This window comes from Sorangium sp. So ce281 (assembly GCF_051527395.1).
GTDB classification, from domain to species: domain Bacteria; phylum Myxococcota_A; class Polyangia; order Polyangiales; family Polyangiaceae; genus Sorangium; species Sorangium cellulosum_B.
In genome coordinates this window covers 6228396-6342740 of record NZ_CP150322.1, presented here as the reverse complement: position 1 = coordinate 6342740, position 114345 = coordinate 6228396, and the positions used below count along the sequence as shown (strand labels likewise).

Below are 114345 nucleotides of genomic sequence, written 5' to 3'. Positions count from 1 at the left end.
GTGCACCTTGAGCGAAGATCCTGTCGTGTCGCGCCCGCCGCTGCCGCCCTTCACCGCAGAGACCGCCGCCCGGAAAGCGCGGCTGGCGGAGGACGCCTGGAACAGCCGGGATCCCGCGCGCGTGGCGCAGGCCTACACCGTCGATAGCCGCTGGCGGAACCGGGCGGAGTTCTTCCAGGGGCGGGCGGCGATCGAGGCGTTTCTGCACCGCAAATGGCAGCGGGAGCTGGACTACCGCCTGATCAAGGAGGTCTGGGCGTTCACCGGGGACCGGATCGCGGTGCGCTTCGCCTATGAATGGCACGACGACAGCGGGAACTGGTACCGGTCCCACGGCAACGAGCAGTGGGAGTTCGATGCGCAGGGGCTGATGCGGCGGCGCGAGGCGAGCATCAATGACGTGCGGATCGCGGCGGAGGAGCGGAAGTTCCACTGGCCGCTCGGGCGGCGGCCCGACGACCATCCGGGGCTGAGCGAGCTCGGCTTGTAGCGGCTGTCGCCGCAGGATATCAAGCGAGCTCATGTCCAGCTCTCCAGACAAGCCCGAGATCGCCACGGCCTACGATCGCTGGGCCGCGACGTACGATGACGATTTCAACCGGACCCGCGAGCTGGCGGCCGAGGTCCTCCGGCAACGCGGCCTGGCGGTGGCCGGCCGGGACGTGCTCGAGATCGGCTGCGGCACCGGGCGCAACACGCAGTGGCTCGACGAGCACGCGAGGAGCGTCCTCGCGCTGGATTTCTCCGAGGGGATGTTGCGTCGCGCGAGGGCCCGGGGGTGTTCGCCCCGCGTCCGGTTCGTACAGCACGACATCCGCGCTTCCTGGCCCCTTGAGGATGGCTCGTCCGACGTCGTGATTGCCATGCTCGTGCTGGAGCACATCGAGCACATCGACGCGGTCTTCGCCGAGGCCGCCCGCGTCTTGCGCGCGGGAGGCGAGCTCTTCCTGTGCGAGCTGCACCCCGTGCGGCAGATGCGCGGGGGCCAGGCCAATTTCGTCGACCCGGTGACGGGCCAACCCGAGCGTGTGACAGCGTTCCTGCACGACGTGTCGCAGTACGTGAACGGGGGCCTGGGGGCCGGGTTCGAGCTCCTTCACCTGGGCGAGTGGCGCGACGCGGAGGCGGTCAGGAGCGACCCGCCGCGGCTCCTGTCCGTGCAGCTCAGGCGCACGGCACGCCATCCGCCTGGGGCATGATCGACGTCCTCATCGAGGGTGCCTGTTCCTGACCACGCTCGGCGTCGAGGCATGCTCCACCGTGCTCCGGGCTGGCCCATCAAACCTGCGAGGGAGATTGCAATGAAGCTCTACTACAATCCCCAGAGCCGTGCAGCGATCACCTGGTGGATGCTGGATTGAAGATGAGGAAATGAGCGCAGGGCCTGGCCCCGGCGCGCGAGGTTGACGACCTCGCCGCGCGCGGCGGCGCTGCGCCACGTCGCGCGTGGAGCGCGCCGCAGCGATCGCCGTTCGGGTGACGTGGATCGGGCCATCGGTCTAGGATGGTCGCCATGAAGCTCTCGTCACGCCGGCGCCGCCGCGTGCTCGCGTCCTCGTTCGTCGTCACGGTGGCCGGCGGCGCGGCGGCTTGTGGCACGGCTCAGCCGCCGCCCGAGCCGCCGGACCTGATCGCCAACCCGCCGCGTCTGGATCTCCTGCAGACGTCTTCGTCTGGCATGGGGGATGCGGCCACGCTCAGCGACGCCGGGACGACGGAGACGCAGGACGCGGCGGCACCGGAGACGTCGCATGACGCCGGGACGACGTCGGCGCAGGGCGAGGAGGAGCCGCTTCCGCAGCCCGCGCAGGGAGGGAAGGTGATCCGGGGCCCGGACGGCACGTGCAGGCAGTTTTTTCCGAACACCTGCCCGCCGCCTCAGCCCTCTCGCGACGGAGGCCCTCCCGTGGTCGTCATGTGCAACCCGCCGCCGCCCCAGCGGGTCGCGTGCCCGCCGGAAGGCAGCCCGCCCTGAGCGCGGGCCGCCCTCTGGAGCGGGTAATACGACTCCCGTAGATCCCGCCCTCCTCGATCGCGCTCTCGCGCTCCACGGGATGGACCGGTTCATGAAGCTGCGCGAGCTCGTGCTCTACACGGCGATCCGCCGGGTCAGCCGGCGCGAGGCGCCGGACGCCTGGTGTCGCGCTTATCTGGAGCGCCACAGGCCGCGCATCCTCGGCGATCGGCCGGCGTGGCCGGAGCCTGGTTGAGAGCGCGTCGCTCAGCCGCCCTGTCGCGCTAACCCGCCACCCGAGGCGGCCGCGGCGCGAGCATCGGGTGCAGCTCGGCGATCCCCAGCCGCGCGCGCCCCGCGAACTCGTAGGCGTCGTCGGTCGCGGCGATGTGCTGCGTCGCCGCGTGGATGTCCCGGAAGCACCGCTGCAGGGGGCTCGCCGCGTAGAGCGCGCCCCCGCCGCCGGCCCGGTAGGCGAAGCCCGTGACCTCCGCGGCGACGTCGGTCACAACCGTCTGGATGAGCCGGATCGCCGCCCAGTCCTCGATCGAGAGCGCCTCTCCAGCGCGCGCCTGGTCCCACATCCGCCCGAGCACGTCGAACGCATAGGCCCGCGCCGCCGCGAGCTTCGCCTCCGCGCGCCCGAGGTCCATGTGGAAGGCCGCGTGGCTGCCCAGCGCGAGCTGCGGCCAGGCCTTCACGCGGCGCGGGGCGACCGCGGCGATCTCGTCGAGCGCGCGCCGCCCGACGCCGAGCGCGAAGCCGACGTGACCGGCCGCGAGCAGGGCAAGCAACGGCAGCGAGACCAGCGCGCCGCCGCGCCGCTGAGGCGCCGCGGGGAAGGGGCACGTCCGCGCCTCGGGCACGAGCGCGCCCTCGATCCGGTAGTGGTCGCTCCCCGTGCCACGCAGGCCGGCCACGTCCCACGTGTCCTCGATCACCACCTGCTCGCGCGGGACAGCGAGGCTGATCATCTCGGGCGGCCCCGCCGGAGGGGCCGCGCCCTCCGGGGCCACGATGGCGCAGGTGAACACCCACGACGCGTGCCGCACGCCGCTGCCGAAGGCCCAGCGGCCCTCGAGCACGTACCCCCCGGAGACGCGCCGCGCGAGGCCGGTCGGGATCTGGAGCCCCGCGAATGACGGGAACGGCCCTGCGAACACCTGGCGAGCCCCCTCGTCCGGCAGGGTGCCCCCGGCGAGCGCGGCGAGCAGCGCGCTGATCATCAGCGACCACCCCGCCGACGTGTCCGCGCGCGCCATCGCCTCGAAGACCTCGACCTGCGTCAGCGGGTCGCTCTCGACGCCGCCGAGCGCGCGCGGCGCGGCCACCGCGAGCAGGCCGCTCGATTGCAGGGCGTCGACGACCGCGGGCGCGAGCGTGCGCAGCCGCTCGGACGCCTCGGCGTGGGCGGTGGCGACGCCGCGGACGCGCTCCACGGCGGCGAGGAGGCGTTCGCGCTCGGGGGATCGACGGGGCTCGGACATGCGGGGCTCCTTTCCTGGATCGGGTGCAGCGCGCCGGCCACCGGCCGCCCGCGCGCCCGATGATGACACTGACAACATCGGGAAAGTTTCCACTGCCTACATTTTCTTCGCGACGACCTGCAGCTTCTGAGCTTGCGGCCCTGCATCCGCGGCCCTGCGCCCCGCGGCTCGGTGGACCGCGGCCTTCGTGGTATCGTGCGCCTGCGCTGTGGCTTCCCCCGCAAGGCGCCGCCGTCCGAGCGCGCGCACCTCCCCCGCAACCTCGTCGCGCCCTTCACCCGCGCCGGGGTCGCGCCCTTCAGCCGCGCCGGGGTCGCGCCCTTCAGCCGCGCCGGCGTCGCGCCCCGTCGACCGGCCCTACCACCACGGCGGCCTCCGGCGCGCCGTGCTGGAGGAGGCGCTCTCGCTGATCGAGGAGCAAGGGAACGCGAGCTTCACGCTGCGCGAGGTCGCGCGGCGCATCGGCGTCTCGCACGCCGCGCCTTACCGCCACTTCGCGGACAAGCGCGCCTTGATGACCGAGCTCGCCGTCCAGGCGAGCGCGGCGCTCGGCGCGCGGATCTCGGCCGCCCTCGAGGGCGCCGGGGGCGACCTCCGGGCGCGCTTCCTGGCCGCCGGCTTCGCCTACGTCGCCTTCGCGCTGGAGCACCCCGCGCCCTTCCACGTGATGTACTCCGGCGAGGTGGACGTGGACGACCCGCGGGTCGCGGCGGCCACCTCGCACAACCTGGGGGTGCTCCTCGGGTTCATCGAGGAGGCGCAGCGCGCCGGCGCGTTCCCGCCCGGCGATCCGTGGGCGCTCGCGGTCCCGATCTGGGCGATGCACCACGGCCTCGCGACCCTCGCTGCGTCGGGCGCCCTCTCCAAGGCCGGGCCGGCGGCGCTCCGGAACCTGGTCGACGACGCCCACGCGCGCCTGCTCGACGGGCTGCTCCTCGCCACGCCGGGGCCGTCGCGCGCCTGACGCCCGCGACGGATTCCCGTGCCCCTCCGCTCCGGCTACGCTCGCGCCCCTCATGCGTGTCACCGCCGCGCTCGCGCTGTCCGCCTTCCTCGTCGCCGTCTCGTCCTCGCCGGCCGCTGCCGCCGACCCGTCCCCCGAGCTCACGTACCGGCCCGAGATCGATCTGCCCATCGCCGTCGTCGGCGGTGCCGCATGGATCGCGTCCGAGCTCGCGAAGAAGGGCCTCGCCCCCGAATCGTGCCGCTGGTGCACGGCCAACGCCCTCGACACGTCGGTCCGCGACGCGCTGGTCTGGCGAGGCAACCCGAACACCGCTCACGATCTCAGCAACGTGACGGTCCTCGGCGTCGCGCCCGCCGCAGCGCTGGGCCTCACGGCGCTCGCCGCGTGGTACGACGGCCGCTCCGACAACATCGCCGCCGATCTCGTGATCGTCACCGAAGCGATGATGGTGGCGATGAACATGAACCAGATCTCCAAGTACATCGTCGGCCGCCAGCGGCCGTATGCCCATCACGACAACCTGGATGTGCTCCGCGCGGGCGAGGGCACCTCGGGCGCCCTCCCGCACGACGACGATCTCTCGTTCTTCTCCGGCCACTCCACGGCCGTCTTCTCGCTCGCCGCCGCGAGCGGCACCGTGGCGTCGATGCGCGGTTATCGCGCGGCGCCGTGGGTATGGGCGAACGGAATGGCGATCGCCGCGCTCTCCGGCTACCTGCGCATCGCCGGCGATCGCCATTATTTCACCGATGTGCTCACGGGCGCCGTATTCGGCGCCGCCTCCGGCGTGCTGATCCCGGCTCTGTTTCATGTCCCGCGCCCGGGCGTTGCCAGCTCTGGCGCCCGGCGTTTTCGCCTCTCGCTCGCGCCGGCGGGCGGCGGCGCGGGCGTGGGCGTCGCCGGCGCCTTCTGAGCCGAGTAGCGCGATTTCGACCATCGGCAAGCGGCAGCGCTGCTCTCGGACGACATAAGTAAGCAGTGTTGACAAACCGATGGTTCATTTTTACAATACGCCTGTCAGCTAGGAATGCTGGTGCTCGGGCCGTCGTTGCTGGAGCGCTAGCTCATTACGTCGAATACGCCGTGCCGCGCTGGCGGCCATGGCGACGGCGAGCTGCGGTCCCGCAATGGGCACGCGCGTTTTCGCGGGCCCGTCTCGGCGGGGTTCCGCCAGCTCGGCCCCATGAAGGAGTCGACGACATGCATGTCGTTCACCATTCGTCACACACCCGGTGGATCGCGGGAGGCCTCGCCGCCCCGCTCCTCGCTCTCCTCGCAGGTTGCAGCGATCAAGCGCTCGGGGCGCCCGTGCCGGCGCCCGGCGCCGAGCTGCCGCCTCGGTCCGCGCCCGGCGTGGGCCGGGAGCTGCCCCAGGGGAGCGCCGTTCAGGGCGAGCCCACGCTTCGGCCCGCCGCGACAGCGGCCGCGCTGCTGGAGCGCAACGAGCTGCTCCGGGAGGCTGGGCGGCTCGCGGAGATCAGGGCGGTGCTCGCGCGATCGCCAGAGGCGCCGCTCGCCCTGCTCGACGAGCACCGGGCCGAGTTCCCGGAGGGGCGCCTCGCGGCCGACCGGGAGATCGTCGCGATCGACGCGCTGCTGCGCAGCGGGCGCGCCGACCAGGCGCGCGCCCGCGCCGGGGATTTCCTCTCGCATTTCCCGGCGAGCCCCCACGCGGACCGGGTTCGCCGCCTGACCGGCGCCGCGCCATGAGGCGATCTCGCCACCGCCCCGCGGCGCCCCCGTAGCGCCGGACGGGAGCGACGCGGCGGCCGCGGCTGTTCAGGCATCATTCGGGCTGCCCTCGGTGGCCCGTGCCCGCAGCGGTCACCTCGGGCAGCGACCCTGACCGCCCCGCGCGAAGCACGCGCAGGATGAGGCGAGGATCCAGGAGCGCCTCCGGCCCGTCGAGCATGTGCAACGCGCGCACGAAGCGCACATAGACCTCGCGATCGACCTGCGCGGCCCGGTGCAGCATCCCGGTGTACCAGCGCATGATCGGCTGGAGGAACGGCCGCCGGCCCCTGGTCTCGGGGTAAGCGAGGTCTTCCCCCGTGGACATCCGCCACGGCAGGTCGACCGCCCTCGCTGCGGCCGCGTGGTAGCGGCGGGTGAGGCCCGCGATCGCGCCGCGCCCCGCGCGGCGGCGCTGCTCCTTGAGCGCGGCGTCGAGCGCCAGCGCCTGGAGGCAGGCCGACGTCATCCCCTGGCCGTAAACGGGGTTGAAGCTGGCGAGCGCGTCGCCCAGCACGGCGAGCCCCTCGGGCATCCGCGCCATCCGCTCGTAGTGCCGCCGGAGGTGCGCCGGGAACTTGGAGACGGCGACGTCCGTCACCGGCTCGGCCCCGAGCAGCGCCCGGTAGAGCGCGTCGTTGGGCAGGCCCCGGGCGAACTCCAGGAAGCCCTCGGGATCGGCGGGCGGGTGATCGCCGAACAGGCCCGCCAGCACCACGATCCAGCGCCCGCCCTCGATCGGCGCGATGCAGCCGAACCGCCGGCTGTCGGACGGCGAGCCGAGGACGTACAGCGACTTCCACGGGAGCTGCCCCGGATCCCGCGGCCGGTACTGCCGGCTGGCGTACCCCACCCGGACCTGGATGGTCGACTCGTCGGGCCGCTGGTAGCCGAGCGCCTCGAGCCACGCCGGCGCGCGCGAGCCGCGCCCGCTGGCGTCCACCACGAGCTCCGCCGGCAGCCGCTCGATCTGGCCGCCCTCGTCGCGTTGCCGGACCACGACGCCCGTGATCCGGGAGCGATCGCGAGACGCCGAGAGCTCCACCACCTCGCGCTGGTCCAGGCGCCGCACCCTCGGCAGCGCGAACGCGCGGCGGCGCACGTGCGCCTCGAGCAGCGGACGGGTCATGCACACGGTTCGCACCCCCGTCTCGAAGCGCGGCTTCCAGGCGCCGTGGTGGTGCCACGCCAGGCCGAGCCCGAAGTCGTACGCGATGGCTCCGTCCTGGAGCAAATCCCCGGTGAAGCCGGGGAACAGGTCGTTCAGGATGCGCTCTCCCTGGGCGAGCAGCCCGTGGAGCTGGCGAGCCTGGGGCACGCCCTTGCGGGCCTCGCGGAGGTCATCCGGGATGGCGTCGCGCTCGATGACGGCCACCTCGCCGAAGTGGTCGGCGAGCACGCGGGCTGCGACCAGGCCCGCGATGCTCCCACCAATCACCACCGCCCTGCGGCCGGCGAACGGGCGATTGGAGCGGATGTCCTCCTGGGTGCAGGGCTTCATGAAGCCGCCAGGATTGCAATCCTCGGGCCGCCCCTGAGGACCGCAAGGCCGGCGCAATGCTCGCTGCGTGATGAGGCGCTCAACCCGCGTTGCGCGCGCTGCGCACATCGCGCGCTACGCGCCAGCGCCCGACTGAGCAGCTGCGCAACTACGCAACTCCACGCGCTCCGTCGAGATGAAAGCGACGATCACTCCCGCGCTCTTCGTCGCCATCGAAGATGGACCGCCGGCGCGACAGGCGCGGAGAGGCCGTATCGAGGCGCCGCGCCCCGCTGGCGGGTGGCCGCTCCGCGGAGGGTGTGAGAGCGCACCGCTCACGGTCCTCGCGTCTTCGTGAGAGACGCTCGACGTGGATTGCAATGCCGCGCGCCCGGAACCGCGCGACGTGACCGGTCGACCCTGCGATGGGCGCCGGGCTACTTCTTGCGGCAGCCGCAGTCGGACGTAGGCGCCTGCGGCGCCGCAGGCCGCTGGCACGTGGTGACGAGGGTGCTCAGGACAGCGAGGAGGATCGCGACGCGGAGCCGCATGCCGTTGATCCTCCCCCGCGCGCCGGGCGGCGTCAATCCGGGGCGCTCAGCCGAGCGGCATCTCGAGCGACACCTCGTCGAGCCCGACGCCCAGGAAGCGGCGCGGGCGCACCGTGACCGCGATCTGCGCGCCGCCCTCGCCGCGGCCCGCCTTGACGATGAGCTCGACGCTGGCGGGCGGCGCGTTCTCGAACAGCGCCCAGAGGGCACCCTCGACGACCGGCTGGACCTCCGCCGGGTCGCTGTCCGGGGGCAGCTTCGAGCAGAGCGCGCGCAGGAACTGGACCACGCGCGCGACGAAGAGCTGATCGACGAGCGAGACGCGCTCGAGGCGCTCGTCCGGCTCGGCCGTCGGGCTGTCGTACGTGAGCTTCTCCGGCGGGACGTAGGCCGTCGGCGCGGCGAGGACGTACACCGCGTCGCTGTTCGGGGCCGACGCGAGCAGGAGCACGCCGCTCTTCGAGAGCTCGCGCTGGGTGTCCGTGGACACGAACGCCTCGGTCGGGATCGCGACGCCCTCATCGCCCTCGTACGCGCCCTTGACCTCGTGCACCGGCAGGTCCCCGAGCGCGCCGCCGCCCTTCGCGCCCGTGACGCGGCAGGGCCACGCCGTCTCGCGGAAGCTCCCCGCGATCAGCGCGCCGACGACGTACGCCGGCGAGATCCAGACGCGGCCGCCCTCATCGCCGGGCTGCTCGGCGATCGCCGCTTCCCGGATCCGGGAGGTCGACCGGTCGTACGGCATCCGGCCGAGCACGCGGTTCATCGCGATCGCGACCCACCGCGCGCCATGCCGCGCTGCAGCGGAGCGCCACGGGGCGCGGTGCGGCGCACGGAACAGCGCGGCCTTGTTGTCGAGCCGCTCGACGCCGCCGAGATCGTCGACCCCGAGCAGGCGCGCGTCGCCGTTCACCACGGCGGGGAGCGCGTGCGCCTCGGCGACGCGCGCGATCTCCTCGAGCCGCGCGAGCGACGCGGCGCTGCCGTCGATCGCGACGTCCACGATGGCGACCGACGCCGGCGGCTCGGAGCTCGCCGTCTGCGCGAGCACCCGCGCGAGCGCGCCGGCCGCCTCGTCCGGGCGCGCGCTGACGACGTCGAACCGGACGCCCTCCGCCGCCTTCGCGCGCTCCACGAGCAGGCTCAGCCCGCGCCACGCCTCCTCGAGGCGCCGCACCTCGGGGTGCTGCAGGATCGCGCCGAGCTGCGCGCCGATCGCGCGCTCGATCTGCGCGATCGCCTCCGCTGGCCGAGCGGGCCCGCCCGCGCGCGGGCGGGCGCTCGCCGCCACGGTCGCGATGAGCTCCGAGAACCGCCCTGCCTCCGCCGGCTTCTGATCGAGGCCGCCCGGCGTCGCGGGTGGGGGCGCCGCCTCGGCGCCATCGCCCCCGCCGAGGTCGACCATCGAGAGCAGCGCGTCCACGTCCGAGCCGGGCGCGGGCGCCGCGGGCCGCTCCGCGGCGGGCGCGGAGCGGCCGGGCGAGGCGTCCCGGCGCTCCGGGACGAGGCCCAGGATGTCGCGCACCAGCGGGGAGCCGCCCCAGAGCCGATCGAGCTCGGCGCGCGCCTGGTCGAGCGTGGCCGACCCGTCGCGCAGCCGATCCAGGACCCGGCGGCCGTCGAGCAGCGAGCGCAGCAGCGGCACCTCGGCGCACAGCGCGTCGGGCCGGAAGCTCTTCATCCCGGCGGGCGCGAGGTCGACGCGCACCGCCCGGCCCGCCGCGAGCACGCTCGGCACCTCGATCGCGAGCCGTGGCCGGAGCATCGTGAAGAGGTTATCGAAGCGGCTCGCGTCGACGCGGATCGCGCCCGCGGGCGGGCTCGCGCCGGCGTTGTGCGGATCGCGCGGGGTGAGATCGGCGACGACGACCACGCGCAGCGGGAGCAGCGGCCCTCGCTCCACGGCGCCCCCGTCCTCGCCCACGTGGAACCTGAACTCGTCGCCCAGAACGCCCTTTTCCGTCATGGCCAGCGCAGCATAGGCGTCACCTACCGGCGCGAGAAGCGCTAAGCTCCGCGCGCATGAAGACGGAAGGCGGTCCGCCCTTGAATTTGAACCCTGAACCTCACGCCGCCAGCGATCGCAGGCGCCTTCGCGGGGGCGCCCCGATCCAGATCGGGCTCCTCGGCTGCGGGACGGTCGGCGGCGGCGTCCTGCGCCTCCTGGCCGAGAACTCCGGTTACCTGGCGGAGCGCGCGGGCGTCCCCCTCGTCGTGAAGCGCGTGGTCGTGCGCGACCTCGAGAAGGAGCGCGTCGCCGCCCTGGATCGCGGCGTGCTCACCACGAACCCCGAGGAGGTCGTCGACGACCCCGCGATCGACGTCGTCGTCGAGGTGATGGGCGGCGAGACGCCCGCGCGCGCGCTGATCGAGCGCGCCATCGACCGCGGCAAGGGCGTGGTCACCGCGAACAAGCTGCTGCTCGCCGCCCACGGCCCCGCGCTCCTCGCGCGGGCCTCGGCGCGCCAGGTCGACCTCGCGTTCGAGGGGGCGGTCGGCGGCGGCATCCCGATCATCCGGACGCTCCGGGACGCGTTCGCGAGCGACTGGGTCGAGCGCGTCACCGCGATCCTGAACGGGACCTGCAACTACATCCTCACGCGCATGCGCGACACGGGCGCGTCATTCGACGCCGCGCTGCGCGAGGCGCAGGCGCTCGGCTACGCCGAGGCCGACCCGTCGCTCGACGTCGACGGCCACGACGCCGCGCACAAGCTGATCGTGCTGGCGATGCTCGCCTTCGGGGCGCAGATCGACAGCGCCGACGTGCACACCTCCGGGATCCGGAGCATCGAGGAGGCCGACCACCGCTACGCCGATCGGTTCGGCTACACCATCAAGCACCTGGCGATCGGCCGAGACCTCGGCGATTCCATCGAGCTGCGCGTGCACCCGACGCTGATCCCGAAGCAGAGCGTGCTCGCCAACGTCTCCGGCGTGCTCAACGCCGTGCTGCTCGAGGGGCGCGCCGTCGGCCCGTCGCTCGTCTACGGCCGCGGCGCCGGCGACCTGCCGACCGCCGTCAGCGTCGTCTCCGACATCCTCGACGTCGCGCGCTCGATCGCGTCGGGCGTCGCGGGCATGCAGGGCCGCGGCATGTCGATCAAGCCCCGCGCGGTCCGCCCGCTCGGCGAGATCGTCTCCCGGTACTACCTGCGCTTCGCGGTCGAGGACCGGCCCGGCGTCATGGGGCGCCTCGCCGGCGCGCTCGGCGACGCGGGCGTCAGCATCGAGCAGATCGTGCAGCAGGGGCCGACGAGCTCGGGCGCCCCGCCCGCGGGCGGGGCGCCCGCTCGTCAGCCCGCGGTGGACGTCGTGCTCATCACGCACGACGCGCGGGAGGGGCTCGTGCGGAGCGCGCTCGACGCGATCGCGCGCGAGCAGTTCCTCCGCGAGCCGGTGCATCTGTTCCGCATCGAGGAGCCGTGACGTCCCACAGCGACGCGCCGCTCGGCGTGTTCGACTCGGGCCTCGGCGGCCTCACGGTCGTGCGCGCGCTGCGCGGGCGCTGCCCGGCGGAGGACATCGTCTACCTGGGCGACACGGCGCGGGTCCCGTACGGCACGCGGTCGCCGGAGACGGTGGTCCGCTACGCGCTCGGCTGCGCGCGCGTGCTCATCGGCCGCGGCGTCAAGGCGATCGTGGTCGCGTGCAACACGGTGAGCGCCGTCGCGATCGACATGCTCCGGGTCGAGCTGGATCTGCCCGTCCTCGGGGTCATCCTGCCCGGCGCCCGCGCCGCCGTCGCCGCGTCGCGTGGCGCGACGATCGGCGTGCTCGGGACGGCCGGGACCATCGCGTCCGGCGCCTATCCCCGCGCCGTGGCGTCGCTCAGCACCCGCACCGAGGTCGCCGGCCAGGCGGCCCCGCTGCTCGTCTCGCTGGCGGAGGAGGGATGGATCGAGGGCGAGGTCCCGCGGCTCGTCGCGCGGCGGTACCTGGAGCCGCTCATCGGCGCGGGCGCCCGCTCGATCGTGCTCGGGTGCACGCACTTCCCGCTCCTCCGCGCCGCGATCGAGGCCGAGACGGCGTCGCTCGCCGGCGGCCCCCTCCCGATCGTGGACAGCGCGTCGGCGACCGCCGAGGAAGTGGCCTCGTTCCTCGCCGAGCGGGGGCTGGCGACCTCCCGGAGCACGCCGGGCGGCCTCTCGCTCCTCGTCACGGATCTACCGAAGAGCTTCGCCACCGTGGCGGCCAGGTTCCTCGGGGAGCCGGTCGTCGCGGACGGCGCCGTCCACGCCTCGACCCAGGCCGGCGCCGCTGTCCGCTCTCCGACCCAGGTTGGCGGAGACGCCGCTGGCCATTCTTCCCATTTTTCCGCCCAAGGCGTCGACGTGGAGCAGATCGACCTGTAATACGCAGCAAGCTTCGCCCGGGGCTCCGGGCGCGGAGGAGGTTTTCCACACGATGACGCAGCTCAGGTGGCTTTCGGCCGGCGAGTCGCACGGGCCGGAGCTCGTGGCGACCGTCGAGGGCATTCCGGCGGGCATGCCGCTCCTCGCGGAGGACATCGACGAGGATCTGGCGCGTCGCCAGCGCGGCTACGGGCGCGGCGGGCGGATGAAGATCGAGACCGATCGCGTCCGCCTCGTCGCCGGCGTGCGCGGCGGCGAGACGCTCGGCGGCCCCATCGCCATGGTGATCGAGAACCGCGATCACGCGAGCTGGGCCGGGCGGATGGGCCCCGAGCCGTTCCCCGAGCCGCCCGAGGCGCTGACCCGCCCGCGCCCTGGCCACGCGGATCTGGCCGGCGGCCTGAAGTACGCCCGGCGGGACCTGCGCGACGTGCTCGAGCGGGCGAGCGCGCGCGAGACAGCGGCGCGGGTCGCGGTGGGCGGCGTTTGCCGCAAGCTCCTCCGGTCCGTCGGCGTCGAGGTCTTCGCCCACGTCCTGTCGATCGGCCCGGTGGCGTCGCCGACCTCCGCCGCCTCGGGCGGAGGTGAGCTCCCGCTCGCCGAGCTCCGGGAGCGCGCCCGCGCCTCGGATCTCGCGTGCGTCGACGCCGCTGCCGCCCAGGCGATGCGCGACGCCATCCGCGAGGCCGCGCACCGGGGCGACACGCTCGGCGGCGTCTTCGAGGTGATCGCCACGGGCCTGCCGCCCGGGCTCGGGAGCCACGTGCAGTGGGACCGCAAGCTCGACGGACGGCTCGCGCAGGCGCTGATGAGCGTCCAGGCGATCAAGGGCGTCGAGATCGGCATCGGCTTCGAGGCCGCGCGCATCTCGGGCTCCGAGGTGCACGACCCCATCGCCTACGATCAGGGGGCGCACGCGTTCACCCGCCCGTCGAACCGCGCCGGCGGCCTCGAGGGCGGCATCACGAACGGCATGCCGCTCATCTGCCGCGCCGCCATGAAGCCGATCGCGACGCTCAAGCGCGCGCTCCCGTCGGTCGACGTGCGCACCAAGGAGCAGTTCGACGCCGCCTTCGAGCGCAGCGACGTCTGCGCCGTCGCGGCCGCCTCGGTCGTCGGCGAGGCGATGGTGGCGATCACGCTCGCCGCCGCCCTGCTCGAGAAATTCGGCGGCGACAGCCTCACGGAGCTCTCGCGCAACGTCGACAGCTACCTCCAGCAGGTCCGCTCTTATTGAAGGCCATGCAACTCCCTCCCGACGCACCTCCGCTCCTGCTCACCGGCTTCATGGGGGCAGGGAAGTCCACCGTGGGCCGCATCGCCGCCGCGCGCACGGGGCTCCCGTTCCTCGATCTCGACGACGCCATCGTCGAGGAGGCCGGCGAGAGCGTCCCGTCGCTCTTCGCCACGCGCGGCGAGGCTGGCTTCCGCGCGCTGGAGGCGGCGACCCTGCGCCGGCTCCTGGCGGCGCGCGGCCCCCGCATCATCGCCCTCGGCGGCGGCGCCCTCGTCGATCCCGCGCTCCGCGCCGAGGCGCTCGAGCGCGGCTGCGTCGTCGCGCTCACCGCCAACCCGCGCACGATCGCCGCGCGCACGCCGAACGGCAACCGCCCGCTCCTCGACGGCGCGCCGGATCGCGAGGCGCGCATCCGCGAGCTCCTGGCCGCGCGCGCCCCCGTCTATGCCGAGGCCCACGCGCGCGTCGTGACCGACGGCGTCTCCCCCGCCGACGTCGTGGCGCGGGTCCTCCGCGCCTACGCGGATCGCCCGCTCTTCGTGCCGCTCGGCGACAAGAGCTACGCGGTGCGCATCGCCTCCGACGGGGCGGCGTCCACGGCGGACGCCATCGCCGCGCTGGCGCCGACGTCCGTCTTCGTCGTCACGGACGAGAACGTGAGCCGCCTCTGGGGCGCGCCGCTGCTCGCCGCGCTCGCGGCGCAGGGGACGCCGGCCGCGGCCGTCACGGTGCTCACGCCCGGGGAGGAGCACAAGCGGCTCGCGGCCGTCGAGGCGGCGCTGACGGCGATGATCGACGCCGGCGCCGACCGCGGCGCGGTGGTGCTCGCGCAGGGCGGGGGTGTGGTGACCGACATCGGCGGGTTCGCTGCGTCCACGCTGCTGCGGGGCGTCCGCTGGGTCGCGGCGCCGACCACGCTCCTCGCGATGGTCGACGCCTCGGTCGGCGGCAAGACCGGGGTCGACCTCGGCCCCGCGAAGAACGCCGTCGGAACGTTCCACCAGCCGTCCGCGGTCGTCGCGAGCCCGGCGGCGCTCGCCACCGAGACCGACCGCGCCTACCGGAGCGGGCTCGCGGAGGTGGTGAAGTCGGCCTGCATCGCCGATCCGGAGCTGCTCGCGCTGCTCGAGCGCGAGGCCGACCGCGTCCTCGCGCGCGACCCCGGCCTGCTCGCCGAGATCATCCGCCGCTCGATCGCCGTGAAGGCGGCCATCGTCGCCCGCGATGAGCGCGAGTCGGGCGACCGCGCCCTCCTGAACCTCGGCCACACGCTGGGGCATGCCCTCGAGGCCGAGGGGGGGTTCGTCCGGCTGGCGCACGGCGAGGCGGTGGCGCTCGGCATGGTCGCCATGTTCCGCGTCGGCTGCGCGCTCGGCGTGACCGACCGCGCGGCGGCCGACCGGGCGACCCGCCTGCTCGCGCGGCTCGGTCTGCCCACCCGGATCGAGGACGAGCCGGTCTCCGCCGCGCTGCGCTTCCTGTCGCTCGACAAGAAGCGCCGGGGCTCGTCGGTCCGGACGGTGCTGATGCGGGACATCGGCAGCACGTTCGTGGAGCCGATGCCGCTCGATCGCCTCGCCTCGCTCCTCGAGCGCGCGGCCGCCCGCGCGACCTGAGCCTCGGACGCCGAGCGGTGTGCCTGAGACAGCCCTGCTCTGGGCGCAACCCCTGCGTCGGCGCCGCCCGCGCTCCTCGCTGAGCGCCTCCGGCGCAGACGGCGCTTGCGCTGTCGGTGAATAAAATCGATGCGTTTCCAACGTTCTTCGGAAAAAAATCCCAGCACACCGCCCGCATCGTCCGCTCCGCGCTATCTTTCTCGGCGCCGATGGTGACCGCGACGAAGAAGAGAATCCTGGTGGTGGAGGACGAGCAGGACACCGCGGCGATGATCGCCCGGTTCCTCGGCGACGAGTTCGACACCGTGGTCGCGACGAACGGGGTCGATGGGCTCGCGCTGGCCCAGCAGGAGCCGTGGCCCGATCTGGTGATCGTGGACATCATGATGCCGAAGCTCGACGGGGTGAGCATGACGAAGCGGCTCCGCGAGCACGAGCCGATGCGCCGGGTGCCCATCATCTTCCTGACCGCCAAGTCGGACCCGATGGACGTCATCGCCGGCATCCAGGCGGGCGCACGCCATTACATCACGAAGCCCTTCGTGCTCGACGATCTCAAGAAAAAGGTCCGCAAGGCCGTCTACGGCCGCTAGAGCGGCGGTCACTCGCTTCGGATACGGGCCCACCTCGACGTTTTCGGTGCTCAGCGCACCGGAGTCTCAGGATTGATCATATTTCCCCCACCTCCCTCGCGGCGCTCCAGCCCTGGACGAGGGTGAGGAGCTGCTCGTAACCACGGCCCAGGGTCTGCCAGCCGGGCTCGCCGTTTCGCCGCAGGTGTCCGCCGAGCCCGGCGATTGCCAGGAAGGCATCGCGGGCCGTGGCGTTCTCGGGCAGGGGCTTGCGCGCGAAGACCCGCAGCACCTCGAGCTGGGTGGGCGTGAGCACGGCGGTCGCGGGCTGCTCCGGAGCGCGCCGAGCCTCGCTGCGCAGCAGCAATAGCTGCCAGGCGATGGGCGCGAAGAGCGCCAGCACGTTGCGCAAGCCGTGCAGGTCCTCGATCTGGCGCTTCTCGTAGGCGCATCCGGTCTTCAGGGCCTTGAAGAACTCCTCCACCATCCAGCGCGCCCGGTACCAGTCGACCAGCTGCGTCAGCTGCTCGACGGACTCGACCGGCTCGCTCGTGAGCAGCACCCACTCGACCGGCGCTTCGCCCGGCGGCGGCTCGAGCTCCCAGACGCGTACGACCTGGAGCGAGAGCGTCGCAGGCAGCTCGCGCGGCTGGGATCTCGGTCGCCGCAGGGTCACGCGCGTGCTTCCAAGAGCGAGCTTGGCCAAGCGTCCTGCGCGCGGAGGATGCAGCCGTTTCTGTTGAGGGCTGCGATTGCCCGCCGGCCGCGGCGAAAGCTCTACCTCGCGTACGGCCACCGCTTGAACATGCGCGAGCGCCTGCTCGAGCTTGGCCTCCTCTCCGAGGGCGTCAGCCTCGACGAGGCGATTGTGCGCGAGCCGAATCACGAACCGATGCCGTGCGCTCAACAGCTGCGCGAACAGGCCGTAGTCGTCTCCTTCGCGGTCCATGACGTGCACCACATCGTGCGGAGCAGCGCCCAGGGCCGCGACTCGCTCCACCTGCTCTCCCCAGCGGTCGTGCTCGTTGTCCGTCGTGCCGTCGTCGCGCACGTGCGTGCTCAGATCGAGCACGCCGAGCGGGCGGCGCGTTCCATCGCCGCTGACCGCCAGCGTGAAGTGGGCGAAGAACGTCTGCCCCGAGGAGCGCAGCCGTCCGAGCCCCTGCCGCTGGCCGTCGGAGCGGAAGGAGAGGGTCGTGGTGTCATGGATGGCGAGCACGACCGGCTCGGCCTCCATGCGCGCGAGGGTGGCGCGCACATGCGGAGCCAGAATCGCCGCGGGCGTGACGGCGTCGTTGCCGAAGAAACGGTACGCCGCCTCCAGCTCGCTGTCGGACAAGAGCGAGGGGAAGCTCTTGTCCGGCGCCTGCGCCAGCTTCTGCACCAGCTTGCTCTGGCGCTTCGAAAGCCGCGCATCGCCGAAGTGCGCGTCGCTCATCTCCTCGGCGAGTGCCGCTGCGTGCTCTGCTGCAGGTGAACCCATCCGCAGCTTTGATCACGTCGCCCAGTACACATCAAGCGAGATGTGTAGGATCCTGAGACCGGAGTGCGCTTGCGCGCCGAAAACGCCGATCTGGGCCCGTCTCCTGTGCGAGAGACCGCCGCTCTGCCCCGGCGGACAGCGGGGCGGGCGGAAACCGCAGCAGGGGGCGGGCCTGGCTGGCACTTCGCGGTGGGGGCCCCGCTGGTCAATGAGTCGAACGGCGAAAGGGCCAAAAGAAGGCCGACTGGCGATCTTGGCCTCTCCGAGGTTTCTCGCCTCGAGCCGGTCCGCTTCTCGCGTGCCGCGTGGCGCCGCAGGGCAGGAATCCCGGCGGTTTCTACGGCCGTCACGCGCCGGCGCCGCAGGGCGCTCGCCTTGTGTTCTCTGAGGTTTCTTCGGAGATCTCGTGTCTCCGTCGGGGCTCGGCGCCGGTCGCGCGCGGCGCTGCCAGGAGGTGCCCGCGTCAGCTGCCGCGGCGGTGCGGGACGCTGCAGGCCCTGAACGCCTTCTCGAACAGCTCGAGCGAGCGGGAGATGCTCGAATGCACCCGGCGGATCTCCTCGGCGGAGGTGGTCGCGAGCTTCACGATCTCGAGCGCCTCGCGCGGGTGGGCATCATCGTAGTTCGCATGCGCGGCGAGCCACGTCAGCGACTTGCTCCCCTCGCCATAGAGCTTCGTAAAGCTCGGCAGCACCACGCGAGAACACTCGCCGATGACCCCCTCGATCGCATAGTTCACCGCGCCGACCGCCTCCGCGAGGGAGCCGCGGTAGGACACCGACCAGAGCCACTCGAAGAGCGACGCGATCTCCGGGCTCGGGCGGTGGCTCGTGATGTCCGAGGTGCTGTGCCCGTGCCACGCCGCCCAGTCGAGGTACCAGCGCACGTGCAGCGCCTCGACCCGGATGTTGCCGATGAGCCAGTCTCGCACCAGGGAGTCGCGCGGCGACTGGCCATAGGTCGTCTTGGCGAGGCTGAGCCCCATGTACTTCGGGAACGCCTCGACCACGCAGAAGAACTCCCGGAGGAGCCCCTTCCACATCTCCTGATCGACCGGCTCCGTCATCGTTTGCGCGATCGGCGGCGTGTAGACCGCGGCCTTCCACTGGTCGGCCAGAGATTCGAGCATGTCCTCGACCCAGACCGGGTGCGGCGTCGCCTGAAGGCTGTCCTTGACTTCCTTGTGCCGCTGCGAGCGAGGTGACAGCATGAAATTACCTGTAGGGTTGCTGGGTCAATCTGCCTCGCGGCTGCCCGCCGGATCTCTACCCCACCGAATCCCCGCAGGCTGACCGGTCAGCGGCCATCAGGAGACAATCCGCAGAGCAGGCACGATGCTGACCCCGAGCACGAAGGACGAGAGGGGCAGCGCGAGGACCTCACCATGGGAGGCTTCGTATACATGTGTCCCGCCTGCATCCAGTTTGGATCAAGGTGAAGGAGCAAGTCAATAGACAAACGAGGGCGCCGCCGCAACGACAAGAGGGCCGATCTCGCTCAGGTCGCTCACCATACGACCTCGGAGAGGCACTCCGTCGCGCCGCGGAACCGGCACCGCTGGTGGGTCACCTTGGGGGTGGATGCACCGCACAGGAGGAGCGCCTGCTCGACCCAGCCGCAGACGCCTTCTCCGCAGTTCATCGCGGAGGGCCCCTCGTCGTCCCCGGTCGGGCCTGTGATGGTCAGCACCCACTCCCGCGGCTTCACCATGCGCGGGAAGACCTTCCCGGAGTCGAAGTAGCGCGACCAGAACATTCCAGTCCGGGCGACGATCGTGTCGGGCATGGCGATCGAGAGCGCGAACTTCAACACCGTATTGAGGTCGCGATCCGCGACGTAGCGGGCAAACCGCTTGAGCTCAGCGGTTTGGTCGCTCGCAGTCCGCGCGTGCGTTCGCAAGGCGCGGTTCCAGACGCCGATCGGATACCAGCTGCTCGCGAGCAGCGGCTGAGAGAGTACGTCCCGGTCTGACTTGGGCAGCGACGTCACCAGGCGCTCCCATGCACCGGCGTCGCGGGTCGTCGTGACGAACGACCGGAGGTTGACCAGCAACGTTCCTTTGCATCTACCGGCGGGGATCGAGGTCTTGGTCTTCGTCTCGTGCGTCTTCATCGCGGCGAACCTACGGCGGGAAGGCCCCGGCGAAGCTGAGCCCGATCGGGGGCGCGGCGCACGTACCCTCGGGCGGGAAGGCCTGCCCGGGAGCACATCGTCGGGGCAACTCCAGGAGTCGTGGTTGTACCTTGCAGGGGAGCGTGAGTCGGGCTCGATGGCAAGAGATGATTACGTGGGAGCAGCCGTGCGACACGAGCCGACGTGGCCCTGCGCAAGATCACGCCGGTTGTCCAGCTCTCCTTTCGACCCGAGACGCCTGACCCCCGGCGACCGCCGCAGACGTCAGCGCGCGCAATGGTGTGATGCGCATTACGTGATTTCGCGCCGCGCTCGTCGGTCGTCGTGGCCGTCGACGGGCGCTCGTCCCGGTGACGGGCGCTCGCAGCGGCGACGGGCGCTCGCGGCGGGGGCTGCGCGTCGCCTGCGGCGGCGCTGCGTCTGGCAGTTGCCGTCCTCCCCGAACCTCGGTACCCCTACGCCCATGAGCGAACCCACCACGGGCCGGCCCGCCGCCGGCCACGCGGAGCCCGAGCTGCCGCACATCGACGTCGCCGAGCGCGGGGCGCCGCGCGACGGCCGGCCGCAGGTCATCGACGGCCGGCTGTTCATGCAGCTGCTCGTGTTCCGTTGTCCCGGCGACGCCGATCCGGCGGAGCTGACCCGCGCAGCCGGCCAGGCGCTCGCGTCGCAGCGCGTCGGCGCGGTCGTCTACGAGGACATCAACGATCCGCGCGGCATCGCCGTGCTCACGTGGGCCGAGGACCCCGCCGTCTTCGTCCAGACCGTCCGCCCGGCGCTCAACCGCAGCGAGCTCCGAGCCCTGGAGCTTCGCCCCGATTTCACGATGCTGGGGCGCACGTACTCGACCGGCTACGAGCAGGATCTCGACTTCTGGCTGCTCCGGCGCCCGGCGGAGACCGTCTTGAACCCCGCCTGGCCGTGGGCGGTGTGGTATCCGCTCCGCCGCAGCGGCACGTTCTCGAAGCTCGAGGGGCGCGAGCAAGGGAGCATCCTGCGCGAGCATGGCATCATCGGCAGGGCCTATGGCGCCCAGGACCTCGCCCACGACATCCGCCTCGCGTGCCACGGCCTCGACGCCCGCGACAACGAGTTCGTGATCGGGCTCGTCGGCAAGGAGCTCCACCCGCTCTCCCACATCGTGCAGACGATGCGGAAGACCCGCCAGACCTCGGAGTTCATCAGCCAGATGGGCCCGTTCTTCGTCGGCCGCGCCGCCTTCCGCAGCCCGGGCGGCTGACGGGGCCGCTCCCTCCCTCTCAGCCGATGCCGGCGAGGCCCGAGAACGCCAGGGCCAGGGCGTCGAGCCGCATCGCCGCGCGGGCCTCGGCGTCGCCCAGCGGCTCGTCCGCGGCGACCTCCTCGCGCACGTCGAAGTAGAACTTGATCTTCGGCTCCGTCCCGCTCGGGCGGGCGATGAGCCGGCTCCCGTCGTCGAGCTCGTACACGAGCACGTTGCTCGGAGGCAGCACGAGCGGCTCGACGAGGCCGTCGCTCGTGGTGCGCGTGCGCGCCTCGAAATCGCGCCACGCCACCACGGGGACGCCGCCGATCGCGGCCGGCGGCCTCTTCCTTAGCGCGTCCATGATCGCCGCGATCTTCTCGAGGCCGTCGACGCCGCGCAGGGTGTACGCGCGCTGCCCGCTCCTGTAGAGGCCGTATGTGCGGGTGATCGCCTGGAGCTCGTCGAGCAGGGTCCTGCCCTCGGCCTTGCGCACCGCCGCGAGCTCGGCGACCAGCGCCGCGGCGCTGATGCCGTCCTTGTCGCGCACGACCGGGCCGACGGTGTAGCCGAGCGCCTCCTCGAAGCCGAACACGAAGCGGGCGCCGGTCGAGCGCTCGATGTCCATCGCCCGGTTGGCGATCCACTTGAACCCGGTCAGGGTCTCCTCGTAGTGAACCCCGAGCGCCGCGGCGATGACGCCGAGCATCGGGGTCGAGACGCAGGAGGCCAGCACGAGCCGGCGCTCGTCCGCGCCCTGCGCGCGCCCCTCGGTGAGCAGGTAATGGCCGAGGAGCACGCCGACCTGGTTGCCCGTGAGCTGCACGTACTCGCCGTCAGGGCGCCTCACCGCCACGGCGAGCCGGTCGACGTCGGGATCGTTGGCGAGGACGAGGTCGGCGCCCTCCCGCTTCGCGAGGGCGAACGCCAGGTCCATGGCGCCCTTCTCCTCGGGGTTCGGGAACGCGACCGTGGGGAACGCGCCGTCCGGCTCGGCCTGCTCGGGCACGCTCGCCACGCGCGTGAAGCCGGCCTCGCCGAGCGCCTGGCGGACCAGGCGGTTGCCGACGCCGTGAAGAGGCGTGTACACGATGCAGAGGTCGCGATCCCCGTCCCTCCGCACCGCGAGGCCGCGGATCGCGTCGAGGTAGCTCCGCTCCAGCGCCTCGGGGAAGTCGCGCACCAGCCCGCGCCTCCTCGCCTCGTCGAGGGGCATGCGGGGGACCTGATCGGCCGGCGGCGAGGCGTCGATCGCCGTCGCGATGCCGGTGTCGTGGGGTGGGATGATCTGCGCGGCGTTGTCCCAGTACACCTTGAAGCCGTTGTATTCGGGCGGGTTGTGGCTCGCCGTCACCATCACGCCCGCGGCCGCGCCGAGGTGGCCGACCGCGAACGCCGCGATGGGCGTGGGGCAGGGGACGGGCGAGAGGTGGCTCGGGATGCCCGCGGCGGCGAGAGCGCAGGCGGTGTCCTCCGCGAACTCTCGGCTCATCCGGCGGCCGTCGTAGCCGATGACGACGCCGGCGCTCCGCGCCTTGTCGCCGATCGCTTCGAGGAGGTGACGGGCGAGCCCCGCGGTCGTGCGGAGGATGACGGCGCGGTTCATCCGGCTCTCGCCGGCCCCGAGGACGCCGCGGATGCCCGCGGTGCCGAACTCCAGCGGGCCGGCGAAGCGCTCGGCGAGCTCGGCGCGGGCGCCGTCCTCGCCCGCCCTGGCCGCGTCGATGAGCCGGCGCAGCTCGCTCTGGGTCTCCGGATCGGGGTCGTGGGCAAACCAGCGTTCGGCGGGCTCGAGGACGAAGTCGTGGCTCACGCCTGGTATTTAGTTCACGCCGGCCGTGGTTTGCACCACGAGCGCGCGATTCAGCGCGGCGGCAGCGCGGGCGGCGACCGCCGCGCGCCGGCCCGCCCGGCCGGCGCCGACGTGGCCGGCGGCTCCCGGCCAGCTCGGCCCGCTCGGCCGAGCGTCATCCCGCCTTCTTGCCGGCGGCGAGCGCCTCGGCGAAGCGGGTGTCGTACTGCCCGCCACGGAAATCGCCGTCCCCCAGGATCTGGCGGAGGAACGCGAGGTTGGTCGCGGCGGGCCCGGCCGGACCGGTGAGCTCGAGCGTCGTCTCGGCGAGCGCTCGGTCGAGGCGAGCGATCGCCTCGTCGCGCGTCGGGCCGTGGGCGACGATCTTGGCGAGCAGCGGGTCGTAGAACGGCGTCACCTCGAGCCCCTCGGCGACGCCGGTCTCGATCCGCAGGTCGTCGCCCGCGGCCGGCCAGCGGAGCGCGGTGATGCGGCCCGGCTGGGGGGCGAACTTCTTCGCCGGATCCTCCGCGTAGAGGCGCGCCTCGACGGCGTGGCCGCGGTAGGTGTGGCCGAGGACCTCCGGCGCGAGCGGCTCGCCCGACGCGATGCGGATCTGGTGCTCGACAAGGTCGAGCCCGGTGCACATCTCCGTGACGCAGTGCTCGACCTGGAGCCGCGCGTTGACCTCCAGGAAGAAGAGCTCGCCGCTCTCCGCCGCGACGAACTCGACGGTGCCCGCGCCGACGTAGCCGGCGGCCGTCACGACCCGGAGGGCGCTGGCGTGGAGCTCCTTCCGGCGGGCCTCGCCCGCCGCTCCCTGGAAGAACGCGGCCGGCGACGGGGTCTCCTCGACGATCTTCTGGTGCCGGCGCTGCGCGCTGCACTCGCGCTCGCCGAGCGCGACGGCGCCGCCCTGGCCGTCGCAGAGCACCTGCACCTCGATGTGCCGCGGGCGCTCGATGTATCGCTCCATGTACACGCGCGGGTCCCCGAACGCCGCGCGGCCGCGGTCGGAGCACGCGGTGAGGGCGCGCGACAGCTTGCCTGGATCGGTGACGACCTGCATGCCGATGCCGCCGCCGCCGCCCGCGGCCTTGACGAGCAGCGGGAAGCCGAGGCTCTCGGCGGCGCGCTGGGCGGCCTCGACGTCGGCGGGGTCGACCGGACCGCCCGTGCCCGGCGGCGGGAAGACGTCGGCCGCGCGCGCGTGATCCCGCGCGCGGATCTTGTTGCCGAAGGCGTGGAGCACCGCAGGCGGCGGGCCGATGAACGTGACGCCGGCCTCTACGACGGCCTCGGCGAAGGCCTGGTTCTCGCTGAGCAGCCCGTACCCGGGGTGGATGCCGTCGGCGCCCGTCGCGCGGGCCGCCTCGACGATCGCATGGATGACCAGGTAGCTGTCCCGGACCGGCGGTGGCCCGATGCGCACCGCCTCGTCGGCCAGCGCGACGTGCGGCGCGCTCGCGTCCGCGTCGGAGTACACGGCGACCGTCGCGATCCCGAGCCGTTTGCAGGTCCGGAGGATGCGGCAGGCGATCTCTCCACGGTTGGCGACGAGGATCTTCTTCAGCACGGGCGACAGCTACGCCCCCGCGCGGCGGCGCGTCAAGACGCCCGCTGCAGGCGGCGCTCGCTCGCGCGCTCCCGGGGGGCGGCGCGCGCGAGCGTCAGCCGAGCGCCCGCCGCACCTTCGGCTTGGCCCCGAGCAGCACGAGCTGCCCGCAGGCCGCCGAGACGTCGTCGCCGCGCCGGCGGCGAACGAAGCAGGAGTACCCCGCCTGGGTGAGCACCTCCTGGAACGCTGCCACGCGCTCCTGGGCCGGCGGACCCAGCGAGGAGGCCTCGATCGGGTTCATCGGGATGAGGTTGATCTTCACCGGGAGCCCGCGCAGGAGCTTCGCCAGCCGGCGCGCCTCGGCCGGGTCGTCGTTCTGCCCGGCGACGAGCGTGTATTCGATGGTGATGCGCCGGCGCCGCGGCAGCGGGTAAGCGCGCAGCGCCGCGAGCAGCTCGTCGAGCGGGTGCTTGCGGTTGATGGGCATCAGCGCCGAGCGGGTCGCGTCGTCCGCGGCGTGCAGCGAGATCGCCAGCGCGATCTGCCCGCCGAAATCCGCGCCGAGCCGCGCGATCTCGGGCACGAGGCCCGACGTGGACACCGTGACCCGCCGCGTCGACAGGTTGATGCCCTCCGGGTGCGTGAGCAGGCGCAGCGAGCGAGCGGTCGCCTCGTAGTTGTGGAGCGGCTCGCCCATGCCCATGTACACGACGTTGCGGAGCTCCTCGCCCTCCTCGAGCATCGCCCGCCCGAGGAGCACCTGGCCCGCGATCTCCTCGGCCCCGAGGTGGCGCTTGAGCCCCGCCACGCCGCTCGCGCAGAAAGTGCACCCCATGGCGCAGCCGACCTGCGTCGAGATGCACTGGGTGACGCGGACGCGCGGCGCGGCGCCCGCCTCCGCGGCCGCATCGTCGTCCTCGTCGTCATCGAGCGCCGCCGCCGCGTCGGCGTCGAGCTGCGCCTGCGAGCCGGGGCCCGACACCGACGGGAGCAGGACCGTCTCGATGGTCGCGCCGTCGCGGAGGCGCAGGAGCAGCTTGCGCGTGCCGTCCTCGGAGCGATGAACCCGCTCGGGCGCCAGCACCTCGCCCAGCCCCTCCGCGGCGAGGTGCTCGCGCAGCCGCGCCGGGAGGTTCGTCATCGCGGCCGGATCGAGGACGCCGCGGCGATGGATCCACTGGAATACCTGCTTCGCCGTGAACGACCGCTCTCCGCGGGCAGCCAGCGAGGCCGACCACTCTTCAGGCAGCCGGGCGACGGGGTGAAGCGGCGTGGAGCGCACCTGCCTGGCCTACTGCGCGCCGCCCCCAGCGGCAAGGGGGGGAGCACGCGGGCGGCCAGGCCAAAGCCTCAACCGCTCTGGCTCTCGACCTGTGGCGCCGTGAGCTGCCCGTCGCGCTCGCGGCGCGCGCGCGTCCGGCTGGCGGCCTCGAGCACCTCGCGGGTGTAGCGCTCGAACGCCTCGGCCCGGTGCATCGCGGTGTGCTCGGCGAAGACGCGCTGCCTTGCCCGCTGGCCCACCGTCAGGCGCTTGTCCTCCTTCATCTCCCTGAGCTTCCGGAGCACGTCCTCCGGCGAGCGCACGAGCAGGATCTCCTCGCCCGGCTGGAAGAACGTCTCGATACCCGGCCAGGTGTCGCTCAGGACAGGGGTCCCGCACGCGGCCGCCTCGAACAGGCGCGCGCTCGGCGACCACCCGGACTCCACCATCGCACGGCGGGTCAGGTTCAGCGTGAAGCGCTGGGAGTTGTAGAAGATGCGGTGCTCGTCCGGCGGGAGGTGCTCCGTCCGGGAGACGTTCTCCGGCCATGCGAGCGACGCCGGGTACTGCGCGCCCGCCACCGCGAAGCGCCCGCGGCGCATGCGCCGCGCCGGCTCGAGGAGGAGCCGCTCGACGGCCGCCTGTCGATCGTCGCTGTAGGTCCCGAGGTAGCCGAGATCCCAGCGCATCGGCGCCGGCTGGGGATGGTAGACGTCCGTGTCCGCCGAGCAGTAGAGCGCCCGCGGGCGCACCGCGCCGTGGCTGCGCTCCAGCCGCTCCAGCGTCGGGCCCCCCGTCGCCGACAGATAGAGATCATACCGCGGGATCAGCGCCGGCGTCAGGTACGCGTGATCCCCGTGCGCCAGCCGGCCCAGCGTGACGGGCGTGTCCAGATCGTAGAACGCGGCCTTTCCGCGGGCCTCTTCCGTGATCCATGCCCCGACCGTCGCCCCTTCCGGTACGAAGGAGCCGACGATCACGAGATCGGCTTCGCGCACGGCGCGTGAGAATCTATCGCGGAGCTCGGTAATGCTCGAGTACTGCTCGGTCGTGCCGTAAGGCGGGTTGGGCAGGTCACGGTGCTGATCGTAGATGGGGAGGTTCCGCTCCAGAAAGAGCACCCGGTGGCCGCGCGACGCGAGCGCCCGGAGGAGCGCTCTGTACGTCGTGGCGTGGCCGTTGCCCCACGAAGACGTGATGGAGAGCCCCAGGAAGACATAGCGGTAGGTAGTTGTCGTCATAGCGTGGTGGCGGCAAGGGTTGAGAGATCCCGGACGGCGTGCCGGCGCCGAATGCGCCGGTCCCGAGGTACACCGCGGCGGCCCCGGAGAGGCGAAAGACGCCTCGCGGGCAGATGCGTAACGTGCGTAACGTGCGTAGAACGAGCGGCACGCCGATCCAGTTGCCCTGGCGCCGCGCGAGAGGGCGCGGCGACGAGCGCACCCGGGATTAACATGCGTGCTCACCCTCTGCAATGCTGTGAGATGCAGTTTCTTGATCGAAGGTGCGTATTCCTCGTCAGACGCCAGGCGGTAAGGCCCGCCCTTTTCCCGTGACGACGAAGCGCGCGAAATCGCCGCTTGCTCCGGGATAACGCGGCTCGTTCGGGTAAAGCACCCGACGGCGACCGTCCTCGCATCGCAGAGGAACCGGCCTGTGCGGTAAACGCTGTTCGGAAGCGATGATGGTGAGAAAAAGAAGGACGTTGTCGCAATGGTCGGTGACGGCTGCTGGTCGAACGGAGCGTCGACGGGGAGCCCTGCTCCGGAACGCCGGGGCAGCGCTGGCGAAGCGCCGCCCAGGCCGGCGCGCGCTGTCGGGCGCGTACGCCGCGGAGCGACGGGGCCTGCGGGCGCGGCCGGCGGCAGGGGATTCCGCCGTCCAGCTGCGCTCGCCGGCGAACCGGCGGCCTCGGCCGGGCAGGGGCGCCTGGCCTCGCGGAGAAATCGGCTGGGGAGGCAGGAAGGCAGGAGGCGCGCGGCGCTGTCCGGGTGCCTTCCTGTCGGCGCGGGGACGCTGCGGTGGAATCGGCAGGCCGGGTGTCCAGCCTTCAGCGGCGGTGGGGCCGCGCGAGGGCCGTCGAGACGTTCAGGTGGCGGGGCTCAGCGCCTGCCAGCCCTGGATCACCTCGGCGATGCTCGCGAAGCGGCGGTCCGGGCTGTGCGCCAGGCCCCTGTTCACGAACACCTCGATCTCCCGGTCGACCGGCGGAGGCATCAGGCTGCCCAGGCGGCGCGGCGGCGTCCTCGTCTTGAGATCGGCGAGCATCATCAGATTGCGTGCGGCGTAGGGGAGCTCGCCGGTGAGCGCGTGAAAGATCACCGTCATGGCCGCATAGAGATCGGCCCGGTGATCCACCGTCTTCCCCTTCGTGAGCTGCTCGGGCGGAGCGAACCTGAAATCGCCGAGACACCGGCTCGGTAACGTCGGCGCCGCGTCGGAGAGCCCGGGAGGGAGCTTGCACGAGCCGAGATCCAGGAGCGTCAGCCGCTCGCCGTCAGGACCCTGGTCGAGGAGCACGTTCGTGGAGCTGATGTCGCGGTGGATGATGCCAATCTCGTGCAGCTCGGCGACCGCCGACCAGAGCTGCTCGCCCAGCGGGTGAACGTCGCTGAACGGGAGCGGCCCCTGCCGGGAGATGCGCTCGCTGAGGAGCTCCCCCTCGCGCAGCTCGAACACGAGGAGAGGACCGTGCGCCGGGTCCTTGCCGCCGTCGAGCGAGGGCAGTGTGTGCGGGCCCCGCAGCCGCTCGCACGCCACCGCCTCTCGCCGGAAGCGCGCCTCGGCCTCGTGCTGGGGCATGCGCTCTGGCGTGTTGAACACGCCTCCCGGCTCCTGGCGCACCGGGGGATCCCCGAGCACCTTGACCGCGACGCGCCTGCCGGTGCTCGCGTCCTCGGCGCTGAACACCTCACCGAGGCCTTCGCGGCGGAGATGATGTACCACGCGGTAGCGCTGGAGCAGAACGGTTCCGGGCACGATTGACAAGAGCGGCCTCCTTCGCTTGACAAAGGGGGTCCAGCGCGTTCCGGTCGCCTCCCCCCTCTCCCCAGACAAGCTCATTTATCACGCAGACGCGACAGAGGAAGCGCCGCGCGCGGCGTCCCACGACGAAGGGCCCCCGCGCCTCGTTTTCCGGTTCCGGGGCGCGCCTTCCGGGGCGCGCCGCTTCACGTCGGCCGCCCGTCGCGCCCGTGGTCGCCTGGACGAAAGAGCCGCCGGGCACGGGGCGGGGAAAAATGGGGCGCGGCCCGCGGGACAACGGGGCGAAGGCGGTCCGGGGAGCCGGAGCGCTGGCCGCCCGCCGAGGCGCGTCGCGGCGGCGGGAGCGGCCAGCGCCTGGGCCACTGCGGCCGCGCCGGTGTCGGCGGCTGGGCCGCGCCGGGGGCCGCCGGCGCTTCGACGCTGCAGAGTTGCCCCTGGCCGCGCTCTCTGGTGACGATGCGCACCTGAGCGCGGCAATCGGTGGTGATTGCATGACGGCGGCGGCGCCTCGCGACGCCCGCTCCCGGTGACACGCCCGTAACCCCGAACCGCTGGCCATTCAGGTGAACTTCGCGTAGCTCCCACACAGGGCGGACGATCCGGAGCGACGGCAGGCAATGCGAGCGGGAGACGTCATCGACGGCCGGTTCGAGATCATGGAGCTCGCGGGCGCCGGCGGCATGGGCCACGTCTTCCGCTCGCGCGACCTCAAGACCGGCGAGACCATCGCCCTCAAGGTCCTCCAGAACGCCGCCTCCCAGGACTCGAACCGCCTCGCGCGCGAGGCGCAGGCGCTCGCCACGCTGCGGGTGCCCGGGGTGGTCCGGTACATCTCGCACGGCCGCACGGAGCACGGCCACCCCTACCTCGCCATGGAGTGGCTCACCGGCGAGACCCTCTCCCAGCGCCTCGCCCGGCAGGCGTTCACCCTGGAGGAGAGCCTCAAGCTCGCCCGGCGCGTCGCGACCACCCTCGGCTCCGTGCACCGGCTCGGCGTCGTCCACCGCGATCTCAAGCCGAGCAACCTGCTCCTCGTCGGCGGCGCCATCGACCGCATCACGCTCATCGATTTCGGTGTCGTCCGGCTGTCCGGCATCGACCAGCAGCTCACCATGCCCGGCGCCATCCTCGGCACCCCCGGCTACATGGCGCCGGAGCAGGCCCGCGGCGAGGCGCACGTCGACGCGCGCGCCGACGTCTTCGCGCTCGGCTGCCTGCTCTACAAGTGCATCTCGGGGCGCGCCCCGTTCCGCGGCGCGCGCGGGCTCGCCGTGCTCGTCAAGGTGCTGATCGAGGAGCCGCCGTCGCTCCGGTGGCTCCGCGACGACGTGCCCGAGGCGCTCGACGCGCTGGTCCAGCGGATGCTGTCGAAGTCGCCCGAGGGGCGGCCGAGCGACGGCAACGCGGTCGCGATCGAGCTCGCCGGGCTCATGGATCCCGCGGCGATCTCCGTCCGCCCGCCCGCGATCTCCGTCCGCCCGCCGGAGCTCACGACCGGCGAGCGCAAGGTGATGTGCCTCGTCCTCGCGCGCGACGGCCTCTCCGCCGCCGAACCGTCCCTCCCCGAGGTCGACGAGCAGGCGCGCGCGCAGGCGCTCTCGACCACGGCGGCGCGCTACATGGGCCGGCTCGAGCTCGTCGACGCGCGGCTGCCGCTCGTCGTGCTGTCCGGCGCCGGCGCGACGACCGACCTCGCGGCCCGGGCCGCCCGCTGCGCGCTCGCCGTCCAGGCGCTCCTCGGCGGCGCGCCGGTCGCGGTCGTCACGGGCAGGGCGGAGATCGCCTCGCGCATGCCGATCGGCGACCTCATCGACCGCGTGGTCCAGCTGCTCCCCGAGGGCCGAGCGACGTCCCGCGCGCCGGCGATCCGCATCGACGAGGTGACGGCGGGCCTGCTCGGCGCGCGGTTCGAGATCACGTCCGACGGCGGCGACCCCTGGCTCCACGGCGCGCGCGAGGAGCCCGAGGCGGCGCCCCACGTGCTCGGCAAGCCGACGTCGTGCGTCGGGCGCGAGCGGGAGCTCGCGCTGATCCGGGACGAGCTCGCCCGTTGCATCGAGGAGTCGACCCCGAGCGTCGTGCTCGTCACGGGGCCGGCGGGCATCGGCAAGTCGCGGCTCCGCCACGAGCTCGTCCGCGCGATCCGGGAGGACGGCGAGCCGGTCGAGGTGTGGCTCGGCCAGGTGGATCCGATGAGCGCCGGGTCGGCCTTCGGCCTGCTCGCGCACGCGCTCCGTCGGGCGATCGGCCTCACGGACGCCGATCCCGTCGAGGAGCGGCGGCGCAAGGTGCGGGCGCGCGTCGAGCGGCACGCGGCGCTCGACGCCGCGCGGGTCGCGACGTTCCTCGGGGAGCTCGTCGGCGCGCCGTTCCCGGACGACGACGTGCAGCTCCGGGCGGCGCGGCGCAACCCGATGCTCATGGGCGATCAGCTGCGCCTCGCCTGGGAGGACTTCCTGCGCGCCGAGTGCGCGGTGCAGCCGGTCCTCCTCGTGCTCGAGGACCTGCACTGGGGCGACCTGCCCACGGTCACGATGGTCGACGCCGCGCTCCGGAACCTGAAGGACCAGCCGTTCATGGTCATCGCGCTCGGCCGGCCCGAGGTGCACGAGCTCTTCCCGAAGCTGTGGGACGAGCGGCGCGGGCACAAGCTCCGCCTCGCGGGGATCTCGCGCCGGTCGAGCGAGCGGCTCGTGCGCCAGGTGCTCGGCGAGCGCGAGAGCCCGGCGCTCGTGGCGACGCTGGTCGAGCGCGCGGACGGCAACGCCTTCTACCTCGAGGAGCAGATCCGCGCGGCGGCGGCGGGCAAGGGCGTGGACCTGCCGGAGACGGTGCTGGCGATGGTGCAGGCGGAGCTCGACGCGCTCGACGTGGGCGCGCGGCGGGCGCTGCGGGCCGGGGCGATCTTCGGCGAGACCTTCTCGCGGAGCGGGGTCGCCGCGCTGGTCGGCCGGGCGGAGGTCGAGCCGCTGCTCGCCGAGCTCGAGGTGCGGGAGCTCATCGTCCGGCGTTCTGTGGAAGGCGCGCCGGAGGCGGCCGAGTACCGGTTCAGGCACGCGCTCGTGCGCGAGGCGGCGTACGGGATGCTGACCGATCACGATCGCCGCCTCGGCCACCGGCTCGCCGGCGAGTGGCTCGAGCGGACGGGCGTGGCGGATCCGATGGCCCTGGCCGAGCATTTCGAGCGCGGCGGCGAGCCGGCGCGGGCCGCGGCGGCGACCCTGCGCGCGGCCGAGCAGGCGCTGCTCGGGAGCGACCTGGGCGCGGCGATCGAGCGCGTCGAGCGCGGCATCGCGCGCGGCGCCTCGAAGGCGACGGCCGGGGCGCTGCGGCTCTGCCAGGCGGAGGCGCACCTCTGGCGGGGCGAGTTCGCGCTGGCGGAGCGGCGGGGGACCGAGGCCCTGGAGCGGCTCGCGCCCGGGTCGGCGCCGTGGTTCTCGGCGCTCACGCAGGTGATCCTCGCGGCCTCGAAGCGCGGCAACCACGACCAGGTCGAGGGCCTGCTGCGCCTGGCGCAGGGCACCGAGGCGCGGCGGTCGGCGCGCCCCGCGCGCAGCGTGTGCCTGTGCGCGGGCGCCGGGCGGCTCGTGTTCGGAGGGCGGTACCAGCTCGCGGACGAGCTGCTCGACGGGATCGAGCAGGACGCCGAGGAGACCGAGCAGGAGGTCGAGGTGCTGGCGCGGCTCCACGAGGCGCGCGCGTACAGGGCGATGGCGGTCGGCGATCCCGGCGCGTGCCTCGCGGGCTTCGAGGCGGCGCTCGCGGCGTTCGAGCACGCGGGCGATCGCCGCAACGCCTGCTGGGCGAGGAACAACCTGGGCTCCTGCTACGCGGAGCTCGGCGATTTCGAGGGCGCCGACGCGGCGCTGCGCGCGTCGCTCGCGGACGCGGAGCGGATGGGCCTGTCGGACGTCCGGCTCGGCGCGCTCCTCAACCTCGGTCCGGTGCTCGCGCAGCGGGGCCTCGTCGAGGAGGCGCGGCGGACGGCGGAGGAGGCGATCGCGACCTCCCAGCGCCTCGGCGACGCGCGCGGGGAGGGCGCCGGGCGGGCGTGCCTCGCGAGGATCGTGCTCCAGGCGGGCGATCTCGGGGGGGCCGAGCGCGAGGCGCGCGCCGCGGTCGCGATCCTGTACGGCGCGCCGCCCTTGCGGGCCTTCGCGTACGCGGTGCTCGGGCGGGCGCTGCTCGACGCGGGGCAGGCGGTGGACGCGCTCGCGGCGACGACCGAGGCGCTGTGCCTGCTGGAGTCGATGGGGGCCGAGGTGGGCGAGTCGCTGGTGCGCCTCTCGCACGCCGAGGCGCTCTCGGCCTGCGGCCACCGGCGGGAGGCGATGATGGCGATCGCCTCGGCGCGGGAGCGCCTGATCGAGCGGGCGCGGAAGATCGGCGATCCGGTGTGGCGCGGGAAGTTCCTCGGCAATGTGCCGGACAACGTGGCCACGCTCGAGCTGGAGCGGACGTGGCTGGAGGCGTAGGGGCCTAGGCCGCGCTCAGAGGAACTCGCAGAGGTAGCCGGTGGGCTGGGTGGCCCTGACGTCGAAGCCGCTCTTGCCTGCCACCTCGAACGACGTCCCTGCCGGATAGGCGCGCCACTCCGTGGAGCCGTCGACGCGGATCGCGAGCTCGCCGGCGACGACCGTCATCCGCTCCGGCGCGTCGGTCGAGAAGTGGAACTCGCCGGTGTCGATGACACCCACCGTCTGCCGGCGCCCGTGGCGCTCGAAGCCGACGCTCTGGACGTTGCCGTTGAAGTAGCTGTTGTGCTTGAGCATGGCGCCCTCCTACCGCGTCCCGCCGAGAGAGACCAGCCTGGACTCGCCCGCTCGCCGCGGGGCGCGACAGGCCAGCTCGGCGCCTCCGTGTCTCCCGCCTTGCTCCCTTGCTCTCTTGCCGATCAGGGCAGCTCGCTCGCGCCGCCGCCCTCGCCTCCGTCCGGCTCTCCCGGCGCGGCTCCGCTCGGCTCGGTGGCGGGCACCTCCGCGCCGTCCGGCGGCGCCTGCCCGGGCTTCCCGCTCGCGTAGCGCTTGCCTGCGCGGTCCGAGGCCCGAAGCACGGGCCCGCGGATGATCTCGACGTCGCGCGCCGGCGCGCGGGACATCTCGAGGTTGGAGAGCACGAGCGACACGATCTTGAACCACTGGCTGCGCGCGGCCTGGATCGTGGTCTTGCTGGCGGGCGTGGTGGTCTCGGTCGCCTCGAGCTCCGTGCGGGCGCGCTCGAGCGCCTGGAGCTCCCGGCCCTTGGCGAGCCAGCGCTTCGTGACGTCGAGCAGCGACGCCTTGCCGCGGGCGGGGACGGACTTGAGGAAGTCGGCGATCGCGGGCTCGTCCTCGAGGAGGCGGGCGATGCGCGTGGTGTTGCCCGCCTCGGCGAGCGGCGAGGCGTTGAGGATGGAAAGGCCGCCCGGGAAGAGCTTCTTCTGGACGACATCGCACTGCGCGGCGCCGGCGGCGTCGGCCGCATCCTCGGCGAGGCAGAGCTCGCGGCGCGCGTCGATCCCGTAGGATACGGCCTTGGCGAGGCGGTCGTGGCACCGGTCGACCTCGTTGATCTCGTCGGTGAGCGCGCGCATCTTCGACGACGCGCCGCCGCTGCTCGGCTGGACCGCGACAACGCCCTCGTGGGCCTCCACGACCCGCGGGTGGAGCGGCGCGATCTCGGGGATCGACAGGAAGACCTTGCGATGCTTCGCGTCCTCGACCCACGGGGAGAGGAGCGCGACCATCTCGTCGAGATTCAGATGCTTCAGCATTGAGGAACACCTCCTGATGGGGTGATGCAAGCGATGCCTGAAGAGGCACCTCGGATGAGCAGCTAAGGGAAGTCCTGTTGTGACGTGCGTCAAGCGCGGCGCCGCGCGGGTTTCGTGCGGTGTTGGCGCATGTGTTGAACTATTGCAGGCACCTTGGAGCGTCCACGAGCGGCGGCGCGGGCATCGGGGATCTCGGCGTGGGCGCGGCGAGGTCGCGACGTGCTGGAACGGCCTCGGGAGGGGGGGCAGGTCGATCTGAAATCGAGAGAGGCGGTCCGGACGCTGGCACGGCGAGGTCGCGACGTGGCGGGGCGGCCTCGGGAGGGGGGGTGGGTCGATCCGAGATCGAAACGGCGACTCCCGAAGGCGGCGCGGAGAGGTCGCGACGTGGCGGGGCGGCCTCGGGAGGGGGGTGGGTCGATCCGAGACCGAGACGGGCGGCCTCGGAAGGCGGCGCGGCGAGGTCGCGACGTGGCGGGGCGGCCTCTGGAGGGGGGCGGGTCGATCCGAGATCGAGACGGGTGGCCTCTGGAGGGGGGCGGGTCGATCCGAGATCGAGACGGGTGGCCTTTTGGAGGGGGCCGGGTCGATCGGAGATCGCCTTGGATGGGTGCGACCGGGATCAGGAGCGGCCAGGGATCCTGGCGCTCGTGTCGTCTCCCTCTTGCGCGGACGGCCGCGGAGCACCCAGCTCGGCGCCGGCGTCGTCCTTCAAGGCAGCGTCCGCGAAGACGGGCACCAGGCGGGCCTCAACCTCGCTCAGGAAGGCGGCGAGGCCGTTGTCTCTGCCTCGCTGCCGCAGATGACCGAGGTCCGGCTCGGTCCAGCACCGCGCCTCACGCTCGTGCTCGCCTCCGGTGAGGCGATCGAGAACGCGCTTCGGGCTCTTCTTCGCCGTCTTGCTCGATGCGTCGAGCTCGTGCGATCTGGCGGTAGGGTCGAACCCGAGCTCCTTCATTCGTGCGCCCGAGGCACGGCGGCCCGCTGCGCGACCCAGTCCTCGCCGACGAAGCTCCAGAACTCGCCGGGGCGTGTCGTGTTCTTCCAGCGGTCGAAATCGGGGTGATCGGCGAGCGGGGCGCACGCGGTGGAACCATCGGGCAAGAGCGTCGTGAGGAGCACGTCCTCGGCATCGAAGTGATCCAGCAGGTACGGCGAGTGGCTTGTTGCGATCACCTGGAGCTCGGGCGACAGGTCCAGGATCCTCCGGATCTGCGCGACCAGCTCTTCCTGCGCGCGGGGGTGCAGCGCCTTGTCGATATCGTCGAGGAGCAGCAGCCTGGGTTTCGGGTCCATCCAGAGCGCGGTCAGCAGGCCGATGACGAGCAGGGTGCCCTCGCTCGCGAGCGGTGCCGGGACGTCGGGAGCACCCTTGAAGTCGAGCTGTCCTCGCACTCGACGACGATCCCGACCTTGGCGCTGACATCCTGAAAGCGGCCGGTGACCGCGAGCTTCATCGCGTCCGTGGAACCGCGGCTCTTCAGGTTGGGAGGGGCAAACGTCCCACGCATGATGGCCGCAAGCGGCGCTCGCGTTGCCTGCGCGAGGTAGTGCAGGCCGTCGAGGATGCTCGTCTTCCCTGAGCCGTTCGGCCCGACGATGACCATGAAGCGCCCGAGGCGAGCGTCGACCCGGCGCAGGGACTTGAAGTTGGTGAACGAGACCTGTTGGAGCATGGCTGTCGCCGCCTGCCGCGCGTCCGAGCCTCGGCGAGCGGACCGTCGAGCCTATATAGCCCGCCGCCGTCACCAGGGACGAGCAAGCGGCCTCCGGCCCGTCGATCCAGCCCGCCGGCCCTCCGCTCAGCCCCCCCCCGCGCCGACCGGCAGCCGCAGCGCGACCTCGAGGCCGCCGCCGTCCGCGTTCCTCGCCTCGACCTCGCCGCCGTGGATCCGCACCGCCCGGTGCGTGATGGCCAGCCCGATCCCCGTGCCGCCCGCGCCGCGCGCCCTGTGGTCGTCGACCCGGTAGAACGGCTTCCAGAGGTCCCCGAGCGCGCCCTCCGGGACGCCCGGGCCGCGATCGCGGACGCGCACCTCGGCCGTCCCGCCGGAGCACTCGAGATCGACGCGGACCGCGGTGCCCGGCTCGGTGAAGCGCACCGCGTTGCGGACGACGTTCTCGATGGCGCGCCGGAGGAGCTCCTCGTTCCCGTCCAGCGAGCACGCGTCGCGCGCCCCGAGCTCGACCGAGCAACCCCGCTGCTCGGCCTCGAACGAGGCGTCCTCGACCAGCTGCTCCAGGAGCGCCGTCAGATCGACCCGCTCGGTGCGCTCCATGCCCCGGCCCGACTCCAGGCGGCTCAGCGTGAGCAGCTCGCCGATCATCCCGTTGAGCCGCTCCGTCTCCCGCTCGATCCGGTCGAACGCAGGCTCCACGTCCGGCGGCGAGCGACGGCGGACGAGCTCGAGCGCGATGTTGAGCCGCGCGAGCGGCGAGCGGAGCTCGTGCGAGACGTCGCGAAGGAGCCGGCGCTGCGTCTCCAGGAGCTCGTCGATGCGCTCGGCCATCCGGTCCATGTCGCGCCCGAGCGCCAGCGTCTCGCCGTCCGCGCCCGCGAGCTTCTGCGCGACGCGCACCGAGAGATCGCCCGCGGCCATCCGCTGCGTGGCGCCGCGCAGGATGCGGATCGGACGGGACAGGTACCGCGCGAGGAGCACCGCGACGAGCCCGGTGACGGCGACGATCGCGAGGAGCCGTTGCGGCAACGTCTCCGGCACGATGAAGAACATCCACGGCGACCGGACCGGACCGGCCGCGACCGCGGCGAGGGCAGGGTCGCGGCGCAGGACGATCGCGACGAGCTCCCGCGCCTCGCCGACCTCGATGGCGATGCCGTCGGCCGAGCGCCTCGCCCTGTCCTCGACGAGCGGCGCGCCCTCGATGGGCTCGCCCATCACGAGCGCGCCGGCCCGGTAGACCGCGACGCGCTGATCCCGCGGATCGAGCGGCGCGAGGCGCTGCTCGCAGCCGGGGAGCCCGTCCCGCGCGCAGGCGAGCGCGCCCTCCGCCCGGAGCTCGACGCTGCGCGTGTTCAGGCGGCGGCGCAGCCCGCTCGGCTCGGCGGAGAACGCCCAGCCGTGGATCACCGCGAGCAGGCCGGCGAGCAGCGCCATGGCGAGCCACAGCGAGACGAGGAGGCGCAAAAAGAGGCTCTTCACGGCCGCCCTCCGGGGACGAAGCGCTTCACGCTCGCTCCCGCGCGAGGATGTAGCCCGCGTTGCGGACCGTCTTGATGCGCTCGCCGCCGCCCGGCCCAGGCCCGAGCTTGCGGCGGAGGTTCGAGACGTGCATGTCGATGCCGCGGTCGTACGCCGCGAGCCGGCGTCCGAGGACGCGCCGCGCGAGATCCTCGCGCGAGACCACCGTCCCCGCCTGCCGCGCCAGGACCTCGAGCAGGTCGAACTCGGCCGTGGTGAGCCGGACCTCCTCGCCGCGGACACGGACGCGCCGCGCGGCGGGGAGCACCTCGAGATCGTCGACCGCCAGCGCGCCCTGCGCCTCCGCGGCGGAAGCACCGGCCGCCGCGCCGGCGTGAGAGGCGCGCCGGTGGAGCGCCCGCACGCGGGCGACCAGCTCGCGCGGGTTGAACGGCTTGGGCAGGTAGTCGTCGGCGCCCATCTCGAGGCCGACGATGCGGTCGACGTCCTCGCCCCGCGCGGTGAGCATCAGGACAGGCACCCGTGAGCTCTGCCGCAGCCGCGTGAGGACCTCGAACCCGTTGAGCCCAGGCAGCATCACGTCGAGCACCACGAGCGTGAACGGCCTCTCCCTCTCCTCCTGCGCGCGCGCGAGGCCGGAGATCGCGTCGCGCGCGCTCTCCACGGCGTAACCCTCCTGACCGAGCAGCTCGGCCAGGAGCTCGCAGAGCTCGGCGTCGTCGTCGATGACCAGGATCTGGGGCGGCTCCGCCATGTCGCGACTGTAGCGCGGGCGTCACGTCGCCGTGTAAGGCCTGGTCAAGAGGCGTCTTGACGAATCTTTACACGACCAGGACACCTCTTGAGACACTGCCCTCTAGGTTGCGGTGCATGACGTTCACTCGCTCCGTTCCCTTGCCGTGGCTGGCGGCTCTCGCCCTCGCCGCCACGTGCTCGCTGAGCGTCGCGGCGCGCGCCGAGACGCTCACCGCCGAGGAGGCGGTCCGCCGCGCGGCCTCCCAGAACCCGTCCCTCCGCGCGGCGCTGCTCGAAGCCACGGCGGCGCGGCAGGCCGTCGCCGCCGAGGAGGGCGCCCGCAGGCCCACGCTCTCGGCCTCGGTGACCGGACAGTACCAGGAGTCCTACGGCAGGATCGCGGACGCCAACGGAGGCGCCCCGGGCAACGGCGCCGGCGCGCTCCAGCGCTCTGGCGGCACGTCCGTCGCGTCGAACGCGGCGCTGCGGTACACGACCGACGTCGGGACGAGCCTCGAGGTGGGCGCGTCGGCGCGCTCGCCCGCGGACGGGACCCCGGGGCCGAACTACGGCGCGCAGGCGTACGTCTCGGCGCGGCAGCCGCTCCTGCGGGGGGCCGGGACCGACGCGGTCCTCGCGCCGTACGCGCAGGCGCAGGCGTCGGCCGTCGCCGCGGAGCAGGAGCGCGAGCTCGCGGCGAGCCAGACCGCGCTCGACGTGCTCGGGGCGTACTGGGAGCTCTGGTACGCGGAGCAGGCGATCCTCGTGCAGGAGCAGGCGCTCGCGGCCGCGGAGCGGCTGCGCGCCGACGCGAAGGCGCGCGCCGAGACCCTCGGCACCGGCACGAAGGTGGACGTCCTGCGCTTCTCGACCTCGGCCGCGTCGATCGCGGACGCGCTGTCGCAGGCGCGGGCGACGCGCGCGGCGCGGGCCATCGCGCTCGGGCGCGCGCTCGGCATGGCCCCGGCGAGCGCGGCGTCGCTCGCCCCGACCGGCGCGCCGCCGTCGCTCGGGGCCCTGCCGTCGGCCGACGCGCTCGTGCGCGCGGCGAGCGAGCGGTCCCTGGAGCTCGCGGCCCTGCGCGCCGACCTCGACGCGCAGCGCGCGCGGGTGAGCGCGGCGGAGGACGCGGACCAGATCCGCCTCGACCTGTTCGCGACGGCCTCGATGGACGGGCAGTGGGTGCGCGACGGCCTGCCGGGGCTCTCGCTGCCGGGCGGCCGGCCCGCGTTCGGGGTGCTGGGCGGGATCGAGGTCGAGCTGCCGCTCGGCGGCGGGCGGGCCTCCGCCGACGCGGCCCGCGCGCGCACGCAGCTCGCGGCCGCGGAGGCGCGGTACCAGGCGCGCGCCGAGGCGATCGCGGCCGACGTGAGCTCGCTGCGCGCGAGCCTCGAGGCCGCGGCCGAGCAGGTCGCGCTGGCCACCGAGACGGCGCGCATGGCGGGCGAGCTGGCCGAGGCCGAGCGCCAGCGGCTCTCGCTCGGGACCGCGACGTCGGCGGACGTGGTGCAGGCGGAGCAGACGCGGAGAGAGGCGGAGCTCCGCAGGCTGCGGGCCGCGGTGACGGAGCTGACGTCGCGCCTCCAGCTCGATCACGAGACGGGCGCGCTGCTCGTCCGCTTCGCGTCGGTGCTGCCCAGGAGGTCGTCATGAACAGGAACAAGAAGCGTTACCTGATGTCCGGCGTGGCCGCGGTGCTCGTGGCGAGCTTCGCGATCGGCGGGTACGCCTGGTACAAGCAGCCCGAGAAGACCCCCGCGGGCCCCACCGTCGAGATCCGCCGCGGGAGCCTGACCGAGACCGCGTCCGCGTCCGGGAAGATCGAGCCCGACGTGCAGGTCGAGGTGAAGTCGCGCGCCCCGGGTCAGGTCATCGAGGTGCTCGTGAAGGAGGGCGATACGGTCGAGGCGGGGCAGCTCCTCGTGCGCCTGGACCCGACGGACGCGGAGCGCGACCTCGCCGCGGCGCGCGTGGCGCGCGACCGCGTGAAGGCCGATCTCGCCGCGGCGAACGCGTCGGTCGCGGTCGCCGAGCTCGAGCGCAAGAACAGCCAGGCGAGCCAGGAGGTCGCCGAGAAGAGCGCCGAGATGGGCCTCGGGTCGACCGACGCGGCCCGCACGGCGGCGCACTCGACGAAGGTCGCGGGCGCGAACATCACGCTGCGGCGGGCGCAGCTGAACGCGACGCAGGCGCAGCTCAAGACGGCCGAGCTGGCGGTGCAGGACGCCGAGCTGCGGCTCAAGGAGACGCAGATCTACGCGCCGATCGCCGGGACGGTGCTCGACGTGGCCGTGGAGAAGGGGACGCTCGTGTCGTCGGCGCTCACCAACGTGAGCGGCGGCAGCGCCGTGATGACGCTCGCCGATCTGTCGAACCTGCGCATCGTCGGCGCGATCGACGAGGCGCAGATCGGGCGCGTCGCGCCGGGCCAGCGGGTCGACATCCGCGTCGACGCCTACGGGGACCGGGTGTTCCAGGGCGTTGTCGACCGCGTGAGCCCGCTCGGCAAGGAGGTGTCGAGCGTCGTGACGTTCGACGTCGAGATCGTCGTCAACGACAAGGACGCGTCGCTGCTCCGGTCGGGGATGAGCGCGGACGTGGAGATCGTGACCGCGGAGCAGAAGGACGTGCTGCTCGTGCCGCTCCTGGCCGTGCAGTCGCAGGGAAAGCGGCGGTTCGTGCGGCTCGCGAACGGCGAGGAGCGGCCGATCCAGACCGGCGCGACGGACGGCTCGCAGATGGTCGTCACCGCGGGGCTGAGCGAGGGCGACGACGTGCTCGCGAGCGCGCCCGCCGCGAGCGCGGCGGGGCCGCAGGGGCAGGGGCAGCGGCAGGGCGGCGGCCAGAACCCGATGCGCGGGATGGGCATGGGGATGGGCGCCGGTCGAGGGGGGCGCTGAGATGGACGTCCCGGTCCTCGTGAGCGGGCTCTCGAAGGTGTACCACGCCGATCGCGAGGATCTCGCGGTGCGGGCGGTCGACCGGATCGGCTTCGAGGTGCGCCGGGGCGAGTCGGTCGCGATCATCGGGCCCTCCGGCTGCGGGAAGTCGAGCCTGCTGAACATCCTCGGGTGCCTGGATCGGCCGACGGAGGGCACGTACCGGCTCGGGGGGCGCAACGTGGCGGAGCTCGACGACGACGAGCTCGCGGCGCTCAGGAACCGCCACATCGGGTTCGTGTTCCAGAGCTTCAACCTGCTGCCGCGGATGACGGCGGCGGAGAACGTCGAGCTGCCGCTGCTCTACGGCGCGGTGAAGAACAGCCGCGCGCTCGCGGAGGGCGCGCTCGATCGCGTGGGGCTCGCGGCGCGCGCGCGGCACCTGCCGTCGGAGCTCTCCGGCGGGCAGCGGCAGCGCGTGGCGATCGCGCGGGCGATCGTGACGCGGCCGTCGATCCTGCTGTGCGACGAGCCGACGGGCGCGCTCGACAGCAAGACGGGGCGCGACGTGCTGGAGCTGCTCCTGTCGCTGAACGCGGACGGGACGACGCTGATCATGGTGACCCACGACCTCGGCGTGGCGCGGTCGCTCTCGCGCGCCATCCACATGAGGGACGGGCACATCGTGGCCGACGGGCCCTCGGGCGACGTGGTGTCGGCGTTCCACGCGGGCGAGATGGAGGCGGCATGCTGATCAAGGAGACGGCGAAGAGCGCGTGGCGCTCGCTCGCCTCGAACCGCATGCGGACGCTGCTGACGATGCTCGGCATGATCATCGGGACGGCGGCGGTCGTGGCGGTGCTCGGGATCGGGGAGGGCGCCCGCAGCAGCGTCGAGGGCCGGATCCGGTCGCTCGGCGCGAACCTGCTGATGGTGCGCCCGGGGTCCGCGTCGGCGAGCGGGGTCCGGTCGGGCACGGTGAAGACGCTGACCGAGGACGACGCCGAGGCGCTCAAGGGGCTCGACGGCGTGGCGGCGGTCGCGCCGGAGCGGAGCGGCAGCGCGCAGCTGCGGTACATGGCGAGCAACCTGAACGCGTCCGTGACGGGGATCACGCCGGCGTACCTCGAGGTCCGCTCGCTGTCGGTGGCGAGCGGCGTCTCGTTCTCCGATCTCGACCAGCAGCAGCGGGCGCGCGTGGTCGTGCTCGGGGCGAACGTGGCGCGTCAGCTCTATCCGGGGGGGGCTCCGCTCGGGACGCGGCTCCAGATCAACGGGAATGCGTTCCGGGTGGTCGGGGTGCTGACGGAGAAGGGGTCGGGCATGGGCTCGCCGGACGACGGGGTGTTCGTGCCGATGTCGACGCACCGGTCGGTGCTGTTCGGGCAGGATCACCTGTCGACGATCTCGCTCCAGCTGGCGAGCGAGGATCGGTCCGACACGGTGATCGCGCAGCTCGATCAGCTGCTGCGCCTGCGCCACCGGCTGCGCGCGGATCAGCCGAGCGATTTCGAGGTGCGGTCGCAGGCCGAGATGCTGGCGACGATGGGGCAGATCACGGGCACCTTCACGATGCTGCTCGGCAGCGTGGCGGCGGTGTCGCTCATCGTGGGGGGCATCGGCATCATGAACATCATGCTGGTCTCGGTGCGGGAGCGGACGCGCGAGATCGGCGTGCGGATGGCGGTGGGGGCGCGGCGCGGGGACATCCTGCGGCAGTTCCTTGTCGAGGCGGTCGTTGTGTCGCTCGCGGGCGGCGTGGCCGGGGTGGGCCTGGGGTACGGGGCGGCGGTGCTGCTGTCGCGGTTCGGGGAGTGGGCCACCATCGTGCCGACGTACGCGGTCGGGCTGGCGCTCGGGGTCTCGATCCTCATCGGGATCACGTTCGGCGTGGGGCCGGCGAGGCGCGCGTCGAGGCTCGATCCGGTGGAGGCGCTGCGGTTCGAGTGAGCGGTAATGGGGGAGGCACCGGTTGAAGGTGCGTGTCTCGGGCGTGCGGGACGATCAACCAACATGACCAGGACACATGACCGCCGGTCGTCGTCCCGAGGACCGAGCTCGCTGGCCTGAAGGTGGCTCGTTCCCGCCGCCCGCGCCCATCGCGAGGGAATGCAGACGCCGCTGGTTCTGGGCCGCTCATCGCTCCATGCACACCCGAACCCACGCCGCTGCGCGGCGGTCCGTTCCGGCCGATCACGCGGTGTTTGCCGGCGCAGCGCTGAGCTCGCCATTGCTTTTCAGTGCCGGCGCGCCGCCGGCTCGCTATCCTGTGGTGGGATGGATGTCCTGCTGCAGAACGACCACCTGACGGTCACCCTCGATCAGGAGATGTCGATCGTCCGCAGCACCCGCTCCGAGGTCCCCTATCCGTCTCCCGACGATTTCATCCGGGTCCACTCCGAAGCGCTCAAGGTCTACGAGTCGCTGGATCGCTGGTGCCTCGGCCACCTGCTCGACCTCCGCCGGGCTCCGATGAACAACGATCCGGCGTTCGAGGCGGCGACGATGCGGACGCGCAGCATGCTCGTCAGCGAGTTCGCGTGCGTCGCCATCGTCGTGCGGACGGCGGTCGGCGCCCTCCAGGTGAACCGGCTCCTGCGTGAGGAGAACAACGACCATGTCGTCGTGCTTCAGGACGACGACGCCGCCGTGGGAGTCCTCCTCGAGGAGCTCGGGAAACAGGTGCGCCGGTCCAGCGCGCCGCCGCACAGCCGCCCCCGGAGCTCCCATTCCCATCCTTTCATGCGCCCCGCCAGGCAGCGCTGAGCCCGAGACGCCCGGCGCTGTGAAGGTGGCGCCGGCGCCCGGAGCGAGGACGGCTGTCGCGGCGCTTCTCGTGAGCGCGCTGGGCGTCTAGACTCGCCGGGTGCACGCCGATCGCAGCACGTGCCCGCGGTGCGGCCTCCTGATCAACGCGGAGGGGCGCTGTTCCCCCGGGTGCCAGGGGCCGCTCGCCACCGTGCGCTGCGGCGGCTGCTACCAGCTGAACCTCCCCGACATGGAGCGCTGCGACGGGTGCGGGCACGAGCTCGGCCTGGAGCCCATCCCCGAGCCCGACGCGCTCCTCTGCGCAGAGTGCGGGGTGCCTTTCTCGGCGTTCCGCGCCGCGGCCGGCCTCCTGCGCGACTGCGGCCGGTGCGGCGGCCAGCTCGTCGACCACGCGCTCTTGCGGGACCTCCTGGAGCGCCGGGAGAGTTATGGGACGAGCGCGCCGAGGCCGCCGCGGCGGCCGGAGCACGTCGACGTCCGCGTGCGCTACGTCCGGTGCCCGGCGTGCGGCCAGCGGATGAACCGCAAGAACTTCGCCGGCAAGAGCGGCATCATCGTCGACATCTGCAGGGAACACGGCACCTGGTTCGACCGGGGCGAGCTCCCGCAGCTGCTCGCCTTCGCCGCGTCGGGCGGCACCGCGCGGGCGAGGCAGCAGCAGATCGAGGAAGAGGCGCGGTCGCGCCGGGAGGCCGAGATCGCCAGGGAGGCGGCGCGTCGGGCGAGCGCCGTCGTGGCTGCCTCGTCCTGGGAATCCCGCTGGAACAACCGGCGGGCCGCCGTGCAGGAGCTGCTCGAGCTCCTGTGGCAGATCACCCGCTGAGCGTCCGCGCGCGCCGGCCGCGCCGGTGAAGAGACGGGTGAAGAGACGTTAAGGAGCGTGCAGGACGGACGGGGGCGTCGTATGACGTGCCGCCACGAGATGACGTCCCTCGACCAGCGCCTGTCGGCGCTCGATCTGTCCGTCCTGCCGACCTGGGTTTACGACCACGGCCGGCACCGGTTCCCCTGGGTGAACGCGAAGGCCCTCCAGTTCTGGCACGCGACGGATCGCGCCGAGCTGCTCTCCCGCGACCTCTCGGACCTGTCGCCGGCCGTCCGCGCGCGGCTCGACGGCTACCTCCGCGTCCTCGCGGAAGGGGGCACGGTGCTGGAGGACTGGACGCTCTACCCGCGCGGGGCGCCCGCGACCGTGACGCTCCACGGGCAGCCGATCGACCTCGATGACGGGCGGCTCGCGATCCTGTTCCAGGCGCTCCCTCAGGCCGCCAGCGTCGGCGCCTCGATGGTGCGCGGCGTGGAGGCGGTCCGCCACTCGTCGGTGCTGGTCAGCCTCGTCGACCGGGAGGGGAAAGTGCTCTTCCACAACCCCGCGGCCCTGCGCGCCCTCGGCGACGCGCCGACGATCGACGCGGCGTTCCCGGACGAGGGCGTGAGCGCGGCGGTCCGCGGCGCGATCGACGCCGAGGCGGCGTGGGCAGGGGAAGTGCGGGTCGTCACGACCGACGGCGAGCGGTGGCACCAGGTGGAGGCGCGCCCCACGACCGATCCCGTGACCGGCGCGCGCGCGGTGCTCGTGCAGCAGCTCGACGTCACGGCGCAGCGGCGCGCCGAGGGGCAGGTCGAGGAGCAGGGCCGGCTCATCGACCAGCTGAACCGCTCGCTCGCCCTCGTGGAGGAGCAACGGCGGCAGATCCTGAACCTCTCCGCGCCGATCCTCGACGTCGGCCGGGGCACGCTCGCGGTGCCGCTCATCGGGCGCCTCGACGCGGAGCGCGGCGGCGAGCTCGGAGAGCGGCTCCTCCCCGCGATCGTGGCGCAGCGGGCGTCCCACGTCGTCCTCGACGTCACCGGCGCGGAGGCGCTCGATCCGGACGGCGCCGCGGCCCTGGAGCGGCTGGCGCACGCGATCCAGCTGCTCGGCTCCAGGCCGATCCTCACCGGCGTCCGCCCGGAGGTCGCGCGCGCGCTCGTCGACGTCGACCTCGGCGAGGAGCTGCTCGTCCTTCGCAGCCTCGGCCGCGGCCTGGAGGTCAGCCGGAGGCGCGCGCGTGGAGGCGCGCGGCGCCGGGCGTAGGCGCCTGCGCCCGCCGCGGCGCTTTTCGAGCTGCCAGGCCGGACGGCCTCTGCCATAAGAGGCCGCCATGACGCTTGAACTTCGTGGAAAGTGGGCGCTGGTCACCGGCGCGAGCCGGGGTATCGGAAAGCGGATCGCCCGCGGCCTCGCGGACCTCGGCTGCAACGTCGTCCTGCACAGCCGCGACGCGGCGCACACGCGCGAGCTCGAAGGGGAGCTCGCCGGCAAGGGGATCCGGGTGAGCGCCGTCTCGGGCGAGCTGTCGGATCAGGCGGCGGTCGACCGCATGCTGGACGACGCCATCGCGGCGTCGGGCGGGATCGACCTCCTGTTCAACAACGCCGCCATCATGACGCCGTTCCGCGCCTCGCACCTGCAGACGCCGGCGGACGATTACCGGCTCAGCTTCGAGGTGAACGTCATCAGCCCGATACGGATCACGTACCGGCTGCTGCCGACGATGCTGGAGCGGCGCTTCGGGCGAATCGTGCAGGTGACCTCCGGGATCCAGGATCAGCCCGAGCTGATGGCCTACGCGGCGTCGAAGGCCGCGCTCGACAAGTTCGTGCGCGACATGGCGCCTTCGCTCCGTGGCACGGGCGTGCTGATGAACCTCCTCGATCCGGGGTGGCTGCGGACCGATCTCGGCGGGCCGAAGGCGCCGAACGACGTCGAGTCGGTGCTGCCTGGGGCGCTCGTGCCGGCGCTGGTCGACGGCGAGGTCCACGGGGTGCTCTTCCGCGCGCAGGACTACGCGCGTCCCGCCGCGCGCTGACACGCGCGGGGCGTGCTTCTGACGCGCGCCCCGCGTGAGTCGCGCGAATCGCGCCGGCTCGACAAGTTGTGCCGCGCCGCCGGTGCGCGCCTTGCTAGCGTCGTGGGAGATGAACGAGAGCTCGGGACCTGGGGCGGACACGAGACCTCGCGCGGGCTGCGGCGCGGGGGAGGCTCCCACGGGGCGCGCGACGGCGGCCGTCGCGCGTGCCGCGCGATGGGGGCGCTGGGGGGCGCTTTTGCCGGTGCTGGCCTGCGCGTGCTCGCTGGAGGGGTTGTCCGCCGCGTGGGACGCCTCGTCGGCGGGAGGGGGGAGCAGCTCGTTCAGGATCAGGATCGAGGCCGAGGACTGCGAGCTCTCCGGCCGCTTCGAGCGCGTGGACGACCCGCTCGCGAGCGGCGGGACGTACGTGGCGGTCCCCGAGGAGGCGAATTGCGAGAGCGACCGGGTCGACTGCTCGTTCGAGATCGGCGAGGCCGGCACGTACCAGATCAGGGCCAGGGTCGCCACGGGCCCCGACGAGAGCACGGACAACTCGTTCCTGGTCCGCGTGGACCATGAGCCGGAGCTCGGAACCAGGTACGACTTCAACGGGACCGAGTTCCACGAGGATTACGTTCACGACTCGAAGGACGCGACAGGGCTGCTGCTCAAGTTCGCGCTCGATCCCGGGATGCACATCGTCTCGTTCGGGTGCCGCGAGGACGCGGCGAGGCTCGACTGGGTCGAGCTCGTTCGAATCGGCCCCTGATCCCCGGGAGGAGCCGCGGCACCGTGCACAGGGCCACGTCGCGGCGCTCGACATCGCGGGCATCGTACCGCGCCAGGGCTGACGACGCGGTGTTGCACGTGTCCACCGCGTCAACCGGTGGTTGACAGCCTCGGTCGCGGCGCCGTCCGGGGGGCCTCCAGAGGAGAGGTGCGGCGCTGCAGAGATTCCTGCGGGAAATGCGGTGGAACCGTGCGATCCAGACAGGGCTGGTTCGTCCTGAACTGATGGCATGTGCGTTGCTATGGAGCTCCCGCGAACGGCTTGTGTGCTGTCCGGCGTCTCTGCCCGCGTCGCGCGAGCTGCTTGGCCTTGGCTCATCACGGAGAGGTGACTTGCTCATGAAGTGCGAATCTCGAGTCGCTTGGGCTGCGCTGATCGCGCTCGGCATCCTCGGTGTTTCGGTGGTCGGATGCGGCTCGGAGACGTCAGAGCCCGAAGACGACGCGGAGCAGCCGACGAGCAGCGGGAGCGCAGGCTCCACGGCGAGCGTCGGCGCCGCCGGGACCGGCGCGGGCAGCGGCGCTGGCAGCTCCAGCGGCGGGACCGGGGGCTCCGGCAGCGGGGAGGGCGGCTCCGGCAGCGGGGAGGGCGGCTCCGGCAGCGGGGAGGGCGGCTCCGGCAGCGGGGAGGGCGGCTCCGGCAGCGGGGAGGGCGGCTCGGACGAAGGCACCGGCGGCTCGAGCAGCGGTGCGGGCGGCTCTGGCAGCGGCGCCGGCGGCGGCGACCCCGGCGCGGTCGACTTCAGGCTCTACGGCTACGCCACGACCGGCGATGGCACCACCGGCGGCAAGGGCGGACAGGTCGTCTCCGTGAGCTCGCTCGACGCCCTGAGGAGGGAGGCCGCGAGGGACGGCGCCTTGATCATCCAGATCACCGGCAAGATCAGCGGTAGCGGCGACGACGTCGACGTCGGCTCCGACAAGACCCTCGTGGGGGTCGGGTCGAGCGGAGAGCTGGAGGGGATCGGGCTCAATCTGAGGAGGTCCTCCAACATCATCGTCCGCAACCTGAAGATCCACCACGTGCTGGCCAGCAGCGGCAACGGCGACGGCATCCACATGGACGAGAGCCACAACGTCTGGATCGACCACTGCGAGCTCTGGGCCGAGTCTCCCGCCGTGAACTCCGACAAGGACAAGTACGATGGCCTCATCGACGCGACCCACGAGTCCTCGAACATCACGATCTCGTGGAGCTACCTGCACGACCACTGGAAGGGCATGCTGGTCGGCTCGTCGGACAAGGACGACAGCGACCGCCGCATCACCTTCCATCACAACCGCTTCCGCAACGTGAACTCCCGCGTCCCGAGCTACCGCGGCGGCAACGGGCACGTCTTCAACAACTACTTCGAGGACGTCCCCACGTCGGGGGTGAACTCGCGGGTCGGCGCCTGCCTGAGGGTGGAGGGCAATCACTTCTACAAGGTGAAGAACCCCATCACCACCCTGGACAGCCCGGCCGGCGGTACGCACCGGATCGACAACATGTTCGAGGAGACCACCGGGACGCGGGAGTCGGGTGAGGACTGCTCCTGGACCGCGCCGTACGAGTACCCGCTCGACCGCGCGGCCGCCGTCAAGGCGCTCGTCCTGGAGCACGCGGGCGTCGGCAAGACGGACCCGCTGGCGAACCTGCCCTGAGCGCCGCCGCCGGCGCGCTCCTCGTCCCGGCGGCTCCAGGCGGGAGCGCGCCCGAGCGCGCGTCCGCCGGCTGAGCCATTCCCGGCCCGCCGGGGTACACGGTCAGCATGAACCCCGAGCCGCCCCTCGGCGCGTGGGGGCGTCGGTCGCGCATGCTCGGCGCATCGACGCGCTCCTGCGGGCTGGAGCGCGACGCAGGCAAAAGGCGCGTCGCACGGCGGAGCTGCCCGCGCGGGAGCCGGGTGTGGCGAGCGCCGACGATGTAGTCCGTCCAGCGCCGGAGGTCGTCTCGACGGTGTCTCGTGGCGTCCGGTGATCCCGTCGTCTCCTGATGTATAAGGGCCTATCGGGCTCCGCCGAACTGGGCGATGCGTCGCTCGGGGAGCTCGGCTCTCTCGAACGGCCCGGAACCTGGGGGAAGATCTCGTCATGTTGACCTTCGCGGCGCTTTGTGCTCAGAGCCGGGCGATTTCACGGATGGCGTTCGATCGGAAGTACCCGCACGCCTGGTTGCTCCGGGAGCTCGGCCCGGATGATCAACCTCCTCCGTCGTTCAAGACCCTCGTCGCCGGGACCGCGCCCGGCATGAGCGGCCAGCCGACCTCATCCCGTTACCGGATCTCGTCGGGGATGATCGTCACGTCGCACGGCTGCGAGCTGCTGCCGGTGGCGAAGCGCCCCGAGAGCCCCTGGCAGGATCGCATCCTCATCGGGCGGGCGCTGAACAGTGACATCGTGCTCCGCGACGCGTCCGTCTCCAAGGTCCACGCCCACATCTCGGTGCTGGTCGCGGACACCCCGATGCTCCACGCGAGAAAGAGCACCAACGGGACCTTCCTGAACGACCGGCTCCTGGCGCCGTCCGGGGACGGCGTGCCTCTCCGCAGCGGCGACATGCTCCAGCTCGGCAACGTGCTCTGCGAGTTCATCGTGAACGCCGATCTCTACCGGCTCGTCGCTCGCTGAGGGCGGGGCTCCCCCGCTGCTGCGCTCGCCCGTCCGATCGCCCGCGCCCTGACAGCTTCGCCGGCGCCGCCGCCGGGATCAGCTCCGCTCCGGGTGGGGAGCGCGGAAGAGCACCTCCACCGGGCCTGCGTGCGTCTCCACGACGTAGCTCGCGTCCACCGGGGCGCCGCCGCGGAACGCCCTCGTGACCTCCTTGCGCCGCTTCATCAGCTCGACCAGGCCGAGCGCGAGCGCCTCGGAGGCCGTGAGCTCCTTCGGCGTCGGCTTGCGGCCGATGAGGTCCTCGTCGACCATCGCGAGCGTGGGGTAGGCGTCCGGGTCGGCCAGCTCCCAGCGCTGCTCGGCGACCTCGGCGCGCAGCGCGGGGTGCAGGTCGCTCGCGCGATCGAAGCTCAGCGAGAAGAAGCTCGCCGGCAGCGACGCGGGCGGCGCGTCCGGGAGCTTGGCGGTCTCGGCCAGGTAGAGCTCGAACCCGCGCGCGCTCTCGAACAGGAGGACGCCGTGGCTCTGGCCAGCCTGGCCGACGACGCACAGCGCGAGGTCGCGCGCGCCGAGCGACGGGATCGACAGCGCCATGATGTCGGCGTCGCTGGGCACCGCCTTCCAGGGCGTCACGCGGTAGAGCGCGGCCGCCGCGCGGAAGAACGAGGCCATCGCCGGCGCCTCGATGCCGCCCCCGAGGAAGCTCGGCGTCAGGCTGCCGTCCCGCGCGCCGAGGTGCGCCTCCAGGTCCTCGGCCACGACGTCGATCTCCGGCGTGGGCGCGACGCGGACCTCGACCTCCGGGCCGAGCCGCGCCCGCAGCGCCTCCGCGAGCGCCGGCGAGGCGACGCGCACGCGCCCGGGCAGGCGCGGCTTGCCCTCCAGGGGACCTTTGGCGGCGGCCTCGAAGCTGTCGACCGCGCCCGTCACGACGTCGCCGGGGCGCAGCGCGGCGCAGCTCAGGACGAAGCCGCGCTCGGTCATCCAGACGACCGCCTCGGGGCGGTACGCGTCGTCGCCCTCGTGCACGAACGCGCGCAGGGAGAAGAAGCCGCCGATCCACTCCTCGTCCCTGCGAGGCAGCGAGCGCGCGCTCTTCTTGGACCGCTTCTTCTTGGGGGCTGGCACGGAGGACATCAGGGCACCTGTTCGCGAGGGCGCTCCAGCCGGTACGCTCGACGACCTGGGAGCGAGGGGCGAGACCGGAACCGAGAGGAACCGAGAGAAACGAGAGGAACCGCGGGGAGCCGCGGGGAACCACGGAGAACCGAGAGCGGAACGCTAGCGCAAAGGCCGCGTGCGTCGAAGCGCGAACACGGAGCAAGGAGCGCAAGGAGCGCAAGGAGCGCGGCGTGGCGGCTGGCGCGGGGGTCTTTGGTCTGGCGCTCGTCGCGGTGCCCTGTTATCGGTCATCGTGGTCCAGCGCGGGGACCTGAAGCAGGTGTCGCTCGCCGGCCTTCCAGGGGACTCGATGCCTGAAGCGATCAGCAGAGGCTCCCGGCGCTCCGCAAAGGGTGTGGGGCGCGCGGGGCGAAGGGGGGTCGGTCGGCCCGCGGTCGGGCTCCTCGTGACGCTGGCCGCCTGGGCGCAGGCGGGCGTGGCCCGGGCCGAGCCCACCGCCGATGAGGCGAAGGCGCTCCCGGTGGCGCTCGACGGCGTGGCCGCGAAAGGGGCCGGCGCGGCCCGCCCTGTCGAGCCGGGGAAGCACAAGGTCATCGCGGCTGCGCCCGCGAGGTACGCCCTCGCGCGCGACGTCGAGGTGACGCGGCCGGGAGAGGTCGTCGAGGTCCCCCTGACGGCGCTCGCGCCCAGCGCGGCAGCGCAGGATCCCGCGCCTTCCACCGGCGACATCGAGCCGCGCAGGCCGACGCCTTACGGCGTGAGGCCGGATCCGATCCACCGGAACCTGATGTGGGTGACGGGCGGGCTCACGCTGGCGGGCATCGCGCTCGGAAGCACCTTCGGTGGCCTGGCGATCTCCACGTGGGACAAGGTCGACGACGCGGCGAAGACGGCGTGCGCGAATCCGAGGCGTTACCGGGACTGCGCGCAGCCGGTGCCCGATCTGGCCAGCAAGGCGATGTCCTATGCGACCGTGTCCGATTTCTCCTTCATCGCGTCGAGCGTGGCGCTCGCCGGCACGGCCGTCCTCTGGCTGACGCTGCCCTCGGACGGGCCGCGCGCGACCGCCCGCGTCCAGCTCGCTCCGGGCGTCGTCGGTGGCGCCGTCGTCGGGGTGTTCTGATGACGATGAGGCTCGAAAGGCGCGCTCGGCTGTGGCTGGCGAGCTCTCTCCTCGCGGCGAGCAGCGCGGGCTGCGCGGAGATCGTCGGCATTCAGCTCATCGACGAGCAGGGCGTCGGGGGCGGCTCGTTCAGCGAGCCCGGCTATACGTGCCAGTGGGTGATGTCTTTCGGCGACGCCGAGACCACGCTCGGCGGGATCGCGGCCGACGAGGACGGGACCCTGTGGCTGGCGGGCGGCTTCAAGGGGGACCTCACCGTTGCCGGCGGCGCCCCGCTCACGGCGGGAGGCGCCGGCAAGGACGTCTTCGTGGCGCACCTCGCGCGGGACGGGAACCACGTGTGGAGCGAGCGCTTCGGGAACGCGGAGAACGACACCGCGACGCACGTCCATCAGGCGACCGCGATCGCGCTGGACGGCGGCAGCGTCTACGTGGCGGGCGACTTCACGGGCAGCCTGTCGTTCGGCGCGGACTGCGGGCCGCCCGAGGGCGCCGGCGACGCGTTCGTGGCGCGGCTCGACAAGAGCGATCCCGACGGGGTCGCGGCGTGCGTGACGCACGGGTCGAGCGGCCTTGACGAGGCGAAGGCGGTCGCGGCGGAGGGCGACCGCGTCTTCGTCCTGACGTCGCTCCAGGGCGGGCTGGACATCGGGTTCTCCAGCTACGATGGACAGACCCTCCTGGACCCGTGCAGCGGCGTCTTTGCGGGCCGTGAGGGCGCGCGTTTCTGGCCTCGCGATCTCCGTGTGGCCTCCGGCGACGCCTTCGTGATCGCCGATTTCGAGGGCCGAGTGAACGTGGGCTTCCCCGGCTTCGAGAGCGCGCTGCCGCCCGGCGGCGCGGCCTCGGACGGGATCGACGCTCTCCTGGCGTCGTTTCCGGCGTCGTGGATCTGCGATGGATGGAGCGCCGACGGGGCGGACGTCTGGTATCGACACCACTCCGCTCTCCCCGGCGATCAGCGCATGAGCGCCGTGGCGATGCACGAGGCGGGCGTTGTCCTGACCGGCTCGGTCGAGGGGCAGATCGATCTCGCCGGGGAGATCGTCTCCGCCGGAGAGGACGGCTTCGTCGCGCGCCTCGACAGGAGCGGCGCCGCCACGTGGGCCAAGCAGTTCGGGGGCAGCGGGGCTCAATCGGCGGAGGTCGTCGGCGTTGACGAGCTCGGAAACATCGTCGTGGCCGGGCACTTCGATCAGCAGATGAAGATCGATGACGTCGAGATCGGCGGGGAGGCCGGCGAGGGGGACGCCTTCCTCGCGCGGCTCCGGGCCACGGACGGCGAGGTCGAGTGGCTGGGCGCGCTCGGCGGCCCTGCGCTCCAGCGGATCCTCGCGCTCGCCGTCTCCGGAACGGACGTGTTCCTCGCAGGCACGTCCGGCGCCGACTTCGCGCTCCTGAACTGCCCTGTCGAGGCCGAGGGTGGTCAGCTGTTCGTCGCCAAGCTGTCGGTCTCCTCGCGCTGACGGCCGTCCGCCGGGCGCGGGCGGCTGCGCTCGATGCTGCCGCCGCCGCGCGAGAGCAGCGCCCGTGCGCAGGGCGCGATGACCTGAGCGAGCGCGCGCTCCCGGATCGCGCGCCGGTGCTGCGGGGAGAGCACGCCGAAGCCGAGCAGCGGGCCGCCATGGCTGGCCTCGCTCGGGGCCGGGAGCTCCGAGGAGGCCGCGGCGAGCTCGTCGATGACGGCGCTCGCGAGGGACGGTTCGCGGTCGAGGGCCCAGGCCGCGAACCGGAAGGCGAGCTCGGCGTGCCGCGTCTCGTCCTCGGCGATCTTCTCGAGCGCGCGCCGTACCGCGGGATCGGTCGCGTGGAGGGCGGCCTCTGCCGCCTCGATCGCGGCGATGGTCTCGCCGATGCACCCCTCGCGGAGGGTCGTCACGAGGATCTCGCGGGCGCCTTCGCCGCCGAGGGCGCCGTCGATGGCGAGCGGCCCTGGGCCGACGCCGCGGCCGGCGAACGCGCTGGCCAGCTCGAAGCACGTGCGCGCGTGGTCGGCCTCGTCGCCCATGGCCGCCTGCGCGGCACCGACGAGCTCCGGCGGCGCGCCGAGCGACAGGAGCTGCAGCGCGAAGCGCGCGAACGCGGCGATCGACGCGTGCTCGAGGAGGGCGGCGCGGGTCCAGTGCTCGGCGAGGGCCGCCCGTTGCTCGATGGACAGCTCGTCCAGGCGAGGCGGCGCGTCCGGAGCGGCGGTCCGCCAGTCGTCGCGCGCGGCGGGCTGCGCGGTGCGCACGACGCCTTCCACGAGGAACGGCCGGCCGATCGCGCAGATCTGCTCTGTGCAGGCGCGCCGCAGGGCCTCGAGCGAGCATTGCTCGTCCCCTGAGCAGTCCTGATCGCTGGCGCACTCGTCGGCGGGCGTCTGGCATGCGAAGGCGGTCCCGCCGCATCCAGGGTGCAGGACGTAGCTCGAGCAGAGCAGCCTTCCACAGTCCTGGTCGCTGGTGCACTGCGAGGGCACGCACCGCCCGACCGGATCGCCGCACAGGCAGATCTGCGCCTCGCCGCAGTCGGCGTCGGTCGTGCACCCGTACTGACAGAAGCACCCTGGAGCCACCTCGCCTCCGGTCATGACGTCGCAGTAGCCGTGTGGCTGCTCGGTGCAGTCGGCGTCGGAGGTGCAGTTCCCCGTCGCGCCGCTCGGGTCCGCGCAGGCCTTGGCGCGCGGGAGTGGGCTGGGACAGGTGACGACCTCCGCGCGGTGGATCCAGCCGTCGGCGCAGCGCACGTACCCGGTGTTCTGGTCCGCGACGACGATGGGCTCCGGATCGTCGCAAGCGAACGGAAACCCTTCCGGTGGCAGGCCGCCTGTGCTGCTGGAGGTGCCTTCGCCTGTGCTGCTGGAGGTGCCTTCGCCTGTGCTGCTGGAGGTGCCTTCGCCTGTGCCGCCGGAGGCGCCTTCGCCTGTGCTGCTGGAGGTGCCTTCGCCTGTGCCGCCGCCCGAGCCTTCATCGGCCATGACGTTTCCACCGCAGCTCAGCGCAGGCGCGATCGCCAGCACCGAGAGCAGCCTCGCACCCCAAGAGTCCATCGAGACGAGCAATCGCATGGTATGTCCCTCGTTCCAGGATCTTACCCGGGTTCGGCGCCGCGGTCGCGGGCGCCACGAGCGTCGTTGCCGCGTCCAGCGCGTCGTGCGAGCGTCGCGTGATGCGGGTGTTGATCGCGGGCGGGGGGATCGGCGGGCTGACGGCGGCCCTGAGCCTGCACGCGGCCGGCATCGATGCGTGTGTCGTTGAGGCCGCGCGAGAGATCAGGCCGCTCGGCGTCGGCATCAACCTCCTCCCTCACGCCGTGCGAGAGCTGACGGAGCTTGGCCTCGCCGATGCGCTGGTGGCGACAGGGATCCCGACCGCCGAGCTCGTGCACCACGATCGGTTCGGGGGTCGGATCTGGGGCCATCCGCGGGGGATCTCCGCCGGGTATCGCTGGCCGCAGGTGTCGATCCACCGTGGTGAGCTCCAGTTGACGTTGCTCGCGGCGGTGAAGCGGCGCCTGGGGGCCTCCAGCGTGCGCGTCGGGCTGGCGGTGGAGGGGTTCGAGCAGACGACGTCCGAGGTGCAGGTCACGGTGCGGGATCGGCGGACCGGTGAGCGCGACGTGGTCCCTGCGGACGTGCTTGTCGGGGCCGACGGCATCCACTCCGTGGTTCGCGCGCAGCTCCACCCGGCGGAGGGGCCGCCCAGGTGGAGCGGCATTCACATGTGGCGCGGCGTGACCGAGGGCGAGCCGTTCCTGGGGGGACGCAGCATGATCATGGCCGGCAGCAACCTGGCCGCCAAGTTCGTCGCTTATCCCGTCTCCCGCCGCGCGGAGCTCCGCGGCCGGGCCGCGATCAACTGGGTGGCGGAGGTGCGGCTGCACGAGGGGGCGGCGGTCGCGCCGGAGAGCTGGAACCGGCAAGGACGCCTGGAGGACGTGCTGCCCCACTTCGCGGCGTGGCGCTTCTCCTGGCTCGACATTCCGGCGCTCATCGCCGCGGCGCCTGTCCTCTTCGAGTATCCCATGATCGATCGCGATCCGCTGCCGTGGTGGGGCGCTGGCCGGGTCACCCTGCTCGGCGACGCTGCTCATCCCATGTACCCTGTCGGCTCCAACGGGGCCTCCCAGGCGATCCTCGATGCTCGCGTGCTGGCCTGGCACCTCGCCCAGACGAGCGCCCCCGAAGAGGCGCTCGCCGCCTATGAAGCTGCGCGCCGTCCGCCGACGAGCTCCCTCGTCCTCGCGAACCGAGCGATGGGCGCCGACCGGGTCCTCTCGATGGTGGAGCAGCGAGCGCCGGCGGGATTCGCCCGGATCGAGGACGTGCTGAGCAGCGACGAGCTCGAGGAGATGGGTCGCAGCTACACGGAGATGATGGGAACCGACGTTGAGGAGCTCAACGCCCGGCCGTCGTGGGGCGTCGGCGGGGGAGGGGAGGCGCCCGGAGAGCGGAACGGCTCCAGCTGATCGGCGCGGTTCCGGCGAGCCGGTGGCCGAAGCCCGCCACGCTCCGCTCGCAGCGCTGCAAGCTACGATTCCATCGCCGCAAGGTGCACGTTTGTCGCTGTAGGAAAAGCACATGAAATCAGGCAGGGACGTCCTTGGCTCACCTCCTGCAAGAGAGGCAAGCAGAGCGCCCGTGACGGTTTCCCCCCACCGTCGAATGGGCGCTCTGTTTTTTTGTGCTCCTGCCATAGGCGCCGGTGCGGGGGCACGATGAGTGTCTGGCTCGGCTCATGGGGCCTGGTGACCGTCCATGGCGGATGCGTTTTCGCCAGCTGGCCGCTTCGGGCGCTTTCTCAAGGCAGGCGGTGGAATCTATCCACCCTGTCGGTGACCGGCCCGACGACGACGACGCTCTGACCTCAACCCCGGTCGCCGCCGGTCGCCGCCTTCAACCCGGGTCGAGCAGAACTCCCGAGTTGAGCCGCTTTTCGTCGCCAGGGATTGGACGAACCACCATGGACGGATCTCGGCTCGGCCGCGGCCGCGACACAACCACGGTGCGGGCGTGACCCAAGGCCAGGCGGGGGGCACCTACAGGGCCCGCACGCGAAGACAACGTAGGAGAAGCGTCCGCAATAACCGCTCGTCCACACCCACGTCCCAGTCGAAGTCATGGCAAAGCGGCTTGATTCGCGTTTCGATATGGAATACTAAGATTTATGTATGCTACCTCGTAAGAATCTATATTCTTTCACCTCGAAAGACCCTTCGGCGTTCGGGATCCATCTCGCCGCTGCGGCGAGGGAGCACTCCGTCTATTTCGACGAGGGACTCGGCGTGCCGGTCGTACTCCGCGGAGCCGATGTGACCGCGGTGCTGCGCGACAGCGAGACCTTCAGCACGCGGACCTACGACACCGGGATCATGAAAGGGGCGCTCGTGACGCTTGGCGGTGAGGCGCACACGCGCATGCGGCGGCTCTTCAACGCGGTCCTCTCCCCACGCGTGATCTCCCGCTACGAGGAGGCGACCGTGACCCCGGTGGCGCGCAGGGTCGTGGAACGGCTCGTGCGGAAAGAGCGGGCGGAGCTTTTCGATGATTTTGCGATCTCGATGCCCATGGGCGTGACGAGCGCCCTCTTCGGGCTCCCGGAGGAGCGGATCGCCGAGAATGACGCGCTGATTCGCAAGATGATCCGCAGCGTCGTGATGCCGCAGGATCCCGTCGTCGTGGCCGAAGGGCGGAGCGCCCACGCCGCGATGGAAGCGCAGCTCCGGGAGATCGCCGAGCGCGAGGTGGCGCACCCGAGCGATACGCTGCTCGGCGAGATCGCGCGGGCGATCGTCGCGGAGGGGCTGGGCGGTGTGGAGGCGTGCGAAGGGGTCGTGCTCACGTTGATCCTCGGCAGCTACGAGACGACCAGCTGGATGCTGGCCAACCTGCTCGTGGCGCTGCTCGCCCACCCGGACGCGATGAACCAGCTGCGTCAGCAACCTTCGCTCCTGCCGCAGGCCATCGAGGAGTCGACCCGCTGGTGCAGCAGCGCGGCGGGCATCGTGCGGTTCGTCGAGCGTGAGGCGACGATCGGCGGCGAGACGCTGGCTGCGGGGACGATCCTCTACCTGTCGCTGATCGCTCGCCATTACGACGAGGAGATCTACCCGCGACCGGAGACCTTCGACATCCATCGACGACCCGTGGGGATGCTGAACTTCGGCGGCGGTCTGCACTACTGTGTCGGGGCGCCGCTTGCGCGGATGGAGGCGAGGGTCGGCGTGTCGCTCCTGCTCGAGCGCTTTCCGGCGCTGCGGGCCGATCCGACCGTGCAACCGACGTTCTCAACGGCGCCGCGCGGCGCGGCCGCGTTCGGACCTGACCAGATTCCGGCGCTGCTCGTGTAATTTTCGCGACCCGACCCTGGTTGGGGCCGGCCCGACCCAGGTTGACGCCGACCCTAACCCTAACCCTAACCCTGGCCGACCCAACCCTACCACCCTCCCCCCTGGCCGACCCAGGTTGGGTTCCGCGATGCCGACCCGGGACCCCGCCGCCCCCCGCCGCCCCGCTGCCGCTGCCGCTGCCGCTGCCGCTGCCGCTGGCCGCTGCTGCTGCTGCTGCTGCTGCTGCTGCTGCTGGCCGACCCAGGTTGGGTCCCGCCCCGCCGCCCCGCCGCCCCGCCCCGCCCCGCCGGCCGACCCAGGTTGCGACCCGACCACCCGGCGCGGCGACCCGACCCGTTGTGGACTCTACCCGGGTAGGGCGATCCGAGTGGCATGGCGGCCGCCACCCCTGGCGTAGGAGCCGCCACCTGCGGGGCGCGGCAATTTCTTGAAATGATTGACCGCGATCTCTGGCACAGCGTTTGTTGATGTGGACGGGCCATGAGCCACCCCCGCGAGATCGCGCCCGGCGCTACCTATATGATCACCCGGCGCGTCTTGCGTCGGCACCTGCTCTTTCGCCCCGACGCAGCCATCTCCCAGCTCTTGGTCTACGCCCTCGTGGTCTCGGCCCGGCGCTTCGGGATCGAGGTTCACGCGTTCTGCGCGATGTCAACGCATCTGCACCTAGTCGTGACGGACGTGAATGGAGTCCTGCCGCGTTTCTTGCAGTTCTTTCATCGTATTGTGGCGCTCGGGACCAAGGTGCTTCGCGCGTGGGAAGGACCGGTATGGGACCACGAAGCCACGAGCGTCGTGCGACTCCTGACGCGGGCTGCCGTGGTGGAAAAAGTAGCCTACGTACTCGCAAACCCTGTAGCCGCTGGCCTCGTCCGGCATGCGTGTGAGTGGCCGGGGGCAAAAGTCGATGTGAGCGAGCTCGGCTGCGGCGTGCTGCGAGCGGCGCGTCCCGTGGCGTATCTTGACCCGGAAAATCCACAGTGGCCCGAGGAAGTGTCATTACCTCTCGCGTTGCCGCCGGCGGTAGCGCAGGACGGCGTCGATGACTTTCGCCACGAGGTTGCCGCCGAGCTCAACGTACGGGAGGCGCAGGCCCATTCTGCCCTGCAGCAGCAGGGGCGTCGTTTTCTTGGTGCTGAGCGAGTCACCAAGATCTCCCCGTACGAGCGCGTAACGAGCTCTGAGGCGCTGGGTGAACGCAATCCGACCTTTGCAGTCGGCCGCGATCAGGGGGACGTACGACGAATCGCTGGCGCCGCTGTGCGGGCGTTTCGCGCGTCGTACCGCGCGGCGCTCGAACGGTGGCGCGCCGGGGCACGCAGTGTGGTATTTCCGGCGGGGACCTGGTGGATGTGCACGTTCCACGGCGCCAGCGCGAGGGACTTCGGGCTCACCGTGTAGATATCGGTGGCGAGCTTCACAGCGGCGCGGAATAGGAGCGGGCGGCTCCGACGGATCGTTGCCGTCTCATCGGAACATCCGTTTGGAGGAGCTGACGCGGGCAGGCGAAGTGTTCATAGGGCGCTGCGCGCACGCCTGCGAGTGCGGTGTCGATCGCGGATGGGTCGGCCCCGGGTGACGCTGACTGCGTTCCTCAGCGGACGCCGATAGTTCATCAGATCGTTGGATCTGGTGCGGTTCGCCGTGCAGAACGCATGCCTGGCATCCGTCGAGCCGGGTCGTCGCGGACAATACCGTTGCGGTCAACCCGGGTCGCGCATCCGACTTGTTCCGACTGTGAGCCCCGAGAAGGCCGCCGCGAAGCGGCGTCGGAAATCCGTGTCCACGATCAGCTTGTCGCGCAGCGTTCGGGACATTTCAACATGGTAGAACGGTGCGCTCATCTGACGCGACCAGCGTGCTTGCACGTTCGTGGCACCCCCCAACCTATTGATTTCGGTGGGGTAGGCGAGGACCTTTCCATCGTTGACGATCGCCCGTAGAGGGGCGAGCAGCCGGTCCAGCGCGGCGCCGTGCCCCACCGCGCTGGCGATAATGGCGGCATTCGGAGCCGAACGGTCTTGAAAGCCGTGCAGCTGCACGGTGGGCGTGCCGGGGAAGCTCTGGAGCAGCGCCCGGTGCACGGACAGGAAGAACGAACGCTCGGCGTGGGCTGCGTCCGCGAAGGCGAGCGACGCAATCAGCCGCTCTCGGGAAGCACGGTCACCTCCACGAGCGCTGCCGCCGATGCCCTGGGCGCCGTCCTGCGTGGTGTTGCCGTCGACGGCTTCATCACTGCCGTCCTCACCACCAGCGCCTTCCGTGCTCTCGTCACCATCCGCGGTGTGACCCGGGTTGCGCCCGCCCCCGACAGCGGCACCCGGGTTGGGGCGCCTCGCACCCAGGTTGGGTCGCTCGCCCAGGTTGGGTCGCCCGCCCCCCGCACCCAGGTTGGGGCGCCCGCCTTCTGCGCCGTCATCGTCCACGCTGGCGTTGCGTGGGTTGGGACCCCCGCCGTACCGGTGCGACGTATTCACGATCAGCGCGCGCGCCCGCTGCGCCTCGAAGATGGCCAGCGCGACGGGCAGCGTTCCCTGATCGAAGAACGTGTGCGGCGCCTCGACGATCAGCGGCACGGCCGCTCCTACGCGCAGCACGACCGCGGCTGCCCCGCGGCGACGCGTGCCGTCCTCGGACAACACCCACAGGTCGCGCCCGCGGACCGCCCGCAGCGCGAACCCCGGTGGCGCGGCCGGCGGCGGCTGCCGGTTCTGCGCGGCGAGCCCTGCCGCCGCGATCCATGCGGCGTACGTCACCTCCTCCGCGTCGTCCGGCGGCTCCGCGATGAGGTGGCGCCCGCCCTTGCGCAGCGGGGTGATCTCCTCGTCCAGCACCTCCTGCTCGCCGCTGTTGACCAGGACCGCCGTCACGGGCGCCTCCGCCGCTGCTCCCGGGTTCGGCGCCGCGCCCGGCGCGCTCCCGATGCTCCGACACCCCCCCTGCGAGCAGCCGGCGACCGCGAACAGCACCACACAGCCTGCGCTCTTCATGGTCGTCCTCGTCGTCGGAGCCTCGATGCCCTCCGTACTTTTCTCATGCTACGGCCTCGGAAGCCAGGATGACGCTCTGCGATAGCGCGTCCCGCATCGTCTCCTCGTCCTCTTCCGCTGCTTCCTCTGCCTTCCGGAGCGGGGGCGGTTTGCGCTAGTAGCACCGCATGCCTCGTTCCTTCGAGCCCGTGAAGGCACCGCCGCTCCCCGAGCAGGCCGGTCGTACGTTTCCGCGCATGGTCGAGCTGATGCAGCGGCTCCTCGCACCCGACGGATGTCCTTGGGATCGCGAGCAGAGCTTCGCGACGCTCAGGCGCTACGTGCTCGAGGAGGCGTGCGAGGTCATCGACGCCATCGACGGCGGCGACCGCAAGGAGCTGTGCGCCGAGCTCGGCGATCTCTTGCTCCAGGTCGTCTTCCAGGCCGAGCTCGCCCGGGCCGAGGGGGCGTTCGGGCCGGACGACGTGATCGCCGCGATCTGCGAGAAGCTCGTGCGGCGCCACCCCCACGTGTTCGCGAACGAGAGCGCCGAGAACGCCGACGAGGTGCTTCAGAACTGGGAGCGCATCAAGGCGGACGAGCGGGCGAGGCAGGGGAAGGACCGCGGCGTGCTCGGCGGCGTTCCCCGCAGCCTGCCGGCGCTGACCCGGGCGCAGCGGGTAGGCGAGAAGGTCGCGCGCGTGGGGTTCGATTGGCCGGACGCGCGGGGCTCGCGCGCGAAGGTGGACGAGGAGCTCGGGGAGCTCGATCGGGCCCTCGACGGCGGCGATTCCGCCGCGATCGAGGAGGAGCTCGGGGACGTCCTCTTCGCGCTCGGGAACCTGGCGCGCCACGCCGGCGTCGACGCAGAGGGGGCCCTGCGTCGGACGATCGACAAGTTCACCCGGCGCTTCGATCACGTCGAACGGCGGGTCATTGAGCGGCACGGCGGCTGGCCTGTCAAGGCGTCCCACGACACGCTCACGCTGGAGGAGCTCGACGGCTACTGGGACGAGGCCAAGCGCGCGGAGCGGCAGACCTGACCGCGGCGCGCGGACGGTCTTGGCGAGATGCGCGCCTGGGAGATGCTGGCAGCATCCGGCGTCACGCATGCGACCTCTCCAGGCGGCCAACCCCGGGCGAGCGGCGCTCCGACGGCGTCGAGACCGACGCGACGCTGCTGGCCTTCGGAGCGGTCAAGTAGGCGCCATCGCATCAAAATACGGCATGATCATGACGAAATTCACGTAGACATTTCGAATTTGTCGCGTCAATCTGTCGTTTTGTGCCGCCGCTCTCCGAAAGGGTCGTCGGCTCCTCCATCCCGATAGGCGCGTCCTCAAGGTTCTTGCGCCTTTCACGAGGCGGCCCACGGCTTGCTATACGCCCGGGCAGCCATGGCAAACCGCTCCTCCGCCAGGTCGCTCCACGTTGCCGTCGTCGCGGACAATCCCGAGACGATCGACGCGCTTCATGCCTACTTCAGCCAGGCCGGGGTCGCGTCGAACGGCAAAAGGACATTGAACGACGCGAACAGGATGGCGCCCGCGGCGACCGCCCTGGTTCTGTTTCCCGACGACTTCGATCCCGGCGACATCGTGACGTTCATCACGTCGCTGCGGAGCGCGCGACCGAAGCTCCTCATTCTCCTCGTGACAAGCACACCACAATCCTTTCGCTCCGCGCTGGGACCAGACGGCCACTCCTTGCCGCCCATGGTGCTGCCGAAGCCGGCGTTTGGCTGGACCATCCTCGACGCTCTTCGTGCGCGCGCTCATTCGGAGTCCATATGACTGCTTCAACAATTCGCCGGAATTCACCGCCTGATGGCGCAGCCCGACGCGCCAGCGGACGTCGCGCGAGGACAGCAAGGTGACGGGATCTCTGCTCCTCAGCGTGCCCGTGCTGCTCGTCGGGGCGGCGCTCTCGCTGGGCCTGCGCTCGAACGGCGCGCGAGGCGCGGCCGCGATCGCCTCGCAAGCGATGGCCGCCGCCCTCGTGCTCGCGAGGGCCGTCCCCATCCTTCGAGGCGGCGAGGCTCTCGAGATCGTGTGGCGCTGGCCGACGCCCATCGACAGCATGGCGTTTCGCGTCGACGCGCTCGGAGCGTTCTTCCTCGCGTGGTCCCTTCCGATGACGCTGCTCGGCACGATCTACGCCGTCGGATACCTTCGCCCCTACTTCGATCGAGGGAGGAACGGCGGCCCACACTTCGCTCTCTTGAACATGGTCGCCCTGTCCTTCGTGCTGATCTACTCGGTGCAGAACGCCCTCGTGTTCTTGCTGGGATGGGAGATCGCCGCCCTCGCAGCGTGGCTGCTCGTCATCTGGGATTACCGCAACCAGAAGATCCGCTTTGCCGGCTTCAACTATCTCATTTCAACCCATGTCGGGCTCTTCGTCCTCGTCGCGGCGTTCATGCTGCTCCACAGCAAGACCGACTCCATGGACTTCGCCGTGTTCGGCGAATTCCTGTCGAGCCAGGACCCGACGCGGGGGACGCTCTTCCTGCTCCTCGGGGTGTCGTTCGCGCTGAAATCCGCGTTCTTTCCGTTTCACACGTGGCTTCCCCGAGCCCACTCCGCGGCGCCGGCGCACATCTCAGCGCTCATGTCAGGCGTGATTCACAAGGCCGGCCTCTTCGCCTTCCTCCGCTTCACGCTGCTCATGGGACGACCCGACGAGTGGATGGGATGGAGCGTGCTCGGCTTCGGCGCGCTCTCCGCGTTCTTCGGCGTCCTCTCCACGTCAGCCGAACGCGATCTGAAGCGCCTGCTCGGGTACTCGTCGACCGAGAACGTCGGCATCGCAGCGATGGGCATCGGGGTGGGATACCTGGGATGGACCTGGGGAGTCCCCGCGCTGACCCTGTGCGGCTTCGGCGGCGGCCTCCTGCACATCCTGAATCACGCGCTGTTCAAGTGCCTCCTGTTCTACGCGGCTGGAGCGATCTACCGCGCTGCGCACACCGTCGATCTCGAGCGGCTCGGCGGGCTCGCGAAGCGCCTCCCGCGGACGGCCATCCTCTTCCTCATCGGATGCCTGGCCATCTCCGCGCTCCCACCGCTCAACGGCTTCGTCAGCGAGTTCCTGATCTACGCAGGGCTCCTCGCGGGGCGCGCGCCTTCCAGTCAAGGCAGCGTGGTGACCATCGCAGCGGCGGCGGCGCTGGCCTTCGTCGGCGCGGTGAGCGCGCTGTCGATGACGCGGGCCTTCGGTCTCACGTTCCTCGGTGCGCCTCGGGAGCCAGGGCTCCACGTCGGCGAGGACGCGCCGGGTTCGATGCTCTGGCCCATGGTGGTTCACGCCGCGTTCGTGGTCGCCATCGGCGTAGCTCCAGACCTGGGCATCGCGGCGATAGGCGCCGCGCTGAGGCTCTTTCCCATCGAGTCCAGCGCGAGCACGCTGCCAGCCCTGCTCACCCCGCTCGCATGGGCGAGCCGCGCGCTCGCCGGCGCCTTGATCGTCGCCGGCGTGATCGGCTGGCGTCGAGGTCTGGCGGCGCGGCGGAGCGTCACATGGGGGTGCGGAACCACCGCCACCTCCTCTCGCATGCAGTACACGGGGAGCTCATTCTCCGAGCAATTCACGCGCATCTTCGCATCATTCTTGCCGTCGCTTCGGAGGGAGCGGCTGCCCGAGGGGCCATTCCCGCAGCAGCCCGGCCATCTCTCAACACACCACGTCGACGCCGTCGAGCGACGCATGTTCGAGGTGCTCGGGCACGGAGAGAGCTTCATCGCTCAAGCTTTTGAGCGCATCCCGGAACAGCCGCGCTTCGCGTTCTCCGCAGGGTTCGTCGCGCTCGTCATCATCGGAGCGATCGTGATCGGAGGGGTCGGCCGATGATGATCACCCGCCTCGCGAACGTCGCCGCGCTCGTCGTCATGCCGTTCGTCCTCACCGGCGTGATCAACCGCGTGAAGTCGCTGTGGTCCGGACGCAAGGGACCGCCGGTCCTTCAGCTGGCCCATGACGTGAGGCGACTCTTCCGGAAATCGTCTGTCTACAGCACGACGACGACACCGCTATTCCGGATCGCGCCGTACGTGTTCCTCGCAACCGCGGTGGGCTCCGCCCTCATCGCGCCCCTTCTCGGTTCGACGCCCGTCGCGTCGTTCGAGCTCGATTTCGTGTGGTTCGCGTACGTGTGGGGGCTCGGCCGCGTCGCCGTCATGCTCGCCGCGCTCGACACGGGGAGCTCGTTCGAGGGGATGGGCGCAGCGCGGGAGGCCGTGTTCTCGTCGCTCCTCGAGCCTGCGCTGTTCCTCGTCACCGGCGCGCTCAGCTTCGTTGGGGGCCGACGAACCTTGCACGAGGCGCTGGCGCCGCACCTCCACGCCAGCGCGTCCGCGTTCGTCTGGGGCGCCGCGGTCGTGGCGATGTTCATCGTGCTTCAGGTCGAGACGGCGCGCATGCCCGTCGACGACCCGACGACCCATCTCGAGCTCACGATGGTGCATGAGGTCATGATCCTCGACCACAGCGGCCCGGATCTCGCGTGCATCCACCTCGGCTCCGCGATCAAGCTCTTCGTCGGCGCGTCGATCGTCGCGACGCTCCTCAACCCGTGGGCGGGCTCCGGCGGCGCGGCCTGCGCCGCCGCGAACCTCGCCCTGACCCTTGCGGCCGGCGTCGTGATTGGCACGATCGAATCCCTTGTCGCCCGGCTGAAGCTACGCGCTGTTCCCCAGTACATCGTCGTCGCGCTCGCCGCCGGCGTCGTCGCGCTCCTCGCGACCGTGTGGCGGGTGGGGGGGGCCGAATGAGCCCTCTCTTGAATACGCTGCTCGGCGTGCTGCTCATCCCCCTGTTCGTCGCGACCTGGCGGACGAGCCTGCTCGGCCTGTCCTGTCAAGGGTTCTTGATGGCGTGGGTGGCGTACCGCCTGAATCCAGAGCTCGACGCCGTGAGCGACTGGGTCACCCTGGGCGATTTGGTCCTCCTGCGCGGGCTCGCCGCGCCGATCGCGCTCTACCGCGTGCTTCGATCGCAGAACGCGCCCAGGCGCAACGACGTCATCTCGCCGAACCTGCTCTCCTGGACGATCGCCCTCGGCATCGTCCTCCTCGCCTTCAACTTCTCCGAATCGCTCGTCCCCGAGCACGGGGAACGGCGAACACTCGTCGCGGTGGCTGCGGCTGGGGTGCTGCTCGGCTTCCTGGTGCTATCGACGCAATCCGGTCCGTTCAGCCAGATGGTGGGTGCTCTCCGCATCGAGAACGCGATCGCCCTGTTCGAGCTCAGCGGTGCGCATGAGCATGACATGCTCGCCATTCAGCTCGGTCAGGTCGCCGTCGTCGCGGTGACGATCGCACTCTATCGCTGGTATCTCAAGATGCTCGACGCGAGCACCGTCGCGCAGCCCGAGAGCCCCGTGGAGGGGCCCACGCTATGAGCTCGATCGCCCTCGTCCTGTTTCCTGCGCTGGCGTCCGTGGCGCTCATCGCGCGCGCCGCCCGCGAACGAGCCGCGCTGGTCCTGGTCGGCGCTTCTGCGATCACAACCGCCCTCGCGATCATGGGAGCCGCGACGCCCCCCGACGTCCCGGCCTCTCTCGGGGGGTTCTTTCGCATGGACGCGACTTCACGGCTCTTCATGGCCGTCGTGGACTCGATCTTCCTCGGCATCTCCTTTTACGTGATGCATCGGTTGTACACGACCCCGGCGCTCCGCCAGGACGTCGCGCGGTTCGCGCGGCTGGCTCTGTTGTTCCTGGCTGCAGCGAACACCGTGCTGCTCGCGAATCACCTGGTGTTGCTCTGGATCGCCCTCGAGGCGACCACCCTCGCGGCCGCGCCCCTCATCGTGCGACCCGGCATCCCCGCTTCTCATCGAGCGTCATGGCGCTATTTGCTCTTTTCGTCCGTCGGGCTCGGCGTGCTCCTCATCGGCCTCATCTGCCTCGGGCGCGGGCTCGAGTCCGGCGGCCAGGCTCCGACGTTCTTCCTCGATCGCCTCCTCGCGCCTTCTGCGATCCCGGTGAACAACTGGACGAAGCTCGGGGCCGCGCTGGCGCTCCTCGGGCTGGGCACCAAGCTCGGCCTCGCGCCGATGTACAGCTGGCTTCCGGAGGCCTACGACGAAGCCCCGCCGGCCGTCGCGGCGCTCCTCGGCGCCATCCAGTTCAACTGCGTCCTCGTCGCGCTCTTCCGCGTCGTTCAGGTGCTCCGACCGACCCACGCGGCGCTCTTGGAAGGCGAGCTCCTCACGATGGGCATCGCCTCGGTCGTCGTGTCGACGGTCGGCATCATCGCGACGCGCAACCTGAAGCGGCTCATCGCTTATGCGTCGATCAACCACGCCGGAGTGATCGCGATCGGCCTCGGCGTCGGCAAGTCGGCGTCCTACGGACTTCTGCTCTACGTCCTGAGCAACGCCTTCATCAAGGCGCTCCTCTTCCTCACGGCGGGCACGATCAAGGCTCACTATCACACCAAGGACACGCGCGCGATATCGGGCCTCATCGAGGACCTCCCGTACAGCGGCGGGTTCCTGATGGTCGGCACCTTCGCGCTGCTCGGCTTCCCCCCGTTCGGTAGCTTTCTCGGAGAGCTTCTGATCCTGTCGGCCCTTGTCGGCTCAGGGCAATTGCTCGTCTTCGCCGCCTTCTGCGTGCTGATCACGATGACGTTCGTGGCGACGGGACGAGCGGTGTTTCCGATGATCTGGGGTGAACCCACGAGGCAGCGCAGCTGGCCTCGGCAGACGCTGCCGGTCGCGCTGCCCAAGCTCGGGTTCCTCGTCGCGCTGGTCGTGCTGGGCGTCTACATCCCGCCGCCCATCAACTCGCTGCTCGCACAGGTGGCTGCGTGCTTGGAGGGGCCGTGAAGGAATCGATGACCGTCCACCAGGTCGCCGTCGGCGCGATCCCGAGGCTCGAGCCGGGACCGTGGCGCGACGAGCTCTTGAAGCAGCTCCGCGCGGACATGCGTGTGGTCACGCTGTATGGCAAGCGCGACGGCGACCGTGTCGCGGTCACGGCGGTTCTTCAGGCGTCAGACCGGTCCCTGCACGTCTCGAGGACCGAGGTGGCCGCGGAGCGCGGGTACCACGAGATGACGACGGAGCACGCCGCGCTCCACTGCTTCGAGCGCGAGCTCCACGAGCAGACCGGCGTGCGAATCGCCGGACATCCGTGGCTCAAGCCGATCCGCTACGAGGGGCAGGAGCAATCGGCGATGAACGCGCACCCGTTTTACAAGATTGAAGGGAAGGAGGTGCACGAGGTCGCCGTCGGCCCCATCCACGCCGGGGTGATCGAGCCCGGCTCCTTTCGCTTCATGTGCCTCGGGGAGCAGGTGCATCACTTGGAGATCCATCTCGGTTATCAGCACCGTGGCGTCGAACGCCGCCTTCTCGAGCGTGACCCGCGGAGCCTGACCCCGCTCATCGAGACCATCGCGGGAGATACCAGCGTCGCTCACGCATGGGCGCACTGCTCCGCCCTCGAGAGCCTCGCGGGATGCCGGCTGGACATCGAAATCGAGCTCGCCAGGGCGGTCGCCCTCGAGCTCGAGCGGGTCGCGATGCACCTGTCGACGCTCGCCGGGATGGCGGCGGACATCGGATTTCTGCAGGGAGCGACGACGTACGGCCGACTCCGAACCACGGCGATCAACACGATGATGCGGCTATGTGGCAGCCGCTTCGGCAAAGGAGCGCTCCGTCCAGGTGGAGTCCGGATGCGGCTGCCGCCGGAGACGCTGCCTGATATTCGGGCGAACCTCGACCTGCTTCAAGCAGATCTGCCGATCATCGACGATTGCTTTCTCATGGCACGAACGGTTCAGCACCGTCTGCGTTCCACGGGAACGTTGACGACCGCACAAGCGCGGGAGCTCGGGCTCGTCGGACTGGCCGCGCGCGCCTCGGGGATCGAGATCGACGCGCGCCACCTCACGGAGCAAGGGGCGTACAGCGTGGTGCCCATCCAGCCCGCCGTCTTGCTGGACGGCGACTGCTGGGCGCGTGCACGTGTCCGCATCGCGGAGATCGAAGCGTCCCTGTCGTGGATGTCGACCGTCATCGCGCTCTACGCGAGCTGGGAGCGCCCGCGGCTGTCGATCGGCGAGCTCGAGCCGGACCAGCTCGCCATTTCGCTCGTCGAGGGCTTTCGGGGGGAAGTCGTCCACTGCATCGAGACCGGCGCGCACGGTGAGGTGGTCCATTACAAAGTCCAGGATCCATCGCTCCGCAACTGGATGGGCCTCGCCCTCGCGCTGCGCGGCAACGAGATCTCGGATTTCCCGATCTGCAACAAGAGCTTCGACCTCTCCTACTGCGGGAACGATCTATGAGCATGTTCTTGTCGCTCCGTGTACGTGCCTCCCAGGGCACGCAGGCCATCGCGGATCTCCGCAAGGCAACGCCGACCGGGTTCCGCGGTCGCCCGAGGATCCGTCGCGACCCCTGCGCGGCCGGCTGCAGCGCGTGCCGTGACGCGTGCCCGACCCAGGCCATCCGGCTGGCCCCGGTGACGCTCGATCTGGGCCGCTGCGTCTTCTGCGACGCCTGCGTGGAGGGCTGCCCCGAGGCGAAGATCGAGTTCACGCCGGAGCCAAGGATGGGCGGGAACGAGCCCCTTGATCTCACGGTTCGCGAGGGTGAAGAAGAGGTCGTGCGGGTCCGCGCCTCCGCGGCGTTCTCGAGGTTGTTCGGGCGGTCTCTGAAGATGCGCCAGGTCTCGGCCGGCGGCTGCAACGCCTGTGAGCTCGAGCTGAACGCCGTCACCAACGTCAACTTCGATGTGCAGCGGTTCGGGATCGAGTGGGTGGCTTCTCCGCGGCACGCCGATGCGCTCGTCCTGACAGGTCCGCTCACGCGCAACATGAAGGACGCGGTTCAACTGGCCTGGGATGCGATGCCCGAGCCGCGGTTCATCGTCGCCGTGGGGGCCTGCGCCATCTCCGGGGGGCTCTACGACGGCGCCGCGGGCGTCGACCGCGGCTTCCTGGAGAGCGTTGGCCCTTCACTCTACGTCCCTGGATGCCCGCCGCACCCGCTCACCTTCGTGAACGCGATACTCGATCTGCTCGGGATCGCGTGATGCGCAACGGTGCGTCGCGCGCCGTCGTGGTGATCAGAGCTCGTCCGCACGTAGACCCGGACCGGCAGCCACGAGGCGCGCCTTTCGCCACATCCGCAGGACGTTCGGGAGCTCCCGATCGACGCGGACTTCGTCATAGCTGTCCGGTACCCGCCCGCCGAATCCGTTGTACGTCAGGAGATAGGTGCCGAGCGGCGCCTCGTCGAGGAGCTCTTCGGCGGCCGCAATGTCGCGCTGGTATCGATCGACGCCCAGCTCGACGTCTTCATCGAGGTGGTCTTCTCGTCCGAAGAGATTCTCGCCGAACGGGTTGAAGAAGTAGTAGGCGTCCGCGCGAGGAACTTCCGCCCTCCCCAGGGCGGCCTCGACGAAACAAGCGCGGTCCTCGATCTCGAAGACCCGCGCGAGGCTGCGCGCCGCCACGACGAGCCGAGGCCGCTGCTCGATCCCCGTGAAGTGGCTGCGCCCCGCCAGCGCCGCCGCCACGCAGAACTTGCCGGCGCCCGACCCGACATCGACGACGGTGCGAACGTCGAGCTCGTCCAGCCACTGGGCCGCGCGGACAGCGACCTCGATCGGCGTCCAGAACTGAGCGGAGACGCGGCGTAGCTCGTCAGGAAGGAAGCGGTCGAAGTCGTGATTTCTGGGGCTGCGCCCCGCTCGCAGCGCCGCCGCGACGGCACCTGCCAGTGGTCCGGCCGCGCGGCCGTCTACGGAGGAATGGCTTTTGTCGCGGCAGATGTTCGCCGCCGATGGTTTGATATGGTCTTCCACGAGTTCTCCCAGTTCGGCTCAATGTAGCGAATCGTGCAGCCGCTTGACGAGCGATCGGTGCTCGGTCAGCAGCGCCGCGGGGAGTCGATCCGCGAACTTGCGAAGGAACTCGAGGACACCGTCGGCCTCCCTCAACCACGCGCCGCTGTCGACCGCGAGCAGCTGGAAGAGCGCGTCATTCGAGAGGTCCATCCCGGTCAGATCGATTCCCCGTTCATGCGGAAGCAGGCCAATTGCAGACTCGCGCGCGGTCGCCGTGCCCTCGACACGCTCGAAAATCCACTTGAGGACGCGGATATTGTCGCCGAACCCGGGCCACAGCATGCGCCCGTCGTCCCCCGTCCGGAACCAGTTGACATGAAAGATTTTCGGCGGACGACTGAGTCCCTTCCCAACGGCTATCCAGTGCGCAAAGTAGTCGCCCATATTGTACCCGCAGAAGGGGAGCATCGCCATGGGATCGTTTCTGAGGACGCCGACGGCGCCGGTCGCCGCGGCGGTCGTCTCGCTCGCCATGGTCGCGCCGACGTAGACGCCGTGACGAAAGCTCCGCGCTTCGTAGACGAGAGGGGCGAGCTTCGATCGGCGCCCCCCGAAGAGGATGGCCGAGATCGGCACCCCCGTGGCGAGATCGAAGGAGCCTGCCGCGCTGGGACACTGCCGCAGCGGGACGGTGAAGCGCGAATTGGGGTGCGCGGCAGGAGACGTCGCGGAGCCGTTCGTCCACTTCGCGCCGCGCCAATCTTCGATGACCTCATGCTCGTCGAGCCGGGACATCCCCTCCCACCATACGCGACGGCCCGCGCGCAGCGCGACGTTCGTGAAGATCACATCGTGCGTGAGCGACTTCATCGCATTCGGGTTGGTCTTGAGGCTGGTCCCTGGTGCGACGCCGAACATGCCGTTCTCCGGGTTGATGGCCCAGAGCCGTCCGTCGCTGCCAGGGTGCATCCAGCAAATATCGTCACCGACCGTCTCGACCTTCCACCCGGGGAGCGAGGGGACGAGCATCGCCAGGTTGGTCTTGCCGCACGCGCTCGGGAAGGCAGCCGTGACATAGTGCGTGCGCCCCTCCGGGCTCGTCAAGCCGAGGATGAGCATGTGCTCGGCGAGCCAGCCTTCCGCGCGCGCTTGCGCGCTCGCAATGCGCAGCGCATGGCACTTCTTGCTGAGCAATGCGTTGCCGCCATACCCCGAGCCGATGCTCCAGATCTCGAGGGTCTCGGGAAAATGGACGACGAAGCGCCTGTCCGGCGAGAGGTCCCCGAGGCTGTGAATGCCACGAACGAAGCTCTCCGCAGCGCCGAGGGGACCGAGCGCCGCGCGGCCCATGCGCGTCATGATCCGGAGATTGAGAGCGACGTACGGGCTGTCGGTAAGCTCGACCCCGACGCGGCTGAAGGGCGACCCCGCGGGGCCCATCAGGTACGGCACCACGTACATCGTCCGGTCCTTCATCGCGCCTGCGAAGAGGGACCACACGCGCGTCTGCGCCTCCTCTCGGCTCATCCAGTGGTTCGTGGGCCCCGCGTCCTCCTGTCGTGGCGTGGAGATGAAGGTGAGGTGCTCCGTCCTCGCGACGTCCGTCGGATCCGAACGATGCAGGAATGAACGAGGGTGGGTCCGTGGATCCAGCTCGATGAACGAACCGGAGAGCGCCATGTCGCGCTCGAGGGTGGTCCGCTCCTCCTCGCTGCCGTCGCACCAGCGGATGCGTGCGGGTCGCGTGTGTTCGGCGATCGCCTGGACCCACGCGCGGAGCGCGCGGTTCGTCGTGGGAGCTTCGTTCATGGTCCTGGCCACAGCAGAATCCGTGCCGGAGCGCGGGCTGGCCGTGAACCGCGCCAGGAGCACTCGAAGCGGCGCGCCTTCTCGGCATTTCCAAGGCGAACAGCCGACGAGTTTCGCCAGTCGAGCGGCGACGTGGATCGCCGGAGCCGATCTCGCGCTCGGGCTTGCAGGTTGCGACCAGATCGCGCAATATTTCTCGCGTGGGAGAGCGAAAACGACGACCTGACGTGGTGTTTGAGCCGATCATGCGCTCGCACGCCATGAAGAAGGCGGACCAGATCCTTCGCGCCGTCGCCGCGAAGGACGTCACCCTGACGCTGATCGGCGAGAGCGGCTCCGGCAAGGAGGTGCTCGCGAGGCGCGCGCACGAGCTTTCGGAGCGTCGGCGGGGGCCGTTCGTGCCCATCAATTGCGCGGCCATCCCCGACGCGCTCTTTGAAAGCGAGCTCTTCGGTCACGAGCGCGGCGCGTTCACCGGGGCAAGCGAGCGAGCGAAGGGCAAGGTCGAAGCGGCCGAGCGGGGCACGCTCTTGCTCGACGAGATCGGTGATATGCCGATGCCGATGCAGGCGAAGCTCCTGCGATTCCTCGAAAACCGCCGGTACATGCGCGTCGGCGGCGCGACGAAGATCGAGGCGGATGTGCGGTTGATGTTTGCCACGCTACGGCCCCTCGATCAGGAGGTGCGCGCGGGTCGTTTTCGCGCCGACCTGTTCTATCGAATCCAGGGCATCACGCTCAATGTCCCCGCTTTGCGTGAGCGGCGCGCTGATATCGCGCCCCTGCTGAATCAGTTCACCGCGCAGCACTCGGCGCGACACGGGGTTCGCCCGCCGAGGTTCAGCCGGCAGGCCAAGGCGCTGCTGCTCCGTTACAACTGGCCTGGCAACGTGCGCGAGCTCCGGAACGTCGTGGAGACGCTCTGCCTGCTCCGGGATGGGCGGCAGGTGCGCGTGGCCGATCTGCCCGAGAGCGTCCGTTCGCTGGTCGTGCCCGAAGAACCCGCCGCGGGCGTGTCGCGCGCCAGCACCTCGCCCGCGCTCGACCTGGACGACGGATTGGAGTCGCTCATCCAGCAGATCGTCGAGGCGGCGCTGGAGCGCGACGGGGGCGACAAGGTCAAGGCGGCGGCGCGACTTCGGATCAGCCTGAGGACGGTGCAACGCTACGTCGCAGCGGGGCGCGTGCGGGTGCCGAGCGGGCCTGTCCGCGGAGAGCAGAGGGCGGCGAAGAAATGAGCCGGCCGGCCCGGCCGACTACCTACGTTGGGGCTGCCCGCAGGTCGCGGTAACGACCGGAGCCACCGAGGTTGCGTTACCACGTCTCGCTGGGCTCACTCGCGTACAGCTATCAGAACGAAGCGCTCGCGCACGCGCGCCTCGTTCGACTCGTGACGGACGTGGATCTCATACCGGCCCGGCTGGGCCACGGCCACGCCGAGCGGCGTGTCGCCGCGGTAGCGCGTCAGCCTGTGCGAGCAGCGTTCCTGCCGGCAGTGCTGCTCCAGCGACCCACCTTCGCCGTCAGGCAACCGCACGCGCACGTGCTCCGGCACCTCGATCTGGACCACCGCCGGCTCGTCCGCGTGGCCGTGGGTCAGCAGATCGAGGTGCGTCCACGCGTGCCCTTCGTCGGGCAAGGCGACGGCACGCTCCTCGGATCGCTCGATCGCCGGAGAGCACGCGCCCCTGTCGCCCGCCACGAGGACGGCGGCCGTCAGCGCAGCGAGCGCCGGGGCCGCGATGAACGCCCTCCGCCTCCAGCGGTTGCTCGCCCGCTGCGAGCGCGCGCCGCGGGCCGCCGCCGGGCGCTCCGGTCGCTCGGGGAGCTTGCTCAGGGCGCGCTCGACGAGCGCATCGGAGGGGCTCATCGAGCGCAGCGCCCGCATGCTCGCGGCGAGATCCCGCGGGATCGGAGGCAGATCGTCGTCGCGCTCGCTCACGTCGAACCCTCCCGCTCCGCGACGACGTGCGGCGCGGCCAGACGCTCGTAGGCGTCGCGCAGCCGCGCGCGCCCGCGGGCGTGGCGGCTCTTCACCGTCCCCTTGGGGATCCCGAGGAGCTCGGCCACGCTGTCATACCCGACTTCCTCGATGTCGCATAGCACCACCACGGTGCGGAATTCCTCCGGCAGCTGCTGGAGGCACGCAAGGAGCACCCCGGTGTCCTGGCTCAAGATCGCGGCCGCCTCCGGGCTCGAGAGCTCGGTGCGAGGGAGGATGCCGAGCGCGTCGGTGCACACCTCGACGAGCCGATCGAGCAGGCTGCGGCGCCGCGCCTCGGTCCGGTAAGCCTCCAAGTACTCGTGCCGAGCGATCCCGCAGAGCCAGACGCCGAGGTCGGAGCGTCCCTCGAAGGACGCCGCGTGCAGGTAGGCCTTGAGCAACGCGTTCTGGAACAGATCGTCCGCCTGATCTCGCGCGCCGCAGAGCGAGGCGCAGAATCGATAGAGCCGAGGGAGCACCGGGCGCACCGCCGACTCGAACTCCGCGCGCGATTCGCCGAGGGGGGGTCGCGATTCGGTCATGAGGGCCGCTCGAGCATCTAGAGCGTCGAAGGCCGGAACTCTAGCGTGGAATGGACGGAGGGGTAGCGCCCGCTGCTCGCGCCACGAGGGGGCGAGCGACGTCACCCCGAAGGAGGAAGAACTGTCCATCGGCCGCCCTGGGACGGAACGGATCCGCGCCGAGGTTCCTGGGGGCCGTACGAAATCGTCACCCCGAGCGGGAACCTCCGACCGACTGGTCCCGTCCTGGGCCGTGTTCTGACGAACAGCGGGCCCACATGGTGCCCCAACTCCAAGGCGAGCACCGCATGTCCAATCCGAACATTCCGAGGGCGTCGACGTCCTCGGCGTCCACATGGAGGAACGACCTGGTTTCAGGGTTCCTCGTTTTCTTGATCGCCCTGCCGCTCTGCCTGGGCATCGCCATGGCGAGCGGGTTCCCCCCCGTCGCGGGCGTGCTCACCGCCGTCGTCGGTGGCATGGTCGCCACCTGGCTCGGCAGCGCGCCGCTGACCATCAAGGGGCCCGCCGCGGGCCTCATCGTCATTGCGCTGGGCGCCGTTCAGGAGCTCGGCGGTGGGGACAACGCCGTGGGCTACCGCCGCGCGCTCGCCTGCATCGCCGTCGCCGCGGTGACACAGATCGTCTTCGCCCTGGTGCGCGCGGGCACGCTCGGCGACTTTTTCCCCTCCTCGGTGGTCCACGGCATGCTGGCGGCCATCGGGATCATCATCTGCTCGAAACAGGTCCACACGCTCGTCGGCGTCACGCCTGCGGCGAAAGACCCGCTCCACCTGATCCTGGAGATCCCGCGCAGCCTGCTGCGCCTGAACCCCGAGATCGCCTCGATCGGCGTCCTCTCGATGATCCTCCTCTTCGGCTATCCCGTGGTCGCCAAGAGAGCTCGCTGGATGCAGAAGATCCCCGCGCCGATGCTGGTGCTGGCGCTGTCCGTGCCGCTCGCCTATCTCTTCGATCTCGAGCACGAGCACACATACTCGCTCGCGGCGACCCACACGACGTACGCGATCGGGCCGAGCTTCCTCGTCAACCTGCCGGGCAACCTCATCCAGGCGATCGTCTTCCCGGACTTCAGCCACGTCGGCACGCCCGCGTCCATCAAATATATCGTCATGTTCTCGCTGGTGGGCAGCATCGAGTCGCTCCTGTCCGCGAAGGCCGTCGACGCGCTCGATCCCGCGAAGAGCCGCTCCGACCTCGACAAGGATCTGCTGGCCACGGGCGTGGGCAACCTCATCGCGGGCCTGCTCGGCGGGCTGCCGATGATCTCCGAGATCGTTCGCAGCTCCGCGAACATCGGCTACGGCGCGAAGAGCCGGTTGTCCAACTTCTTTCACGGGATCTTCCTCCTCCTCTTCGTGGCCTTCGCGCCGGGCCTCATCCACCGGATCCCCCTCGCCGCGCTCGCCGCCATGCTCACCTTCACGGGGGTCCGCCTCGCGTCGCCCAAGGAGTTCGCGAAGACGCTCCGCATCGGCAGGGAGCAGCTCGTCATCTTCGCCGCCACGGCCGCAATGTGCATCGTCTCCGATCTGCTCGTCGGCGTCGCGGCCGGCATCGCCGTGAAGCTGCTCATTCACCTCACGAACGGCGCGCCGCTGCGCGTCGTCTTCCGCCCCGATGTGGACGAGCGCGTCGAGGAGGGGCGGGTCGTGCTGCGCGTCAAGCACGCCGCGATCTTCAGCAATTACCTCAGCATCCAGCGGAAGATCGAGAGCCACGCGCACGCTTCGAGCATCGAGATCGACTTCGCGAATGCCCGCCTGGTCGATCACACGGTCATGTCCAACCTGCATGAGCTCCAGGGCGTGATGGAACGAAATGGGCGGAAGTTGACCCTCGCCGGTCTCGGCGATCATTTCCAGATGTCATCCCACCCGCTCTCGGCGAGGAAGCGGCCTGTCATCAGCCCCGTCGCCGAGCGTTGAGTCGAGTCGAGACGCCATGGCGCGAAAGGGGGAAGCGCGCGTGGGGCTCTCCAGGAACAACCGCCATTCGGGAACCGCATGAACAGCGAGCCCTCTCAGGATCTTCGCGCGAGCGCCGCCCGGCAGAGGCGCCTGTGCGACGTGGTCGAGCACGCCGGACACCTCCTGCCGGCGCAGGGGCCGATCGGCGTGTTCGTCCACCACAACACGTTGCACGCGTTCCAGCACCTGCCATTTCATGACGCGCTCGCCGCGGCGAGCGCCGTCTTCGAGGCCGAGCCGTATCTCTCCGAGGCAGATTACCGCGCGCACATCGCGTCGGGTCGGATCGGCGACGAGGACCTCGAGGCCGCGCTCGCGGGGCGGTTCGCCGCGCGGCCGGACGAGCGCCGAGGCCCGCTGTCCCGGCACGAGATCGAGCGGCTCGCGCTGCGCCATCCGATCGACGCCGAGACGGCAGCGGGCCTCCTGTGGCGCATCTCCGAGGCCGGGGAGACGCGCAAGCTCCGGGCCGACGTCCCCGACGAGCGACGCCGGCGCATCGTCCAGAGCACGGAGCGCTGGCTCGAGGCGCGCCCGGAGATCGCGGCGCGCCTCCTCGACCGGGGGGGCCGCGATCCGGAGTCGCGCGCCGCCCTCGCGCTCTGGGACGCATGCCGCGCCGTGCCGCTGCCGCCCGCCCCGCCCCTGGATCCGCCGCTCGTCGAGCGCGTGGGCGAAGGCCGGTCGCAGCGCGATCTGCTGGTCGAGCTGGCTGGCGAGGATCCGGCCGAGCTCATCGATCCGCTCATGATCCGGTTCCTCGGCGCTTACCTCGACGAGGGCATTGCCCACTGGACGATGCCCGATCGCGCGAACGGGCTCTGGCGCTGCTTTCGCGACATGGCGCTCGAGGGCTCCCGGCTCGCCGCCCCGGCCTTCGTCGGGCTCGACGCGGAGCTCCGCCGGTTCGACGCGGAGGCGCTGTCGCCGCCCGCGATCGCCGTCCGCGCCCTCGAGGAGCTCTCCGTCGCCGAGGATCACTGGGACGTGTACGTGACACGCGTGCTGCTCGAGCTGCCGGGCTGGGCCGGCATGATCCACCGCCTCGAGCACACGCCGAGCGACCGGCCTCCGGGATCGCCGCCCGTGTCGTTGGTCGAGTACCTTGCCGTGCGCCTGACGCTCGCCCGGTACGCGCTGCGCGACGTCGCGCGCCGGCGGTTGGGGTACCGAGGACCGCTCGCCGGCCTCGTCGAGCATGCCCGGCGCGCCGCGCGGCCGCCTGCGCCGCCGTCGAGCTCGCCCGATCACGCTCGGCCGTTCCGCCTGTTCCAGCTCGCTCAGCTCGCCGGCCTCTCGGCCGCCGAGATCGAGCCGCTATCCAAGGCGGAGCGCGTCTGGGCGATCGAGGCGCTCGAGGCGTTCGACGAGATCGCGCGGCGCCGCGTCCTGCACGAGGCCTACGAGCACCACCACCGGACCGAGGTCCTGCACGGGATCGCCGCGAACCTCCGCCGCCCGGAGGAGGAGCGCTCGGTGGAGGCGCCCCGCTTCCAGGTCGCGTTCTGCATCGACGACCGCTGCGAGGGCCTCCGGAGGCATTTCGAGGAGCTCTCGCCGCGGCACGAGACCTTCGGCGTGGCCGGGTTCTTCGGCGTGCCGATCCGCTACCGCGGGCTCGACGACGCCGGCCACGTGAGCCTCTGCCCGATCGGCGTGGAGCCGGCGCACGAGATCGTCGAGCGGCCGCACGAGGAGGAGGCGGGCTGGCGCCGAAAGGCTCGCCGCAAGCGCTGGGCGCGGCTCCTGCACGCGCTGGGGCGCGGTACCCGCACCCTGGCGCGCGGCGTGCTGCTCACGCCGACCCTGGGCCTCCTGTCCACCGTCCCGCTCGTGGGACGCACCCTCTTTCCGCGGGCCGCGGCGAGGCTGCGCGGCGCCCTCGAGCGGCGCCTGCTCCCGCCGGTGCCGACGCGGCTCCACAGCCCGCGCGACGAGGGCTCCGCCGCAGGCGGCGAGGGGCAGCCGTTCACCGCCGCGGCCAAGGCGGCCCGCGTGGCCGCCACGCTGGAGAACATGGGGCTCACGCGCCGCTTCGCGCCGATCGTGGTCGTGCTCGGCCACGGGGCGACCAGCGTGAACAACCCGCACCAGTCGGCGTACGACTGCGGCGCGTGCGGCGGCCGCCACGGCGGCCCGAACGCGCGGCTGTTCGCGGCCATGGCGAACGAGCCCGAGGTCCGCGTGCTGCTCGCCGCGGGCGGGATCGACATCCCGGACGGGACCGTCTTCCTCGGCGGCATGAACAACACGACGACGGACGAGATCGTCCTCTACGACCAGCACCTCGTGCCGGCGTCCCACCGCGGCGAGCTCTCGGCGCTGGTCGGTGCGCTCGACGCCGCGCGCCAGCAGCACGCGCACGAGCGCTGCCGGAGGTTCGCGTCGGCGCCGCGCGAGGGCGACGCCGCGCGGGCGCTGGCGCACGTCGAGGCGCGCGCCGCGGATCTCAGCGAGGCGCGGCCCGAGCTGGGGCACGTGACCAACGCGGTCTGCGTCGTCGGCCGCCGCTCGCTCACCCGTGGGCTGTTCCTCGACCGCAGGGCGTTCCTCGTCTCGTACGACCCGACCCAGGACCAGGGCGGAGCGATCCTCGAGCGCATCCTGCTCGCGGTCGGCCCGGTCGGGGCAGGGATCAACCTCGAGTACTACTTCTCCTGCGTCGACAACCGCCGTTACGGCGCCGGCACCAAGCTCCCTCACAACCTCGCCTCGCTGCTCGGGGTCATGGAGGGATCGCTGAGCGACCTGCGCACCGGCCTGCCGAAGCAGATGATCGAGATCCACGAGCCGGTGCGCCTGCTCGTCGTCGTCGACGCGAGCACGGACACGGCCGCCGCGCTCTGCGCGCGGCAGCCGGCCCTCCGCGAGCTCATCGGCAACGGCTGGATCCAGCTCGCCTGCGCCGATCCGGCGACGCGCCGGATCGCGTGCTTCACGGGCGACGGCTTCGCGCCGTTCTCTCCGCCGGATCAACCCCTGCCCGCGGTCCAGCGCTCCGCCGACTGGTACGCCGGGAGGTCCGGCTTCGTTCCGCCTGCGCTCATTCGAGCCGCGTCCACGCGGCCACGTGAGGTCGTCGACCATGCTGTCTGATGTGCTCCTCGGCAAGCTCGCCGCGCTCGCCGTGCTCTCTCCGGCGGCGGCGTTCGCCGCGCTCGGCGCCTACCTGCTGCTCCTTCGCACGCCGAGCGAGCGCGTCGTGTCGCGCGTCGTGCTCTCCGCGCTCGCGCTCTCGCTCGCGGCCTCGCTGGTGATATGGCTCTCGGCCGTCGCGGCGCCCTACGCGTTCGTCCCGGTGGCGCTCGGCCACTGGTTCGAGCTCGGCGATTATGCGTTCGAGGTCGTCCTGCTCGTCGATCGGCTCTCGGCGACGATGATGCTCCTCGTCTCGCTGATCGCGCTCCTGGTCGGCAGGTTCTCGGTGGCGTACCTGCACCGTGAGCCGGGCTTCGCGCGCTTCTTCCTGCTCCTCGCGCTGTTCTCGACGGGGATGCTGGGGCTCGTGTCGGCGGGCACCGTCGACCTCCTCTTCGCCGGCTGGGAGCTCGTCGGCGCGACGAGCGTGCTGCTCGTGGCCTTCTTCCACGAGCGCGAGGCGCCGCCGCGGGCCGCGGTGCGGGTGTACATCACCTACCGGCTCTGCGACATCGGGCTGCTCGTGGGCGCGGTGCTCATGCACGACGTCGCCCGCTCCTCGCAGTGGGGCGAGGTGTTCGGCGGCTCGCCGTGGCCCGGGACCGCCGCGTCGCTCGGGCCCGGCGCGGCCGCGGCGCTCGCGCTGTGCCTGTTCCTCGCCGCGATGGGCAAGAGCGCGCAGTTTCCTCTGGGCAGCTGGCTGCCGCGGGCGATGGAGGGGCCGACGCCATCGAGCGCGCTCTTCTACGGCGCCCTCTCGGTGCACGCCGGGGTGTACCTCATGCTCCGCGCGGCCCCGCTGCTCCAGCGCTCGCTCGCCGCGAGCGTGGTGATCGCGTGCGTCGGGGCGGCGACGGCCGTCTACGGCACGATGGTGGGGCGCGTGCAGGCGGACGTGAAGGGCGCGCTCGCGCACGCGACGATGACGCAGGTGGGGCTCATGTTCGTGGAGATCGGGCTCGGGCTCTACTGGCTCGCGCTCGTCCACCTGTTCGCCCACGCCTGCCTGCGCTGCCTCCAGCTGCTGCGCGCCCCCTCGGCGCTCCGCGACGCGCAGGACATCCGGGCCGCGCACGCCGGCGAGCCGCTGCCGCACCTCGGGCTCGCTGGCCGGCTCCTGCCGGCGGCGCTCGTGCGGCGCGCGTACTGGCTGTCCCTCGACCGCTTCCACCTCGAGGGGCTGCAGGAGCGGCTCGTCGCCGCGCCGCTGATGCGCCTCGGGCGCCTGCTCGACCGGAGCGAGCGCCGCTGGGTGGCGGCGCTGAGCGGCTGGCCTGAGCGCGCCCCCGCGGCGCCCGGCGACGAGGGCGCGCGCGAAGAGACAGAGATCGCGGCGGCCTTCCAGCCCCGCGCGCGCGATACGAAGAGGGCTCGCACGTGAACGCATTTCCGCTCCTCGGGACGCTCATCGTCACGCCCGCGATCGCGGCGCTGTTCGCCGCCCGGGCGCGCAGCGACGAGCGCGCGCGCCGCGTCGCCCTCATCGGCGCGGCGCTCACCCTGCTCCTCTCGCTGCTGCCGCTCGCGCTCTCGTACGCCGGCGTCGCGCTCACCGCCGGGGGGCCCGCCCTGCCGCTCCTCGGGGCGCGCCTCCGCCTCGGCCTCGACGGCTTCACCGTCACGTTGCTCCCGCTGCTCGGCTTCGTCCTGCTCGCCCTGGTCGCCGCGAGCCCGCGCGCCGCGATCGATCCGCCCGGCGCCGCCGCGCTGCTCGCCACCGGCAGCGCCATCCTCGGCGTGTTCTGCGCCGTCGATCTCGCGGTGCTCGCGGCGGCGTGGGTCGCCGCGCTCGTGCCGGTGGATCGCCTGGTCGCAAGGGAGGGCGCCCAGGACCCGCTCCTCCGGCGCACCTGCCGCATCTTCCTGCTGGGGGGCACGGCGCCGCTCGTCGTGGCGATCGGCGCCATCGCCGTGCTCGCCGCGCGCCAGGGCGCCGCCCTGCCGTTCGACGTCGAGGAGATCGCCCGCGTCGGCGTCCCCGAAGCATGGCAGTCGCCGCTGTTCGCGCTCGTCGGCATCGCCGTGCTGATGCGCATGGCCGCCGTGCCGTTCCACGGCTGGCTGCCGGTGCTGCTGGAGCGGGGGCCGCTCGGCGTGACCCTCCTGCTCGCCCAGATGCAGGTCGGCGTCTGCGTGCTCGTTCGCGTCGGGGTGACGCTCCTGCCCGCGGGCTGCGCCGACGGCATGCCGATCCTCGCCGTGCTCGGCCTGATCAGCGCGCTGCACGGCGCGGTGCTCGCGCTGGTCCAGACCGATCTGCGCCGGCTGCTCGGCTACCTCGTGGCGAGCCAGAAGGGGCTCGTGCTCCTGGGGGTCGCCTCGCTGAGCCCGCAGAGCGTGAGCGGCGCGCTCCTGCAGAGCGTCGCCTTGTCGATCGCGATCACGGGCCTCGCGATGGTCGTCGGCGCGATCGAGGCGCGCGCCGGTACGGCGGACACGCGGGAGCTCGGCGGCCTCGTCGCCCGGACGCCCCGCATGGCCGCCTTTTTCTTCCTGCTCGCGTGCGCGATGATCGGGATGCCGGGGGCGCTCTCGTTCGTGAGCGAGGACCTGCTCCTGCACGGAATCTTGCGCGCCCACCCCGTGCTCGCGGTGCTGGCGCTGACGGCGGCGGCGCTCAACGGGATCACGCTGTTCCGGGCGTTCCAGCGGACCTTCCTGGGGCCGCTCCGGCGCCACCTGAAGGGCGCCGCGCTGGAGGCGCTCGTGCTCCGCGAGCGAGCGTTCCTGCTCGCGCTGGTCGCGCTCACCCTGGCCCTGGGGGTGGCCCCGGCGCGGCTGATCGCGATCCATGCGCCGGTGGTCGAGCGGGCCCTCCACGACGTGGCGCACGGCGCGCAGGCGCGCGTCGCGTCAGCGGCGCACCGCCGCTCCATCGCCGGAGGCGGCCGAGCGCCCGGTCGCGACGGCCGACCGCCGCCCTGAGCCGCGTCCGGCGGATGGCGCGCGCCGCGCTCGCCGCCGCCGGCCGTGGCTCAGAGCAGGTAGCGCTCTCCCGAGTCGGGCAGCACGGTCACGATCGTCCCGCGCAGCCTGCGCGCGATCTCCACGGCCGCGTGGACGTTGGCGCCGGAGCTCGGCCCGACGAGGAGCCCCTCCTCGCGGGCGAGCCGCCGCGCCATGCGCGAGGCGCCCGCTTCGGTCACCGTGAGGATCTCGTCGATGAGCGACCGCTCGAGGATCGCCGGGACGAAGCCGGGGCCGAGGCCCTGGATGCCGTGGGGGCCGGCGCCTCGCCCGGAGAGCACGGCGCTCTTCGTCGGCTCGACGGCGCAGATGCGGACCGCGCCGCCGAGCCGATCCCGGAGCACGCGCCCGCAGCCGGTCAGCGTGCCGCCGGTGCCCACGCCGGCGACGAAGGCCGCGATGTCGCCGCCGGTCTGCGCGAGGATCTCGAGGCCGGTGGCGCGCGCGTGGGCGCCGGGGTTCGCCGGGTTCTGGAACTGCTGGCTCATCCACCCGCCGGGGGTCGCCTCGCAGATCTCGTTCGCGCGGGCGACCGCGCCGGCCATGCCCTGGCCCTCGGGCGTGAGGACGATCTCGGCGCCGTACGCGCGGAGGACGTGCCGGCGCTCGACGCTCATGTCCTCGGGCATGACCACCACGCAGCGGTAGCCGCGCACGGCGGCGATCATCGCGAGGCTGATCCCCGTGTTGCCGCTCGTCGCCTCGACGATGGTCGACCCTCTCCTGAGGATCCCTTCGCGCTCGGCGCAGAGCACCATGCCGAGCGCCGCCCTGTCCTTGACGCTGCCGCCCGGGTTCATCGACTCGAGCTTGCCGTAGACGACGCCTCCGCCCTCGGGCGAGATCCGGGCAAGGCGGACGAGCGGCGTGCCGCCGATGAGCGACAGGGCGTCCGGCACGACCGGACCGACGCGGACCGCGCCAGCAGGCGGAGGAGCCGAGCTCTCACCAGGCGCGTCGGGCGGACTCGGCGGTCCGCCGCCCGGTGATCGAGGGGACGACATGCCGCCAGTGTACACGTGAACAGGGCATCCCCGGGCAACGTGCCGGAGCGCACGCCCCCGAGGGGCGCCGGCCCCCGCTTTACATCGAGATCTCCGAGAGAACCCCGTAATGATCCGAAGCGGCGACGCCGTTGCGGATCTCCTCGAAGACGACCCTCGACGAGAGCGGCTTGCCTCGCCCCTGCGCGTCCGGACCGCGAACGAAGACGTAATCGATGCGGCGCGGGTACTCGTTCGTGATGGCTGCGAACGGGTTCCGCACCGGATCGAAGGTGAATCCGGGGCCCTTGCCCGCCTGGTCGAAGGTGTCGGCGAAGTAAACGCTCTTCTGGTTCAGGGCGTGCAGCCCCTTCATGAACCGGATCTCCGTGGCCTCGGGCTGCGCGTTGAAGTCGCCGACGACGATGGGCGGCAGGCCCTCCATGGGCGCCTCGCGCATGACGATGTCGGCCGCGGCCGCGACCTGCGCCTCGCGCACGGCGCCGTGGTGGAACTTCCAGTTGAGGTGGGTGACGAAGAACGGGATCGCGCCGTGGGGCGACCCGAGCTCGGCGAGCAGGATCGAGCGCTTCTCGTCGGTCTCACCCGTGGGCAGGGGGAACGCCTGGCTCCGCGCGATCGGCCAGCGCGACAGCACGGCGTTGCCGAAGAGCACGCCGCCGCCGAGGTCGTGCGCGGCGCCGAACGCGACCTCGTAGCCGAGCCCGTCCGCGATGTCGTCGGCCAGCGAGCGGCCCTCGTGCGACAGCACCTCCTGGAGGCCGACCACGTCGGGATCGAGCTCGCGGAGACCCTCCCGGATGAGCTCGAGGCGCGCCTCCCACGGGTCGTGGCGGTTCCAGATGTTCAGGGTGAGCACCCGGAGGGAGCTGCGAACACGGATGCCGGATCCGCCGTGCGGGGAGCCGCTGATCCCGGAGCCTTCTCGAGGACGTTCCATGCCGACGGGCTACGCCAGCTGCGCGCCCGGATCCAGCCGTGATACGAAGGGCCCGGCGCAGGCCGCTGCCCCTCCGGCGCGGAAGGGCGGCCTTGACCGGGAGAACCTGAATGATCACGTGTGCTCGTCGACGCGGGCGGCCTGGATCGGCCTCCTTCCGACCTCGGACCTCGCTCCGCATGACCGCGAGCTTCCTCCTGCTGCTCGCGCTGGTCGCCGGTTGCGAGAGCAAGATGGATCCCAAGGAGTGCGACAAAGTCCGCGGCGACGCCTTCGAGATGGTGAACAAGGCGCAGCACTGCAACACGGACGCCGACTGCCGTCAGAGCGAGTGGCCGGGCTGTGCGAAGCCCATCAGCAACGCGACCTTCGACAAGATCAAGCCCCTCTCGGAGAGCTACAAGACGGGCAAGTGCGAGGAGCCCAAGGTGGACTGCAAGGCCCCGCCGGACTCCTACTGCAAGCAGGGGCTCTGCGTGCACCGCGAGATCGGCACGCCGGAGGGGGCGGGCAACACGCCCACCGACCAGATCCAGATCCAGTGATCCCCGCCACGCCGTCCGCCAGCGAGCCCCGCGGGCCGCTGCGCGGCGGCGCTGGCCGAGCGCGGCGCGCGCCGGCCAGCGCCGCGCTCGGGAGCGCGCTGCCGGGCGCAAACGGGCGCGCCGCCTCCGTACGCGCTTGACGCGCGAACCCGCAGGGGCCACGGACGCGGCCGTGAGCGAAGGCTTCTATCGCGGCAAGCGCGTCGTGGTGACCGGCGCCGGCGGGTTCATCGGCAGCCACCTCGTCGAGGCGCTGGTCCGGGAGGGCGCGCGCGTGAGGGCGCTCGTCCGGTACACCTCGGGCTCGCGGCGCGGGCACCTCGACCGGCTCCCCGAGGACGTCCTCGCGCAGGTCGAGGTCGTCCCCGGCAACGTGGAGGACGCCGGCGCGGTCCGGTCGCTCGTGCGCGGCGCCGACGTCGTGTTCCACCTCGCGGCCCTGATCGGGATCCCGTACTCGTACGTGGCCCCGCAGCAGTACGTGGCGACCAACGTGCAGGGCACGCTGAACGTCCTCGAGGCGGCGCGCGAGCACGGCGCGCGCGTGGTCCACACCTCGACGAGCGAGACCTACGGCACCGCGCGCTACACGCCGATCGACGAGGCGCACCCCCTGACCGGCCAGTCCCCGTACTCGGCCACGAAGATCGGCGCCGACAAGCTCGCCGAGAGCTATCACCTCTCGTTCGGCCTCGAGGTGGCGACCATCCGGCCGTTCAACACCTACGGCCCGCGGCAGTCGTCGCGCGCGATCATCCCGAGCGTGATGCAGCAGCTCGCCGCCGGCAGCGCCGCGCTCCGCATCGGCAGCACCGCGCCGGTGCGGGACCTCAACTTCGTGACCGACACCGTCGCCGGCTTCCTCCTCGTCGGATCGAGCGCGAGGGCCGTGGGGCAGACGCTCAACGTCGGGAGCGGGCGCGCCATCTCCATCGGCGATCTGGTCCGCCTCATCTTCGAGGTGACGGGCAAGCGCGCGGAGCTCGTGACGGACGAGGCCCGGGTGCGCCCCGACGCGAGCGAGGTCATGGTGCTGCTCGCCGACTTCCGTCGCGCCGCGGAGCTCGTCGGCTACGCGCCCCGCGTGCCGCTCGAGGAGGGGCTCGCGCGGACGTACGCCTATGTCGAGCGTCACCTCACCGATTACCGGCCGCGCGAGTACGCGATCTGACGCGCGCCGCCGCGCGGCCGGGGGCCAGCGCCTCGCGCGACCTCTCCGCGAGGCGCCGGCTGGATGGATGGAAGGCCATGTGGAAGATACCTCTCAGCGATCTCTCGTTCGGGCCTGAAGAAGCCGAGGCCGCGCGGCAGGTCGTCGCGTCGGGCTGGTTGACGATGGGGGAGCGGACGGCGCAGTTCGAGCGGGAGCTCGGCGAGGCGCTCGGCACCCCGAGGGTGCTCGCCGTGACGAACTGCACCGCCGCGCTGCACCTCGCGTACACCGCGCTCTCCGTGGGCCCCGGCGACGAGGTGATCTGCCCGAGCCTCACGTTCGTGGCGACCGCCAACGCCGCGCTCCTGTGCGGGGCCAACGTGGTGCTCGCCGACATCGTCGGCGGCGACGACCTCAGCATCGATCCCGCCGACGTCGTCCGCAAGATCACCCCGAGGACGCGGGCGATCGCGGTCGTCCATTACGCCGGCTACCCTTGCGACATGGACGCGATCTGCGCGATCGCGGCCGAGCGGGGGCTCGCGGTGGTCGAGGACGCGGCGCACGCGCCGCTGGCGAGCTACCGGGGCAGGGCGCTCGGGACGCTGGGGGACGTCGGCTGCCTGAGCTTCTTCTCGAACAAGAACCTCGCGGTCGGCGAGGGGGGCGCCGTGATCGCGAGGGACGACGCGCTCCACGCGCGCATGCGGCTCCTCCGCGCGCACGGGATGACGACGCTCACCCTCGATCGGCACAAGGGGCACGCGTTCACCTACGACGTCGTGGACGCGGGCATGAACTACCGCATCGACGAGATCCGCAGCGCCATCGGCCTCGTGCAGCTCGGCCGGCTCGCGGCGGGCAACGCGCGTCGGCGCGCGCTCGCGGCGCGCTACCACGAGCGCCTCGCCGGGGCGCGGGGCCTCGGGCTGCCGTACCGCGACTTCTACGCGCGCGGGCTGGGGGAGAGCGCGCACCACCTCATGCCGGTGCTCCTGCCCGAGGGCACCTCGCGCGAGGCCGTGATGGAGGCCATGAAGGCGCGCGGGGTCCAGACGAGCGTGCACTACACGCCGATCCACCGCTTCTCGCACCACGGCGCCTCCGACCGGGTGCGCAAGGAGGGGCTCTCGCGGACGGACGCGATCGCGGGCCGCGAGCTCACGCTGCCGCTCCACCCGCGCATGGCCGACGCCGACGTCGACGCCGTGTGCGAGGCGCTCGCCGCGTCACTCCGGTAGGTACCGCTGCCGGTTCTTCTCGAACTCGTCCTGCGCCTCGGCGAAGTCGTCGCTCCTTCCGATGTCGAGCCAGTGGCCCCGGAAGGGGAAGGTGGCCACCGGCTCGCCGGCGCCGAGCAGCGCGTGCATCAGGTCGTCGAACCCGAACGGCCGGCCCTCGGGGATGAAGCGCAGCACGCCGCGGCTCATCGCGTAGATGCCCATGCTGACCCAGAACGTGTACGTCGGCTTCTCGCGGAAGCTGACGACGCGCCCGTCGGCGCCGAGGTCGAGCACCCCCAGGTCGATCTTCGAGGCGCGCTCGCAGACGGCGACGGTGAGCGGCGATCCGGTCGACTCGCCCGTCCGGTGGAGCGCCGTGAAGTCGAGATCGCTGAGGATGTCGCCGTTCATCACGAGGAAGCGCTCCGGCAGGTCCCGCTCGATGACCCGGAGCGGACCCACGGTCCCGAGCGGCGTATCCTCGCGCTGGTAGGAGATGCGCAGCCCGTATCGGCTGCCCTCGCCGACGACCGCCTCGATGAGCGCGGCCTGGTGGCCGACGCACATCACGACGTCGGTGACCCCCGCCCGGGCCAGCTGCCGGAGGAGGATCTCGACGATCGTGTGATCCCCGATCGGCATGAGCGGCTTCGGGATAAGGGCGGTGTAGGGGCGGAGCCGGGAGCCTTTGCCGCCGGCAAGCACGACTGCCTTCATGCGATGACGTATACCCACGCGCTGCCCGGACGGGGGACGATTCCGCAGAATTTCACGCTCGCGTGGCCCGCGGCGTCCTCTCCGATTGACTCTCTTCGGGCTGCTCTATTACTGGTTGGAGAGCGTCCCGCGGCAGGTCAGCCCCGGCGTGGGGCGATTCACCCCTCACAGGCGACTTGGGCAGCAATCATGACGATGGTACCTCCGTCCCGTACCCCCGCCAGGAAGCGCCGGAAGCTCGGATATCGCGGCAGCGGCACCTTCGCCATGTGCAGCGCCGGCCCGCACCCGGGCGGTCCGCTCTTCCGGCAGCTGTGCACGCTCGCCGACCGCTTCAACGCGTGCGAGGGCGATCCGGCCGCGGCGCAGATCGGGAGCGTGCTCTCGCTGCTCGCCCTCTACGCGACCAAGCCGAACGACCGGGATTTCCGGTTGCCGTTCGGCTCCTTCGTCATGGATCTCGCCCTCGCCGACGAGGCGCGGGCTCGGGCGCCGGGCGCCGGGCCCGTCCCGTACGGGCGCCCGCTGCTCGCTCGCTGACCTGGGCTTCATGAGCACGCGAGAGCTACCGACGCGCCCAGCGGGGCGCAGCAAGCGGACGGCATCGGCCTCGGTGGTGCTCATCGTGAGCGCCAGCGAGCAGCTCGCGGAGCGTTGCCGGCGGCTGGTCTTCGTCGAAGGCGCCGACCTGCTCGCGTGCGATCTCGTGTCGCTGCGCGGCAGCGCGGCGTGGCTGAACCCGCTGGCCATCGTGATGACGCAGGACGTGCGGGCGTTCGATCCGGAAGGGTTCATGGAGCTGTCGCGGCGCATCGGCGCCGAGCTCGTGGTGCTCCCCTCCGAGAACGTGTCGGATACGCAGCTCGCCGCGATGATCACGGCGGCGCTGGACATCGCCCAGCGCCGCCGGACCGATTGACGGCGACGAGCCGCGGTCGAGGGCGCGTCAGTCGCGCGGCGGGAGGACGTCGCCGGACCGGCTCGCCCGCAGGCACCCCTCGTCGAGGCCCAGCTTGCACGCCTTCGTGAACAGCTCGACCGCCTTCCCGTCGTCGCGCTTCACGCCCTCGCCCTCCGCGTGGAGATGTCCGAGCTCGACGCAGGCGGGGGCGTTCCCGCGCTCGCAGACGCGCTGGAACAGCGCGGCCGCGCGCCCGGGATCGGCGCTCGCGCCCTGGCCGTGGAGGTAGGCCCTGCCTGCCGCGAGGCATCCGAGGTTCGCGCCCGCGTGGCATGCGCGCGCGTGCCAGTAGAGCGCCGCCTCGTCCGCCCCGCTCGCCCCGCCGGCGCCGTCGGCGCGCGCGAGCCGATCGTGGTAGGCGTCGCCGAGCCGCAAGCAGCCGCGCGCGCTCCCCTCCGCGCATGCCTTCTCGAACAGCGTCATCGCTCGCTCCACGTCGATCGAGACGATCGCGCCGCCCAGGTACATCGAGCCCAGCGTCACGCAGTCCTCGATCTGGTGGTCGGCGCAGCCGTTCGTACAGCCGACGAGATCGTCCGCCTCGCAGGGCAGCCGCAGCGGCGGCGGGGCCGCCTCGGCGCTCGCCGCGGCCTGCGGCGTCGCCGCGCGCCGCTCGGGTGCAGGTGGGCCCGGATCGGCAGGGCGCCGCGCCGCGGTCGCGCTGCTGCAGCCGCAGAGGAAGAGCGCGCCGAGGAGCGACTGGGCGAGTTCGCGCACGTGCATGCTCGAACTCATGACACACAGGGAGCGCTCTCCCAATGCCGCCCCTCGGGCACATTCAACCGCGCCGCGTTTGCCCCGGGCGCGCACGTTTGCCCCGGGCGCGCGGGGTAAGGGGGACGCTCCAGGGCTGGTCCCGCGCCGGGCCTCGGTGTACACGGAGCCGATGCCCCAGATGAGCCCTCCTCCGCTGCAAACGCTTGATGAGCCGAACCTCGAGGCGCTCGTCGAGCTGATGTTCCTCGCGGCGTTCGCCGACGGCGAGTTCAGCCCGGAGGAGAAGATCCATTTCGCCCGGAGCGTAGAGTCGCTCACGGATCGACGGATCCCGCAGGGCACCATGGACACGCTGCTCCAGACCGTGGTGGAGCAGCTCCACCGGGAGGGGCGCGCGGCCCGGCTCGCGTCGCTCAAGGAACGGCTCGCCAGCCCGCAGGCCCGGAAGGTCGCCTTCTTCCTGGCCGCTCAGGTCGTGGTCGCCGACGGGATCGTCAAGAGCAGCGAGCGCGAGCTCTTGCTCGACGTCGCCGCGGCGCTCGAGCTCGATCAGGCCGAGGCCGCGGAGATCGTGCGGAAGCTCGCCGCTTCATGAGCGGCTGGCCGCCCTCGGCGCGCCGCGCGCGGGGGACATGGGCGCCCCCTGCGCCGCGCGCGCGGCGGGGTGAACGGGCGCCAGCGTTTTCGGTTACGATGGCCTCGCCGTGACCTGGTCTTCCACTGGCAGTTTCCTGATCCCGTTTCCGGTGCCGGGCTCAGCGCTGACCTCCACCCGGGGGACGTACGTGATCGGGGCGCTCATCGGCGACGGGCAGTATGGCTCGGTGTACGAGTGCAGCGGGCCGTTCGATCAGGTGTACGCCCTGAAGATGCTGCGGCCGGCGAACAAGCCCTACCAGGTCGTCAAGGAAGAGTGGTCGCGCGAGATGCTCCGCCTGGAGAGCTTCCGCCACCCGAACATCGTCTACATCCACGACGCGTTCGAGGTGAATTACCTGTTCTACCTGGCGCTCGAGCGGTGCGACACGAGCCTCCGGGCGCTGCTCGGCGCCCCGTTCCAGCCGCCGCTGCTCCTGGAGCTCTCGCGCCAGCTGCTGATGACGCTGCAGTACCTGCACGACAACGGCGTCGTGCACGCCGACCTGCACGCGGGCAACGTGCTCATCTCGCAGCTCGACCACAGGCCGCTCGTCAAGCTCACCGACTTCGGCGTGGCGCACCAGCTCGACGGCGTCACCCGCTGGTTCCGCCCGCAGGTCGCGAACCCGAAGATCCTCGTGCCAGAGCTCGTGACGGCGGGCTACACGACGACGCAGAGCGACCTCTACCAGCTCGGCCTGCTCATGTACCAGATGCACACCGGGCAGCCGGCCATCGACGTGAACGTCGCCTACGAGGAGATCACGCGGCAGATCGCCGAGGGCACCCCCCGGCAGAAGGCCGAGGCGCTCGGCACGCCGCTCAGCCAGGTGATCGCCAAGCTGCTGCGCCGCCGCGACGCCTACCGCTACCACTCCGCGCGCGATGTCTGGGACGATCTGCGCCAGCTCCGCTGGGCGTAGCGCAATCTCCGCTGCGTCCCGCGCGCGTTCCGGGCTAGATCTCGCGGCATGGTCGCCGCCGAAACGCCACGCGTCGTATCGCTCACACCCGCGGTCTTCCACCTGCCGGACGCGGTGAACCAGGTCTCCCGCACCTACGGGGAGAGCCCGATCGTCCCGCGTGGCCCCCGGCTCCGGCCGCTGCTCGACCGGGCACGGCACGGCATCGTCGAGGCCCTCGGCGCGCCCAGCTACGAGGCCATCCTCCTCACGGGCTCGGGATCGACCTCCATGGCCGCCGTGCTCGGCTCCTGCTTGCGGCGCGACGAGCGGCTCCTCGTCGTCCGGAACGGCGCCTACGGCGACCGGATCTTCGAGTACGCCGCCACGCTCGGCCAGCCGGTGGTCGACATGTGCCTGCCCTACGGCGAGAGGCCGGACCTCGCGAAGATCGAGGCCATCCTGGCGGCGGACGGGGTCGACGCGGTGGCCATGGTCTACGGGGGCACGTCGACGTGCACGTTGAACCCCTTGCCCGAGGTGGGCGCGCTTGCCCGGAAGTACGGCAAGAAGCTCCTCGTCGACGGCATCAGCGCGCTCTTCGTCGAGCCGCTGGCCCTCGAGGGCTCGGGCGTCGCCGCCGTCATGGGCTCGTGCAACAAGGGCCTGCACAGCCACCCGAACCTGACGGTGGCGCTGGTCCGGAAGGACCTGCTCGCCGAGATGGAGCGGATCCCCGCCCGCGTCCCGAGCCTGGAGCTCCACAAGACCTGGCGCGCCCAGCAGGGCGGCGCGCACCCCTACACGATCGATCCGATGAGCCTCTGCCAGGTGATCGCGGCGCTCGATCACCTCGCCGCCACCGGCGGCGTCGCCGGGCGTCACGCCGTGTACCAGGCGCGCTGCGCGATCCTGCGCCCCGGCTACGAGCGCCTCGGGCTGACGATCGCGCGCTGGGAGAACATGCCGCTCCAGTCGATCGGGACGGCGCTGCACATCCCGGCCGGGCGGACTTACGACGAGATGGCGAGCCGGCTCGCCAGCGAGCCGGTCGATGGGCACGTGTTCGAGATCTACGCCGCCCAGGGGAAGCTCTCGGACCGGCTGTTCCGGATCTTCCACATGGGCGAGTACCCGCTCGAGGCCTACGAGATCTTCCTCAAGGCGCTCGCGCGCGTCGTCTGAGCGCGGGGCCCGCGGCCCTCTTCGCGCGGCCGCCTGCGGCTCACTTCGCCTCCTTGGGCGCCTCCTTCTGCTCCGCCGGCGCGGCGGGCTTGTCGCCCTTGGCCGCCTTGTCGCCCGCGGGCTTGGCCGCCTTGTCGGTCTTGGTCTTCCCGGCCTTGTCGTCCCCGGCCGCGTCCGTCGCCGCGTCGCCGACGCCGAGCAGCTCGATGTCGAAGACCAGCGTCGCCTTGGCCGGGATCTTCGGCGGGCTGCCCGCGTCGCCGTAGGCGAGGCGGGAGGGGATCGTGAGCTTGCGCTTGCCGCCCACCTTCATCCCGGCCACGCCCTGGTCCCAGCCCTTGATGACCTCCGACGCGCCGAGCGTGAACTCGAACGGCTCGCGGCCGACGGAGGAGTCGAACTCGGCGTTGTTCTTCAGCAGGCGCCCCGTGTAGTGGACGCGGACTTTGTCGCCGTCCTTCGCCTCCGGGCCGGTGCCCACGACGGTGTCTTCCTTGATGAGATCGGCGGGCTCCGGCTCGGCGGGCTTCACCGCCGGTACGGCGCTGCCCGGCGGCAGATCCGGCTCGGGGACCTTCTCCTGGCAGCCCGCGACCGGGCCGAGGAGGACAGCGCAGGAGATGGCGACGACGATTTGGAGGGGCTTCATGGCGCCACGTCTTACGCACCCGGCGCTGGGCGATCAACGGTCACCCGACGCGCCCGGGGCGCCTCCCGGCCGTCCGGGTTTCCGTTGCAGCGCTCCGGCCCGCGCGGTTAGGGTGCCGCCACCTTGGCTCGCGCGTTCTCCGTCGCTGCCCTGGCGATCGCCGAGGGGGGCGCCAATGCCGTTGGCGCGGTGCGCTTCACCTGCGCCGAGGCGGAGCTCGAGGTCGAGCTGGTCCGGGTCGCCGGCTACGCCGAGGGGTTCGCCCTGGGCGCCGTGGCGGCGCCGGTCCGCTTCGGTGTGCCCTACACCGCGATCCGCGGCCTCTTCCGGCGCGGCAAGGCGCTCTGCGTGGCGCTCGATCCGTCCGCGTGCTCGCCGCACAACTGCTTCGTCCTCGCGCGCTTCGAGGGCGATCTGCCCGGCGTGCCCGGCGTGACCTCGCCGGCGGCGATGGAGGCGATGGAGAGCGCCTACCGCGCGCGCCTCCACGCCCGCATGGCGAGCTGGATCGCGCCGGCGCCGCTCGGCGTGCTCGCGGCCGCCCTGTCCCCCGACTATCTCGCGAGCGGCCCGCTCGGGACCGCGTCGCTCGCGTGCCTCGTCGCGCTCGCGACCTGGCTCGCGCTGCGCTTCGTCGCGCGGCTCGCGACCTGGGGAGGGCCGCCCTCGGACCGCCTGCGCGACGCGCTCGTGGCGGAGATGTCGAGCCGCATGGGCTTCGCGTCGGAGCGGCTCGCGGCCTCGTCCCCCGGCTCGCCGGCTGCGCCCGTGTTCGCGCCCCGGCCGACGCCGCTCGGCGAGCGGCCGGGGCGCGAACACGGGCGCGGCGTCGAGGAGGGGATCGACGCGCTCCCGCTCCGGGCCCGCGTGCTCGTGCCCGCGGGGCTCGCGGTGATCGGCATCGTGGCGACGATGGCGTTCGTGCAGCGGTTCGCGGCCCCTCGCGATCAGCCGCCGGGCGAGCGGCAGGCGGCGCGCGGCGTCGGGCAGGCGACCCGCGGAGCCACCGCGGCGCTCCTCGCGAGCGAGGTCCGGGAGCGCGCCGAGCCGTCGTTCCCGCACTGCCTCTGCGATCGCGCCGACTCGCCGCTCTGGCGGGCGGGGGTGCCGATCCTCAGCCTGCTCGGATCGACCGGGCCCGACGACGGCGCCGGGGTGATCGCGCCGATCCTGCGGCGGGAGCGCGCGGACGACGACGCCGAGAGCGAGGCCGGCGCAGGGCAGGGCGGCGCCGCCAGGGAGCCGGGCGACGCCGGGGCGGAGCCGGGCGACGCGGGCCGGGCCGGCGGCGCGACGCGGCCGGCGCGCGGCCGCTACGACTTCGAGCTCGCGGTCGTGAACAACAGCGGCGCGCCCGTCAGCGACTTCCGCGTGCTGCTCACGTTCGCGCGGCGCGATCGCCGCGGCGAGCGCGCCGGCATCACCGAGCGCGGGCTGTTCTGGGAAGGCGCGCTCGGGCCGGGGCGCGCGGTGAAGTGGCACGTCGAGGCGCCCGGGACGGAGGTGAAGATCGAGCCGGGCGTGACGGGCATGCTCGACGGCGAGACCGGCGTGGCGTCGCCCGACGCCTTCTTCCAGCTGACGCGCGCGCGCTACCGCGTGGTGCGCATCCACGCGGCGATGATGCTCGCCTGGCTCCGCGACCCGCGCGCCCGCGACGCGCTCGTGGCGCTCCTGCCCGCCGCGCCCGCGGAGGAGGCGATGCTCGGCCGGATCCGGCGCGCGACGGCCGATGTCATCCCGTGCTCGGCCGCGGTCGTCGAGGGGCGGCTGCGCGCGTGCCTCTTCAACGGCGGCGTGAATCCGGTGCGCGGCGTGACGCTGCGCGAGGTCCCTGCGGGCGAGGGCAGCGCGCCGCGCTCCTGGCCCGTCGCGGCGACCCTGCCGGTGCACGAGGGGGTGGAGGTGACGCTGCCCCTCGAGGGGAGCGCGGCGCCCGAGGAGCTCGAGGTGGTCCCGCAGGACCGATGAGCCGATGATGGGGGGATGAAGAGAGGCTTCAGGGCCGCGGTCGCCCTGGGCACCCCGCTCGCCGCCGCGCTGGCGCTGCTCGCGGGGGCCCGCGAGGCCGCCGCGTGGGCGCCGCTCGATCTCGAGGTCGTCCCCCGCTGGCGCGCGCTGCCGGCCGGCTACCACATCAACGGGGGGACGATCCCGGGGCCGCTCTCGAGCTTCGCCGCCGCCAGCATCGAGGCCGGCTTCGCGGCCTGGTCGAGCCCCGGTTGCACGGCGTGGGAAGCCGAGCTCCTCGGCGACACGGGGGACAGCTACGACTTCGACGACCGCAAGAGCGTGTTCCTCTGGATCAGCGACGGCTGGCCTGGCGAGCTCGGGCAAGCCGACTCGGTGATCGCCGTCACGATGCCGGTCTGGGATGCCGACGGCGTCATCGGCGAGGCCGACATGATCTTCAACGACGTCGGCTTCTGCTGGAACGACACGGGCGAAGGAGACTGCATCGATGTGCGATCGATCGCCACGCACGAAGAAGGGCACTTCCTCGGCCTGGGTCACACGAACGAGCGCGGCGCGACGATGCTGGGGTTCTACCCGGGCGGCACGTCGGCGCGCACGCTCGAGGACGACGACATCGAAGGGGTCTGCGCCCTCTACCCGATCGCCGGGACGAGCGCTGCGAGCTCGGGCGGCGGCGGCTCCGGCGCGGGCGCGACGGCGGCCTCGGGCGGATCGGGCGGCGCGGCGTCGGGGAGCGAGGACAGGCCGAAGAGCGGCAATGTGGATGAGGCCGAGGGCGACGCAGGCTGCTCCTGCTCGGGCGCTGGCCAGCCGCCGATCGTTCCCGGCGCCCTGCCGATGACGGCGCTCGGCGCGCTGCTGGCCCTCTGGCGCCGGCTGCCGCGCCGGACCCTGCGCCAGCGGCAGCAATCGGGCGGGGCAGGAGCGTGCGCCCCCCGTGTTGTCGCGCGGACGGGTGCGCTTTACAACCCAGCGCAGCCGGGGCAAACGTGCCGCCATGCCCGAGCCGAGCACCGCAGCGTTCGAGGCGGAGGTCGCGCGTGCCCTCCGCTCCCTTGAGGCCGACAGCTCCGTTCCCGCCCTCGATCCGCTCGGCGATCCGGCCGGGGCGGCGCGCGCCCTCTCGGCGGAGGGCGGCGGCGCGCCGCTGATCCTCCGGGTGGCGCCCGAGCTTGGCGCGCTGCGGCGGGAGCAGGATACGGGCTTCGGCCCGGCGCCGCGGGACCCCGTGTGGCTCCGGATCGAGCGCGGCGCGAGCGTCCTCCGGCTGGCGCCGCTGAGGCTCGCGGGCGCCCGCCACGCGCGGCCCGAGGCAGGCGGCGCGGGCGGGGCCGGGGAGGGAACGGCCGAGCCTCGCGAGGCGGTGGGCATTCAGGTGATCTCGGAGCGGCGCCCATGCTGCGGCGCCCCCACGTGCGCGCGCGAGCGGACGTACGTCGCCGCCTGGCTCGCGCTCGCCACGGAGGAGCGACGCCTGCTCGTCGCCGAGGCGCAGGATCTCGAGGCCGCGCGGGCGGAGGCGCTCGTCGAGGCGGTGGCGGCGCCGCTCGCGGCCGCGCTGGGCGTCCCGCTGGAAACGGCGCGGGGTACCGAGCCGCCCGGCGCCATCGCGCCGCGGCCCTTCCCGGAGCCTGCGCCGACTCCGCCGCCAGCGCTGCCGGCCGCCGCGCTGTCGCGGTTCGCGATCCGGAGCGAGGGCGAGCTCCTCGTCTTGCGGGACCACGCGAGCCACGGCCCGCGCGGCTCGGCGGCCCGCAACGCGCTCATCGGTGCCGCGCTGCTGCTCGCCGCGCTCGCATTTTGGATCCAGGTCATGCGGAGCGTCTCCGCGGGGGACAGCGGCATCGCGATCGGCGTCGGCAGCGCCGCCGCGCTGCTCTCGCTCGCGGGCTACGCCTTCCTGGGCGTCGCCAGGTTCTCGTCCCGTTACGCGGCGCGCTCCGCCCCGGTCGTGGCGTTCGGCCCAGGCCGCTTCGTCGTCGCCCCCTGGGTGAGCCGCACCGGCGCGATCGACCTGCGTCCCGAGGGCCGGCTGGGGGCGGCCATCTCCGCCGGGGAGGTCCGCGACATCCGCGTGCTCCCGCGCGGCGACCGGTTCGCGGTCGAGATCGAGACCGACCACGGGCCCATCGACGCCCTCCTCAGCGAGCGCGAGGACGTCGCGCGCTACTGGCGGGACGCGATGGATCGCGCCGTCGCCTCGGTGCGCCACGCCGGCGGCCCCTCCGCCAAGCAGCGCCTCCGGGCACGCGCCCAGGCGCAGCAGGCCCCCGCGGCGGGCTGAGCCGTACCGGACGCCCTCAACCTGGGTCGGATGCTCCGGGCACCCTCAACCTGGGTCGGATGCCCAGACGGACGGACGCCCTCAACCTGGGTCGGATGCTCCGGGCACCCTCAACCTGCGGAGGCCCTCAACCTGGGTCGGATGCCCAGGGTCGGATGCTCGGGGTCTGCCCAGGCGGGCGTCCTCGACGGGCGTCCCGACGGGCGTCCTCAACCTGGGTCGGATGCCCGACGGGACGCCCTCAACCACGCTGCGCGCCGGCTCAATTTTCCTTGTGCGCCGCTCCTCCTCATGTAATGAACTCGTTCAGTGAACGCGTTCACTCAAAAGCCCGGCCGGCGCGACGCCCAGAAGGACGCGACGCACGCCCGGATCCTCGACGCCGCGCGCGACCACTTCGAGCGCCACGGCTTCGAGGCCGCCAACGTCCGCGCCATCGCCGCGGACGCGGGCGTGGCCGCCGGCACGGTCCTCCTCCACTTCGCCGACAAGCGCGACCTGCTCCACGCCGCGCTGTTCGACGACCTCGCCGCCACCGCGGCCGAGGCCGTCCGCGACGAGGAGCCCGGCTCCCTCGAGCAGCGGCTTCACCGGCTCGGGGCTGCCTTCTTCGCGTACTACGCCCGCCGGCCGGCCCTCTCGAAGACGCTGCTCCGCGACGCCCTGTTCGCCGACCCGCCCTGGCAGGCCCGCTTCACCGAGCAGGTCGCCGCCGTGCACGGCCGCGTTGTCGAGCTCTTCAACGCCGCCCGCGCGCAGGGGGAGGTCGCCGACGACGCCGACCCCGCGCTCTTCGGCGTCGCCTTCTTCTCCTTCTACTACTTCGCGCTGATCGCGTGGGCCCAGGGCGCGCACCCGTCCCCCATCGCCCTGCTCGATCGGCTCGTCGCTCAGCACCTCTGCGGCCTCCGCCCCGCAGCCAACGTCAGGAGGGCTCGATGACGTCATCCATCATGTTCCGCAGTCCAGAGGCGCGCGCGCGCATCGCGGCGTGGTTCGACAGGTTCCACGAGAAGCTCCCGGTCCCGGCCCGATCGCGCGAGGTCTCCACCCGCTTCGGCGCCACGCACGTCCTCATCGCCGGCCCCGAGGACGCCCCGCCGCTCGTCTGCCTCCACGGCGCGCTCGCCAGCTCCGCGCACCTCCTGCCCGAGCTCGCCCCGCTCCTCGCGCGCTACCGCGTCCACGTCGTCGACGTCATCGGCCAGTCCGTCAAGAGCGCCGACCTCCGCCTGCCGATCGACGGGCCCGCCTACGCCGAGTGGCTCACCGACGTCCTCGACGCGCTCGGCCTCGCCCGCACCCACCTCCTCGGCGTGAGCTGGGGCGGCTTCGCGGCCCTGCGCATGGCCCAGGTCGCGCCCGCCCGCATCGACCGGCTCGTCCTGATCGTGCCGGCGGCCCTCGTGTCGGGTTCGGCGTGGCAAGGCCTCACCCGCATCGCGATCCCGATGGCCCTCTACCGCGCCTTCCCCTCGGAAGAGCGCCTCGCGCGCCTCGTCTCCGGGCTGTTCTCCACGCACGACGCCATGTGGTGCTCCTACTTCGGCGACGCCGTCCGCAGCTACCGGCTCGATTTCCGCTCGCCGCCCCTCGCCACCCCCGCGTCCCTCGCCGGCTTCACGCGGCCCGCGCTCGTGTTCGGCGCCGACGACGACGTGAGCTTCCCCGGCGCGAAGCTGCTCGCGCGCGCGAAGGAGCTCCTGCCGCACGCCGAGACCGAGCTGCTCGAGGGGTGCCGCCACTCGCCCCCCACCGACGACGCCTTCCGCGCGCGGCTCTGCGGGCGGATCTCGCGCTTCCTCGGCAGCGACGCCGCGCGTGACGCCGCAGGCGACGCGCCGCCCCCCGCGCCGCCCGGGCTCGCCGCGCCGGTCGCGTGACCCCCGCGCCGCGCTCCCGCCCGCGAGCGCCCCTCAGTGCCCTGACACGTCGTCGACCTGCGTGAACGCCTGGATGAGGCGCTCGCGCGCCCGCGGTGCCCAGGCCGAGCACGCTGACCGCAAGGCCGGTCCGGCCCAGGATGATTCGATTCACGATGGTCCTCTCCCTCGATGAACGGTGATCGTCACGGCGCCCACGCCGGGCGCGGGCTCACTCCTTCGGGGCGACCTTCCACGACGTGAACCGCCGCTCGACGCGCATGAGCAGGTGATTGAACGTCAGCCCGAGCGCCGTGATCGTCAAGATGCCGACATACATGCTCGGGATCTGGAAGTTGTATTGCGCGTAGATGATCAGGTATCCGAGCCCCGCCTTGGCTCCGATCATCTCCGCCGCGACGAGGACGAGCAGCGAGTACGCGCCCGCCAGGCGGATACCCACGAAGATCGTCGGGACCGCGGCCGGCAGGATGACCTTGCGGAACAGCTGGAGCGGCGACAGCCCCATCGTGCGCGCCGACTTGATGAGCAGCGGATCGACCCCGCGCACCCCGCTGATCGTGTTGAGCAGGATCGGCCAGGTGCACGAGTAGATGACGAGCGCGATCTTCGAGGACTCCCCGATCCCGAGCAGCAGCAGGAACACCGGCAGGAGCGCGAGCGCCGCGGTGTTGCGCAGCACCTCGAGCAGCGGGTTCAGCGCGTCCGCCACGCCCTTGTACCACCCGATCGCGAGCCCGAGCGGCACGCCCACCGAGATCGCCAGCGTGAAGCCGACGAGAGAGCGCGACAGGCTCGCCTTGATGTGGCTCAGGAGCTGCCCGTTCTGGAGCAGCTGCCATCCGGTCGCCAGCACCTCGGACAGCGGCGGCAGGAACGCCCCCTCCACGAGGCCCACCCGCGGCGCCGTCTCCCACAGGGCGGCGACCGCGAGGAGGATCCCCGACCGCGCGACGGCGCGGCCGAGCCACCGCGCCGCGTCGCCCACGAGCTGCCCTTGCTGCGACTCCTCCGGCAGCGGAATCGATTGCTCCAGGCTAGCCATTGACCGCCACCACGCCCGCCACGGGGCGGCTCTCCGCCGCGCGCTTCTGCCGCTTGCTCCGCTCCTGCTCCTCGGCCTTCAGCACCTCCTCGCGCAGCAGCGTCCAGATCTCGTGTCGCAGCCTACCGAACTCCGGCGTCGACCGCGCGTCCTCATAGCCCCGGATCGCCTCCGGGATATCGATGACCCGCTTCACCCGGCCGGGCCGGGACGTCATGATCGCGACCCGCTGCCCGAGGAACACCGCCTCGTCGATGCTATGCGTGATGAACAGGATCGTCTTGCGCGACTTCTCCCAGATCCGGAGCAGCTCCGCCTGCAGCGACTCGCGCGTCTGCGCGTCCAGCGCCGCGAACGGCTCGTCCATCATCAGCACCTCCGGGTCGTAGGCGAGGCTCCTCGCGATGGCCACCCGCTGCTTCATGCCGCCCGACAGCTCGTGCGGATACCGATCCTCGAAGCCGGAGAGGCTGACCAGATCCAGGTAATTCTGGGCGATCTCCTTGCGCCGGCTCTCCGGGATGCCCTTGGCCTCGAGCCCGAACTCGACGTTCTCGCGCGCCGTCCGCCACGGGAAGAGCGCATACTGCTGGAACACGATCCCTCGATCGAGGGCCGGGCCCGTGATCGGCTTGCCGTCGAGCAGGAGCCTGCCGCTGCACGGCTTCGACAGGCCGCCGAGCAGATCGACGAGCGTCGACTTGCCGCACCCGCTCGGCCCGACGAGGACCATCAGCTCGCCGGCCCTCACGTCGAGGTTGAGGTCCTCGATGGCCGTGAACCGCGCGCTCTCCTTGGCGCCCGCCGGCCCTTTGACGGCGAATGTCTTGCTCACATTGTGGAACTGGATCTTGTTGCTCATGGCTCCTCCTGCTCCCGAACCTCGACGAGGGGGCCCCTTCACGGACCGCCGTTGAGCACGCCCCGTACCAAGCGTGAGCCGGCTCCCTGGACGCAAATCCGCTATAACAGATGGCGGCCTGCTGCTGGAGCAGCAGGCGCTTGCTCACGGAGTGTTGCTACAGCAACAGTGGATCCGTCCTTACGAACCCAGGGCGGTCTGCGGGGGGGTTCGACGCGGGCGAATGACAGTTATTTCGACGTGCGCGAACGCCCAGGGTAAATTTCGACCTCATGACCGCCGCCACCACGTCATCGGGAGAAATCGACGCCGAGAAACTCGCGTGCAAGCGCGCACGCCTCTTCGAGCGAGCGCCGGTCGCGATCGTCCAGTACGGCAAGGAGCTCATGATCGAGGACTGGAACGGCGCGGCCGAGCGCCTGCTCGGCCACACGCGGAAGGAGGCGCTCGGCCAGCGCGTGGACGAGCTCCTGTGGGCGCCCGGCAGCCCCGACGGGTGGCAGCAGCTCCTCGCGGAGGACGGGGCGGCCCCCCGGGTGTGGAGCCACGCCAGGAAGGACGGCGCCGTGCTGAGCGTCGAGTGGCGCCACGAGCGCATCCTCGACGAGCACGGAGAGGTCATCGGCGTCGGCGTGTTCGGGCAGGACGTGACGGAGCGGACCGATCAGGCTCGTCGCCACCATCAGAGAGAGGTGATCCTGCAGGCCATCACGCAGTCGCTCCCGATCATCGTCTGGGCCATCGACCCCGAGGGGATCTTCACGTGCCACGAGGGCAAGGCGCTCGAGGCCATCGGGCTCCAGCAGGGCGCGCACATCGGCAAGAACGTGTTCGACCTCTACGCGAGCAACCCGCAGGGGTGCGAGGTGCTGCGGCGGGCGCTCGCGGGCGAAGCGAGCCATTCGGAGTCCCTGACGCACGGGGTGTTCTGGGACAACTGGGAGGTCCCCATGCGCGACGAGCAGGGCGAGGTGTCCTCGGTCGTCGGCTTCACCCTCGACATCAGCAAGCCAAAGAACACCGAGCAGGAGCTCCGGGCCAGGCTGGACCTCATCGAGCGGCAACAGCGGGTCATCCGCGACCTGTCGACCCCCATCATCCAGGTGTGGGACGGCGTGCTGACCCTGCCGATGATCGGCGTGCTCGACAGCGCCCGGACAGCGGAGGTGATGGATACCCTGCTCGACGCGATCGTCCGCACGGGCTCGCGCTTCGCCATCCTCGATCTCACCGGCGTCGAGCTGGTCGACACGAAGACAGCGAGCTACCTCCTCGATCTCGTCGCCGCGATCCGGCTGCTCGGCGCCGAGGGCATCGTCGCGGGCATCCGCTCGAACGTCGCCCAGACCATCGTCAGCCTCGGGCTCGATCTGGCCAACATCACCACCCTCGGGAACCTCCGGGCGGCGCTCCAGCACTGCATCCGTCAGATGAGCAAGGAGCGCGCGGCCGGCGCGGCGCACGCTTCGCTCCAGGGCGCTGCTCCGCGGCACCTGTGACAGCGCCGCGCGGGCGACCGCTCCGGCGCGGCGCTCCCTCGGCTCCCCTGCGCTCCCTCACGATCGCCGCGCTGGCTCACGGCTTCCGCGCCGTCGGCTTCGCCGTCCCCGCTGCCCCCATCGCCCTGGCCAGCGCGTCGACGACGACGCGGACCGCAGCGCGCGCGGGCGCGGCGTAGACCGCGAAGCTGGCGCGCCTCGAGGCGCCGTACTCCGGCAGCACGCGCCGCAGCGCGCCGCTCTCGAGCTGATCCTGGACGACGTAATCGGGGAGGTTCGCCAGGCCGAGGCCGGCGACCGCGGCGTCGCGCAGCGTGATCGTGTCGCTGGTGCGGAACGTGCCGCTCACCGGGACGACGCGCTCGCCCTCGGGGCCCACCAGCGTCCACCGGGCGACAGGCTCGAGGTTGAGCGTGATGCAGTCGTGGTCGGCCAGGTCCTCGAGGCAGCGCGGCGTCCCGTGGCGCCGCAGGTACCGCGGGCTCGCGCAGAGCACGCGCGGGTCGTCGGCGAGCCGCCGCGCGACGAGGGAAGCAGGGGAGATCTCGGCGGCCAGGCGCACCGCCACGTCGATGCGCTCGGCCACCAGATCGACGATGCGGTCGGTGAGGTCGAGATCGATGCGGAGCTCCGGGTACCTCGCGCGACAGGCCAGCACCGCGGGCGCGACGCGGATCATGCTCACGCAGGCTCGGGGGCACACGGGCGTCGCGCTGCTGCTCTTCATCCTGGCCGCCGCTCTGGTCGCAGATCGGCTCGCGGCGACGCCCCCGGCGCAGGGCGGGTCGCCCCCGCCGAGCGCGCGGTACGACCTCGCGCAGATCGACCCGCGGGGCCGCGCGAACGGCGGGCCGCGCGCCCCCGGCGCCCCGGCGGCGGCTCACGCCACGCGATCGATCGCCCCCTCCACGCCCTCCTGCTTGGAGCAGTGCGCACAGCAGTAGAACGCCCCGCCGGCCTCGATGCCGTGCCCCACGATGCGGCAGGCGCAGTGGGCGCAGACGGGCGCGAGCTTGTGAATCGCGCACTCGAAGCAATCGAAGGTGTAGCTCGTGCCGCCCACCATGATTTGAAATGCCTTGTCGTAGCTGTTGCCGCAGCAGTCACACGTGTTCATGAGAACCTCTCGACGGTTAGGGGATGACGTTGCGCCGCGCGCCGAGCGCGGCCGGCCCTCGCGATCACCCCGGGCTCCTTGGCGGGCTGTCCCGGCGCCGGCGGGTCTTCGATCTCCGGAGAGCGCTCTCCGGGCGCCGGGGGAGGGGGCGGGGGATCCCGGCGCGCCGGCTCGCCAGGATCGGGGTCGCGCCGCGGGGCCTCGCGCGGCGCCGGATCCTGCGCCGGCGGACCCCGGCCGGGATCGCCGACGGGCTCGGGGTTGGGCGTTCCTCGGGAGGGGGGCGCATTCACCGGCATGGACGGTTCTTTCCTCGCGCGTCCTTGGCTGACCTCATGTTGACGCGGCGCAAACAGGGCTGCATGAACCGCGCCACGAGCGCTTCCGAGCGGAGCGGCTCGACAGCGCGACGTGCTGCGCCCGCGCGGTCCTGGTACGCGCTCGCCGCGGCCCTCCACGGCGCGCATTCCTGTCACAGTGAGGCGCGGCTGCATGGCTGGGGCCGGCGCGGCGAGCCACCCGCGCACCTCCACTCCGCGTGCGCTCGCGCGGCGATGCGTCGTCCCGAGCGCGCCCATGCGCCGGACCGGGCCCAGCGGAGGCGGCCGCGAGCGAGCCGGATGGGCCCGCCCGCCGACCGCCAGCGCTCACTTCGGGAGGAAATGAAGGATCTGCCCGAGCGCCTTGGTGAGGCTCTCGGCCTCCAGCACGTCGGGCAGCACCAGCACGCCGAGCACGCTGAGGCCGATGCCTATCAGCGAGCCTCCGGCGATCACGCCCGCGCAGATGGCCTCGGTGTTCTCCGCGGCGAGCGCGTACCAGGGCCGCGCGGGCGGCGCGTCCGAGCGCCCGCCCGGCGCCGTCTCGCTGAGCCGTGTCTCCTGCTCGCGCTTCTTGTGCCAGAGCGCGGCGCGCCGATCGAGCAGCCAGAAGAGGAACGAGCCGAGGAACATCGACCAGATATCGGTGAAGTTGAGGATGAACGCGAGCCCCAGGGCGACCGCGGAGAGGGGGAATCGGTTCTTCGTGACCTGCCTCGTGACCTCGACGAGGATCCCGACGATCGCCCCGACCACCACCGCGGACTTGGCCGTCGGGTGGAGGAAATCGAGCCCCTTCATCAGCACCTCGGCGACGGCCTTCCACGTGAGCGCGCTCGGGACCGGCAGCTGCTCCGTCCCGTAGCGGCCGATGTCGCCCTGGATGAGCACGAGGTACCAGATGGGCACCGAGAGCACGAGCCCCGCGACCGTCCCGAGCACGTGCCCCATCGCCTGGTGGCGCGGCTTGCCGCCGAGCATGTAGCCCGGCTTGATATCCATCAGCAGGTTCGCCGTGTTGCTCGCGACCTCGGCGGTGATCCCGGCCGTCATCAGGTTCGTCGTGATGTTCTTCGGGGCGAGGGCGCCGTAGGTGAGCTGCGTCAGCTTGCCGAGCGCCCCGGTCGGGGTGATCGCCGTGATGGCCGTCGAGTTGACCGCGATGAGCGAGAAGATGAAGACGAGCGGTATCGCGAGCGCCCCGAGCCACCAGGAGATCCCGAACCAGAGCTGCCCGAGCACCACGATCACCGCGCCGACGACGGGTATGCCGATGATCGACAGCTTCACCGGGAGCTCGATGTCCGCGAGCACGTCGGTCGCTCCACCCTTCTTGGTGAGGCCCTTGAACGCGTCGAGGATCACCTTGGGCTTGGAGAAGAAGGCGTAGAGAGAGGACGTCGTCATGCACGCGACGCCGCCCCACAGCGCCCAGAGGGTGATCGCGCCGAACCCGAAATGCCCGTTCTTCGGCAGGATGATCCCGCGCTCGATCAGCAGAGGGGCGAGGACCCAGTAGTTGAGGATCCCGCCGAGGAGGAGCGACACGCCGGTCCGGATGCCCATCAGGCCGCCCGTGGCGACGAAGATGATGCTCGTGTCGAACCGGATGGTGAGCTCGTTCAGGGGAGTGCCGTGGATGGCCGGCGAGAGGCCCGAGCGCTTGAGCAGATCGGCGAAGCGCCCGCGATAGAGGAACTCGTCGTAGTAATGTGGGATGCTCTTCAGCGCGAAGAGCGCGCGCATCACCTTGTCGTCGCGGAGGAGCTCGATCGCGGCGCTCAGGAGGCCGCCGCCGAGGAGGAGCTTCGCCTTGAAGAGGCCCTCCTTCTCGTCGCTCTCGTGCAGCGCGTCCATCACGACGCCGGCGGCCATCCCCTCGGGGAAGGGCTGCTGCTCGTCGTTGATGAAGCGCTTCTTCATCGGGAAGGCGAAGAGCACGCCCAGGATGGCGAGGACGAACATCCAGATCATCGCCTGGCCCATGGGGATGATCGTCGTCGTGACCATCGAGTAGGCCGCGAGGCTCGTGAAGAGCGGCGCGTTCATGTATCCGGCCGACGTCGCGATGGACTGCATCGCGTTGTTCTCGAGCACGGTCATGTCGCTGCCGAGGCCGAGCCTGGAGAGCACCTTGAAGAGCCCGAAGGCCAGGATCACGCTCGTGATCCCGACCCCGAGCGACCAGCCGGTGCGCGCGCCGATGTACAGGTTCGTGAGCGACAGGAACGCGCCGAGGAGCATGCCCGTGATCGCCGAGCGCCACGTGAGCTGGGGCATGTCGCCGCGGTAGACGTTCTTCAGCCACCATGTGTCCTTCTCTTCGAGCGACATGGTGTGAACCTGCTCTGGCGTGAGCTGTTTGATGGCCATTGCGCGGCGACCTCCTCGCACCTTGTATCATGGTAGGCGACGCGCCGTGCATCTCTTCGGCGAGCGCCGGCGGCGCGGATCTCGTCGATTCCTCGCTCGCCGCAGCTCCCGCGCGCCCATCGCCGATCCCGGCGAATGCATGATGCGACGGAATTGCTGGCCCCGTGTCACGAGGCTCTCCCCGCGAGCCGCGTGGCTTCCATGTTAGAGAAGGCTCATGGCGACCGCCGCGCTCGAGGCAAGTCGCAAGGCCGCCAAGGCGGCGGATCCGAGCGCGTCGCTCCCGCACAGCTTCACCTGATGCGAGGACGCCTCCCGTCCCGAAGGATGACGCTGGTTCGACAACCTATCTGGATGGATACGAAGAAGCCAGGGGATGCGGCCGACTGCCGATCACGCCGAGCGGCGCTCTGGCTCTACTGCGGGAAGTTGCCCCGGAGCGGCAGAAAAGCCGCCAAGCCGCCAAGGGCAGAGGGGAAGGGGGCTGTCCGGGCATCCCCCCTATTCCCCGGTTCTCTTGGCGCCCTTGGCGGCTTGGCGGTTTGCTTCCCGGCCGACTTCCCGCAGCAGAGCTAGCGGCGTCGCCGCTGCTCGGCGACCGCCGCCGCGGCCTCCGCCTCCGCCTGGACGGCGGCGTCGTCCGGCAGCGGCAGCGCCTGAACCGCAGGGAACCGCACGCCGAACACGCCGGCGCCCGCGTCGACCGGCGCCACGCGCTCCCTCGTGGGCCGCGCGTCGAGCTCGACGATCCGGTTCACCGTGCGCTGCATGGCGATGGCGACGAACAGCCAGGTGATCGGGCCAGTCAGGAGCTGGATGTACGGGATGACGCTCGCCACACACGCCGCGATGACCAGGCCCCGCGGCACGCCGTCGGGCATGCCCCGCAGGCGGCACTGCAGGTTCACGCGATCACAGAGCCGGAGGCCGTTCCAGAAGATCCAGTAGTAGTTGAAGTACGGGGCGAAGTGCAGGCCGATGGCCTTCCCCACGGAGGGATCGTCGCGCTCTGCCTGCGGCAGCTGGGCGTGCATCGCGTTGAAGCGGATGAACGACACGATTCCGAACGTCACGACGTGCAGCAGCGCCGTGGCCCACACCGGAAACGCCTCGAGCTGATGCCGCGCGAGCGCGACCCGCTCGCCGGCACCCAGCCCTGCCACGCCGCCGCGATACGTGTTGGAGGCAACAGGCTGCCCGCCGACGCGCTGCGCCAGCAGGGCGTGACGCATGGCCTCGTTCTGTCGGCGCAGGCGCTCGTTCTCGGCCTGAACGTCGTCGAGCTTGCCCGCGAGCGCGTCTCGATCGGAACGGAACACGGGGCAAGTATAGCGCCGCGACCAGGGCCAGCAGGCCGAAGCGGCGGGCCGAGCGGGTGATCAGGCCCCCATGGCCCGCACGAGGCACGAGATGGAGAGCCGTGGCGCTCTCGGCGCAGGGCAGATGGGGTATCAGTCGCCGTCTCGGCCGGCGCCTGTGAATCCGTCTTCCCGGCGCGCGAAGAGGACGTTGAACGTCGTGAGCGTCCCGTAACAGCCCGTGATGTACGCCTGGAGCTGGACCTTCTCCGCGTCGCTCAGCCCCTCGTGCCCGTTGATCTTCTGCTCCAGCACGCGCAGCTTGTCGCGCAGCATCACGATCTTGTGGAAGAACACGTCGAGCGGGATGCGCTTCTCCGCCGTGCCCTCCTTGCCGGGCCGGAGCACGATCTCCCCGCCTTCCCAGCGGCCGCCCATCTCCGCGCGGCCGACGCCGAGCTCCTCGGACAGCACCTCGCGCAGCACACGGCGGAACTCGTCGATATCCATGTCGATGTCGATCTCCCTTGGCAGCGGCGAACGGAAGGGCTGCGGCGCCGTGCTCGGCCGGCGCTCCGGCGACGGGGCGCGCTCGGGCGCGCGCGGCCTGACGCTGGAGCCGCGCGGCTGGCCCGCCGCCCGGGGCGGCGGCGGCGGCGGCGGCGCGCCCTTGGCGCGGTAGCGGGCGCACGTCGCTGTCGCCTTGATCGGCGGCGGGTACACCTCGAGGGCGCACTCGCCGACGCGGCCGCGCGCTGGATCCTCGTGCACCCTGGTAAATGCCGCGCAGCTTCCACACCGGCCCGCGTAATCGTTCACCGCGGCGGGACTGTATCAGCTTTGCGGCTGTCGGGGAGCGCCTTGTGGACGCACGGAGGCGCCTGCCAGCGGCGCCGCGATCCGGTTCCGGTGCCGCGCTCGCCTGTCGCAGCGAGGGCGAGCCGACCGCGGTTCGGCTATCCTGTCTGGCCGTGCGTGCCCCGGCCCTGCTCCCCGCCCTCGTTTCCGCCGCCGCCCTCGCTGCCTGCGCCGCCGCGCCGGCGCCTCCGGCCGCCGCGCCGGCGCCTCCGGCCGCCGCGCCGTCGCCCGCTGCCGCCGCGCCGTCGCCCGCTGCCGGGCCGGAGCCGGCCGCGGCGAGGCCGCCGCTCGAGTTCATCCACGACGACGTGCCGCGAGCGCGCGAGAAGGCCCGGACCGAGGGCAAGGCGCTGTTCGTCGATGCGTGGGCGCCGTGGTGCCACACCTGCCTGAGCATGAAGCACTACGTGCTGACCGATCCGTCGCTGCGCCCGTTCGCCGATCGGGTGGTGTTCGCGGACGTCGACACGGATCGACCGGAGAGCGCGCCGTTCCTGGAGCGGCACGAGGTGACGGTGTGGCCGACGTTCTTCGTCCTCGAGCCGGCGGGCGGCGAGGTGATCGGGCTCTGGCGGGGCGCCGCCTCGGTCGAGGAGCTGCGCGAGCTGATCCGCGAGGCGCTGCTCGCGATGGATTCGCAGGCTGCGTCGGCGCTGCCCGCGGACGATCCGAACCGCCTGCTGGTCGAGGCGAAGCGGGCCCACAGCGCGGGGGACCACGCCGCGGCGGTGTCCGCCTACCGGCGCGCCCTGGCCCGGGGCGGAGAGGCCTGGCCGCGGCGCAGCGAGGCGCTGCTCGGCCTCCTTTCGGCGCTCTACCGCAAGAAGGACGCCGCGGCGTGCGCGGAGCTCGGCAGCGCGCACGTCGGCGAGGTGAAGGGCGCGGCGCTGCCCGCCGATTTCGCGAGCGTCCTGCTCTCCTGCGCGGCGGCGCTCCCCGGCGGCAAGGCCCAGCGGGCCGCGCGCGAGGCGGCGGTCGCCCGGCTGCGGTCGATCGTCGCGAGCCCGCCCGCGGACGCGAGCGCGGACGACAGGGCCGACGCGTGGGGCCTGCTCGCCGAGGGGCTCGAGGCGCTCGGCGACGCGGGCGGGGCCCGCGCTGCGAGCGAGTCGAAGCTCGCCGTGCTGGAGCGGGCCGCGAAGGAGGCGAAGACGCCCGAGGCGGCAGCCGCATACGACTACGGGCGCGCCATGGCGTACATCGCGCTCGGCCGCGGCGAGGAGGCGGTCGCGATGCTCTCCCAGCGCGAGGCGCAGATGCCCGCCTCGTACGAGCCGCCCGCGCGGCTCGCGCAGGTGCTCCACGCGATGGGCCGCGAGGCGGAGGCGCTCGCCGCGGTGGAGCGGGCCATCGGCCGCGCTTATGGCCCGCGCCGGCTGCGCTACCTGAAGCTCCGCGCGGAGATCCAGCAGCGGCTCGGGCGGGGCGCGGAGCAGATCGCCACGCTGCGCGAGGAGGTGGCCGGCTACGAGGCGCTCCCCAAGGGCCACGCCAGCCAGGCGGCCCTGGACGACGCGCGGCGGCGGCTCGCCGAGGCGGAGAAGGCCCAGCGCGGCGGCGGCGTGAAGAAGCGCTGACGGAGCCTCCCGGCGTCCGCTACGTCTCCCCGGTGCCCACGACCAGGCCCGTCACGCGGAGGCGGTCGAGACGCCAAGGTGGAATTCCAACATTGATGTCTTCCGGCGTTCTCACGGTTTCATCGACTTACCGTCCGTTTCACAGCGTCGGCAGCACGCCGCGGTCGCGGCCGAGCGGGAAGGCCGTCTCGAGGCGGGCGATGTCCTCGCTGCTGAGGCGCAGATCGCCCGCGGCCGCGTTGTCGAGCGCGTGCGCGGCGTTCGCGGCCTTGGGGATCACGAAGGTCGGCTGGCGGCGGAGCAGGAAGCGCAGCGCGACCTGCCGCGGCGTCGCGCGGTGGGCGGCGGCGACGGACGCGAGCACCCTGCCCGCCGCGCTGTCCGGCGCCGGGAACCGGCCCGAGCCGAACGGGCTGTAGGCGACGACCGCGATGCCGTGCCGCTCGCAGAGCGGCAGCACCCGGTGCTCGATCGCCCGCTCGAGCAGGTGATAGAGCACCTGGTTGCAGGCGATCTCGCGCGCTCCGGCGATGGCGATCGCCTTCGACAGCTCCGCCTGGTCGAAGTTGCTGACACCGAAATACCGGATCTTGCCCTGGTCCCTCAGGTCCTTGAAGGCGCGGAACGTCTCCTCGAGCGGGTGCGACCCGGGCCAGTGGAGGAGGTAGAGGTCGAGCCTGTCGGTGCGGAGCTGCTCCAGGCTTCGCTCGCACGCCGCGATCGTGCCGGCGTAGCTCGCGTTGCTGGGCAGCACCTTGGAGGCGAGGAACACCTCGTCGCGGCGGCCGGCGATCGCCTTGCCGACGAGCGCCTCGACAGCGCCCGAGCCGTACATCTCCGCCGTGTCGATGTGCGTCATGCCCGCGTCGATCCCCCGCCGGATGGCGTCGATGCAGGCGGCCTCATCGTCCATCTCCATCTGCCAGGTGCCCTGTCCGACGACCGGGATCTTGACGCCAGTAGAACCGAGTGCGCGCTGCTCCATGATGATGAACCTCCGCTTTTGTCACCGGGGGCGGCACGCGCCGCCCCCGCCCGCCGGCAGAGCGGCGGGGCCCCACCCCCACGCGGCCCGTGCTGGCCGCCCTTCACGGAGAGCCGCATGGACACAGCGTTTTCTACCTGATCGGCGTTCCAGAGGCGCCCCTCCGCCCCGCGTGGGATCGCTGAATTCACCACGAAAAGCAAGCTCGAGCGCCTTCACCGGGCCGAGCCCGGCGGTTCGCGACGTCGGTTGCAGGCGCCTTGTCCATAGAAAATTCCTTGCTTGAGGACGTCGCAGACAGACGATGAGCCGCTGTGTAGATTGCGCTGCCCGCGGGCTCCGAGGAGGTGGATCGATGCGTTGCATGCTGATGGGATCGTTCGTACTGGCCGCCGTGATGTCGTTCGCTGGCGTGAGCCGCGCGCACATCGACCTCACGTCCCCCGCGCCGAGGCACGCGGACGACCAGCAGAAGGTGGCGCCTTGCGGTGCTCGCGGCGACGCGCGGGGCGAGACCGTCACCGTGTTCGAGCCGGGCGAGACCATCACGGTGACGTGGAACGAGACGATCGATCACCCCGGGCATTTCCGGATCATGTTCGACGACGACGGCTTCGATGATTTCCCGGAGCCGGCCAATGAGAACGATCTCTGCGAGCCGGGGGCGGACAAGGGCTGCCTGCTCGACGGCATCGCCGACAAGAAGGGAGGATCGTATTCGGCGGAGGTCACGCTCCCGGACGTGGCGTGTGACAACTGCACGCTTCAGCTCATCCAGGTCATGACGGACAGGAGGCCGGCCACCCTGTACTACCGCTGTGCGGATCTGGTGCTCAAGTCCTCCGATCCTGGCGCCGCGACGAGCGCCGCGAGCTCCGGCGCCGGCACGGGCGGCGGCGCGACGGGCGCGGGCGGGGACGCGGCGACGAGCGCGAGCAGCAGCGCCACGGTGGGCGCAGGCGGAGACGCGACGACAGGGGCGGGCGCGGGCACGGGCGGGGGCGGCGGGGGCGCAACGACAGGGGCAGGCGCGGGCACGGGCGGGGGCGCAACGACGGGCGCTGGCGTTGACGAGGGCTCTGGCGCGGCGGAGGACGACGGCGGGTGCAGCTTCGGCGGCGCGGCGGGCGGGGCTCCGATCTCGGCGGGGCTCGGCGCGCTCGCCGCCCTCGCGCTCGCGGCGCGCGGGCGGAGGCGAGGTCGGCTGGCGCCGCGACAGGACGCTGCCGGTCGCGGGTCGCGGCGCTCGTGATCGCGAGCCGGCGCGCCGTCAGGAGCGGCGCGTCGGCCCTTCGGAGAACCTGGCGATCTCGATGAGCTCCGCGGCGCGGTCGCTGGCCGGCGGGGCGAGCCAGGGGCCGTCGAACCGCGTGACCAGCGCGGTCACGTTGTCGCGGCCTCCGGCGGCGAGCGCGGCGTCGATCAGGGCGCTGGCGGCCGCCGCGGGGTCGGGGTGGGCGTCGAGCGCGGCGGCGATGTGCCGATCGTCGACGAGGTCGCTCAGCCCGTCGGTGCAGAGCAGCAGGGTGTCCTCGCGGCGGAGCTCGACGGCGGAGAGCGCGATCCTGAGGTGTTCGCGGAGCCCGAGCGCCTGGAGCATCACGCCCCTGTGCTCGAAGGTGGCGGCCTCTTCGGGCCGCAGCTTTCCGCTGTCGAGCAGCGACTGGAGGAGCGTCTGGTCGCGGGTGAGCTGGGTGAGGACGCCGCTGCGGAGGAGGTAGGCGAGGCTGTCGCCGACCTGCGCGAGCAGGAGGCGCTCATCGCAGAGCGCGGCCACGGTCGCCGTGGTGCCGCTGTTCCGGTGCTGTGAGCTCCGGCGGGCGTTGTCGCGGACGGCGCGCCCGGCCTCGCCGATCGCCTCGAGGAGGCTCCGCTCGAGGGCGTCGCTCGATCGGGGCGCGGCGCGGGTGAGGATGGCGTGGACCATGCGCGCCGCGAGCCGGCTCGCCGCGTCGGGGGACGACGCGCCGCCGGAGCC

At 71.9% G+C, this 114345-nt stretch carries 98 protein-coding genes (1 of these 98 cut by a window edge); 59 read left to right on the top strand and 39 right to left on the bottom strand.

Annotated elements, in window-relative coordinates:
• The first annotated feature begins 7 nt into the window (after nt 1–7).
• The 4 genes from WMF27_RS24100 (at nt 8) to WMF27_RS24085 (ending at nt 2210) form a co-directional block, all read left to right on the top strand.
• Nucleotides 8–490: a DUF1348 family protein gene (locus tag WMF27_RS24100; protein ID WP_437766536.1), complete on the top strand. Its 483-nt coding sequence runs from the start codon at nt 8–10 to the stop codon at nt 488–490.
• 31 nt (nt 491–521) lie between these two features.
• On the top strand, nt 522–1199 hold the full coding sequence (locus WMF27_RS24095; RefSeq protein WP_437766537.1) for a class I SAM-dependent methyltransferase: 678 nt from the start codon (nt 522–524) through the stop codon (nt 1197–1199).
• A 314-nt stretch (nt 1200–1513) separates the two neighbouring features.
• A complete protein-coding gene (locus tag WMF27_RS24090) occupies nt 1514–1975 on the top strand; it encodes a hypothetical protein (RefSeq protein WP_437766538.1) in 462 nt (153 codons plus the stop codon).
• A 91-nt stretch (nt 1976–2066) separates the two neighbouring features.
• A complete protein-coding gene (locus tag WMF27_RS24085) occupies nt 2067–2210 on the top strand; it encodes a hypothetical protein (protein ID WP_437766539.1) in 144 nt (47 codons plus the stop codon).
• A gap of 28 nt (nt 2211–2238) precedes the next feature.
• Here the strand turns inward: WMF27_RS24085 and WMF27_RS24080 are convergent, their stop codons facing one another.
• On the bottom strand, nt 2239–3441 hold the full coding sequence (locus WMF27_RS24080) for an acyl-CoA dehydrogenase family protein (protein WP_437766540.1): 1203 nt from the start codon (nt 3439–3441) through the stop codon (nt 2239–2241).
• A 385-nt stretch (nt 3442–3826) separates the two neighbouring features.
• On the opposite strand from WMF27_RS24080, the gene WMF27_RS24075 reads away from it, so the two are divergent.
• The 3 genes from WMF27_RS24075 (at nt 3827) to WMF27_RS24065 (ending at nt 6118) form a co-directional block, all read left to right on the top strand.
• The gene (locus WMF27_RS24075) at nt 3827–4405 is read left to right on the top strand and encodes a TetR/AcrR family transcriptional regulator (protein ID WP_437766541.1); all 579 of its coding nucleotides are present in this window, start codon (nt 3827–3829) and stop codon (nt 4403–4405) included.
• Nucleotides 4406–4457: 52 nt separating this feature from the next.
• Nucleotides 4458–5321: a phosphatase PAP2 family protein gene (locus tag WMF27_RS24070; protein WP_437766542.1), complete on the top strand. Its 864-nt coding sequence runs from the start codon at nt 4458–4460 to the stop codon at nt 5319–5321.
• A 287-nt stretch (nt 5322–5608) separates the two neighbouring features.
• On the top strand, nt 5609–6118 hold the full coding sequence (locus WMF27_RS24065; protein WP_437766543.1) for a hypothetical protein: 510 nt from the start codon (nt 5609–5611) through the stop codon (nt 6116–6118).
• Between the two features lie 76 nt (nt 6119–6194).
• Here WMF27_RS24065 and WMF27_RS24060 read toward each other — a convergent pair whose 3' ends face one another.
• Entirely contained in the window at nt 6195–7640 is a 1446-nt protein-coding gene (locus tag WMF27_RS24060; RefSeq protein ID WP_437766544.1) for an NAD(P)/FAD-dependent oxidoreductase, read from the bottom strand.
• 576 nt (nt 7641–8216) lie between these two features.
• Nucleotides 8217–10136: a type VI secretion system contractile sheath domain-containing protein gene (locus WMF27_RS24055; RefSeq protein WP_437766545.1), complete on the bottom strand. Its 1920-nt coding sequence runs from the start codon at nt 10134–10136 to the stop codon at nt 8217–8219.
• A 56-nt stretch (nt 10137–10192) separates the two neighbouring features.
• Here WMF27_RS24055 and WMF27_RS24050 point away from each other — a divergent pair, with 56 nt between their 5' ends.
• The 5 genes from WMF27_RS24050 to WMF27_RS24030 all read left to right on the top strand — a co-directional run bounded on the left by WMF27_RS24050 (nt 10193) and on the right by WMF27_RS24030 (nt 15971).
• Nucleotides 10193–11599: a homoserine dehydrogenase gene (locus WMF27_RS24050; RefSeq protein WP_437766546.1), complete on the top strand. Its 1407-nt coding sequence runs from the start codon at nt 10193–10195 to the stop codon at nt 11597–11599.
• Complete coding sequence (gene murI / locus WMF27_RS24045; protein WP_437766547.1) at nt 11596–12525, top strand: glutamate racemase; 930 nt, start codon at nt 11596–11598, stop codon at nt 12523–12525. Before WMF27_RS24050 ends, murI begins: the two co-directional genes overlap by 4 nt.
• A gap of 52 nt (nt 12526–12577) precedes the next feature.
• Nucleotides 12578–13762 carry a chorismate synthase gene (aroC, locus tag WMF27_RS24040; RefSeq protein ID WP_437739248.1) on the top strand — a complete coding sequence of 395 codons (1185 nt, stop codon included), beginning with the start codon at nt 12578–12580 and terminating at the stop codon, nt 13760–13762.
• A 5-nt stretch (nt 13763–13767) separates the two neighbouring features.
• Complete coding sequence (gene aroB, locus WMF27_RS24035; RefSeq protein ID WP_437766548.1) at nt 13768–15378, top strand: 3-dehydroquinate synthase; 1611 nt, start codon at nt 13768–13770, stop codon at nt 15376–15378.
• Nucleotides 15379–15587: 209 nt separating this feature from the next.
• Entirely contained in the window at nt 15588–15971 is a 384-nt protein-coding gene (locus WMF27_RS24030) for a response regulator transcription factor (RefSeq protein WP_437766549.1), read from the top strand.
• A gap of 76 nt (nt 15972–16047) precedes the next feature.
• Here the strand turns inward: WMF27_RS24030 and WMF27_RS24025 are convergent, their stop codons facing one another.
• The 3 genes from WMF27_RS24025 to WMF27_RS24015 form a co-directional block, all read right to left on the bottom strand.
• Nucleotides 16048–17433, bottom strand: a complete 1386-nt coding sequence (locus WMF27_RS24025; protein WP_437943004.1) for an IS4 family transposase — start codon at nt 17431–17433, stop codon at nt 16048–16050.
• A 463-nt stretch (nt 17434–17896) separates the two neighbouring features.
• Nucleotides 17897–18643: a TenA family transcriptional regulator gene (locus tag WMF27_RS24020; RefSeq protein ID WP_437766550.1), complete on the bottom strand. Its 747-nt coding sequence runs from the start codon at nt 18641–18643 to the stop codon at nt 17897–17899.
• 296 nt (nt 18644–18939) lie between these two features.
• Nucleotides 18940–19545, bottom strand: coding sequence for a hypothetical protein (locus WMF27_RS24015; protein WP_012237471.1), 606 nt, complete (start codon nt 19543–19545; stop codon nt 18940–18942).
• Between the two features lie 484 nt (nt 19546–20029).
• On the opposite strand from WMF27_RS24015, the gene WMF27_RS24010 reads away from it, so the two are divergent.
• Nucleotides 20030–20806, top strand: a complete 777-nt coding sequence (locus tag WMF27_RS24010; protein ID WP_437766551.1) for a chlorite dismutase family protein — start codon at nt 20030–20032, stop codon at nt 20804–20806.
• Between the two features lie 19 nt (nt 20807–20825).
• Here WMF27_RS24010 and WMF27_RS24005 read toward each other — a convergent pair whose 3' ends face one another.
• The 5 genes from WMF27_RS24005 to WMF27_RS23985 form a co-directional block, all read right to left on the bottom strand.
• The gene (locus WMF27_RS24005) at nt 20826–22601 is read right to left on the bottom strand and encodes a phospho-sugar mutase (protein WP_437766552.1); all 1776 of its coding nucleotides are present in this window, start codon (nt 22599–22601) and stop codon (nt 20826–20828) included.
• Nucleotides 22602–22755: 154 nt separating this feature from the next.
• Nucleotides 22756–24156: an acetyl-CoA carboxylase biotin carboxylase subunit gene (locus tag WMF27_RS24000; RefSeq protein ID WP_437766553.1), complete on the bottom strand. Its 1401-nt coding sequence runs from the start codon at nt 24154–24156 to the stop codon at nt 22756–22758.
• 94 nt (nt 24157–24250) lie between these two features.
• Nucleotides 24251–25420, bottom strand: coding sequence for a 23S rRNA (adenine(2503)-C(2))-methyltransferase RlmN (gene rlmN / locus WMF27_RS23995; RefSeq protein WP_437766554.1), 1170 nt, complete (start codon nt 25418–25420; stop codon nt 24251–24253).
• A 68-nt stretch (nt 25421–25488) separates the two neighbouring features.
• On the bottom strand, nt 25489–26640 hold the full coding sequence (locus WMF27_RS23990; protein ID WP_437766555.1) for a CgeB family protein: 1152 nt from the start codon (nt 26638–26640) through the stop codon (nt 25489–25491).
• 847 nt (nt 26641–27487) lie between these two features.
• Nucleotides 27488–28378, bottom strand: coding sequence for a serine/threonine-protein kinase (locus WMF27_RS23985; RefSeq protein WP_437766556.1), 891 nt, complete (start codon nt 28376–28378; stop codon nt 27488–27490).
• A gap of 623 nt (nt 28379–29001) precedes the next feature.
• On the opposite strand from WMF27_RS23985, the gene WMF27_RS23980 reads away from it, so the two are divergent.
• Complete coding sequence (locus tag WMF27_RS23980; protein WP_437943003.1) at nt 29002–32859, top strand: serine/threonine-protein kinase; 3858 nt, start codon at nt 29002–29004, stop codon at nt 32857–32859.
• A 15-nt stretch (nt 32860–32874) separates the two neighbouring features.
• On the opposite strand, the gene WMF27_RS23975 is transcribed toward WMF27_RS23980, so the two are convergent.
• From WMF27_RS23975 to WMF27_RS23945, 7 genes are all read right to left on the bottom strand, one after another.
• Nucleotides 32875–33156 (bottom strand): pyrimidine/purine nucleoside phosphorylase, encoded by a 282-nt coding sequence (locus WMF27_RS23975; RefSeq protein WP_437943002.1) that lies wholly within the window; start codon nt 33154–33156, stop codon nt 32875–32877.
• 122 nt (nt 33157–33278) lie between these two features.
• Nucleotides 33279–34136 (bottom strand): hypothetical protein, encoded by an 858-nt coding sequence (locus WMF27_RS23970; RefSeq protein WP_437766559.1) that lies wholly within the window; start codon nt 34134–34136, stop codon nt 33279–33281.
• 622 nt (nt 34137–34758) lie between these two features.
• Nucleotides 34759–35094: a hypothetical protein gene (locus WMF27_RS23965; protein WP_437766560.1), complete on the bottom strand. Its 336-nt coding sequence runs from the start codon at nt 35092–35094 to the stop codon at nt 34759–34761.
• Entirely contained in the window at nt 35091–35531 is a 441-nt protein-coding gene (locus WMF27_RS23960) for an AAA family ATPase (RefSeq protein ID WP_437766561.1), read from the bottom strand. The genes WMF27_RS23965 and WMF27_RS23960 overlap by 4 nt, the downstream gene beginning before the upstream one ends.
• Nucleotides 35444–35812: an AAA family ATPase gene (locus tag WMF27_RS23955; RefSeq protein WP_437766562.1), complete on the bottom strand. Its 369-nt coding sequence runs from the start codon at nt 35810–35812 to the stop codon at nt 35444–35446. Before WMF27_RS23955 ends, WMF27_RS23960 begins: the two co-directional genes overlap by 88 nt.
• A 126-nt stretch (nt 35813–35938) precedes the next feature.
• Complete coding sequence (locus WMF27_RS23950) at nt 35939–37297, bottom strand: ATP-binding protein (protein WP_437943001.1); 1359 nt, start codon at nt 37295–37297, stop codon at nt 35939–35941.
• A 25-nt stretch (nt 37298–37322) separates the two neighbouring features.
• Entirely contained in the window at nt 37323–38051 is a 729-nt protein-coding gene (locus WMF27_RS23945) for a response regulator transcription factor (RefSeq protein WP_437943000.1), read from the bottom strand.
• A gap of 116 nt (nt 38052–38167) precedes the next feature.
• Here WMF27_RS23945 and WMF27_RS23940 point away from each other — a divergent pair, with 116 nt between their 5' ends.
• From WMF27_RS23940 to WMF27_RS23890, 11 genes are all read left to right on the top strand, one after another.
• Nucleotides 38168–39685: a TolC family protein gene (locus tag WMF27_RS23940; protein WP_437942999.1), complete on the top strand. Its 1518-nt coding sequence runs from the start codon at nt 38168–38170 to the stop codon at nt 39683–39685.
• Nucleotides 39682–40932 carry an efflux RND transporter periplasmic adaptor subunit gene (locus tag WMF27_RS23935; RefSeq protein ID WP_437766566.1) on the top strand — a complete coding sequence of 417 codons (1251 nt, stop codon included), beginning with the start codon at nt 39682–39684 and terminating at the stop codon, nt 40930–40932. The genes WMF27_RS23940 and WMF27_RS23935 overlap by 4 nt, the downstream gene beginning before the upstream one ends.
• A gap of 1 nt (nt 40933) precedes the next feature.
• A complete protein-coding gene (locus WMF27_RS23930; RefSeq protein WP_437766567.1) occupies nt 40934–41665 on the top strand; it encodes an ABC transporter ATP-binding protein in 732 nt (243 codons plus the stop codon).
• On the top strand, nt 41659–42861 hold the full coding sequence (locus tag WMF27_RS23925) for an ABC transporter permease (RefSeq protein ID WP_437766568.1): 1203 nt from the start codon (nt 41659–41661) through the stop codon (nt 42859–42861). The genes WMF27_RS23930 and WMF27_RS23925 overlap by 7 nt, the downstream gene beginning before the upstream one ends.
• 327 nt (nt 42862–43188) lie before the next feature.
• Nucleotides 43189–43677 carry a hypothetical protein gene (locus tag WMF27_RS23920; protein ID WP_437766569.1) on the top strand — a complete coding sequence of 163 codons (489 nt, stop codon included), beginning with the start codon at nt 43189–43191 and terminating at the stop codon, nt 43675–43677.
• Between the two features lie 100 nt (nt 43678–43777).
• Nucleotides 43778–44503 carry a zf-TFIIB domain-containing protein gene (locus tag WMF27_RS23915; protein WP_437766570.1) on the top strand — a complete coding sequence of 242 codons (726 nt, stop codon included), beginning with the start codon at nt 43778–43780 and terminating at the stop codon, nt 44501–44503.
• Between the two features lie 99 nt (nt 44504–44602).
• A complete protein-coding gene (locus tag WMF27_RS23910) occupies nt 44603–45757 on the top strand; it encodes a PAS domain-containing protein (protein ID WP_437766571.1) in 1155 nt (384 codons plus the stop codon).
• Between the two features lie 67 nt (nt 45758–45824).
• The gene (locus tag WMF27_RS23905) at nt 45825–46532 is read left to right on the top strand and encodes an SDR family NAD(P)-dependent oxidoreductase (RefSeq protein WP_437766572.1); all 708 of its coding nucleotides are present in this window, start codon (nt 45825–45827) and stop codon (nt 46530–46532) included.
• Nucleotides 46533–46776: 244 nt separating this feature from the next.
• Nucleotides 46777–47283 carry a hypothetical protein gene (locus tag WMF27_RS23900; protein ID WP_437766573.1) on the top strand — a complete coding sequence of 169 codons (507 nt, stop codon included), beginning with the start codon at nt 46777–46779 and terminating at the stop codon, nt 47281–47283.
• 359 nt (nt 47284–47642) lie between these two features.
• On the top strand, nt 47643–48947 hold the full coding sequence (locus tag WMF27_RS23895; protein WP_437766574.1) for a pectate lyase family protein: 1305 nt from the start codon (nt 47643–47645) through the stop codon (nt 48945–48947).
• A gap of 477 nt (nt 48948–49424) precedes the next feature.
• Complete coding sequence (locus WMF27_RS23890; RefSeq protein ID WP_437766575.1) at nt 49425–49913, top strand: FHA domain-containing protein; 489 nt, start codon at nt 49425–49427, stop codon at nt 49911–49913.
• 78 nt (nt 49914–49991) lie between these two features.
• Here WMF27_RS23890 and WMF27_RS23885 read toward each other — a convergent pair whose 3' ends face one another.
• Nucleotides 49992–51032, bottom strand: coding sequence for a hypothetical protein (locus WMF27_RS23885; RefSeq protein WP_437766576.1), 1041 nt, complete (start codon nt 51030–51032; stop codon nt 49992–49994).
• A gap of 430 nt (nt 51033–51462) precedes the next feature.
• On the opposite strand from WMF27_RS23885, the gene WMF27_RS23880 reads away from it, so the two are divergent.
• Nucleotides 51463–52140, top strand: coding sequence for a hypothetical protein (locus WMF27_RS23880; protein ID WP_437766577.1), 678 nt, complete (start codon nt 51463–51465; stop codon nt 52138–52140).
• Between the two features lie 5 nt (nt 52141–52145).
• A complete protein-coding gene (locus WMF27_RS23875; protein ID WP_437766578.1) occupies nt 52146–53606 on the top strand; it encodes a hypothetical protein in 1461 nt (486 codons plus the stop codon).
• Here WMF27_RS23875 and WMF27_RS23870 read toward each other — a convergent pair.
• Complete coding sequence (locus tag WMF27_RS23870; protein ID WP_437942998.1) at nt 53567–55189, bottom strand: ferritin-like domain-containing protein; 1623 nt, start codon at nt 55187–55189, stop codon at nt 53567–53569. The two genes, WMF27_RS23875 and WMF27_RS23870, sit on opposite strands and share 40 nt — an antisense overlap.
• Before the next feature lie 101 nt (nt 55190–55290).
• Between WMF27_RS23870 and WMF27_RS23865 the strand changes: the two genes are divergently transcribed.
• The 3 genes from WMF27_RS23865 (at nt 55291) to WMF27_RS23855 (ending at nt 59871) form a co-directional block, all read left to right on the top strand.
• A complete protein-coding gene (locus WMF27_RS23865; protein ID WP_437766580.1) occupies nt 55291–56589 on the top strand; it encodes a flavin-dependent oxidoreductase in 1299 nt (432 codons plus the stop codon).
• Between the two features lie 702 nt (nt 56590–57291).
• On the top strand, nt 57292–58470 hold the full coding sequence (locus WMF27_RS23860; RefSeq protein ID WP_437766581.1) for a cytochrome P450: 1179 nt from the start codon (nt 57292–57294) through the stop codon (nt 58468–58470).
• 480 nt (nt 58471–58950) lie between these two features.
• Nucleotides 58951–59871: a transposase gene (locus WMF27_RS23855; protein WP_437766582.1), complete on the top strand. Its 921-nt coding sequence runs from the start codon at nt 58951–58953 to the stop codon at nt 59869–59871.
• A gap of 302 nt (nt 59872–60173) precedes the next feature.
• Here WMF27_RS23855 and WMF27_RS23850 read toward each other — a convergent pair whose 3' ends face one another.
• Nucleotides 60174–61460 (bottom strand): hypothetical protein, encoded by a 1287-nt coding sequence (locus tag WMF27_RS23850; protein ID WP_437766583.1) that lies wholly within the window; start codon nt 61458–61460, stop codon nt 60174–60176.
• 167 nt (nt 61461–61627) lie between these two features.
• Between WMF27_RS23850 and mazG the strand changes: the two genes are divergently transcribed.
• The 8 genes from mazG (at nt 61628) to WMF27_RS23810 (ending at nt 70488) form a co-directional block, all read left to right on the top strand.
• Complete coding sequence (mazG, locus tag WMF27_RS23845) at nt 61628–62482, top strand: nucleoside triphosphate pyrophosphohydrolase (protein WP_437766584.1); 855 nt, start codon at nt 61628–61630, stop codon at nt 62480–62482.
• Nucleotides 62483–62815: 333 nt separating this feature from the next.
• Nucleotides 62816–63232, top strand: a complete 417-nt coding sequence (locus tag WMF27_RS23840; protein ID WP_437942997.1) for a hypothetical protein — start codon at nt 62816–62818, stop codon at nt 63230–63232.
• 79 nt (nt 63233–63311) lie between these two features.
• Nucleotides 63312–65288, top strand: coding sequence for a proton-conducting transporter transmembrane domain-containing protein (locus tag WMF27_RS23835; protein ID WP_437766586.1), 1977 nt, complete (start codon nt 63312–63314; stop codon nt 65286–65288).
• Nucleotides 65285–66208, top strand: a complete 924-nt coding sequence (locus WMF27_RS23830; protein ID WP_437766587.1) for a respiratory chain complex I subunit 1 family protein — start codon at nt 65285–65287, stop codon at nt 66206–66208. Before WMF27_RS23835 ends, WMF27_RS23830 begins: the two co-directional genes overlap by 4 nt.
• On the top strand, nt 66205–66837 hold the full coding sequence (locus WMF27_RS23825; RefSeq protein ID WP_437766588.1) for a hypothetical protein: 633 nt from the start codon (nt 66205–66207) through the stop codon (nt 66835–66837). The genes WMF27_RS23830 and WMF27_RS23825 overlap by 4 nt, the downstream gene beginning before the upstream one ends.
• Nucleotides 66834–68270, top strand: coding sequence for a proton-conducting transporter transmembrane domain-containing protein (locus WMF27_RS23820; RefSeq protein WP_437766589.1), 1437 nt, complete (start codon nt 66834–66836; stop codon nt 68268–68270). The genes WMF27_RS23825 and WMF27_RS23820 overlap by 4 nt, the downstream gene beginning before the upstream one ends.
• The gene (locus tag WMF27_RS23815; protein ID WP_437766590.1) at nt 68267–69739 is read left to right on the top strand and encodes a hydrogenase; all 1473 of its coding nucleotides are present in this window, start codon (nt 68267–68269) and stop codon (nt 69737–69739) included. The genes WMF27_RS23820 and WMF27_RS23815 overlap by 4 nt, the downstream gene beginning before the upstream one ends.
• Nucleotides 69740–69741: 2 nt before the next feature.
• Nucleotides 69742–70488 (top strand): NADH:ubiquinone oxidoreductase, encoded by a 747-nt coding sequence (locus WMF27_RS23810; protein WP_437766591.1) that lies wholly within the window; start codon nt 69742–69744, stop codon nt 70486–70488.
• A gap of 33 nt (nt 70489–70521) precedes the next feature.
• Here the strand turns inward: WMF27_RS23810 and WMF27_RS23805 are convergent, their stop codons facing one another.
• Entirely contained in the window at nt 70522–71262 is a 741-nt protein-coding gene (locus WMF27_RS23805) for a hypothetical protein (RefSeq protein WP_437766592.1), read from the bottom strand.
• Between the two features lie 18 nt (nt 71263–71280).
• A complete protein-coding gene (locus WMF27_RS23800; protein ID WP_437766593.1) occupies nt 71281–73053 on the bottom strand; it encodes a phosphoenolpyruvate carboxykinase (GTP) in 1773 nt (590 codons plus the stop codon).
• Between the two features lie 245 nt (nt 73054–73298).
• Here WMF27_RS23800 and WMF27_RS23795 point away from each other — a divergent pair, with 245 nt between their 5' ends.
• On the top strand, nt 73299–74291 hold the full coding sequence (locus WMF27_RS23795) for a sigma-54 interaction domain-containing protein (RefSeq protein ID WP_437766595.1): 993 nt from the start codon (nt 73299–73301) through the stop codon (nt 74289–74291).
• A gap of 95 nt (nt 74292–74386) precedes the next feature.
• Here WMF27_RS23795 and WMF27_RS23790 read toward each other — a convergent pair whose 3' ends face one another.
• Both WMF27_RS23790 and WMF27_RS23785 read right to left on the bottom strand, forming a co-directional pair.
• The gene (locus tag WMF27_RS23790) at nt 74387–74995 is read right to left on the bottom strand and encodes a hypothetical protein (protein WP_437766596.1); all 609 of its coding nucleotides are present in this window, start codon (nt 74993–74995) and stop codon (nt 74387–74389) included.
• Nucleotides 74992–75579: an RNA polymerase sigma factor gene (locus WMF27_RS23785; protein ID WP_437766597.1), complete on the bottom strand. Its 588-nt coding sequence runs from the start codon at nt 75577–75579 to the stop codon at nt 74992–74994. Before WMF27_RS23785 ends, WMF27_RS23790 begins: the two co-directional genes overlap by 4 nt.
• 287 nt (nt 75580–75866) lie before the next feature.
• Between WMF27_RS23785 and WMF27_RS23780 the strand changes: the two genes are divergently transcribed.
• The 4 genes from WMF27_RS23780 to WMF27_RS23765 all read left to right on the top strand — a co-directional run bounded on the left by WMF27_RS23780 (nt 75867) and on the right by WMF27_RS23765 (nt 83612).
• On the top strand, nt 75867–77507 hold the full coding sequence (locus tag WMF27_RS23780; RefSeq protein WP_437766598.1) for a SulP family inorganic anion transporter: 1641 nt from the start codon (nt 75867–75869) through the stop codon (nt 77505–77507).
• A gap of 78 nt (nt 77508–77585) precedes the next feature.
• Complete coding sequence (locus tag WMF27_RS23775) at nt 77586–80645, top strand: YbcC family protein (RefSeq protein WP_437766599.1); 3060 nt, start codon at nt 77586–77588, stop codon at nt 80643–80645.
• Entirely contained in the window at nt 80635–82068 is a 1434-nt protein-coding gene (locus tag WMF27_RS23770; RefSeq protein ID WP_437766600.1) for a proton-conducting transporter transmembrane domain-containing protein, read from the top strand. The genes WMF27_RS23775 and WMF27_RS23770 overlap by 11 nt, the downstream gene beginning before the upstream one ends.
• Nucleotides 82065–83612 carry a complex I subunit 4 family protein gene (locus WMF27_RS23765; protein ID WP_437766601.1) on the top strand — a complete coding sequence of 516 codons (1548 nt, stop codon included), beginning with the start codon at nt 82065–82067 and terminating at the stop codon, nt 83610–83612. Before WMF27_RS23770 ends, WMF27_RS23765 begins: the two co-directional genes overlap by 4 nt.
• Before the next feature lie 50 nt (nt 83613–83662).
• Here the strand turns inward: WMF27_RS23765 and cysK are convergent, their stop codons facing one another.
• Nucleotides 83663–84553: a cysteine synthase A gene (cysK, locus tag WMF27_RS23760; RefSeq protein WP_437769813.1), complete on the bottom strand. Its 891-nt coding sequence runs from the start codon at nt 84551–84553 to the stop codon at nt 83663–83665.
• Between the two features lie 184 nt (nt 84554–84737).
• Nucleotides 84738–85598 carry an endonuclease/exonuclease/phosphatase family protein gene (locus tag WMF27_RS23755; RefSeq protein WP_437766602.1) on the bottom strand — a complete coding sequence of 287 codons (861 nt, stop codon included), beginning with the start codon at nt 85596–85598 and terminating at the stop codon, nt 84738–84740.
• A gap of 179 nt (nt 85599–85777) precedes the next feature.
• Here WMF27_RS23755 and WMF27_RS23750 point away from each other — a divergent pair, with 179 nt between their 5' ends.
• The 3 genes from WMF27_RS23750 (at nt 85778) to WMF27_RS23740 (ending at nt 88537) form a co-directional block, all read left to right on the top strand.
• The gene (locus tag WMF27_RS23750; protein ID WP_437766603.1) at nt 85778–86143 is read left to right on the top strand and encodes a hypothetical protein; all 366 of its coding nucleotides are present in this window, start codon (nt 85778–85780) and stop codon (nt 86141–86143) included.
• A gap of 172 nt (nt 86144–86315) precedes the next feature.
• Entirely contained in the window at nt 86316–87314 is a 999-nt protein-coding gene (locus tag WMF27_RS23745; RefSeq protein WP_437766604.1) for an SDR family NAD(P)-dependent oxidoreductase, read from the top strand.
• Between the two features lie 77 nt (nt 87315–87391).
• Nucleotides 87392–88537, top strand: a complete 1146-nt coding sequence (locus tag WMF27_RS23740) for a DegT/DnrJ/EryC1/StrS family aminotransferase (RefSeq protein ID WP_437766605.1) — start codon at nt 87392–87394, stop codon at nt 88535–88537.
• On the opposite strand, the gene WMF27_RS23735 is transcribed toward WMF27_RS23740, so the two are convergent.
• Complete coding sequence (locus tag WMF27_RS23735; protein ID WP_437766606.1) at nt 88526–89236, bottom strand: nucleotidyltransferase family protein; 711 nt, start codon at nt 89234–89236, stop codon at nt 88526–88528. The genes WMF27_RS23740 and WMF27_RS23735 overlap by 12 nt on opposite strands.
• A 189-nt stretch (nt 89237–89425) precedes the next feature.
• On the opposite strand from WMF27_RS23735, the gene WMF27_RS23730 reads away from it, so the two are divergent.
• Both WMF27_RS23730 and WMF27_RS23725 read left to right on the top strand, forming a co-directional pair.
• Nucleotides 89426–89776 carry a hypothetical protein gene (locus tag WMF27_RS23730; RefSeq protein WP_437766607.1) on the top strand — a complete coding sequence of 117 codons (351 nt, stop codon included), beginning with the start codon at nt 89426–89428 and terminating at the stop codon, nt 89774–89776.
• A gap of 10 nt (nt 89777–89786) precedes the next feature.
• Complete coding sequence (locus WMF27_RS23725; protein ID WP_437274480.1) at nt 89787–90155, top strand: hypothetical protein; 369 nt, start codon at nt 89787–89789, stop codon at nt 90153–90155.
• 27 nt (nt 90156–90182) lie between these two features.
• Here WMF27_RS23725 and WMF27_RS23720 read toward each other — a convergent pair whose 3' ends face one another.
• Nucleotides 90183–90920, bottom strand: a complete 738-nt coding sequence (locus WMF27_RS23720) for a tetratricopeptide repeat protein (protein ID WP_437766608.1) — start codon at nt 90918–90920, stop codon at nt 90183–90185.
• Nucleotides 90921–91083: 163 nt separating this feature from the next.
• Here WMF27_RS23720 and WMF27_RS23715 point away from each other — a divergent pair, with 163 nt between their 5' ends.
• The 3 genes from WMF27_RS23715 (at nt 91084) to WMF27_RS23705 (ending at nt 93640) form a co-directional block, all read left to right on the top strand.
• Entirely contained in the window at nt 91084–91509 is a 426-nt protein-coding gene (locus WMF27_RS23715; protein WP_437766609.1) for a tellurite resistance TerB family protein, read from the top strand.
• Nucleotides 91510–91618: 109 nt separating this feature from the next.
• Entirely contained in the window at nt 91619–92476 is an 858-nt protein-coding gene (locus tag WMF27_RS23710; RefSeq protein WP_272093674.1) for a serine/threonine protein kinase, read from the top strand.
• A 48-nt stretch (nt 92477–92524) separates the two neighbouring features.
• A complete protein-coding gene (locus WMF27_RS23705; RefSeq protein ID WP_437766610.1) occupies nt 92525–93640 on the top strand; it encodes a pyridoxal-phosphate-dependent aminotransferase family protein in 1116 nt (371 codons plus the stop codon).
• A gap of 40 nt (nt 93641–93680) precedes the next feature.
• Here WMF27_RS23705 and WMF27_RS23700 read toward each other — a convergent pair whose 3' ends face one another.
• Nucleotides 93681–94289 (bottom strand): FKBP-type peptidyl-prolyl cis-trans isomerase, encoded by a 609-nt coding sequence (locus WMF27_RS23700; RefSeq protein ID WP_437766611.1) that lies wholly within the window; start codon nt 94287–94289, stop codon nt 93681–93683.
• A 123-nt stretch (nt 94290–94412) separates the two neighbouring features.
• On the opposite strand from WMF27_RS23700, the gene WMF27_RS23695 reads away from it, so the two are divergent.
• The 5 genes from WMF27_RS23695 (at nt 94413) to WMF27_RS23675 (ending at nt 100433) form a co-directional block, all read left to right on the top strand.
• Nucleotides 94413–96260: a hypothetical protein gene (locus WMF27_RS23695; RefSeq protein WP_437766612.1), complete on the top strand. Its 1848-nt coding sequence runs from the start codon at nt 94413–94415 to the stop codon at nt 96258–96260.
• Nucleotides 96261–96275: 15 nt separating this feature from the next.
• Nucleotides 96276–97325, top strand: a complete 1050-nt coding sequence (locus WMF27_RS23690) for a matrixin family metalloprotease (RefSeq protein ID WP_437766613.1) — start codon at nt 96276–96278, stop codon at nt 97323–97325.
• A complete protein-coding gene (locus WMF27_RS23685; protein ID WP_437766614.1) occupies nt 97264–98550 on the top strand; it encodes a hypothetical protein in 1287 nt (428 codons plus the stop codon). The genes WMF27_RS23690 and WMF27_RS23685 overlap by 62 nt, the downstream gene beginning before the upstream one ends.
• 309 nt (nt 98551–98859) lie before the next feature.
• Entirely contained in the window at nt 98860–99492 is a 633-nt protein-coding gene (locus tag WMF27_RS23680) for a TetR/AcrR family transcriptional regulator (protein ID WP_437766615.1), read from the top strand.
• Nucleotides 99489–100433, top strand: a complete 945-nt coding sequence (locus tag WMF27_RS23675; RefSeq protein ID WP_437766616.1) for an alpha/beta fold hydrolase — start codon at nt 99489–99491, stop codon at nt 100431–100433. The genes WMF27_RS23680 and WMF27_RS23675 overlap by 4 nt, the downstream gene beginning before the upstream one ends.
• Before the next feature lie 211 nt (nt 100434–100644).
• Here WMF27_RS23675 and WMF27_RS23670 read toward each other — a convergent pair whose 3' ends face one another.
• Nucleotides 100645–101478, bottom strand: a complete 834-nt coding sequence (locus tag WMF27_RS23670; RefSeq protein ID WP_437766617.1) for an ABC transporter permease — start codon at nt 101476–101478, stop codon at nt 100645–100647.
• Nucleotides 101471–102340, bottom strand: coding sequence for an ABC transporter ATP-binding protein (locus WMF27_RS23665; RefSeq protein ID WP_437766618.1), 870 nt, complete (start codon nt 102338–102340; stop codon nt 101471–101473). Before WMF27_RS23665 ends, WMF27_RS23670 begins: the two co-directional genes overlap by 8 nt.
• 272 nt (nt 102341–102612) lie before the next feature.
• On the opposite strand from WMF27_RS23665, the gene WMF27_RS23660 reads away from it, so the two are divergent.
• The gene (locus WMF27_RS23660; protein ID WP_437942996.1) at nt 102613–103839 is read left to right on the top strand and encodes a PAS domain S-box protein; all 1227 of its coding nucleotides are present in this window, start codon (nt 102613–102615) and stop codon (nt 103837–103839) included.
• Nucleotides 103840–103915: 76 nt separating this feature from the next.
• On the opposite strand, the gene WMF27_RS23655 is transcribed toward WMF27_RS23660, so the two are convergent.
• The 5 genes from WMF27_RS23655 to WMF27_RS23635 form a co-directional block, all read right to left on the bottom strand.
• Nucleotides 103916–104566: a substrate binding domain-containing protein gene (locus WMF27_RS23655; RefSeq protein WP_437766620.1), complete on the bottom strand. Its 651-nt coding sequence runs from the start codon at nt 104564–104566 to the stop codon at nt 103916–103918.
• Nucleotides 104567–104719: 153 nt separating this feature from the next.
• A complete protein-coding gene (locus WMF27_RS23650) occupies nt 104720–104956 on the bottom strand; it encodes a hypothetical protein (RefSeq protein WP_272093661.1) in 237 nt (78 codons plus the stop codon).
• Nucleotides 104957–105603: 647 nt separating this feature from the next.
• Nucleotides 105604–107610, bottom strand: a complete 2007-nt coding sequence (locus WMF27_RS23645; protein WP_437942995.1) for an OPT family oligopeptide transporter — start codon at nt 107608–107610, stop codon at nt 105604–105606.
• 611 nt (nt 107611–108221) lie between these two features.
• Complete coding sequence (locus WMF27_RS23640) at nt 108222–108968, bottom strand: hypothetical protein (protein WP_437766622.1); 747 nt, start codon at nt 108966–108968, stop codon at nt 108222–108224.
• A 132-nt stretch (nt 108969–109100) separates the two neighbouring features.
• On the bottom strand, nt 109101–109766 hold the full coding sequence (locus WMF27_RS23635; protein ID WP_437766623.1) for a hypothetical protein: 666 nt from the start codon (nt 109764–109766) through the stop codon (nt 109101–109103).
• Between the two features lie 152 nt (nt 109767–109918).
• Here WMF27_RS23635 and WMF27_RS23630 point away from each other — a divergent pair, with 152 nt between their 5' ends.
• A complete protein-coding gene (locus tag WMF27_RS23630) occupies nt 109919–111382 on the top strand; it encodes a thioredoxin family protein (protein WP_437766624.1) in 1464 nt (487 codons plus the stop codon).
• Nucleotides 111383–111521: 139 nt separating this feature from the next.
• On the opposite strand, the gene WMF27_RS23625 is transcribed toward WMF27_RS23630, so the two are convergent.
• Nucleotides 111522–112367 (bottom strand): aldo/keto reductase, encoded by an 846-nt coding sequence (locus WMF27_RS23625; protein ID WP_437766625.1) that lies wholly within the window; start codon nt 112365–112367, stop codon nt 111522–111524.
• A gap of 355 nt (nt 112368–112722) precedes the next feature.
• Between WMF27_RS23625 and WMF27_RS23620 the strand changes: the two genes are divergently transcribed.
• On the top strand, nt 112723–113619 hold the full coding sequence (locus tag WMF27_RS23620) for an SCE4755 family polysaccharide monooxygenase-like protein (protein ID WP_437766626.1): 897 nt from the start codon (nt 112723–112725) through the stop codon (nt 113617–113619).
• An 18-nt stretch (nt 113620–113637) separates the two neighbouring features.
• Here the strand turns inward: WMF27_RS23620 and WMF27_RS23615 are convergent, their stop codons facing one another.
• Nucleotides 113638–114345, bottom strand: the 3' portion of a protein-coding gene (locus WMF27_RS23615; protein WP_437766627.1) for a PP2C family protein-serine/threonine phosphatase. 216 nt of this gene lie beyond the right edge of the window; only the last 708 of its 924 coding nucleotides appear in the window; its start codon lies beyond the right edge, outside the window — the gene reads right to left on this strand; its stop codon occupies nt 113638–113640.

Coding starts and splice junctions, on each gene's coding strand:
- WMF27_RS24095 (WP_437766537.1), top strand. CDS start 522: ATGTCCAGCTCTCCAGACAAGCCCGAGATCGCCACGGCCTACGATCGC.
- WMF27_RS24090 (WP_437766538.1), top strand. CDS start 1,514: ATGAAGCTCTCGTCACGCCGGCGCCGCCGCGTGCTCGCGTCCTCGTTC.
- WMF27_RS24085 (WP_437766539.1), top strand. CDS start 2,067: ATGAAGCTGCGCGAGCTCGTGCTCTACACGGCGATCCGCCGGGTCAGC.
- WMF27_RS24080 (WP_437766540.1), bottom strand. CDS start 3,441: ATGTCCGAGCCCCGTCGATCCCCCGAGCGCGAACGCCTCCTCGCCGCC.
- WMF27_RS24070 (WP_437766542.1), top strand. CDS start 4,458: ATGCGTGTCACCGCCGCGCTCGCGCTGTCCGCCTTCCTCGTCGCCGTC.
- WMF27_RS24065 (WP_437766543.1), top strand. CDS start 5,609: ATGCATGTCGTTCACCATTCGTCACACACCCGGTGGATCGCGGGAGGC.
- WMF27_RS24060 (WP_437766544.1), bottom strand. CDS start 7,640: ATGAAGCCCTGCACCCAGGAGGACATCCGCTCCAATCGCCCGTTCGCC.
- WMF27_RS24055 (WP_437766545.1), bottom strand. CDS start 10,136: ATGACGGAAAAGGGCGTTCTGGGCGACGAGTTCAGGTTCCACGTGGGC.
- WMF27_RS24050 (WP_437766546.1), top strand. CDS start 10,193: ATGAAGACGGAAGGCGGTCCGCCCTTGAATTTGAACCCTGAACCTCAC.
- aroC (WP_437739248.1), top strand. CDS start 12,578: ATGACGCAGCTCAGGTGGCTTTCGGCCGGCGAGTCGCACGGGCCGGAG.
- aroB (WP_437766548.1), top strand. CDS start 13,768: ATGCAACTCCCTCCCGACGCACCTCCGCTCCTGCTCACCGGCTTCATG.
- WMF27_RS24030 (WP_437766549.1), top strand. CDS start 15,588: ATGGTGACCGCGACGAAGAAGAGAATCCTGGTGGTGGAGGACGAGCAG.
- WMF27_RS24025 (WP_437943004.1), bottom strand. CDS start 17,433: ATGGGTTCACCTGCAGCAGAGCACGCAGCGGCACTCGCCGAGGAGATG.
- WMF27_RS24020 (WP_437766550.1), bottom strand. CDS start 18,643: ATGCTGTCACCTCGCTCGCAGCGGCACAAGGAAGTCAAGGACAGCCTT.
- WMF27_RS24015 (WP_012237471.1), bottom strand. CDS start 19,545: ATGAAGACGCACGAGACGAAGACCAAGACCTCGATCCCCGCCGGTAGA.
- WMF27_RS24010 (WP_437766551.1), top strand. CDS start 20,030: ATGAGCGAACCCACCACGGGCCGGCCCGCCGCCGGCCACGCGGAGCCC.
- WMF27_RS23990 (WP_437766555.1), bottom strand. CDS start 26,640: ATGACGACAACTACCTACCGCTATGTCTTCCTGGGGCTCTCCATCACG.
- WMF27_RS23980 (WP_437943003.1), top strand. CDS start 29,002: ATGCGAGCGGGAGACGTCATCGACGGCCGGTTCGAGATCATGGAGCTC.
- WMF27_RS23975 (WP_437943002.1), bottom strand. CDS start 33,156: ATGCTCAAGCACAACAGCTACTTCAACGGCAACGTCCAGAGCGTCGGC.
- WMF27_RS23970 (WP_437766559.1), bottom strand. CDS start 34,136: ATGCTGAAGCATCTGAATCTCGACGAGATGGTCGCGCTCCTCTCCCCG.
- WMF27_RS23965 (WP_437766560.1), bottom strand. CDS start 35,094: ATGAAGGAGCTCGGGTTCGACCCTACCGCCAGATCGCACGAGCTCGAC.
- WMF27_RS23955 (WP_437766562.1), bottom strand. CDS start 35,812: ATGCTCCAACAGGTCTCGTTCACCAACTTCAAGTCCCTGCGCCGGGTC.
- WMF27_RS23945 (WP_437943000.1), bottom strand. CDS start 38,051: ATGGCGGAGCCGCCCCAGATCCTGGTCATCGACGACGACGCCGAGCTC.
- WMF27_RS23940 (WP_437942999.1), top strand. CDS start 38,168: ATGACGTTCACTCGCTCCGTTCCCTTGCCGTGGCTGGCGGCTCTCGCC.
- WMF27_RS23935 (WP_437766566.1), top strand. CDS start 39,682: ATGAACAGGAACAAGAAGCGTTACCTGATGTCCGGCGTGGCCGCGGTG.
- WMF27_RS23930 (WP_437766567.1), top strand. CDS start 40,934: ATGGACGTCCCGGTCCTCGTGAGCGGGCTCTCGAAGGTGTACCACGCC.
- WMF27_RS23925 (WP_437766568.1), top strand. CDS start 41,659: ATGCTGATCAAGGAGACGGCGAAGAGCGCGTGGCGCTCGCTCGCCTCG.
- WMF27_RS23920 (WP_437766569.1), top strand. CDS start 43,189: ATGGATGTCCTGCTGCAGAACGACCACCTGACGGTCACCCTCGATCAG.
- WMF27_RS23910 (WP_437766571.1), top strand. CDS start 44,603: ATGACGTCCCTCGACCAGCGCCTGTCGGCGCTCGATCTGTCCGTCCTG.
- WMF27_RS23905 (WP_437766572.1), top strand. CDS start 45,825: ATGACGCTTGAACTTCGTGGAAAGTGGGCGCTGGTCACCGGCGCGAGC.
- WMF27_RS23895 (WP_437766574.1), top strand. CDS start 47,643: ATGAAGTGCGAATCTCGAGTCGCTTGGGCTGCGCTGATCGCGCTCGGC.
- WMF27_RS23890 (WP_437766575.1), top strand. CDS start 49,425: ATGGCGTTCGATCGGAAGTACCCGCACGCCTGGTTGCTCCGGGAGCTC.
- WMF27_RS23885 (WP_437766576.1), bottom strand. CDS start 51,032: ATGTCCTCCGTGCCAGCCCCCAAGAAGAAGCGGTCCAAGAAGAGCGCG.
- WMF27_RS23875 (WP_437766578.1), top strand. CDS start 52,146: ATGAGGCTCGAAAGGCGCGCTCGGCTGTGGCTGGCGAGCTCTCTCCTC.
- WMF27_RS23870 (WP_437942998.1), bottom strand. CDS start 55,189: ATGCGATTGCTCGTCTCGATGGACTCTTGGGGTGCGAGGCTGCTCTCG.
- WMF27_RS23865 (WP_437766580.1), top strand. CDS start 55,291: ATGCGGGTGTTGATCGCGGGCGGGGGGATCGGCGGGCTGACGGCGGCC.
- WMF27_RS23860 (WP_437766581.1), top strand. CDS start 57,292: ATGCTACCTCGTAAGAATCTATATTCTTTCACCTCGAAAGACCCTTCG.
- WMF27_RS23855 (WP_437766582.1), top strand. CDS start 58,951: ATGAGCCACCCCCGCGAGATCGCGCCCGGCGCTACCTATATGATCACC.
- WMF27_RS23850 (WP_437766583.1), bottom strand. CDS start 61,460: ATGAAGAGCGCAGGCTGTGTGGTGCTGTTCGCGGTCGCCGGCTGCTCG.
- mazG (WP_437766584.1), top strand. CDS start 61,628: ATGCCTCGTTCCTTCGAGCCCGTGAAGGCACCGCCGCTCCCCGAGCAG.
- WMF27_RS23830 (WP_437766587.1), top strand. CDS start 65,285: ATGATGATCACCCGCCTCGCGAACGTCGCCGCGCTCGTCGTCATGCCG.
- WMF27_RS23825 (WP_437766588.1), top strand. CDS start 66,205: ATGAGCCCTCTCTTGAATACGCTGCTCGGCGTGCTGCTCATCCCCCTG.
- WMF27_RS23820 (WP_437766589.1), top strand. CDS start 66,834: ATGAGCTCGATCGCCCTCGTCCTGTTTCCTGCGCTGGCGTCCGTGGCG.
- WMF27_RS23810 (WP_437766591.1), top strand. CDS start 69,742: ATGTTCTTGTCGCTCCGTGTACGTGCCTCCCAGGGCACGCAGGCCATC.
- WMF27_RS23800 (WP_437766593.1), bottom strand. CDS start 73,053: ATGAACGAAGCTCCCACGACGAACCGCGCGCTCCGCGCGTGGGTCCAG.
- WMF27_RS23795 (WP_437766595.1), top strand. CDS start 73,299: ATGCGCTCGCACGCCATGAAGAAGGCGGACCAGATCCTTCGCGCCGTC.
- WMF27_RS23785 (WP_437766597.1), bottom strand. CDS start 75,579: ATGACCGAATCGCGACCCCCCCTCGGCGAATCGCGCGCGGAGTTCGAG.
- WMF27_RS23780 (WP_437766598.1), top strand. CDS start 75,867: ATGTCCAATCCGAACATTCCGAGGGCGTCGACGTCCTCGGCGTCCACA.
- WMF27_RS23775 (WP_437766599.1), top strand. CDS start 77,586: ATGAACAGCGAGCCCTCTCAGGATCTTCGCGCGAGCGCCGCCCGGCAG.
- WMF27_RS23770 (WP_437766600.1), top strand. CDS start 80,635: ATGCTGTCTGATGTGCTCCTCGGCAAGCTCGCCGCGCTCGCCGTGCTC.
- WMF27_RS23755 (WP_437766602.1), bottom strand. CDS start 85,598: ATGGAACGTCCTCGAGAAGGCTCCGGGATCAGCGGCTCCCCGCACGGC.
- WMF27_RS23750 (WP_437766603.1), top strand. CDS start 85,778: ATGACCGCGAGCTTCCTCCTGCTGCTCGCGCTGGTCGCCGGTTGCGAG.
- WMF27_RS23740 (WP_437766605.1), top strand. CDS start 87,392: ATGTGGAAGATACCTCTCAGCGATCTCTCGTTCGGGCCTGAAGAAGCC.
- WMF27_RS23735 (WP_437766606.1), bottom strand. CDS start 89,236: ATGAAGGCAGTCGTGCTTGCCGGCGGCAAAGGCTCCCGGCTCCGCCCC.
- WMF27_RS23730 (WP_437766607.1), top strand. CDS start 89,426: ATGACGATGGTACCTCCGTCCCGTACCCCCGCCAGGAAGCGCCGGAAG.
- WMF27_RS23725 (WP_437274480.1), top strand. CDS start 89,787: ATGAGCACGCGAGAGCTACCGACGCGCCCAGCGGGGCGCAGCAAGCGG.
- WMF27_RS23720 (WP_437766608.1), bottom strand. CDS start 90,920: ATGCACGTGCGCGAACTCGCCCAGTCGCTCCTCGGCGCGCTCTTCCTC.
- WMF27_RS23715 (WP_437766609.1), top strand. CDS start 91,084: ATGCCCCAGATGAGCCCTCCTCCGCTGCAAACGCTTGATGAGCCGAAC.
- WMF27_RS23705 (WP_437766610.1), top strand. CDS start 92,525: ATGGTCGCCGCCGAAACGCCACGCGTCGTATCGCTCACACCCGCGGTC.
- WMF27_RS23700 (WP_437766611.1), bottom strand. CDS start 94,289: ATGAAGCCCCTCCAAATCGTCGTCGCCATCTCCTGCGCTGTCCTCCTC.
- WMF27_RS23690 (WP_437766613.1), top strand. CDS start 96,276: ATGAAGAGAGGCTTCAGGGCCGCGGTCGCCCTGGGCACCCCGCTCGCC.
- WMF27_RS23685 (WP_437766614.1), top strand. CDS start 97,264: ATGCCCGAGCCGAGCACCGCAGCGTTCGAGGCGGAGGTCGCGCGTGCC.
- WMF27_RS23675 (WP_437766616.1), top strand. CDS start 99,489: ATGACGTCATCCATCATGTTCCGCAGTCCAGAGGCGCGCGCGCGCATC.
- WMF27_RS23670 (WP_437766617.1), bottom strand. CDS start 101,478: ATGGCTAGCCTGGAGCAATCGATTCCGCTGCCGGAGGAGTCGCAGCAA.
- WMF27_RS23665 (WP_437766618.1), bottom strand. CDS start 102,340: ATGAGCAACAAGATCCAGTTCCACAATGTGAGCAAGACATTCGCCGTC.
- WMF27_RS23660 (WP_437942996.1), top strand. CDS start 102,613: ATGACCGCCGCCACCACGTCATCGGGAGAAATCGACGCCGAGAAACTC.
- WMF27_RS23655 (WP_437766620.1), bottom strand. CDS start 104,566: ATGAAGAGCAGCAGCGCGACGCCCGTGTGCCCCCGAGCCTGCGTGAGC.
- WMF27_RS23650 (WP_272093661.1), bottom strand. CDS start 104,956: ATGAACACGTGTGACTGCTGCGGCAACAGCTACGACAAGGCATTTCAA.
- WMF27_RS23645 (WP_437942995.1), bottom strand. CDS start 107,610: ATGTCGCTCGAAGAGAAGGACACATGGTGGCTGAAGAACGTCTACCGC.
- WMF27_RS23625 (WP_437766625.1), bottom strand. CDS start 112,367: ATGGAGCAGCGCGCACTCGGTTCTACTGGCGTCAAGATCCCGGTCGTC.
- WMF27_RS23620 (WP_437766626.1), top strand. CDS start 112,723: ATGCGTTGCATGCTGATGGGATCGTTCGTACTGGCCGCCGTGATGTCG.